The sequence below is a fragment of the Duganella kummerowiae genome, assembly GCF_053572355.1.
Map to the genome: position 1 here is coordinate 113,175 of NZ_JBKFEH010000011.1, position 111,745 is coordinate 224,919.

109 protein-coding genes and 1 tRNA gene (2 of these 110 only partly in view) are annotated in these 111,745 nt (G+C 66.7%); 66 read left to right on the forward strand and 44 right to left on the reverse strand.

Features of this window, described 5'->3' with window-relative positions; all coding sequences use genetic code 11:
• The 5 genes in view from ACLB1G_RS16525 to ACLB1G_RS16545 are tightly spaced (at most 32 nt apart) and all read right to left on the reverse strand, a layout consistent with a single transcriptional unit that may run on beyond the window.
• Positions 1–49: the 5' portion of a hypothetical protein gene (locus tag ACLB1G_RS16525; RefSeq protein WP_491628325.1), read on the reverse strand. Its footprint begins 803 nt before the window's first position; 49 of the gene's 852 nt are visible here — the first part of the coding sequence; the start codon lies at positions 47–49; its stop codon lies beyond the left edge, outside the window.
• A 32-nt stretch (positions 50–81) separates the two neighbouring features.
• Positions 82–834: an energy transducer TonB gene (locus ACLB1G_RS16530; protein WP_491628326.1), complete on the reverse strand. Its 753-nt coding sequence runs from the start codon at positions 832–834 to the stop codon at positions 82–84.
• Entirely contained in the window at positions 834–2,003 is a 1,170-nt protein-coding gene (locus ACLB1G_RS16535) for a vWA domain-containing protein (protein ID WP_491628327.1), read from the reverse strand. Before ACLB1G_RS16535 ends, ACLB1G_RS16530 begins: the two co-directional genes overlap by 1 nt.
• Before the next feature lie 3 nt (positions 2,004–2,006).
• Complete coding sequence (locus ACLB1G_RS16540) at positions 2,007–2,609, reverse strand: GNAT family N-acetyltransferase (protein ID WP_491628328.1); 603 nt, start codon at positions 2,607–2,609, stop codon at positions 2,007–2,009.
• A 1-nt stretch (position 2,610) separates the two neighbouring features.
• The gene (locus ACLB1G_RS16545; RefSeq protein WP_491628329.1) at positions 2,611–3,465 is read right to left on the reverse strand and encodes an AAA family ATPase; all 855 of its coding nucleotides are present in this window, start codon (positions 3,463–3,465) and stop codon (positions 2,611–2,613) included.
• 187 nt (positions 3,466–3,652) lie between these two features.
• On the opposite strand from ACLB1G_RS16545, the gene ACLB1G_RS16550 reads away from it, so the two are divergent.
• Positions 3,653–4,003 (forward strand): c-type cytochrome, encoded by a 351-nt coding sequence (locus ACLB1G_RS16550; RefSeq protein ID WP_491628330.1) that lies wholly within the window; start codon positions 3,653–3,655, stop codon positions 4,001–4,003.
• 11 nt (positions 4,004–4,014) lie between these two features.
• Entirely contained in the window at positions 4,015–4,356 is a 342-nt protein-coding gene (locus ACLB1G_RS16555; RefSeq protein WP_491628331.1) for a c-type cytochrome, read from the forward strand.
• Position 4,357: 1 nt separating this feature from the next.
• Here ACLB1G_RS16555 and ACLB1G_RS16560 read toward each other — a convergent pair whose 3' ends face one another.
• Positions 4,358–4,786, reverse strand: a complete 429-nt coding sequence (locus tag ACLB1G_RS16560; RefSeq protein ID WP_491628332.1) for a DUF1841 family protein — start codon at positions 4,784–4,786, stop codon at positions 4,358–4,360.
• Between the two features lie 204 nt (positions 4,787–4,990).
• On the opposite strand from ACLB1G_RS16560, the gene ACLB1G_RS16565 reads away from it, so the two are divergent.
• Entirely contained in the window at positions 4,991–5,581 is a 591-nt protein-coding gene (locus tag ACLB1G_RS16565) for a hypothetical protein (protein WP_491628333.1), read from the forward strand.
• 33 nt (positions 5,582–5,614) lie between these two features.
• Here ACLB1G_RS16565 and ACLB1G_RS16570 read toward each other — a convergent pair whose 3' ends face one another.
• Positions 5,615–6,244, reverse strand: a complete 630-nt coding sequence (locus ACLB1G_RS16570; RefSeq protein ID WP_491628334.1) for an RNA pyrophosphohydrolase — start codon at positions 6,242–6,244, stop codon at positions 5,615–5,617.
• Between the two features lie 204 nt (positions 6,245–6,448).
• On the opposite strand from ACLB1G_RS16570, the gene ACLB1G_RS16575 reads away from it, so the two are divergent.
• Both ACLB1G_RS16575 and ACLB1G_RS16580 read left to right on the forward strand, forming a co-directional pair.
• The gene (locus ACLB1G_RS16575; RefSeq protein ID WP_491628335.1) at positions 6,449–8,185 is read left to right on the forward strand and encodes a proline--tRNA ligase; all 1,737 of its coding nucleotides are present in this window, start codon (positions 6,449–6,451) and stop codon (positions 8,183–8,185) included.
• A 1-nt stretch (position 8,186) separates the two neighbouring features.
• Positions 8,187–8,783 carry a lytic transglycosylase domain-containing protein gene (locus ACLB1G_RS16580; protein WP_491628336.1) on the forward strand — a complete coding sequence of 199 codons (597 nt, stop codon included), beginning with the start codon at positions 8,187–8,189 and terminating at the stop codon, positions 8,781–8,783.
• Between the two features lie 70 nt (positions 8,784–8,853).
• Here ACLB1G_RS16580 and ACLB1G_RS16585 read toward each other — a convergent pair whose 3' ends face one another.
• A complete protein-coding gene (locus ACLB1G_RS16585) occupies positions 8,854–9,240 on the reverse strand; it encodes an SWIB/MDM2 domain-containing protein (RefSeq protein ID WP_491628337.1) in 387 nt (128 codons plus the stop codon).
• A gap of 180 nt (positions 9,241–9,420) precedes the next feature.
• Complete coding sequence (gene ffh, locus ACLB1G_RS16590) at positions 9,421–10,788, reverse strand: signal recognition particle protein (RefSeq protein WP_491628338.1); 1,368 nt, start codon at positions 10,786–10,788, stop codon at positions 9,421–9,423.
• Positions 10,789–11,049: 261 nt separating this feature from the next.
• Here ffh and ACLB1G_RS16595 point away from each other — a divergent pair, with 261 nt between their 5' ends.
• The 10 genes from ACLB1G_RS16595 to ACLB1G_RS16640 all read left to right on the forward strand — a co-directional run bounded on the left by ACLB1G_RS16595 (position 11,050) and on the right by ACLB1G_RS16640 (position 22,977).
• Entirely contained in the window at positions 11,050–12,033 is a 984-nt protein-coding gene (locus tag ACLB1G_RS16595) for an ABC transporter substrate-binding protein (protein WP_491628339.1), read from the forward strand.
• A 13-nt stretch (positions 12,034–12,046) separates the two neighbouring features.
• Positions 12,047–12,868, forward strand: a complete 822-nt coding sequence (locus ACLB1G_RS16600; protein WP_491628340.1) for an ABC transporter permease — start codon at positions 12,047–12,049, stop codon at positions 12,866–12,868.
• Between the two features lies 1 nt (position 12,869).
• Entirely contained in the window at positions 12,870–13,667 is a 798-nt protein-coding gene (locus ACLB1G_RS16605; RefSeq protein WP_491628341.1) for an ABC transporter ATP-binding protein, read from the forward strand.
• Positions 13,668–13,713: 46 nt separating this feature from the next.
• A complete protein-coding gene (locus tag ACLB1G_RS16610) occupies positions 13,714–14,517 on the forward strand; it encodes a cytochrome C assembly family protein (RefSeq protein ID WP_491628342.1) in 804 nt (267 codons plus the stop codon).
• Positions 14,514–14,804 (forward strand): PP0621 family protein, encoded by a 291-nt coding sequence (locus ACLB1G_RS16615; protein WP_491628343.1) that lies wholly within the window; start codon positions 14,514–14,516, stop codon positions 14,802–14,804. The genes ACLB1G_RS16610 and ACLB1G_RS16615 overlap by 4 nt, the downstream gene beginning before the upstream one ends.
• Positions 14,805–16,475, forward strand: a complete 1,671-nt coding sequence (locus tag ACLB1G_RS16620) for a two-component system sensor histidine kinase NtrB (RefSeq protein WP_491628344.1) — start codon at positions 14,805–14,807, stop codon at positions 16,473–16,475. It begins immediately after the preceding gene.
• A 16-nt stretch (positions 16,476–16,491) separates the two neighbouring features.
• The gene (locus ACLB1G_RS16625) at positions 16,492–17,982 is read left to right on the forward strand and encodes a sigma-54-dependent transcriptional regulator (RefSeq protein WP_491628345.1); all 1,491 of its coding nucleotides are present in this window, start codon (positions 16,492–16,494) and stop codon (positions 17,980–17,982) included.
• The gene (gene ampD / locus ACLB1G_RS16630; protein ID WP_491628346.1) at positions 17,979–18,590 is read left to right on the forward strand and encodes a 1,6-anhydro-N-acetylmuramyl-L-alanine amidase AmpD; all 612 of its coding nucleotides are present in this window, start codon (positions 17,979–17,981) and stop codon (positions 18,588–18,590) included. The genes ACLB1G_RS16625 and ampD overlap by 4 nt, the downstream gene beginning before the upstream one ends.
• Positions 18,591–18,869: 279 nt before the next feature.
• Positions 18,870–21,800: a ribonucleoside-diphosphate reductase subunit alpha gene (locus ACLB1G_RS16635; RefSeq protein WP_491628347.1), complete on the forward strand. Its 2,931-nt coding sequence runs from the start codon at positions 18,870–18,872 to the stop codon at positions 21,798–21,800.
• A 64-nt stretch (positions 21,801–21,864) separates the two neighbouring features.
• A complete protein-coding gene (locus tag ACLB1G_RS16640) occupies positions 21,865–22,977 on the forward strand; it encodes a ribonucleotide-diphosphate reductase subunit beta (RefSeq protein ID WP_491628348.1) in 1,113 nt (370 codons plus the stop codon).
• Between the two features lie 25 nt (positions 22,978–23,002).
• Here the strand turns inward: ACLB1G_RS16640 and ACLB1G_RS16645 are convergent, their stop codons facing one another.
• Positions 23,003–23,194, reverse strand: coding sequence for an oxidoreductase-like domain-containing protein (locus ACLB1G_RS16645; protein WP_491628349.1), 192 nt, complete (start codon positions 23,192–23,194; stop codon positions 23,003–23,005).
• Positions 23,195–23,341: 147 nt separating this feature from the next.
• Here ACLB1G_RS16645 and ACLB1G_RS16650 point away from each other — a divergent pair, with 147 nt between their 5' ends.
• The 6 genes from ACLB1G_RS16650 (at position 23,342) to ACLB1G_RS16675 (ending at position 31,548) form a co-directional block, all read left to right on the forward strand.
• Positions 23,342–23,587 (forward strand): hypothetical protein, encoded by a 246-nt coding sequence (locus ACLB1G_RS16650; protein ID WP_491628350.1) that lies wholly within the window; start codon positions 23,342–23,344, stop codon positions 23,585–23,587.
• A gap of 119 nt (positions 23,588–23,706) precedes the next feature.
• Positions 23,707–24,009 carry a PIN domain-containing protein gene (locus ACLB1G_RS16655; protein WP_491628351.1) on the forward strand — a complete coding sequence of 101 codons (303 nt, stop codon included), beginning with the start codon at positions 23,707–23,709 and terminating at the stop codon, positions 24,007–24,009.
• 97 nt (positions 24,010–24,106) lie between these two features.
• On the forward strand, positions 24,107–24,757 hold the full coding sequence (locus tag ACLB1G_RS16660) for a hypothetical protein (RefSeq protein ID WP_491628352.1): 651 nt from the start codon (positions 24,107–24,109) through the stop codon (positions 24,755–24,757).
• Positions 24,758–24,891: 134 nt separating this feature from the next.
• Positions 24,892–28,767 carry a PAS domain S-box protein gene (locus tag ACLB1G_RS16665; protein ID WP_491628353.1) on the forward strand — a complete coding sequence of 1,292 codons (3,876 nt, stop codon included), beginning with the start codon at positions 24,892–24,894 and terminating at the stop codon, positions 28,765–28,767.
• 924 nt (positions 28,768–29,691) lie between these two features.
• Complete coding sequence (locus tag ACLB1G_RS16670) at positions 29,692–30,939, forward strand: transcriptional regulator (protein ID WP_491628354.1); 1,248 nt, start codon at positions 29,692–29,694, stop codon at positions 30,937–30,939.
• Between the two features lie 93 nt (positions 30,940–31,032).
• Entirely contained in the window at positions 31,033–31,548 is a 516-nt protein-coding gene (locus ACLB1G_RS16675) for a YggT family protein (RefSeq protein ID WP_491628562.1), read from the forward strand.
• A 59-nt stretch (positions 31,549–31,607) separates the two neighbouring features.
• Here the strand turns inward: ACLB1G_RS16675 and ACLB1G_RS16680 are convergent, their stop codons facing one another.
• From ACLB1G_RS16680 to ACLB1G_RS16715, 8 genes are all read right to left on the reverse strand, one after another.
• Entirely contained in the window at positions 31,608–32,546 is a 939-nt protein-coding gene (locus tag ACLB1G_RS16680) for a carbohydrate kinase family protein (protein ID WP_491628355.1), read from the reverse strand.
• Between the two features lie 9 nt (positions 32,547–32,555).
• A complete protein-coding gene (locus ACLB1G_RS16685) occupies positions 32,556–34,238 on the reverse strand; it encodes a DUF3426 domain-containing protein (RefSeq protein WP_491628356.1) in 1,683 nt (560 codons plus the stop codon).
• Positions 34,239–34,246: 8 nt separating this feature from the next.
• A complete protein-coding gene (gene prmA / locus ACLB1G_RS16690) occupies positions 34,247–35,188 on the reverse strand; it encodes a 50S ribosomal protein L11 methyltransferase (RefSeq protein ID WP_491628357.1) in 942 nt (313 codons plus the stop codon).
• A gap of 3 nt (positions 35,189–35,191) precedes the next feature.
• On the reverse strand, positions 35,192–36,580 hold the full coding sequence (gene accC, locus ACLB1G_RS16695; RefSeq protein ID WP_491628358.1) for an acetyl-CoA carboxylase biotin carboxylase subunit: 1,389 nt from the start codon (positions 36,578–36,580) through the stop codon (positions 35,192–35,194).
• A gap of 105 nt (positions 36,581–36,685) precedes the next feature.
• Positions 36,686–37,159, reverse strand: coding sequence for an acetyl-CoA carboxylase biotin carboxyl carrier protein (gene accB / locus ACLB1G_RS16700; protein ID WP_491628359.1), 474 nt, complete (start codon positions 37,157–37,159; stop codon positions 36,686–36,688).
• 82 nt (positions 37,160–37,241) lie between these two features.
• Complete coding sequence (gene aroQ / locus ACLB1G_RS16705; protein ID WP_491628360.1) at positions 37,242–37,679, reverse strand: type II 3-dehydroquinate dehydratase; 438 nt, start codon at positions 37,677–37,679, stop codon at positions 37,242–37,244.
• A gap of 86 nt (positions 37,680–37,765) precedes the next feature.
• Positions 37,766–38,314 carry a TlpA family protein disulfide reductase gene (locus ACLB1G_RS16710; protein WP_491628361.1) on the reverse strand — a complete coding sequence of 183 codons (549 nt, stop codon included), beginning with the start codon at positions 38,312–38,314 and terminating at the stop codon, positions 37,766–37,768.
• On the reverse strand, positions 38,307–38,936 hold the full coding sequence (locus ACLB1G_RS16715; protein ID WP_491628362.1) for a hypothetical protein: 630 nt from the start codon (positions 38,934–38,936) through the stop codon (positions 38,307–38,309). The genes ACLB1G_RS16710 and ACLB1G_RS16715 overlap by 8 nt, the downstream gene beginning before the upstream one ends.
• A 95-nt stretch (positions 38,937–39,031) precedes the next feature.
• Here ACLB1G_RS16715 and mpl point away from each other — a divergent pair, with 95 nt between their 5' ends.
• The 10 genes from mpl (at position 39,032) to ACLB1G_RS16765 (ending at position 50,551) form a co-directional block, all read left to right on the forward strand.
• Positions 39,032–40,399 carry a UDP-N-acetylmuramate:L-alanyl-gamma-D-glutamyl-meso-diaminopimelate ligase gene (mpl, locus tag ACLB1G_RS16720; protein ID WP_491628363.1) on the forward strand — a complete coding sequence of 456 codons (1,368 nt, stop codon included), beginning with the start codon at positions 39,032–39,034 and terminating at the stop codon, positions 40,397–40,399.
• Positions 40,396–40,974 carry a YqiA/YcfP family alpha/beta fold hydrolase gene (locus ACLB1G_RS16725; protein ID WP_491628364.1) on the forward strand — a complete coding sequence of 193 codons (579 nt, stop codon included), beginning with the start codon at positions 40,396–40,398 and terminating at the stop codon, positions 40,972–40,974. Before mpl ends, ACLB1G_RS16725 begins: the two co-directional genes overlap by 4 nt.
• The gene (locus ACLB1G_RS16730; RefSeq protein ID WP_491628365.1) at positions 40,971–41,597 is read left to right on the forward strand and encodes a chorismate--pyruvate lyase family protein; all 627 of its coding nucleotides are present in this window, start codon (positions 40,971–40,973) and stop codon (positions 41,595–41,597) included. The genes ACLB1G_RS16725 and ACLB1G_RS16730 overlap by 4 nt, the downstream gene beginning before the upstream one ends.
• 2 nt (positions 41,598–41,599) lie before the next feature.
• Positions 41,600–43,666, forward strand: coding sequence for a ribonuclease catalytic domain-containing protein (locus ACLB1G_RS16735; protein ID WP_491628366.1), 2,067 nt, complete (start codon positions 41,600–41,602; stop codon positions 43,664–43,666).
• 66 nt (positions 43,667–43,732) lie between these two features.
• Positions 43,733–44,617: a TonB C-terminal domain-containing protein gene (locus tag ACLB1G_RS16740; protein ID WP_491628367.1), complete on the forward strand. Its 885-nt coding sequence runs from the start codon at positions 43,733–43,735 to the stop codon at positions 44,615–44,617.
• Positions 44,614–45,435, forward strand: coding sequence for a shikimate dehydrogenase (gene aroE, locus ACLB1G_RS16745; RefSeq protein WP_491628368.1), 822 nt, complete (start codon positions 44,614–44,616; stop codon positions 45,433–45,435). The genes ACLB1G_RS16740 and aroE overlap by 4 nt, the downstream gene beginning before the upstream one ends.
• Positions 45,432–46,148, forward strand: coding sequence for a monofunctional biosynthetic peptidoglycan transglycosylase (mtgA, locus tag ACLB1G_RS16750; protein ID WP_491628369.1), 717 nt, complete (start codon positions 45,432–45,434; stop codon positions 46,146–46,148). The genes aroE and mtgA overlap by 4 nt, the downstream gene beginning before the upstream one ends.
• A gap of 226 nt (positions 46,149–46,374) precedes the next feature.
• Positions 46,375–47,343 (forward strand): magnesium/cobalt transporter CorA, encoded by a 969-nt coding sequence (gene corA / locus ACLB1G_RS16755; protein ID WP_491628370.1) that lies wholly within the window; start codon positions 46,375–46,377, stop codon positions 47,341–47,343.
• A gap of 155 nt (positions 47,344–47,498) precedes the next feature.
• A complete protein-coding gene (locus ACLB1G_RS16760; RefSeq protein WP_491628371.1) occupies positions 47,499–49,229 on the forward strand; it encodes an ABC transporter permease in 1,731 nt (576 codons plus the stop codon).
• Positions 49,230–49,240: 11 nt separating this feature from the next.
• Positions 49,241–50,551 (forward strand): ABC transporter ATP-binding protein, encoded by a 1,311-nt coding sequence (locus ACLB1G_RS16765; protein ID WP_491628372.1) that lies wholly within the window; start codon positions 49,241–49,243, stop codon positions 50,549–50,551.
• 2 nt (positions 50,552–50,553) lie between these two features.
• On the opposite strand, the gene hemL is transcribed toward ACLB1G_RS16765, so the two are convergent.
• Together hemL and thiD are read right to left on the reverse strand one after the other, a co-directional pair.
• Positions 50,554–51,840, reverse strand: a complete 1,287-nt coding sequence (gene hemL, locus ACLB1G_RS16770) for a glutamate-1-semialdehyde 2,1-aminomutase (protein WP_491628373.1) — start codon at positions 51,838–51,840, stop codon at positions 50,554–50,556.
• A gap of 26 nt (positions 51,841–51,866) precedes the next feature.
• Complete coding sequence (gene thiD, locus ACLB1G_RS16775) at positions 51,867–52,712, reverse strand: bifunctional hydroxymethylpyrimidine kinase/phosphomethylpyrimidine kinase (RefSeq protein ID WP_491628374.1); 846 nt, start codon at positions 52,710–52,712, stop codon at positions 51,867–51,869.
• 95 nt (positions 52,713–52,807) lie between these two features.
• Here thiD and ACLB1G_RS16780 point away from each other — a divergent pair, with 95 nt between their 5' ends.
• From ACLB1G_RS16780 to ACLB1G_RS16805, 6 genes are all read left to right on the forward strand, one after another.
• Positions 52,808–52,960 (forward strand): rubredoxin, encoded by a 153-nt coding sequence (locus tag ACLB1G_RS16780; RefSeq protein WP_491628563.1) that lies wholly within the window; start codon positions 52,808–52,810, stop codon positions 52,958–52,960.
• 90 nt (positions 52,961–53,050) lie between these two features.
• Positions 53,051–53,449 carry a response regulator transcription factor gene (locus ACLB1G_RS16785; protein WP_491628375.1) on the forward strand — a complete coding sequence of 133 codons (399 nt, stop codon included), beginning with the start codon at positions 53,051–53,053 and terminating at the stop codon, positions 53,447–53,449.
• Between the two features lie 19 nt (positions 53,450–53,468).
• Positions 53,469–53,834, forward strand: coding sequence for a response regulator (locus ACLB1G_RS16790; RefSeq protein ID WP_491628376.1), 366 nt, complete (start codon positions 53,469–53,471; stop codon positions 53,832–53,834).
• Positions 53,834–54,361: a chemotaxis protein CheW gene (locus ACLB1G_RS16795; protein ID WP_491628377.1), complete on the forward strand. Its 528-nt coding sequence runs from the start codon at positions 53,834–53,836 to the stop codon at positions 54,359–54,361. Before ACLB1G_RS16790 ends, ACLB1G_RS16795 begins: the two co-directional genes overlap by 1 nt.
• An 11-nt stretch (positions 54,362–54,372) precedes the next feature.
• Positions 54,373–56,682, forward strand: coding sequence for a methyl-accepting chemotaxis protein (locus tag ACLB1G_RS16800; RefSeq protein WP_491628378.1), 2,310 nt, complete (start codon positions 54,373–54,375; stop codon positions 56,680–56,682).
• 15 nt (positions 56,683–56,697) lie between these two features.
• Positions 56,698–62,625 carry an Hpt domain-containing protein gene (locus ACLB1G_RS16805; RefSeq protein ID WP_491628379.1) on the forward strand — a complete coding sequence of 1,976 codons (5,928 nt, stop codon included), beginning with the start codon at positions 56,698–56,700 and terminating at the stop codon, positions 62,623–62,625.
• Here the strand turns inward: ACLB1G_RS16805 and ACLB1G_RS16810 are convergent.
• Positions 62,606–64,063 (reverse strand): cryptochrome/photolyase family protein, encoded by a 1,458-nt coding sequence (locus ACLB1G_RS16810; RefSeq protein ID WP_491628380.1) that lies wholly within the window; start codon positions 64,061–64,063, stop codon positions 62,606–62,608. The two genes, ACLB1G_RS16805 and ACLB1G_RS16810, sit on opposite strands and share 20 nt — an antisense overlap.
• A 196-nt stretch (positions 64,064–64,259) precedes the next feature.
• On the opposite strand from ACLB1G_RS16810, the gene ACLB1G_RS16815 reads away from it, so the two are divergent.
• The 6 genes from ACLB1G_RS16815 (at position 64,260) to ACLB1G_RS16840 (ending at position 68,905) form a co-directional block, all read left to right on the forward strand.
• Positions 64,260–64,913 carry a YqgE/AlgH family protein gene (locus ACLB1G_RS16815; RefSeq protein ID WP_491628381.1) on the forward strand — a complete coding sequence of 218 codons (654 nt, stop codon included), beginning with the start codon at positions 64,260–64,262 and terminating at the stop codon, positions 64,911–64,913.
• A 90-nt stretch (positions 64,914–65,003) separates the two neighbouring features.
• Positions 65,004–65,333 (forward strand): Holliday junction resolvase RuvX, encoded by a 330-nt coding sequence (ruvX, locus tag ACLB1G_RS16820; RefSeq protein WP_491628564.1) that lies wholly within the window; start codon positions 65,004–65,006, stop codon positions 65,331–65,333.
• A 6-nt stretch (positions 65,334–65,339) separates the two neighbouring features.
• On the forward strand, positions 65,340–65,852 hold the full coding sequence (gene pyrR, locus ACLB1G_RS16825) for a bifunctional pyr operon transcriptional regulator/uracil phosphoribosyltransferase PyrR (RefSeq protein WP_491628382.1): 513 nt from the start codon (positions 65,340–65,342) through the stop codon (positions 65,850–65,852).
• A 16-nt stretch (positions 65,853–65,868) separates the two neighbouring features.
• Positions 65,869–66,834, forward strand: a complete 966-nt coding sequence (locus tag ACLB1G_RS16830; RefSeq protein WP_491628383.1) for an aspartate carbamoyltransferase catalytic subunit — start codon at positions 65,869–65,871, stop codon at positions 66,832–66,834.
• 29 nt (positions 66,835–66,863) lie between these two features.
• Positions 66,864–68,162 (forward strand): dihydroorotase, encoded by a 1,299-nt coding sequence (locus ACLB1G_RS16835; RefSeq protein WP_491628384.1) that lies wholly within the window; start codon positions 66,864–66,866, stop codon positions 68,160–68,162.
• A complete protein-coding gene (locus tag ACLB1G_RS16840) occupies positions 68,159–68,905 on the forward strand; it encodes a lysophospholipid acyltransferase family protein (protein ID WP_491628385.1) in 747 nt (248 codons plus the stop codon). Before ACLB1G_RS16835 ends, ACLB1G_RS16840 begins: the two co-directional genes overlap by 4 nt.
• 25 nt (positions 68,906–68,930) lie before the next feature.
• On the opposite strand, the gene ACLB1G_RS16845 is transcribed toward ACLB1G_RS16840, so the two are convergent.
• On the reverse strand, positions 68,931–69,797 hold the full coding sequence (locus tag ACLB1G_RS16845) for a symmetrical bis(5'-nucleosyl)-tetraphosphatase (RefSeq protein ID WP_491628386.1): 867 nt from the start codon (positions 69,795–69,797) through the stop codon (positions 68,931–68,933).
• A 140-nt stretch (positions 69,798–69,937) separates the two neighbouring features.
• Between ACLB1G_RS16845 and rfbB the strand changes: the two genes are divergently transcribed.
• The 10 genes from rfbB to ACLB1G_RS16895 all read left to right on the forward strand — a co-directional run bounded on the left by rfbB (position 69,938) and on the right by ACLB1G_RS16895 (position 79,581).
• Positions 69,938–71,008, forward strand: coding sequence for a dTDP-glucose 4,6-dehydratase (gene rfbB / locus ACLB1G_RS16850; RefSeq protein ID WP_491628387.1), 1,071 nt, complete (start codon positions 69,938–69,940; stop codon positions 71,006–71,008).
• Positions 71,005–71,907, forward strand: a complete 903-nt coding sequence (gene rfbA / locus ACLB1G_RS16855; RefSeq protein ID WP_491628388.1) for a glucose-1-phosphate thymidylyltransferase RfbA — start codon at positions 71,005–71,007, stop codon at positions 71,905–71,907. Before rfbB ends, rfbA begins: the two co-directional genes overlap by 4 nt.
• Complete coding sequence (gene rfbC / locus ACLB1G_RS16860) at positions 71,904–72,452, forward strand: dTDP-4-dehydrorhamnose 3,5-epimerase (protein ID WP_491628389.1); 549 nt, start codon at positions 71,904–71,906, stop codon at positions 72,450–72,452. Before rfbA ends, rfbC begins: the two co-directional genes overlap by 4 nt.
• On the forward strand, positions 72,449–73,306 hold the full coding sequence (rfbD, locus tag ACLB1G_RS16865) for a dTDP-4-dehydrorhamnose reductase (RefSeq protein WP_491628390.1): 858 nt from the start codon (positions 72,449–72,451) through the stop codon (positions 73,304–73,306). Before rfbC ends, rfbD begins: the two co-directional genes overlap by 4 nt.
• A 201-nt stretch (positions 73,307–73,507) precedes the next feature.
• Entirely contained in the window at positions 73,508–74,602 is a 1,095-nt protein-coding gene (locus ACLB1G_RS16870) for an MraY family glycosyltransferase (protein WP_491628391.1), read from the forward strand.
• Positions 74,603–74,664: 62 nt separating this feature from the next.
• Positions 74,665–74,976 carry an H-NS histone family protein gene (locus tag ACLB1G_RS16875; protein WP_491628392.1) on the forward strand — a complete coding sequence of 104 codons (312 nt, stop codon included), beginning with the start codon at positions 74,665–74,667 and terminating at the stop codon, positions 74,974–74,976.
• Positions 74,977–75,132: 156 nt separating this feature from the next.
• Positions 75,133–76,515 (forward strand): phosphomannomutase/phosphoglucomutase, encoded by a 1,383-nt coding sequence (locus ACLB1G_RS16880; protein WP_491628393.1) that lies wholly within the window; start codon positions 75,133–75,135, stop codon positions 76,513–76,515.
• Between the two features lie 4 nt (positions 76,516–76,519).
• Complete coding sequence (waaC, locus tag ACLB1G_RS16885; protein ID WP_491628394.1) at positions 76,520–77,539, forward strand: lipopolysaccharide heptosyltransferase I; 1,020 nt, start codon at positions 76,520–76,522, stop codon at positions 77,537–77,539.
• A gap of 1 nt (position 77,540) precedes the next feature.
• Positions 77,541–78,824 carry a lipid IV(A) 3-deoxy-D-manno-octulosonic acid transferase gene (gene waaA, locus ACLB1G_RS16890; RefSeq protein WP_491628395.1) on the forward strand — a complete coding sequence of 428 codons (1,284 nt, stop codon included), beginning with the start codon at positions 77,541–77,543 and terminating at the stop codon, positions 78,822–78,824.
• A 436-nt stretch (positions 78,825–79,260) separates the two neighbouring features.
• A complete protein-coding gene (locus ACLB1G_RS16895) occupies positions 79,261–79,581 on the forward strand; it encodes a transcriptional regulator (RefSeq protein ID WP_491628396.1) in 321 nt (106 codons plus the stop codon).
• On the opposite strand, the gene ACLB1G_RS16900 is transcribed toward ACLB1G_RS16895, so the two are convergent.
• The gene (locus ACLB1G_RS16900; RefSeq protein ID WP_491628397.1) at positions 79,559–80,464 is read right to left on the reverse strand and encodes a LysR family transcriptional regulator; all 906 of its coding nucleotides are present in this window, start codon (positions 80,462–80,464) and stop codon (positions 79,559–79,561) included. The genes ACLB1G_RS16895 and ACLB1G_RS16900 overlap by 23 nt on opposite strands.
• A gap of 100 nt (positions 80,465–80,564) precedes the next feature.
• Between ACLB1G_RS16900 and ACLB1G_RS16905 the strand changes: the two genes are divergently transcribed.
• Positions 80,565–81,416 (forward strand): aldo/keto reductase family oxidoreductase, encoded by an 852-nt coding sequence (locus tag ACLB1G_RS16905; RefSeq protein WP_491628398.1) that lies wholly within the window; start codon positions 80,565–80,567, stop codon positions 81,414–81,416.
• Here the strand turns inward: ACLB1G_RS16905 and ACLB1G_RS16910 are convergent, their stop codons facing one another.
• The 9 genes from ACLB1G_RS16910 to ACLB1G_RS16950 all read right to left on the reverse strand — a co-directional run bounded on the left by ACLB1G_RS16910 (position 81,417) and on the right by ACLB1G_RS16950 (position 90,916).
• The gene (locus ACLB1G_RS16910) at positions 81,417–82,466 is read right to left on the reverse strand and encodes a M48 family metallopeptidase (protein ID WP_491628399.1); all 1,050 of its coding nucleotides are present in this window, start codon (positions 82,464–82,466) and stop codon (positions 81,417–81,419) included.
• Positions 82,412–83,104 carry a lysophospholipid acyltransferase family protein gene (locus ACLB1G_RS16915; protein ID WP_491628565.1) on the reverse strand — a complete coding sequence of 231 codons (693 nt, stop codon included), beginning with the start codon at positions 83,102–83,104 and terminating at the stop codon, positions 82,412–82,414. Before ACLB1G_RS16915 ends, ACLB1G_RS16910 begins: the two co-directional genes overlap by 55 nt.
• Positions 83,105–83,174: 70 nt before the next feature.
• The gene (gene gmhB / locus ACLB1G_RS16920) at positions 83,175–83,741 is read right to left on the reverse strand and encodes a D-glycero-beta-D-manno-heptose 1,7-bisphosphate 7-phosphatase (protein WP_491628566.1); all 567 of its coding nucleotides are present in this window, start codon (positions 83,739–83,741) and stop codon (positions 83,175–83,177) included.
• Positions 83,742–83,757: 16 nt separating this feature from the next.
• Positions 83,758–85,866 (reverse strand): glycine--tRNA ligase subunit beta, encoded by a 2,109-nt coding sequence (gene glyS / locus ACLB1G_RS16925; RefSeq protein WP_491628400.1) that lies wholly within the window; start codon positions 85,864–85,866, stop codon positions 83,758–83,760.
• A gap of 16 nt (positions 85,867–85,882) precedes the next feature.
• Entirely contained in the window at positions 85,883–86,782 is a 900-nt protein-coding gene (gene glyQ / locus ACLB1G_RS16930; RefSeq protein WP_491628401.1) for a glycine--tRNA ligase subunit alpha, read from the reverse strand.
• 92 nt (positions 86,783–86,874) lie between these two features.
• On the reverse strand, positions 86,875–88,440 hold the full coding sequence (lnt, locus tag ACLB1G_RS16935; protein ID WP_491628402.1) for an apolipoprotein N-acyltransferase: 1,566 nt from the start codon (positions 88,438–88,440) through the stop codon (positions 86,875–86,877).
• Position 88,441: 1 nt separating this feature from the next.
• The gene (locus tag ACLB1G_RS16940; RefSeq protein WP_491628403.1) at positions 88,442–89,326 is read right to left on the reverse strand and encodes a CorC family transporter; all 885 of its coding nucleotides are present in this window, start codon (positions 89,324–89,326) and stop codon (positions 88,442–88,444) included.
• Between the two features lie 80 nt (positions 89,327–89,406).
• On the reverse strand, positions 89,407–89,871 hold the full coding sequence (gene ybeY, locus ACLB1G_RS16945; RefSeq protein WP_491628404.1) for an rRNA maturation RNase YbeY: 465 nt from the start codon (positions 89,869–89,871) through the stop codon (positions 89,407–89,409).
• A complete protein-coding gene (locus tag ACLB1G_RS16950; protein ID WP_491628405.1) occupies positions 89,855–90,916 on the reverse strand; it encodes a PhoH family protein in 1,062 nt (353 codons plus the stop codon). Before ACLB1G_RS16950 ends, ybeY begins: the two co-directional genes overlap by 17 nt.
• A 387-nt stretch (positions 90,917–91,303) precedes the next feature.
• On the opposite strand from ACLB1G_RS16950, the gene ACLB1G_RS16955 reads away from it, so the two are divergent.
• Positions 91,304–91,660 (forward strand): hypothetical protein, encoded by a 357-nt coding sequence (locus ACLB1G_RS16955; protein WP_491628406.1) that lies wholly within the window; start codon positions 91,304–91,306, stop codon positions 91,658–91,660.
• A gap of 85 nt (positions 91,661–91,745) precedes the next feature.
• Here the strand turns inward: ACLB1G_RS16955 and ACLB1G_RS16960 are convergent, their stop codons facing one another.
• Complete coding sequence (locus ACLB1G_RS16960; RefSeq protein ID WP_491628407.1) at positions 91,746–92,609, reverse strand: HDOD domain-containing protein; 864 nt, start codon at positions 92,607–92,609, stop codon at positions 91,746–91,748.
• Positions 92,606–92,950: a hypothetical protein gene (locus tag ACLB1G_RS16965; RefSeq protein ID WP_491628408.1), complete on the reverse strand. Its 345-nt coding sequence runs from the start codon at positions 92,948–92,950 to the stop codon at positions 92,606–92,608. Before ACLB1G_RS16965 ends, ACLB1G_RS16960 begins: the two co-directional genes overlap by 4 nt.
• A 149-nt stretch (positions 92,951–93,099) precedes the next feature.
• Here ACLB1G_RS16965 and ACLB1G_RS16970 point away from each other — a divergent pair, with 149 nt between their 5' ends.
• Positions 93,100–94,683 (forward strand): sensor histidine kinase, encoded by a 1,584-nt coding sequence (locus ACLB1G_RS16970; protein ID WP_491628409.1) that lies wholly within the window; start codon positions 93,100–93,102, stop codon positions 94,681–94,683.
• 76 nt (positions 94,684–94,759) lie between these two features.
• On the opposite strand, the gene ACLB1G_RS16975 is transcribed toward ACLB1G_RS16970, so the two are convergent.
• Positions 94,760–95,155 (reverse strand): PEP-CTERM sorting domain-containing protein, encoded by a 396-nt coding sequence (locus ACLB1G_RS16975; protein WP_491628410.1) that lies wholly within the window; start codon positions 95,153–95,155, stop codon positions 94,760–94,762.
• Positions 95,156–95,411: 256 nt separating this feature from the next.
• Between ACLB1G_RS16975 and ACLB1G_RS16980 the strand changes: the two genes are divergently transcribed.
• The 6 genes from ACLB1G_RS16980 (at position 95,412) to ACLB1G_RS17005 (ending at position 100,739) form a co-directional block, all read left to right on the forward strand.
• On the forward strand, positions 95,412–96,248 hold the full coding sequence (locus ACLB1G_RS16980) for a ChaN family lipoprotein (RefSeq protein WP_491628411.1): 837 nt from the start codon (positions 95,412–95,414) through the stop codon (positions 96,246–96,248).
• 24 nt (positions 96,249–96,272) lie between these two features.
• Entirely contained in the window at positions 96,273–96,590 is a 318-nt protein-coding gene (locus tag ACLB1G_RS16985; protein ID WP_491628412.1) for a thioredoxin family protein, read from the forward strand.
• Between the two features lie 90 nt (positions 96,591–96,680).
• Positions 96,681–97,979, forward strand: a complete 1,299-nt coding sequence (locus ACLB1G_RS16990; RefSeq protein ID WP_491628413.1) for an MFS transporter — start codon at positions 96,681–96,683, stop codon at positions 97,977–97,979.
• Positions 97,980–98,163: 184 nt separating this feature from the next.
• A complete protein-coding gene (locus ACLB1G_RS16995; RefSeq protein WP_491628414.1) occupies positions 98,164–99,558 on the forward strand; it encodes an MFS transporter in 1,395 nt (464 codons plus the stop codon).
• Positions 99,558–99,683, forward strand: coding sequence for a hypothetical protein (locus ACLB1G_RS17000; protein ID WP_491628415.1), 126 nt, complete (start codon positions 99,558–99,560; stop codon positions 99,681–99,683). Before ACLB1G_RS16995 ends, ACLB1G_RS17000 begins: the two co-directional genes overlap by 1 nt.
• Before the next feature lie 63 nt (positions 99,684–99,746).
• Positions 99,747–100,739: a LacI family DNA-binding transcriptional regulator gene (locus tag ACLB1G_RS17005; RefSeq protein WP_491628416.1), complete on the forward strand. Its 993-nt coding sequence runs from the start codon at positions 99,747–99,749 to the stop codon at positions 100,737–100,739.
• Positions 100,740–100,799: 60 nt separating this feature from the next.
• On the opposite strand, the gene ACLB1G_RS17010 is transcribed toward ACLB1G_RS17005, so the two are convergent.
• The 5 genes from ACLB1G_RS17010 to ACLB1G_RS17030 are packed head-to-tail and all read right to left on the reverse strand — an operon-like array spanning position 100,800 to position 105,309.
• The gene (locus ACLB1G_RS17010; protein ID WP_491628417.1) at positions 100,800–101,711 is read right to left on the reverse strand and encodes a dihydrodipicolinate synthase family protein; all 912 of its coding nucleotides are present in this window, start codon (positions 101,709–101,711) and stop codon (positions 100,800–100,802) included.
• Between the two features lie 23 nt (positions 101,712–101,734).
• The gene (locus ACLB1G_RS17015) at positions 101,735–102,994 is read right to left on the reverse strand and encodes an FAD-dependent oxidoreductase (protein ID WP_491628418.1); all 1,260 of its coding nucleotides are present in this window, start codon (positions 102,992–102,994) and stop codon (positions 101,735–101,737) included.
• Positions 102,991–103,248, reverse strand: a complete 258-nt coding sequence (locus ACLB1G_RS17020) for a (2Fe-2S)-binding protein (protein ID WP_491628419.1) — start codon at positions 103,246–103,248, stop codon at positions 102,991–102,993. The genes ACLB1G_RS17015 and ACLB1G_RS17020 overlap by 4 nt, the downstream gene beginning before the upstream one ends.
• A complete protein-coding gene (locus ACLB1G_RS17025; protein WP_491628420.1) occupies positions 103,241–104,380 on the reverse strand; it encodes an NAD(P)/FAD-dependent oxidoreductase in 1,140 nt (379 codons plus the stop codon). The genes ACLB1G_RS17020 and ACLB1G_RS17025 overlap by 8 nt, the downstream gene beginning before the upstream one ends.
• The gene (locus ACLB1G_RS17030) at positions 104,377–105,309 is read right to left on the reverse strand and encodes a 4-hydroxyproline epimerase (RefSeq protein WP_491628421.1); all 933 of its coding nucleotides are present in this window, start codon (positions 105,307–105,309) and stop codon (positions 104,377–104,379) included. The genes ACLB1G_RS17025 and ACLB1G_RS17030 overlap by 4 nt, the downstream gene beginning before the upstream one ends.
• Before the next feature lie 125 nt (positions 105,310–105,434).
• Here ACLB1G_RS17030 and ACLB1G_RS17035 point away from each other — a divergent pair, with 125 nt between their 5' ends.
• Both ACLB1G_RS17035 and ACLB1G_RS17040 read left to right on the forward strand, forming a co-directional pair.
• Complete coding sequence (locus ACLB1G_RS17035; protein ID WP_491628422.1) at positions 105,435–106,244, forward strand: AraC family transcriptional regulator; 810 nt, start codon at positions 105,435–105,437, stop codon at positions 106,242–106,244.
• A gap of 70 nt (positions 106,245–106,314) precedes the next feature.
• Positions 106,315–106,503 (forward strand): DUF3606 domain-containing protein, encoded by a 189-nt coding sequence (locus ACLB1G_RS17040; RefSeq protein WP_491628423.1) that lies wholly within the window; start codon positions 106,315–106,317, stop codon positions 106,501–106,503.
• Positions 106,504–106,560: 57 nt separating this feature from the next.
• Here ACLB1G_RS17040 and ACLB1G_RS17045 read toward each other — a convergent pair.
• The 4 genes from ACLB1G_RS17045 to ACLB1G_RS17060 all read right to left on the reverse strand — a co-directional run bounded on the left by ACLB1G_RS17045 (position 106,561) and on the right by ACLB1G_RS17060 (position 110,596).
• Positions 106,561–106,637: transfer RNA gene (locus ACLB1G_RS17045), tRNA-Met, on the reverse strand.
• Between the two features lie 61 nt (positions 106,638–106,698).
• Positions 106,699–107,679 (reverse strand): tRNA (adenosine(37)-N6)-dimethylallyltransferase MiaA, encoded by a 981-nt coding sequence (gene miaA, locus ACLB1G_RS17050; protein WP_491628424.1) that lies wholly within the window; start codon positions 107,677–107,679, stop codon positions 106,699–106,701.
• A gap of 5 nt (positions 107,680–107,684) precedes the next feature.
• Entirely contained in the window at positions 107,685–109,646 is a 1,962-nt protein-coding gene (gene mutL, locus ACLB1G_RS17055) for a DNA mismatch repair endonuclease MutL (protein WP_491628425.1), read from the reverse strand.
• 38 nt (positions 109,647–109,684) lie between these two features.
• Positions 109,685–110,596 carry a peptidylprolyl isomerase gene (locus tag ACLB1G_RS17060; protein WP_491628426.1) on the reverse strand — a complete coding sequence of 304 codons (912 nt, stop codon included), beginning with the start codon at positions 110,594–110,596 and terminating at the stop codon, positions 109,685–109,687.
• Between the two features lie 131 nt (positions 110,597–110,727).
• Between ACLB1G_RS17060 and ACLB1G_RS17065 the strand changes: the two genes are divergently transcribed.
• Positions 110,728–111,372, forward strand: a complete 645-nt coding sequence (locus tag ACLB1G_RS17065; RefSeq protein ID WP_491628427.1) for a VTT domain-containing protein — start codon at positions 110,728–110,730, stop codon at positions 111,370–111,372.
• Positions 111,373–111,498: 126 nt separating this feature from the next.
• On the forward strand, positions 111,499–111,745 hold the beginning of the coding sequence (locus tag ACLB1G_RS17070; protein WP_491628428.1) for a carbonic anhydrase. The gene runs 866 nt beyond the window's last position; only the first 247 of its 1,113 coding nucleotides appear in the window; its start codon is at positions 111,499–111,501; the stop codon falls past the right edge of the window.

The window sequence follows — 111,745 nt, forward strand, 5'->3', positions numbered from 1 at the left end:
CCGCCGAGCCGGCGCACAGCATGCAAAACAAGGACAGGATGAGGCGCATGCGCTTCCTTTCTGGATGGGGGTGTGGCTATTCTATCGTGGCGCCGCGGCTGGCTTGAGCAAGAGGCGGCCGTACAGGGTGTCGGTGGGTTCGCCAGGCGTACCGGGGGCGATGGCGTAGCGGCAGGACTTGAGGTGGTCGGCCGCCTGGTCCAGCAGCGCTTGCGGCTGGCCGCCGGCTTCCACCACTACCCGGGCGGCCTTGCCGTCGGCGCCTATCAGCATGCGCACCAGGATGCCGTCCGCGCCCGGCGTGCTGTCCAGGTTGCGGAAGCCGGCGAAGATGGGCGAGGGCCGGCAGCTGCCTTCCACCAGCAGCGGATGGGCGGCCGGCGGGCCGCTGAACTTCCACGCGTACTGGATGCCGTAGCGCTTGCCGCGCACCTCGCGCCCCAGCCCCGGCTGGAAGGCGCATCCCGACAGGCTGCGGATGGCGGCGTGGTCCAGCATGTTCCAGCCGCTGCGCCGGACGATCTCGGGGCGCCGCACGGCGCCGTCCTGGCCGATCTCGAAGCTGAGGGCGGTGACGCCCTCGATCTCGTAGCGGCGCGCCTCGGGCGGCCATTGCGGCTGGGCGCAGCTGGTGGGGCTGGCCAGCAGCCGGGCGGGGAAGCGCTCCACCTGGCGCCCGGCCTGATCGCGTTCGCCGGCTGCGGTTTCGGCGGCCTGCGCCCAGGAGAGGGCCGCCCAGGAAAGGGCCGCCCAGGAAAGGGCCGCCCAGGAAAGGGCCGCCCAGGAAAGGGCGGCGGCGCGCAGTAGCGCCGCCATCGGGTGTCTGGTAAACATTACTTGGACAAGGTGCGGGTGGCCCGTTCCAGGCCGGCGATGGTGAGCGGGTACATGCGGTTGTTCATCAGCTGGCGGATGATGGCGATCGATTGCCGGTACTGCCACATGCCCTCCGGCTCCGGATTGAGCCAGACGAAATGCGGGAAGGCCGCCGTGAAGCGCGCCAGCCATTCGGCGCCGGCTTCCTCGTTGTTGTATTCCACCGAACCGCCCCGGTTCATGATCTCGTAGGGACTCATGGTGGCGTCGCCGACGAAAATCAGCTTGGTGTCGGCCGGGTACTTGCGCAGGATGTCCCAGGTGGCAAAGCGCTCCGCATGGCGGCGCCGGTTGTTCTTCCACAGGTATTCGTACACGCAGTTGTGGAAGTAGAAGAACTCCATGTTCTTGAACTCCGTGCGCGAGGCCGCGAACAATTCCTCGGTGCGCTCGATATGGTCGTCCATGGAGCCGCCCACGTCGAACAGCATCAGCACCTTGACCTTGTTACGGCGCTCCGGCTGCATCTTCAGGTCCAGGTAGCCGGCGTTGCTGGCGGTGGCGCGGATGGTGTCGTCCAGCGCCAGTTCCTCGTCGGCGCCCTCGCGCGCGAACTTGCGCAGGCGCCGCAGCGCCACCTTGATGTTGCGCGTGCCCAGTTCGCGTTCGCTGTCGTAATCCTTGTAGCTGCGCGCTTCCCACACCTTGACGGCAGTGCGGTTGCCGCCCTTGCCGCCTATGCGTATGCCCTCGGGATTGGTGCCGCCGTGGCCGAAGGGCGAGGTGCCGCCCGTGCCTATCCACTTGCTGCCGCCTTCGTGGCGCTCCTTCTGCTCCTTCAGCAGTTCCTTCAAACGGTCCATCAGCCGGTCGTAGCCGAATTTTTCCAGCTGGGCGATCTGCTCCGGCGTCAGCTCGCGCTTCATGCGCTGCACCAGCCAGTCCAGCGGGATGGCGCTGTCGTTCTCGAAGGCGGCTGCGATGCCCTTGAAGTACTGCCCGAAGGCGCGGTCGAACTTGTCGAAATGGGCCTCGTCCTTCACCAGGGTCAGGCGCGCCAGGTAGTAGAAGTCGTCCAGCGAGGTATCGATGACCTGCTTCTGCATGGCTTCCAGCAGGGTCAGGAATTCCTTGATGGAGACCGGGATTTTGGCGTCCTTCAGGGTGAAGAAGAAATCGATCAGCATGAATCAGCCCGTGCCATGCCGCTGCAAGCGGTATTCCAGCTGCGCCTTCACCTCCGGCCACTCGCCGCGCGTGATGCTGTACATGACGGTGTCGCGCACGGTGCCGTCGCGCCGCAGGGCGTGGTGGCGCAGCACGCCATCCTTTTTGGCGCCCAGGCGTTCGATGGCCTGCTGCGAAGCGTAGTTGAAGTTATCGGTGCGCAAACCCACCACGGCGCAGCCCAGGTGCTCGAAGGCGTGCGCCAGCAGCAGCAGCTTGCAGCTGGTGTTGACGTGGCTGCGCTGGTAGCGTTTGGCGTACCAGGTATAGCCGATTTCGACCCGCGCCAGGGCCGGCACGATGTCGTGGTAGCTGGTGGTGCCGATCACCGTGCCCATGGCCGCATCCAGCACGGCAAAGGCGAAGCGCCCGGGGCGCATCTCGATGGCGGTGGCGATATAGGCTTCCACGTCATGCGGTTCCGGCACCGAGGTCACGCGCAGCTTCCATAGCTGGCCATCCTCGGCGGCGGCGCGCAGGCCGGCGGCGTGGGCCATGGACAGGGGTTCCAGGCGCACGCCATTCAGTTCCATGGGAACGGGGGAAAAGGTGATCAGTGCACTCATATCAGCGGTTGGTCCTCGACATATATACCAGGCGTTCAAACAAGTGGATATCCTGCTCGTTCTTGAGCAGGGCGCCGTGCAGCGGCGGCACCACGGCCTTGGCGTCCTGGCTGCGCAGGGCCTCGGCCGGGATGTCCTCGGCCATCAAGAGCTTGAGCCAGTCCAGGAATTCCGAGGTGGATGGCTTTTTCTTCAGGCCGGGGACGTCGCGCACCTCGTAGAAGGTCTGCAGCGCCTGGGCCAGCAGCTCTTTCTTCAGGTGCGGGTAATGGACCTGGACGATCTGCTCCATGGTGTCGCGGTCCGGGAACTTAATATAGTGGAAGAAGCAGCGCCGCAGGAAGGCGTCCGGCAGCTCCTTCTCGTTGTTGGAGGTGATGATGACCAGCGGGCGGTGCACGGCGCGCACCATCTCGCGCGTCTCGTACACGTAGAATTCCATGCGGTCCAGTTCGCGCAGCAGGTCGTTGGGGAATTCGATGTCGGCCTTGTCGATCTCGTCGATCAGCAGCACCACCGGCGCTGGCGCCGTGAAGGCTTGCCACAGCACGCCCTTGACGATGTAGTTGTTGATGTCGCGCACCCGCTCGTCGCCCAGCTGCGAGTCGCGCAGGCGCGACACCGCATCGTACTCGTACAAGCCCTGCTGCGCCTTGGTGGTCGATTTGATATGCCATTGCAGCAGCGGCATGCCCAGCGCGGCGGCCACTTCCTCGGCCAGCATGGTCTTGCCCGTGCCCGGTTCGCCCTTGATCAGCAGCGGACGCTGCAGGGTCAGGGCCGCGTTCACGGCCAGTTTCAGATCGTTGGTGGCGACATAGTTGTCGGAACCCTGGAAGCGTTGGTGTGCCTGCATAGGTGACTGTCTTTCAGCGGATGGTGTGAATTCGGATGGCGCCAGTATATACCGTTGTTGATGTGTACTATTGGCAAGCCTCCGTGTGGACTATGCAAAGAAAACTGGGTTAGAATCAAATGCTAATAATGCAAATTCACAAATTGCATAACTGGTATTCCGATCCACAATGATTACCTAGCCCACCATGAAAAAAATCTTTGCACTACTCGTGCTGGCTGGTGCCGCGTACGGCGCGGCGGCAGCGGATATCGTTGGAAACGCCAAGGCAGCTCCCGCAAAAGTGGAAATGTGTATCGGATGCCATGGCATCCCCGGCTACAAGGCCACATTCCCCGAAGTCTACCAAGTCCCCATGATAGGCGGGCAGTCCGCCAAGTACATCGAGAACGCCCTCAAGGCCTACCAGAAAGGGGAGCGCAAGCATCCCTCCATGAAGGGCATCGCCAGCAGCCTGTCGGACCAGGATATCGCCGACATCGCCGCCTACTATGCGCAGCAGAACGGTGCGCAGCAAACCGCCAGCACCGCGAAATGAGGACCCGCCCCATGAAACGACTGATGACCGTACTGATCTGCACGCTGGTGTCGGCCTCGGCCCTGGCGGCCGGCAATGTGGAAAAGGGCAAGGCGCTGACCGAGAAATACGCCTGCTTCTCCTGCCACGGCAAGGATTTCAACACCCCCATCGACCCCAGCTATCCCAAGCTGGCCGGCCAGCACCGCGACTACCTGGAGCATGCGCTGACCGCCTACAAGCGCGGCGACGCGCCCAACGGCCGCAGCAACGCCATCATGACGGGCCAGGTCAAGCCGCTCAGCAACCAGGACATCAAGGACCTGGCGGCATATTTGCACAGCCTGCCCGGCACATTGGCGTCGCACCGCTAAGTTATTTCAGCAGCCGCCGCACCTTCTCCAGGTAGACATTGCCATCGGGCGGCACGCCGTTGCGTGCCGCTTCCCACAGCATCTCCCCCAGGCACTCGATGATCTGGTGCTGGGCTTCGTGCGCCGAATCCAGGCGCAGGGTCAACTCGGTGGCGGCGGCGCGGATGCCGGCCGGCTTGTCCACCGAGATCTGCTCGTCGATGGCCACGTGCATGGACAGGTGCAGGAAGGGATTGGCCTGGCCATTGTCTACCGAATAATCGCGCTGCAGGGCCGATTCGACATCGCTGAACACCTCGTCGTATTCCGGATGCTGGCGTATCCAGTCGCCCGCCATGGCTTCCATGGGGGTCAGGATTTCGTTGGCGTTCAGCTTGCGGTAGGTCTCGCAATAGAAGCGGCGTACCTCGTCTTGGGTGGGATTGAACATGGCGATGGCTGGTAGGGAAACTGGGCCGCCATTGTACCCCCGCCGCCGCGCGGGCGTGCGCCGTGCCTGTCCTGGCGCGCCCCTGGGGAGTGCCTGCTATTTCGGCTGCTATTCCTGTCTAAAACGATCGCTGGTCGAACTATTTTGCGGCTCGCCCGTCCAATAGAAAAAAACCGGACAGAATAGACACGTTTAGGAGGCCAAATGAGTAGCTTCTCCGCAGGGGACCGGGAGTTGGTCCCGCCCGCATCCCTGGAGCAATTGCTGGCTTACCTGCACCGTAGCCGCAGCAAGCTATCGCCCCAGGAGGCCATCGCCCGCGCCCTGGCGGACTGGATCGCCAGCCAGCAGCGCGCCGATACGCCCTTGCTGGGCTACCAATGGAAATCGCTGTTCCTGCCGGAGGGCACGCACTTGCGCATGCGGCGCGGCGAACAGTCGCATTTCGCTCAAGTGCAGGGCGGCCGGCTCATGTTCAATGGCCGCGCCGTGTCGCCCAGCCAGATGGCGCTCGCCATTGCCGGGGAGGGTCGCAACGCCTGGCGCGACCTGTGGGTACGATTTCCGGGAGAGCGGCAGTGGCAGCTGGCCGACCGCCTGCGGCGTGAACTGGCCGCTAGGCCGGCCGCTCCGCCGTCGCCCATGGAAGCCATGCAGGTTGCCGCCCACAGCATGAGCGAAGCTTTGCGCAGCGCCCTGGTGCTGGTCAATCACGCCAGCCTCAGCGCGCAGAACCAGGTCGAACGCCGCCTGCCCAGGCATCGCCGCAGTGGCGATATCCTGTCTGATGACTGAGGGCAAGCGCGGCAGGGATTGCCGCGCAGCGTCTTACTTGCTGGCTTCCTTGCCCACCGAAGGCGGCACGATCAGCTTGGGCGTGTCGCCGCTGCACACCGAGCCGGGCGGTTCCGGCACCGGGCGCGGCGGGTGCTGCTGGCGCAAATAGCGCGAGTTGCGGTGGTGATGGCCGTTGTTGCCATGCGCCGGCCACGTCAGGAAGCGCGACAATTCCTGCAGCGCGCGCTGGTACACCTCGCGCTTGAACTCGATCACCACGTCCAGCGGCACCCAATACTCGTGCCAGCGCCAGGCGTCGAACTCGGGATGGTCGGTCAGGCGCAGGTTCACCTCGTTGTCGCGGGCGCACATGCGCAGCAGGAACCAAATCTGCTTCTGGCCACGGTAATGGCCCCGGATCTCGCGCTTGATGAAGTGGTCCGGCACTTCATAGCGCAGCCAGTCGCGGGTGCGGCCGACGATCTTGACGTGTTCCTGGCGTAAACCTATTTCTTCTTCCAGCTCCCGATACATCGCCTGTTCCGGCGTCTCACCATATTTGATGCCGCCCTGCGGAAATTGCCATGAGTGCTCGCGCACCCGCTTGCCCCACCACACCTCATTATGGGCGTTGAGCAGGATGATGCCGACGTTGGGGCGGAACCCTTCACGATCGAGCATAGTGCACCTCAAACTTTCTGCTTGGCCTGGCGTCCTCTTATCTTTTTGCTCATGAAACCGCCCAGCGGCCCTGGCTCCGGGGTACGGAAGCCGCCGCAGGGCTGTCAATTGTATGCATTTGTACAAAGTATGGACGCATGGGACCAGCTAATCCTTTAAAATTAGGTCGATTATAACTCTCTCTTTTTAAAAAGAATTCATCGTATGCGCGCCACCCGATTTTTTATTTCAACGCTCAAGGAAGCGCCCTCCGACGCAGAGATCGTCAGCCATCAACTGATGATGCGTGCCGGCATGATCAAGCGCCTCGGTTCTGGCATCTACACCTATATGCCCATGGGCTTGCGCATCATCCGCAAGGTGGAAAACATCGTGCGCGAAGAGATGAACCGTTCCGGCGCCATCGAGCTGCTGATGCCGCTGGTACAGCCGGCCGAGCTGTGGCAGGAAACCGGCCGCTGGGACAAGATGGGGCCGGAACTGATGCGCGTCAAGGATCGCCACGGCCGCGACTTCGCCATCCAGCCCACCTCCGAGGAAGTGATCACCGACGTGGTGCGTTCGGAAATCAAATCCTACCGCCAGCTGCCGTTGAATTTTTACCACATCCAGACCAAGTTCCGCGACGAGCGCCGTCCCCGCTTCGGCCTGATGCGCGGCCGCGAGTTCACCATGAAGGATGCCTATTCCTTCGACCGCGACCTGGCCGGCATGCAGCAGTCCTACCAGGTCATGTATGACGCCTATGTGCGCATCTTCAACCGCTTCGGCCTGAAGTTCCGCGCCGTGGCGGCCGACAACGGCGCCATCGGCGGCACCGGCTCGCACGAATTCCACGTGATCGCCTCCACCGGCGAGGACGCCCTGGTGTACTGCCCGACCTCGGACTACGCCGCCAACATGGAAGCGGCCGAAGCGCTGCCGGCCAATGCCACCCGCCCGGCGCCCGCCGCCGAGCTGGTCAAGGCCGCCACCCCCAACGCCACCAAGTGCGAGCAAGTGGCCGGGCTGCTGGGCATCCCGCTGTCCTCCACCGTCAAGACCATCGCCCTGACGGTCGATACGGAAACGGACGGCAAGCAGAGCAAGCAATACTTCATGCTGCTGCTGCGCGGCGACCACGAGCTCAACGAAGTCAAGGTCGGCAAGGTGCCGGGCCTGGCCCAGCACCGCTTCTCGACCGAAGCCGAGATCCTGGAAGTGTACGGCACCGTGCCCGGCTACCTGGGGCCGATAGCCACCAAGGCTCCGGTCACCGTGGTGGCCGACCGCACGGTCGCCAACATGGCCGACTTCTGCTGCGGCGCCAACGACGCCGGCTACCACTACACGGGCGCCAACTGGGGCCGCGACATGGCCGAACCGGCCCTGGTGCTGGACCTGCGCAACGTGGTCGAAGGCGACGCCTCGCCGGACGGCAAGGGCGTGCTGGCCATCGAGCGCGGCATCGAAGTGGGTCACGTGTTCCAGCTGGGCACCGCCTACTCGCAAGCCATGGACGCCACCTTCCTGGATGAGAACGGCAAGCCGGCGCCATTGCAGATGGGGTGCTACGGCATCGGCGTGACCCGCATCCTGGGCGCCGCCATCGAGCAGAACTTCGACGACAAGGGCATCGTCTGGCCGGCCGCGCTGGCCCCGTTCGAACTGGTGCTGTGCCCCATGGGCATGGACCGCAGCGAGGCCGTCAAGGAAGCCACCGAGCAGCTGTACGCGCAAGCGCTGGCGGCCGGCATCGACGTCATCGTCGACGACCGTGGCCTGCGTCCGGGCCAGATGTTCGCCGACTGGGAACTGATCGGCGTGCCGCACCGCGTGGTGATCGGCGACCGCGGCCTGAAGGAAGGCAAGCTCGAATACCAGGGCCGCCGCGACGCCGAGGCCACCGTGGTTCCTGCCGGCGACATCCTCAGCTTCGTCAAAGGCAAGCTGGCGCAATAAGATGGGCGGGCGCGGCAGATGGGGCTGGGGTGCGGTGGCCTTGACGGCCGCCCTGTGCGCCCAGGCCGGCAACCAGAAGGAAGAGGCGCTGGCCGATTCGGTGCGCCTGGCCCTGGCCAACGCCATCCACGACAGCGCCCCGCCGGTGCCCCGCTTCCGCAGCGACGCGGAGCGCCAGCGCTACCAGGACTGGCTGGCCCGCATGTCGGCCAGGCTGCAGCGCAAGCTGCCGGACGACCAGGTGCGCAACGAATTCCTGGCAACGGCCTGGTACGAGGCGCGCCGCGCCGGGCTCGATCCTGGCCTGGTGCTGGGGTTGATCCAGGTCGAATCGGCCTACCGCAAATACGCCGTGTCCATGGTGGGCGCGCGCGGCTACATGCAGGTGATGCCGTTCTGGACCAATGTCATCGGCGACCGCAACCGCAGCGCCCTGTTCAACATGCAGACCAATCTGCGCTACGGCTGCGCCATCCTGCGCATGTACATCGACATGGAAGGCGGCAACCTCTACCTCGCCCTGGGCCGCTACAACGGCAGCCGTGGCAAGCCCGAATACCCCAACGCCGTGCTGGCGGCCTGGAACAACTGGAAATAAGCCGGGCATAAAAAATGCCCCGGAAGTCTTCAACCCCGGGGCACTTTTGCGCGGCACGCAGCCGCTGCGCTTATTTCAGATGGTCGGAAATGAGCTTGGTCATTTCGAACATGGAAACCTGGGCCTTGCCACCGAACACAGCTTTCAGCTTGTCGTCGGCGTTGATGTTGCGGCGGTTGGCCGCATCCTGCAAATCGTGCTTCTTGATGTAATCCCACACTTTCTTGGTCACTTCGGTGCGCGGCAGCGGGGCGGCGCCGACCACGGCGGCCAGTGCGGCCGAGGGCGTCAATTCCTTCATGAAGGCGGCGTTGGGCTTGCGCGCGGCCGGTGCTTTTTTCTCTGCTGCTGGCTTGGCTGCAGCAGCTTTGGCGGGTGCTGCTTTTTTCGCGGGCGCCGGCTTGGCGGCCTCGGCCTTCTTAGCGGGTGCTGCTGGGGTTTTTTTGGCTGTTGCCATATTCGAGCCTCCTTAACGAACACATGGAAAATTGCGCAATAGATCGCACCGGCTAATATTGGTGGGGAATCAAGCCGTATGCAAGTGTTTTTCGCGTTTTTTCCCGGAAACACCACGTAAATTCATGCCATCGTGCGGCCCCGCACATCCCGCTCTGCCTTTGGCAGGGAAAACCCTGCTTCAGCGCAGGCCCGGCATCATGCCCTTCATGGCGCGCATCATCTTCATCATGCCGCCGCCGGACAGCTTCTTCATCATGGTCTGCATCTGCTCGAACTGGTTCAGCATGCGGTTCACTTCCTGCACCTGGACCCCGGCGCCGGCCGCGATGCGGCGCTTGCGGGTGGCCTTGATCAGCTCCGGCTTGGCCCGTTCCTGCGGCGTCATGGAATCGATGATGCCGACCATGCGCCGCACCTGCTTGTCGGCCTGGTCCATGTTGGCGTTGCCGGCCGCCTGCTGGAACTGGGCCGGCAGCTTGTCGACCAGGCTGGCCATGCCGCCCATGTTCTTCATCTGGCCCAGCTGGGCCTTGAAGTCGTTCAGGTCGAACTTGCCGCCGGTCTTCATCTTGCTGGCCAGCTCGGCCGCTGCCTTGGCGTCCACGCCCTTGCGCGCTTCCTCCACCAGGGCCAGGATGTCGCCCATGCCCAGCACCCGGTTGGCCATGCGGGCCGGATCGAAGGCTTCCAGGCCGTCCAGCTTCTCGGATACGCCGGCGAACTTGATCGGCTTGCCGGTCACATGGCGCACCGACAGCGCGGCGCCGCCGCGCGAATCGCCGTCCAGCTTGGTCAGCACGATGCCGGTCAGCGGCAGCGCATCGTTGAAGGCCTTGGCCGTGTTGATGGCGTCCTGGCCCAGCATGGCGTCCACCACGAACAGGGTCTCGATGGGCTTGACGGCGCCGTGCACGGCGGCGATCTCGCGCATCATGTCCTCGTCGATGCCGAGGCGGCCGGCGGTGTCGATGATCAGCACGTCGTGGTAATGCTTCTTGGCCCAGTCCAGCGCGGCCAGCGCGATATCGACCGGCTTGTCCTGCGCGGTGGACGGGAAGAAGTCGGCCCCGACCTGCTTGGTGACCGATTGCAGCTGGGCGATCGCAGCCGGACGGTAGACGTCGGCCGACACCGTCAGCACCTTCTTCTTCTTTTCTTCCTTCAGGTATTTGGCCAGTTTGCCGACCGTGGTGGTTTTACCCACACCCTGCAAGCCGGCCATCAGGATGATGGCGGGCGGCTGCTGTGCAAAGCTGAGCTGGGTGGCTTCGGGGCCGAGGTCGGCGCCCATCAGGGCGGCCAGCTCGCGCTGCACCACGCCCACCAGGGCCTGGCCCGGCGACAGCGAGGAAATCACTTCCTCGCCCAGGGCCTTTTCCTTGACCTTGGCAATGAATTCGCGCACCGCCGGCAGGGCCACGTCGGCCTCCAGCAGCGCCATGCGCACTTCGCGCAGCATCTCGGCGGTGTTGGCTTCGGTCAAGCGCGCCTCGCCGCGCATGGTTTTGACGACCTTGGCAAGCCGTTGGGTAAGATTGTCTAGCATGATGGATTCTGTAGGAGTGATGCCGGCCCGGCCGGACTATGGCCGCCATTCTACCGCATCGCGCGCGGCAGGCGGACGGGCCACCGCCACAGGCAATGGCAGCCTGCGCGGCGCGTCCCGCAGGCCATGGAGTTGTTGTACAACAATATCAGGCCGCACGCACGGCACTAAAATTCTGTTTTCCCGCGTCAAGGTCTTGGTACTATCTGCACATAAAATCGGTACAACTATTCCATCAGTAGCACAACCGGGAGAATGTGGATGACAAAGAATCGCAATGGCAAGCTGGCCGCCCTGGCCGCCGCCGTGATGGTGCTGGCCACCGGCGCGGCCCAGGCCCAGGACGTGGTCCGGCTGGGCAACCTCAAATTCGCCCACTACGGCGCCGTCTCTTATATAAAAGAGATCGCCCCCAAGTGCGGTATCAAGGTCGAGGAGCATGTGTTTGCCAAGGGGCTGGACGTGATGCAGGCCATCATCGCCGGCGAGCTCGATGTCGGCGCCACCGCTTCCGAGGCCGCCATTTCCGGCCGCGCCGGCGGCGCGCCCATCTACGTGGTGGCCGGCTTCGCCAAGGGCGGCGCCCGCCTGGTGGGCCGCAGCGACCTCAAACTGAAATCGGTCAAGGACCTCAAGGGCAAGAAGGTGGGCGTCACGCGCGGCGGCATCCAGGAAGTGCTGCTGCTGGCCGAACTGCAGCGCAACGGCATGACCGGCTCCGACCAGCCGGGCAAGGATGTGCAGCTGGTGTTCCTGCCCTACGCCGACCTCAACCAGGCCCTGCTCGGCAAGAACATCGACGCCATGATGCAGTCCGAGCCGCAATCCTCGCAAGCCATCAACAAGGGCTTTGGCGAGGAAATCATCAAGCCCTACGACACCCCCATCGGCGAACCCATACGCACCATGGTCATGACCGAGAAGTTCTACAAGGAGCGCCGCCCGGTGGCCGAGAAATTCATGCGCTGCTTCGTCGAATCCACCAGGACCTTCATCGACAACAAGGCCGTGGCCGAGAAATACGTGCGCGAGGTGGTGTTCAAGGGCCAGATCAGCAAGGACGATTTCGATGACGCCATCGGCAATTCGCCATATTCCTACGACATCACGCCCGAGCACATCCAGACCACCACCGACGTCATGTTCAAGACCGGCGTGGGCCGCATGAGCAAGCCGCCGGCGGCCAGGGAGTGGGTCAAGACCGACCTGCTGGAGGCAGCCAAGAAAAGCCTGAACGTCAAATAGGGGAGGAGGGCGCATGGCGGCATGGAAATGGCGGGAAGCGGGCGTGGGATTGATCGTGCCCGTGATCGTGGTGGCGGCCTGGCAGGCGGTGGCCGCCCTGGGCTGGGTCAATCCGCAGGTGCTGCCCTCGCCACTGGCGGTGGTGGAAAAGTGGATCGCCTACCTGCTGCCGCTGCAGCCCTATGATCCCGCCGCCGGCAGCTGGCTGCGCTGGGCCGTCTCTGGCGAGTTGATCACGGACGCCATCGGCAGCTTGTACCGGGTGCTGGTGGGCTTTGTCATCGGCGCCGGCCTGGCCCTGCCCATCGGCTTGGCCATGGGCGCCTCGGCCCGCGTGTACGCCTGGCTCAATCCGCTGATGCAGTTGCTGCGGCCGATACCGCCAATTGCCTACATCCCCTTGTCCATCCTGTGGTTCGGCCTGGGCAATCCGCCCGCCATCTTCCTGATCGCCCTGGGCGCCTTCTTCCCGGTGCTGATGAACACCATAGCCGGGGTGCGCCAGGTGGACGGCATCTACCTGCGCGCGGCCCGCAACCTGGGCGCCTCCGGGACCACCTTGTTCCTGCGCGTGATACTGCCGGCCGCCGTGCCTTATATATTGTCGGGGGTGCGCATCGGCATAGGCACGGCCTTCATTGTCGTCATCGTGTCCGAGATGATTGCCGTGAACAACGGCCTGGGCTTCCGCATCCTGGAGGCGCGCGAATACTTCTGGTCCGACAAGATTATTGCCGGCATGATCAGCATCGGCCTGATCGGCCTGGCCATCGACGTCGGCATGAATAAATTGAACAACCACCTGCTGCGCTGGCACCGCGGCCTGGAGAATTGAGATGGCCGAACCGCATATCGCCGTCGCCGGCGTCAGCAAGGTGTTCCAGGGCGCCGGGCGCGAAGTGGTGGCGCTCAAGGACATCGACCTGGAGATCCCGCGCGGCCAGTTCACTTGTTTGCTGGGCCCCTCGGGCTGCGGCAAGTCCACCCTGCTCAACGCCGTGGCCGGCTTCGCCCCGCCGTCGTCCGGCCTCATCACGGCCGACGGCCGGCCCGTCACCGGCCCCGGTCCCGAGCGCGGCATGGTGTTCCAGGAATACGCACTGTTCCCCTGGATGACGGTGGCCGAAAACATCGCTTTCGGCCTGCAGATCAAGGGCCAGCCCAAGGCGCAAATCAGCGCCACGGTGGACCGGCTGCTGGCCATGCTGTCGCTGGGCGACTTCCGCAAGCGCTATCCCAAGGACTTGTCGGGCGGCATGCGCCAGCGCGTCGCCATCGCCCGCGTGCTGGCCCTCGATTCGCCCATCATGCTGATGGATGAACCATTTGGCGCCCTGGACGCGCTGACCCGCCGCAACCTGCAGGACGAGCTGCTGCGCATCTGGTCCGAGCTGAAAAAGACCATTTTGTTCGTCACCCACAGCATAGAGGAAGCCATTTACCTGGCCGACCGCATCATCGTCATGACCTACCGCCCCGGCACCATCAAGCGCGACCTGCTGGTGGATCTGCCGCGCCTGCGCGATCCGGCCGCGCCCGAGTTCAACGCCCTCAAGCGCGAACTGGGCCAGCTGGTGATGGAGGAGCAGCAGCGCCATCACAGCGACGAGCTGCGCATGGCGGCCGTGGATTGAGAAGCATTCGCGGCGGCTTGCGCGGATGGTGTAAACTGCCTGTCTTATGCAGACTTCCCTCTTATTCCTGGCCGTCGGACTGTACCTGGTGTGCGCCGTGCTGCCATCGCGCCGCGGCACCCTGATTTCGCTCACCACCGGCGCGGCCTGGCTGCTGCACGGCGTGGCCCTGTGGTCCGAGGTGTTGCACCCGGACGCCCTGCGTCTCGGCTTTGCCGCCATGCTGTCCTCGGCCCTGTGGGTCTCGGTCGGCGCCTACTGGGTCGAGAACCGCAACTTCGGCCTGGACGGCCTGCGCCGCATGGTCATGCCCAGCGCCGCCGTGGCGGCCGCCCTGCAGGCCAGCTTCCCCGGCAACATCATCGCCCTGAACGGCAAGTCGCCCCTGTTCGGCTGGCACATCGCCATCGCCACCCTGGCCTATAGCACCCTCACCATTGCCGCCTTCCACGCCGTGCTGATGGCGCTGCAGGAATCGCGCTTGCACACGCGCGGCGAGCGGCGCAGCTTCCTGTCCGGCGCCCTGGACCAGCTGCCGGCCCTGCTGACCATGGAGAAGCTGCTGTTCCGCATGATAGGCTTCGGCTTCGCACTGCTGACCCTGACCGTATTGTCAGGCATCGTGTTTTCGGAACAGCTGTTCGGCATCGCCCTGCGCTGGGATCACAAGTCCGTGTTCACCCTGCTGTCCTGGGTGTTGTTCGCGGCCTTGCTGGCCGGCCGGCGCTTTCGTGGCTGGCGCGGCAAGACCGCGCTCAGCTTCACGCTGGCCGGCTTTGCGACCTTGCTGCTGGCCTATGTCGGCAGCCGTTTTGTGTTTGAAGTGGTGTTACATCGGGGAGTGGCATGAGCCGTATCTTGGTCTGGCTGGCGCTGGTGGCGCTGGTGGTTTTCGCAATCCGCAGCAAGCTGCGCGGCCTGCAGCAGCGCGGCGAGCAAATGCGCCGCGAGCAGCAGGGCGGCGCCGGCGGCGCTGCCGCCGCCGAGCCGCTGCGGCAGGCGCGCCAGCGCGACCTGGCCAACACCGAGACCATGCTGTGCTGCGCCCATTGCGGCGTGTATTACCCGGCTTCGGAAAACGTACCGGCTGCCGGGCGCGATTACTGCAGCCCGGCCCACGCCCAGCTGGCCGGATAGATGTACCCGCGCCTGCCTGCGCTGTCGGCCCAGGCGCGCGCAACCCTCTGGCGCTCGCTGCACACCCTGAACGCCACCCGGGTGGTGATCGCCCTGGTATTGCTGGGCTACCTGAGCGCCGGCAGCCACGGCCCGCGCGCCGCCGGCGACCCGCTCTACCTGCAGGTGTGCGCCCTGTACCTGGCGCTGGCCATCGTCTTCGTGCTGATGGCCGTGTACCGGCGGCGCCATTTCCTGGCCCAGCTGATGGCGCAGATCGGCTGCGACCTGGCCATCATCTCGCTGCTCTACCTGGCTGGCGGCGGCATGCGCAGCGGCCTGGCCATCCTCTACCTGTTCCCGCTGGCCGGCATGGCCATCCTGGCGCCGCTGCTGCTGGCGCTGTTCTGCGCCGCCCTGGTCGCCCTGTTCATCCTGGCCGAGGGCACCTACCAATTCTTCATGCTGGACAGCCAGCCGGCCATGCTGCAGTCCGGCCTGTTCGGCGCCGCTTTCTTTGCCGCCGTGCTGGTGGTCAACCGCATGGCGGCCCGCCTGCTGCGCCAGGAAGAACTGGCCCACCGGCGCGACCTGGAAATCCATGTGCAGCAGGCCGTCAACCGGCTGGTGATGGCCAACGTCGGCGATGGCGTGCTGGTGCTGGACGAGGACGGCCGGGTCCGCGACGGCAATCCGGCCGCCCGCCAGATGCTGGGCCTGAGCGGTCCCGAGCTGCGCTTCCTCCTGTCGGCGCACGCGGCCCTGGCGCCGCTGGCCCAGGCCTATGCGGACTGGCGCGCCGACCCGGCCCGCGCCACCGCCTTCGTCACCATCAAGCCACCGGCCGGTGGGGCGCCGCGCCAGGCGGCCCATCTCACGCTCAGTTTCGCGGCGGTCGACACCGGCGGCGAGGCCGGTCGCAACGTGATCTTCCTGCGCGACGTGACCGCCATCGAACTCCAGGCGCAGCAGCTCAAGCTGGCCTCCATGGGACGGCTCACGGCCAGCATTGCCCACGAAGTGCGCAATCCGCTGTCGGCCATCGCCCACGCCACCGCGCTGTTGGAGGAAGACCTGGACAGTCCGGTGCAGCGCCGCCTGCTGAACATCGTGGGCGACAATGTCAGCCGCGTGGACCGCATGGTGGAGGACATCCTGCGCCTGTCGCGCAAGGCCCGCACCGAGCACCAGCCGCTCGCGCCGCACGCCTTCCTGGCCGAGCTGAAGGCCGAATTCGACGGCGCCCACAAGCTCGATCCCGCCATCGTCCACATCACGGCGCCGCCCGGGGCCACGGTGCGCTTCGATCCGCTGCACCTGCGCGAGGTGGTGCTCAACCTGCTCAACAACGCGCTGCGCTACGCCAGCGGCCAGCCGGCCTCGATCCGCCTGCACCTGCTGGACGGTCATGGCGGCCGCATGGAGCTGCACGTGCAGGACGACGGCCCCGGCATCCCGCCCGAGGTGCGCGCCCATTTGTTCGAACCCTTCCACACCACCTCCAGCAAGGGCACCGGCCTGGGGCTGTATCTGGCGCGCGAACTGTGTTTGAATAACGATGCCACGCTGGACTATGAATACCGCTACGGCGCCGTCGGCCCCCTACCGGGACAGGCCGCGCCCGCGCCCGCATCCAGTGGCCGCTTCGTGATCACTTTCGCCCATCCGCTGGCCTGGCCGCCGGAACGCTGACAGAAAGGGCCGCCACATGACCGCTCGCAGCATTCCCCGCATCCTCGTGGTCGATGACGAAGCCGACCTGCGCGAACTGCTGGAAATCACCCTGCTGAAAATGGGCCTGGAGGTGGACAGCGCGGCCACCCTGGCCGAGGCGCGCGTCTGGCTGGGGCGCACGGCCGCCGCCCGCAGCGAGTACGCCCTGGTGCTGACCGACATGCGCCTGCCCGACGGCCTGGGACTGGAACTGGTGCGCGAGGTGGCGGCGGCCCACAGTAACACGCCGGTGGCGGTGGTCACCGCCTTTGGCAGCACTGACAACGCCGTGGTGGCGCTCAAGGCCGGCGCCTTCGACTATCTTACCAAGCCGGTGGCGCTGGACCAGCTGCGCATCATGGTGCAGTCGGCGCTGCGGCTGAACGGCCGGGCCGCCGCGCCCGACGAGGCCGCCGCACCGCAGTCCAGCCGCCTCAAGGGCGGGTCGGCCGTGATCCAGGCGCTGCGCGCCCAGATCGCGCGGCTGGCGCGCTCCATGGCGCCCATCGCCATCCATGGCGAATCGGGCAGCGGCAAGGAACTGGCGGCGCGCGAGATCCACGCCCAGAGCGCGCGCGCCGGCAAGCCCTTCATCGCCGTCAACTGCGGCGCCATCCCGGAAGCACTGATGGAGGCCGAATTCTTCGGCTACCGCAAGGGCGCGTTTACCGGCGCGGCCGAGGAGCGCGACGGCTTTTTCCAGGCCGCCAACGGCGGCACCCTGTTGCTGGACGAGGTGGCCGACCTGCCGCTGGCCATGCAGGTCAAGCTGCTGCGCGCCATCCAGGAGCGGCGCGTGCGCAAGCTGGGCGCCACCGCCGAGGAAGCGGTCGACGTGCGCCTCATCAGCGCCACCCACAAGGACCTGGCGCGCTGCGTGGAGCAGGGCAGCTTCCGCCAGGACCTGTACTACCGCCTGAACGTGATCGAGTTGCGGCTGCCGCCGCTGCGCGAGCGGCTGGACGACCTGGAAGCGCTGACCGATGCCATCCTGGCGCGCCTGGGTACCGTCGGACAGCGGGTGGTGCTGGGACCGGGCGTGCTGGAGGCGCTGCGCGGCCATACCTTCCCCGGCAATGTGCGCGAGCTGGAAAACATCCTCGAGCGCGCCCTGGCCTTCGCCGACGATGGCGTGATCGAGGTCGGCGGCCTGGCGCTCAAGGGCGCGCGCCTGGTGCAGGCGGCGCCCGCGTTGCCGCCGCCGCAGCCAGCCGCCCATGGCGCCGTAGGCGCCGCAGGCGACGGTTCGGCGGCCGCCGGAGCGCCGGCCGCCGGACCGCCGGCCGGCGGTCCCGCTCCGGCGCTGCTCGAAGGCCTGCCCTGCAGCCTGCCCGAGTACCTGGTCCGGATCGAGCGCGACCTGATCCTGCGCGCCCTGGCCCGGACCCGGTACAACCGCACCCAGGCCGCCCAGCTGCTGGGCATCAGTTTCCGCCAGCTGCGCTACCAGATGCACAAGCTCAACATCCAGGAGCCGGACGCATGAACCATTACGAGATCGGCGCCGACGGCTGGTGCCTCCAGGCGCGCCGCTACGACAGCCCTTATTTCGATGCCCGCCCTGACCCGGCCGACATCAGCCTGCTGGTGGTGCATAACATCAGCCTGCCGGGAGGGCAGTGGGGCGGTCCGCATGTGTCTGACTTGTTCACCGGCCGCATCGACTATAATGCTCACCCCTCGTTTGCCGACCTGCGCGGGCTGAAGGTGAGCAGCCACTTCTTCATCCGCCGCGACGGCCGCGTGATCCAGTATGTTTCTGCTAACGACAGGGCCTGGCACGCGGGTCGCTCGGTATTCAGGGGACGGGAGAAATGTAATGATTTTTCCGTTGGAATCGAGCTGGAAGGCAGCGACGATACGCCGTTCGAGCCGGCTCAGTACCACGCCCTGGCCGGGCTGACGCTGGCCCTGCAGCGGCGCTATCCCTTGACGGATGTGCAAGGACACGAGCACATCGCGCCGGGCCGCAAGACCGATCCGGGGCCGTGTTTCGACTGGGTATGGTATCAACGACAATGGAGGGAAAGCGCCCGGTTAGTGGGCGCTACGGCTGAACTTGGCTTCCCTACAGGCATCCTGGAAAGTCAATAGAAAAAATTGCCGAAAACGTCAAAATTACCCTTGCACGGCCAAATCGTGCCTACTACAATCAGTGCATCAAATATGTTCTCGTACTAGATATAGTGGTTCTCATGACACCGGATCCTCAACTTCCAGCACCAGCCGGATAGCCCCGCAGGGTCCGGAAATCCCAGTTTTGCTGTGTTTTTGACCAGCCAGGTAGGCAGTGGCTGACGCTATATTTTTGTCTTTTTTTGTATCAACACACGCCGCGCAGCCATGACTGCACGCTGTTATCGGGGAGCTTAAATGCAATCTACTCAAGACATGACCATCAATCCAGCGCTGGTACCAGCAGCGACTGCGAGCACCGCCAGCAGCCCCGCCGTGGCCGCCAGCGCGCTCGGTGACTACCGCATCATCCGCCGTAACGGCGCGGTCGTCGCGTTTGAGCCGTCGAAAATCGCGGTCGCCATGACCAAGGCCTTCCTGGCCGTGAACGGCGGCCAGGGCGCGGCCTCGGCCCGCGTGCGCGAACTGGTAGAGCAACTGACCAACAGCGTGGTGTCCGCGCTGGTGCGCCGCCAGCCGTCCGGCGGCACCTTCCATATCGAAGACGTGCAGGACCAGGTCGAACTGGCCCTGATGCGCTCGGGCGAACACGACGTCGCGCGCGCCTACGTGCTGTATCGCGCCAAGCACATGGAAGAGCGCCGCCTGAAGAAGGAAGCGGCCGGCGCCTCCGCCATCGCCGAACCCCAGCTGCATGTGACCGAGGGCGGCGTGCGCCGTCCGCTGGTGATGCAGGAAGTGCGCGACCTGATCGGCGCCGCCTGCTCCGGCCTGGAAAAACACGTGGACGCCGACGCCATCCTGGCCGAAACCGTCAAGAACCTGTACGACGGCGTGCCGGTCGAGGAGCTGCACAAGTCGGCCATCCTGGCCGCCCGCGCCCTGATGGAAAAAGACCCGGCCTACTCGCAAGTGACGGCCCGCATCCTGCTGCACACCATCCGCAAGGAAGTGTTCGGCAAGGAGACCCCGCAAGCCCAGGCCGCCGCCGAATACCTCACCTACTTCCCGGCCTACGTCGCCAAGGGCATAGAAGCCGAGCTGCTGGACCCGAAACTGGCCGAGTTCGACCTGGCCAAGCTGGCCAAGGCCCTGGTGGCCGACCGCGACCTGCAATTCGGCTACATCGGCCTGCAAACCCTGTACGACCGCTACTTCCTGCACGTGCGCGATGTGCGCATCGAGATGCCGCAGGCCTTCTACATGCGCGTCGCCATGGGCCTGGCCCTGAACGAGAGCAACCGCGAAGCGCGCGCCATCGAGTTCTACAACCTGCTGTCGACCTTCGACTTCATGTCGTCCACCCCGACCCTGTTCAACTCGGGCACCCTGCGTTCGCAGCTGTCGTCCTGCTACCTGACCACCGTCTCGGACGACCTGGAAGGCATTTACGACGCCATCAAGGAAAACGCCCTGCTGGCCAAATTCGCCGGCGGCCTGGGCAACGACTGGACCCCGGTGCGCGCCCTGGGCGCCCACATCAAGGGCACCAATGGCAAATCGCAGGGCGTGGTGCCGTTCCTGAAAGTGGTCAACGATACCGCCGTGGCGGTCAACCAGGGCGGCAAGCGCAAGGGCGCGGTGTGCGCCTACCTGGAAACCTGGCACATGGACATCGAGGAATTCCTCGACCTGCGCAAGAACACCGGCGACGACCGCCGCCGCACCCACGACATGAACACGGCCAACTGGATCCCCGACCTGTTCATGAAGCGCGTGATGGAAAAGGGCGAATGGACCCTGTTCTCGCCGTCCGACTGCCCGGACCTGCACGACAAGGTCGGCAAGGCCTTTGAACAAGCCTACCTGGGCTACGAAGCCAAGGCCGCCGCTGGCGAAATCCGCGTGTTCAAGAAGATCGCGGCCCTGGACCTGTGGCGCAAGATGCTGTCCATGCTGTTTGAAACCGGCCACCCCTGGATCACCTTCAAGGACCCGTGCAACATCCGTTCGCCGCAGTCGCACGTGGGCATGGTGCACTCGTCCAACCTGTGCACCGAGATCACCCTGAACACCGGTCCGGACGAAATCGCCGTCTGCAACCTGGGTTCGGTGAACCTGCCGGCCCACATGAAAGAGGGCAAGCTGGACCACGTCAAGCTGCAGAAGACCATCCGCACCGCCATGCGCATGCTGGACAACGTGATCGACATCAACTACTACGCGGTCGAGAAAGCCCGCAACGCCAACATGCGCCACCGTCCGGTCGGCCTGGGCGTGATGGGCTTCCAGGACTGCCTGCACATGATGCGCGTGCCGTTCGCCTCGAATGAATCGGTGAAATTCGCCGACACCTCGATGGAAGCGGTGTGCTACTACGCCTATCTGGCCTCGACCGAACTGGCCGAGGAACGCGGCCACTACGCTTCCTATAAAGGTTCGCTGTGGGACCGCGGCATCCTGCCGCAGGACTCGATCGCCCTGCTGGCGGCCGAGCGCGGCGGCTACCTGGAGCAGGACACCTCGTCCTCCATGGACTGGACCCCGGTGCGCGAGCGCATCGCCAAATTCGGCATGCGCAACTCGAACTGCGTGGCGATTGCTCCGACCGCCACCATTTCCAACATCATTGGCGTGTCGGCCTGCATCGAGCCGACCTTCCAGAACCTGTACGTGAAGTCCAACCTGTCGGGCGAGTTCACCGAGATCAACGCCTACCTGGTGCGCGACCTGAAGGCGCGCGACCTGTGGGACGAGGTCATGATCGCCGACCTGAAGTACTTCGACGGCTCGCTGGCCAAGATCGACCGCATCCCGCAAGACCTGCGCGACATCTACGCCACCGCCTTCGAAGTGCCGCCGAGCTGGCTGGTGGAAGCCGCCTCGCGCCGCCAGAAGTGGATAGACCAGGCCCAGTCGCTGAACATCTACATGGCTGGCGCCTCCGGCAAGAAGCTGGACGAAACCTACAAGCTGGCCTGGCTGCGCGGCCTGAAGACCACCTACTACCTGCGCACCATCGCCGCCACCCACATGGAGAAATCCACCACCAAGACTGGCGCCCTGAACGCCGTGGCGGTGGACGGCGGGCTCTCGGCCAGCGCCCAGGCCGCCGCCCCGGCCCCGGCGCCGGTTGCCGCCGCCCCGGCCCAGCCGGAAGCGGAAGGCGCCGCCTGCTACCTGCGTCCGGGCGACGACGGTTTCGAGGAATGCGAAGCCTGCCAATAAGCTGATGTAAGCGCCCCGGACCGCGGTCCGGGGCTATACTGTATAGATAGAAGAGGAAACCGATATGTCGCTGTCCTGGGACGAAGACACCCCCGCCACCCCCGCCGCCGTCAATCAGGCGGCCCTGGCCTCGGGCGAAGCCAACGCCGAGCAGATCGCTCAGCGCGTGAACGCCGACGACAAACGCATCATCAACGGTAAGACCGACGTCAACCAGCTGGTCCCGTTCAAGTACAAATGGGCCTGGGACAAATACCTGGCCGGCTGCGCCAACCACTGGATGCCGCAGGAAGTGAACATGCAGCGCGACATCGAGCTGTGGAAGAACCCCAACGGCCTGACCGAGGACGAGCGCCGCATCGTCAAGCGCAACCTGGGCTTTTTCGTGACGGCCGACTCGCTGGCCGCCAACAACATCGTGCTGGGCACCTACCGCCACATCACGGCGCCCGAGTGCCGCCAATACCTGCTGCGCCAGGCCTTCGAGGAAGCCATCCACACCCACGCCTACCAGTACATCGTCGAATCGCTGGGCCTGGATGAGCAGGAAATCTTCAACGCCTACAACGAGATCAAGTCCATCCGCGACAAGGACCAGTTCCTGATCCCCTTCATCGACACCCTGACCGACCCGTCCTTCACCACCGGCACGGTGGAGCAGGACCAGAAGCTGCTCAAGTCGCTGATCGTGTTTGCCTGTCTGATGGAAGGCCTGTTCTTCTACGTGGGCTTCACCCAGATCCTGGCGCTGGGCCGCCAGAACAAGATGATGGGCGCGGCCGAGCAATACCAGTACATCCTGCGCGACGAGTCCATGCATTGCAACTTCGGCATCGACCTGATCAACACCATCAAGATGGAAAACCCGCTGCTGTGGACTCCGGCCTTCAAGGAAGAGATCAAGCAGCTGTTCCTGAAAGCGGTGGACCTGGAATACGCCTACGCCGAGGACACCATGCCGCGCGGCGTGCTGGGCCTGAACGCCCCCATGTTCAAGGGCTATCTGCGCTTCATCGCCAACCGCCGCGCCACCCAGATCGGCCTGGAGCAGCTGTTCGACCAGGAAGAAAACCCGTTCCCGTGGATGAGCGAGATGATAGACCTCAAGAAAGAACGCAACTTCTTCGAGACCCGCGTGATCGAATACCAGACCGGCGGCGCGCTGAGCTGGGATTAAGCTGGACTAGACCCGAAGCCCACCGTCAAACGGTGGGCTTTTTTGTTTCTGGAGGCGGCGCCTGGCGCAGCTCCCAGGCCGCCAGCGCCACGCGGTAGCGGTCCAGTTCCTCCTGGTACAGATCCTCCACGCAATAAGTACAGCCGCTCTGGCAGCAATCGCCCGGCGCGGGCGGCGTGGGTGCTTCTGGTTTCGAATCATCCATCATCAGCATCATCAGTGTCAGGTCGGGCAATGTGACAGGATTTTACCTGTGCAACGATGTAAGGGTGAATTTCGATGGTTTGTTGGCGGTCAATACGGGCATACATAAAGTGCGCTAGACTGGCCGGTAGTTTGCTCAAGTTCTTATGCGGAGGTCGATATGCGCAAGCTCGTGTTGGAAATACCGCATGGCGAACCGGCCAATTCCGAATCCATCACTCCGGTCGAAGCCAAAGTCCCCTTCGTCGCGCAGCGTGAGCCGGACGAGGCGTCCGAATCAACCTTACCCAAGTTATCCAGGGAGCAGCGAAGAGCAGCCCTGATGAAAGCGTTCGGCATCTTGAAAGGTTTACCGGACGCCCCTCAGGACGGACTGGCCTTTCAACTGGAAATGCGAGCCGAATGACTGCGGCCTTGTTCGATACGAACATCATCATCGACTACCTTGATGGCCGTGATGAGGCTTTGAATGAGCTTGGTCACTATGAAGACCCAGCAATCAGCCTGGTGACCTAGATCGAGGTCATGGCGGGCATTCCTCCACGCTTGCGCCCGCAGATTGAAGCCGTGATACGCGATGCCGGTATCTTCGTTTTACCTGTCTCGGATGCCGTCGCTATTGAGACAGCCGCGATCCGCTTCGATGCGCTGCATGAGCATCCCAAGCGCAGGCTGAAGCTGCCTGACGCCATCATTCAGGCAACTGCCAACCTCAGCGGACGCCTTCTTATCACGCGTAACATCGGTGACTTTGTAGGTGCCGCTGTAAGAGTACCTTATGAGGTCGGCGCTGACGGCAGCGTGAGCAAGGTACGGCCTCTGCCGTAGCTCAGCCGCTGGTCGTCCACCAGCCATAAAAAACGCGACAAAAACCGCGCTCTGGCACAATAAACGCGACATTCCGCCACCGCCATCCGCGCCATCCATGAAAAAGACGACAAGCGACGATGACTTGATCGTGTACGCCGAGCTCAGCGATGCTGGCAAGCGCGCCGTCCAGTGCCGCTTGCAGGACGGTTCCCTGGCCCGCATCGTCACCGGCCTGGCCTCGGCCCTGCCGCCGTCCGAATGGCCGGCCCAGGTCGCCCGCCACCGCCTGCAGGTGTGCGCCGGACTGTTCCCCAACGCCGTGATCGGCTTCCGCTCCGCCTTCGACGGCGGCCAGCCGGCGCTCGGCACCTTCTTCCTTACCTATAGTTATGACCGCAAGGTGCAGCTGCCCGGCATGGAAGTGGTGCTGGTGAAGGGGCCGCCGCACGGCGAACTGGACCAGCCCATCGCCGGCCTGCCGCTGTATTTCCCGTCCCAGCCCCGGCTGCTGCTGGAAAACCTCACCATCAGCCGCGGCAGCGTGCCCAAGGCGGCCGGCCGCGCCGCCGTTGAACAGCGCCTGGCCGGCATCGCCGCCGCTCGTGGCGAGGATGAACTGAACCGCATCCGCGACCAGGCGCGCGGGCTCAGCTACGAGCTCGATTATCGCCGCGAATTCTTCATCCTGGACGCGATCATAAGCGGCCTGCTCACCAGTCACGCCGGCATGGCGACACCGCAGGACCAGGCGCGCGCCGCCTGCTGACATCGCTGCACCCGAACCCGGCGAAATGACTGCGCGGTAACGTTGCGCACCTGCAACGAGATGTAAGCGGCAGACTATGCGGACGCGGCTTGCGCGTAAGATGAAACTTTCTTGCCTTTCAATTCCCCTCGTCCATGAAATTCTGGTCCCGTCCCAAGAAGATCGGCTCCCTGTTCGCCTTCCTCTTGTCGGGCGCCTCGCTGCTGCTGACCTTCATGCTGGTGCTGCTGATCGGTGTGGTGGCCACGGACGAACTCAAGAAAAGCATAGGCGAGGGCTTGGCCGAGCGCGCCACCCACGCCACCTCGCTGCTGGACACCATGATGTACGAGCGCTACCGCGAAGTGCAGAACCTGGCCCAGCGCCCCGAACTCGGCTCACCCACGTTGCCGGCGGCCGGCAAGCGCGCGCTGCTGGAGCAGCTGCAGCGCAGCTACCCGCTGTACTCCTGGATGGGCATCACCGACACCGACGGCCTGGTGCTGGCCGCCACCGGCGGCATGCTGGAAGGCGTCAACGTCAAGCAGCGCAACTGGTTCGTGGACGCCACCAACAAGGTTTACGTGCACGACGTGCACGACGCCAAGCTGCTGGCCAGGCTGCTGCCGCTGGACGAGGGCAATCCGCAGCGCTTCGTCGACGTCGCCTTTCCCTATTTTCATCCGGACGGCAGCCTGGCCGGTGTGCTCGGCACCCACCTGAGCTGGCGCTGGTCGCGCCAGGTGCAGGACCTGTTCAACAGCCGCGCCGACCGCGGCGTGCAAACCTTCATCCTCAGCCGCGACGGTGTGGTGCTGTCCGGCCCCAGGGACTGGGTCGGCAAACCGCTGCGCTCGCAGGGCGTGGCGCCGGTCGGCAGCCGCCAGGCCGGCTACCTGGAGGAGAACTGGCCCGACGGCCGCCGCTACATCGTCGGCTACTCGCGCACGCGCGGCTATGCCGAATACCCGGGCCTGGACTGGACCATCCTGATACGCCAGGAAACCGCCATCGCCTATGAGTCGGTGAGCACCCTGCAGAGCCGGGTACTGGCGGTCGGCCTGCTGGTGGCGCTGGGCTTCTCGCTGCTGGGCATCTACCTGGCGCGGCGCCTGACCAATGCGCTGCAGCGCATCGTCGAACGCGCCAGCGCCGAGGACGAGCAGGGCGGCGCCCGCCGACCCGACCCCACCGGCTATGTCGAGCTGGACGGCGTCAGCGGCGCCCTGTACGCCTTGCTGGACCAGGCGCGCCAGAAGCGCGAGCTCTTGACCGGCACCAATGCCGAACTGGAACGCCGGGTCTCGCAGCGCACCGCCGAACTGGAGCAATCGCTGCAGACCGTGCGCGCCAGCGAGGAACGCATCCGCAACATCCTGGAGACGGCCCAGGACGCCTTCGTCGGCATGGACCACCACGGCAATGTGATCGACTGGAATCCGCAGGCCGAAGCCATGTTCGGCTGGTCGCGCGAGGAAGTGCTGGGCCGGCCGCTGCGCGACGTCATCATCCCGCCCGCCATGCGCCGTGCCCATGACGAGGGCATGCGCCGCTTTCAGCGCACCGGCGAAAACCATGTGCTGGGCCGCCGCCTGCAGCTGAGCGCCCTGCGCCGCAGCGGCGAGGAATTCCCCATCGAACTCACCATCGGCCTGGTGCGCACTGGCCAGCATCCCAGCTATGGCGCTTTTATCAACGATATCTCGCAGCGCGTGCGCATCGAGCAGGAGCTGGAGGCCGAGCGCGTGCTGCTGCGCGCCGTGCTGGAAAGCATAGACATCGGTGTGATCGCCTGCGACCAGGAAGGCGTGCTCAGCCTGTTCAACCGCGCCAGCCGCGAACTGCACGGCATCAGCCAGAGCGACCTGCCGCAGGAGCAATGGGCGCGCCACTACTCGCTGTACGAAGCCGATGAACGCACCCCGCTGCCGCGCAACCGTATCCCGCTGGTACGCGCCTTCCAGGGCGAGGAGGTGCGCGACGCCGAGATCGTGGTGGCGGCGGCCAACCGGCGGCCGCGCCACCTGCTGGTGTCCGGCCGCCGCCTGTGGCGCGACGATGGCAGCAGCCTGGGCGCCGTGGTCATGATGGCCGACGTCACCGAGCGCCAGGAAGCCCAGCGCAAGCTGGCCGACAGCGAGCGCTTCCTGCGCGCCATCACCGACAACAGCCCGGCCCTGATCGGCTACGTGGACAGCGCTGGCGTTTACCGCTTCGCCAACAAAGCCTATGAAACCATGCTGGGGCTATCGCCGCAAGCTATCATCGGCCGCCATATCAGCGCCGTGATGGGGGCGGACACCTATGCCGACATCGCGCCGCACGTGGACGCCGCCCTGGCCGGCGAGCGCCAGCACTTCGAGCTCACGCTGCGCCATCCGGGCTGGCCGCGCTATGTGATGGTGTCCTACATCCCGGAACTGGACGGCGCAGGCGCGGTCACCGGTTTCCACCTCCTGATCACCGACATCAGCTCGCGCAAGGAAGCCGAGCTGGCCCAGGCCAGCAGCGAGCGCGCCGCCTCGGCCGCCAACCGCGCCAAGAGCGCCTTCCTGGCCAACATGAGCCACGAGATCCGCACTCCCATGAACGCCGTGCTTGGCCTGACCCACCTGCTGGCGCGCACCGGGCTGTCGCGCGAGCAGGCCGACTTCGTGGAGAAGATACGCGCCTGCGGCCAGTCGCTGCTGCACATCATCAACGATATCCTCGATTCCTCCAAGATCGAAGCGGGCAAGATAGCCATGGCCCAGCTGCCCTTTACCGTGGCCGAGGTGGCGGGCGTGGTCGCCACCGCCATGCAGGCCTATCCCGAACAGCGCGACGTTGACTACATCCTGGACGTGGCGCCGGACATTCCGCCCCTCTGCGGCGATCCGATGCGCCTGCAGCAGGTGCTGCTCAACCTGGTCAGCAACGCCATCAAGTTCACCGAGCATGGCGAGATCGTGGTGGCGGCGCGCGCCACTCCCCTCGACGATGCGCGCGTGCTGCTGGAGATCAGCGTCAGCGACACCGGCATCGGCATGAGCGCCGAGCAGCTGGAACGCATCTTCGCGCCTTTCGAACAGGCCGACGGGTCGACCTCGCGCCGCTTCGGCGGCACCGGCCTGGGGCTGTCCATCGTGCGCCAGCTGGTCGAACTGATGCAGGGCTGCGTGACGGTGGACAGCGTGCAGGGGCGGGGCAGCTGTTTCCATCTGGCGATTCCATTTCCGCTGGACGGCGCCGCCCAGCCGGCCGCTCTGCCCGAACCGCTGTCCATCCTGCTGGTCGATGCGGGCGCCGCCAGCGCGCAGGCGGTGCGCCAAGCCGCCGCCGCGCTGGGCTGGCAGTGCGCCAGCGCCGCCAGTGCGCAGCAGGCGCTGGCGCTGGACGGCGAGTGGCAGGCGGTGGTGGTCGATGGCGCCACCTGGCTGGCGGCCGGCGAGGACACCCTGCGCGAGCTGGGGCGTGGTGGCGCCTTGCCGCTAATCCCCATGCTGAACGCGGCCCAGCATGCGCTGTCTTCGTCCACCCGCCATGCAGCCGCCGTGCTGGCGCGTCCAGTGCTGGCTTCGGTCCTGGCCGAGACGGTGCGCGGCACCCTGGCCGAGCTGCGCGGAACAGGCGCCGAGGCGCCAGCCGCGCCGCCGGCGGTACGCCTGCGCGGCGTGCGCATCCTGCTGGCCGAGGACAACGCGCTGAACCAGCTGATCGCGCGCGGCATGCTGGAGCCGCTGGGGGCGGAACTGACCGTCGCCAATAATGGCCAGGAGGCGGTCGACCTGCTGCACGCCGATCCAAAGCGCGCCGACGTGGTGCTGATGGATGTGCAAATGCCGGTCATGGATGGCTACGAGGCGACACGCCGCATCCGCGCCATGGGACTGCCGCTGCCGGTGCTGGCCATGAGCGCCGGCGTGATGGAAAGCGAGCGCGCCGAGTGCGAAGCGGCCGGCATGAATGGCTTCATCGCCAAGCCGGTCGAGTATGAGCAGATGCTCGAAGCCATCATCCGCAGCATCGATCCGGCGCGCCGTCCGTCCTGACCGATTCCCGTTTCCTCCTTTAGCTACAGGCGTTATGCGTTGCGGCGCGGTGCGCATGGCGCGCTCGCGTGCGCCGTACAGGCGCGCGCTGCAGTAATCTCCTTGCCATTCGCTGCACTGTGTCTCATAATCGCGACGAATTTGGAATCAGTGAGCAGCAGCGATGCGCACCACGCGATGCAGCGCTCACCATCATCGAAGACCACCGCGCGCAAGCGCGGAACGGGCGCGGCGAAATCGCAGAGACCCAGGCGGCACAAGGGCCGCTTTCAAATGCGATGAAGCATATGCGGTACGCGTCTGTGGACCTGGATGAGTTGGTGATGCGCGCGGCGGAGGATGCGCAGCAGCGGCGGCACTGGTGATGCGGCGTGTGTAATGTGAGTTGGCGAGCGTAAGCTCAAAAAAAGCCGGCGAATCTTTATCGTGCTGGTTGCGCGTCGACAAGGTTTTCGTGTACTTTACGAGATTGAAAATGCGTGTTAGTGCATGGAGCTTTCGGGAGCCCGCGCTGATGCGACAGGAACGTAAAACGGGATAAAGATTCGCGCACCGGATATGCACAACACCTCATCGTTTTGGCTCGACCGTCTCGCCTGATTGGCTTCAGGCTGGGCGGTTTTTTGTTTGAGTTGGAAAGCGATGTGGTGACGACGTGAGTCGACAGCGGCTGAGTATACGCCCGACCGGCCACGCAGCGCCGTACCAAGATTTGTATTTTGACGCCGCCTGTAGCAGGGTGTCGTCGAGGATGGCTGAAGTGCTGCAATCGTGAGGAGCTGCAGCAGTTCAGCCGGAGCCGAATTCATTAGCGCAAACGGAGCGTTTGCGCCGATGAATAATTCGCCCGGTCCTGCGCAGGACCGGACGGGTTTTCAATCTTGTGCGTGAATTTTTCCCATCCCAGATGAAGGAGAACTAATAATGGCTACCGCCGCTAAGAAACCGACTGAAGCAAAGAAACCAGCAGCCGCCAAGGCCGCTCCCGCCGCTAAGAAAACCGCTGCCGCCAAGCCTGCAGCGAAAGCCGCCGCCAAACCGGCTGCCAAAGCCGCCGCCAAACCGGCCGCCACCAAGGCCGCCGCCAAACCGGCAGCAGCGAAGAAAACCGCCGCCGCCAAACCTGCCGCAAAACCTGCCGCAAAAGCCACCACCAAAGCCGCAGCCGCCAAACCGGTAGCGAAGAAAGCCGCCGCCGCCAAACCGGCAGCCAAGACCGCCACCGCCAAGAAGGCAGCCGCTCCCAAGGCAGCAGCCAAGCCGGCAGCAAAAACCACCGCCAAGGCAGCCGCCAAACCGGTAGCGAAAAAAGCCGCAGCCGCCAAACCGGCAGCCAAGGCCGCCACCACCAAGAAGGCAGCTGCTCCCAAGGCCGCCGCCAAGCCGGCAGCCAAGACCACTGCAAAAGCCGCCGCCAAACCGGTAGCCAAGAAAGCAGCCGCCGCCAAACCGGTTGCCAAGAAAGCCGCCGCCAAACCGGCTGCCAAGACCACCGCCAAGGCTGCCGCTAAACCGGCCGCCAAAGCCGCCGCCAAACCGGCTGCGAAGAAAGCAACCGCCACCAAAGCCGCCGCCAAGCCGGCCGCCAAGAAAGCCGCTGCCAAGCCCGCTGCCAAAGCTGCCGCCAAGCCTGCTGCCAAAGCCGCCGCCAAGCCTGCCGCCAAAAAAGCCGCTGCCGACAAACCCGCTGCCAAGGCAGCAAAAACGGCAGCCAAACCGGCTGCAAAGGCCGCGGCTAAGCCAGCAGCAAAAAAGTCGGTAGCTAAGCCGGCTGCCGCCAAGGCCGAAGCCAAACCTGCAGCCGCCAAACCGGCCGCCAAGGCAGAAGCAAAGCCGGCAGCCGCCAAGAAACCGGCCACCAAAAAAGCCGCCGCCAAGGCGGGAGCCAAGCCTGCCGCTGAAGCAGCTGCCGCCGCTCCGGTAGCAGCGCCTGCCGCCGCATCGGCTGCTGCTGCCGCCCCCGCTGCAGCAGCTCCGGCTCCGGCCAAGAAGCCCGCAGCCAAGAAGGCCGCCGCACCGAAGAAGGAAGCTGCCGCCAAACCGGCCGCCGCTCCCGCCGCTGCTGCTCCCGCCGCTGCTGCTCCTGCCGCCGCTGCTCCGGCTCCGGCCGCCAAGACCGTCCTGGCTCCGCAAGCCGCCTGGCCGTTCCCGACCAGCAGCCGCCCCTCCTGAGCTTGAATAGCCGGAGTGCCCGAGCAAACAGCCGCTGTGTGAGACAATCACACAGCGGTTTTTTTTTGGAGAGGACACGTGCTTAGTATCGTTATGTTGATCGTCGACGCCATCGCGACCCTGCTTGGCGGCGCCCTGCTGTTGCGCTTCTGGATGCAGGCCATCCGCGTGCGTCCTCCGTCGTCGGTGGCGCAGTTCACCTTTCAGCTGTCGGACTGGCTGGTGCGCCCGTTGCGGCGTATCGTACCCGGTGTGGGAGGCTATGACTGGGCCAGCCTGATAGGCGCCTTCCTGATCGTCCTGCTGGCCACTTCGGTGTTGCTGCTGGCCGGCTGGGCGCCGCAGGCGGTGCTGCTGATGGCGCTGCAGCGTTTCCTGCAGTGGATACTGTATGGCTTCATGGTGCTGCTGGTGCTGGAGGCGGTATTCAGCTGGATCAACCCGCATGCGCCGCTGGCGCCGTTCGTGCGCGCGCTCAATGAGCCGCTGCTGCGTCCCATCCGCAAGGTGGTGCCGCTGGTAGGCAACCTGGATTTGTCGCTGCTGGTGGCGCTGGTGCTGCTGCAGATCGCCCAACTGCTGCTGGGCATGCTGTTCAGCGGACGCTGAACGACAAAAAAGGCAGACCGCGGTCTGCCTTTTTTCATGGCGGCTGCTGCGGCTGCAATTTAATAGCGGTAGCCGAATTCCTGTTCGAAGCGGTCGGCGATCTGCTGCGCCGTCAGCTTGTGGTTCTGGCCGCCCTTGCTGGCGATCTTGATGGCGCCCAGCAGGCTGGCCAGGCGGCCCGTGGTTTCCCATTTCCAGTCGTTGGTGATACCGAACAGCAGGCCGGCGCGGTAGGCGTCGCCGCAGCCGGTCGGATCCAGCACCGCTTCCGCCTTCACGGCCGGGATCAGGATGCGCTGGCCGCCGGTGTAGATCTCCGAACCCTGTTCGCCGCGGGTGACGATCAGCGCTTCCAGGCGGCTGGCGATGTCCGGCAGCGTCAGGCCGGTACGGTCCATCAGCAGCTCGATCTCGTAGTCGTTGGCGGTCACGTAGGTGGCCTGGTTGATGAAGTCTATCAGTTCCTGGCCGTTGAACATGGGCAGCTGCTGGCCCGGATCGAAGATGAAGGGGATGCCCAGTTCGACCAGGTCGGCGGCATGCTTCTTCATGCCCAGGTGGCCGTCCGGAGAAATGATGGCGACCCGCGCCGGACCTGCCTTGGCCACCGGGTTTTCGTGCGCGAACGACATGGCGCCCGGGTGGAAGGCGTTGATCTGGTTGTTGTCGATGTCGGCGGTGACGAAGCACTGGGCGTTGTAGGCATCCTGCTTGATCAGGATGTTTTCGGTCGACAGGCCGAGCTGCTTGAAGCGTGCGAAGTAGGCGCCGTGGTCCTGGCCCATCACGCCCACGATGCGCGGATCGCCGCCCAGCATCTTGAGGTTGTAGGCGATGTTGCCGGCGCAGCCGCCGTATTCGGTGCGCATGGTCGGCGCCAGGAAGGACACGTTCACCTTGTGCAGCTGGTCGGCCAGCAGGATGCTGTCGAAGCGGCCCGGGAATTGCAGGATGATGTCCATGGCGAGCGAGCCGCAGATCAAAGAAGTCTGGTTCATGATAGTGGTTTAAGGGTAGAAGACGGCAATGTGATAGCCGGAAGCCTTGAGCTGGGCCAGTTCAAAGTACAGTTTGACAGATTGTTCGCTGTGCGGTGCGAATCCTTGTTCCGGTGTGGTATTCGGAGGCAGGTAGTCGCGCGGTGCAAACACGCGGCGCAGGATGGTCTTGTCGCTGGCGTCGTCGAGTTTGAGCTCGATGTGCGGCCAGGCCTGCGCCGTGCCGCTCTGGTTGCGCAGCAGGGTGGTAAAGGAAAAGGTGGTCTCGCTCAGGGTCTGCAGCTCGCCCTGTTCGATGCTCACTTCGTCGATCTGGGTCGGCAGTTCGATCTTGCAGCCCAGTGCCGCGCAGGCCGAGGCCAGGGCAGGTTTCAGCTGCGGCCTGCTGGCCGCCAGCGGGTTGCGGAAGGTTGCTATCACCTGGCCGCCCAGGGCGGCCAGCAGCAGCACCGAGCCGGCGCCCATGGCGATGGCGGTGGCCTTGCCATAGCGCTGGCGGCGCCGCGCGCGCGTGACGAAGCCGGGTTCGTCGCCGGGGGCTGCCTCTGCGGCTGCCGCTGGCGCAGACGATGCCGCGCGCGAGGCGCCGCCAGGCGCCGGGGCAGCGTCATCCCCGGCAGGGGCGCTGCGGCTGAGCGGCAGCGCGGCGGCATTGGTGGCGGCGACATCGGGGTCGGCTGCGCTGGCAGCACCCGCCTCGGCTGGGGCGCCGTCACCGGCGCCAGCGCCTGAATCGCCGGACCCGGCGGAGTGGGTGGACGCTGCGGGGCCCGCGGAACCTGCGGCACCGTCTGGGCCGGCGCCCGCTGCGGCGCGCATGGCGGCATCCTGGCCGGCGCCGGACAGCTGCACCAGGGCGGCCAGGTCGGCGTCGTCGTCATCATCCGTGGCGGGGGTGTCGCGGGCCTGATCCGGGTGCGGGCCGAAGGTCGGTTCGCGGCGGCCGCCGTCGTCGGATGGGAAACCATCGGGCAGCGGCTCCAGCGTGTGGCCCACCGTTTCGCTGAGCGTGGCCAGTTCGGTTTCCAGCGTGTCGGCCAGTTCGGTGTCCGACGGCGGCGCGGCTTCCATGGCCAGCTCCTGCTCCAGCAGCGTGGCGGAGGCGGGCGGCAGCGCGGGCGGGGTGTCTTCCTCGATCTGCAGGGCTGGGCCGTGGTCCGGCGCGGCGTCCACATCCAGGTCCAGCTCCAGCGGCCATTCAGGGGCGGGCGGCGGCGCGGGCGTGGCCTCCGCCACCGCTTGCGGTTCGGGCGCCCGTTCGGACCCGGGGGCCGGGTAAGGCCAGCTGGAAGGCGCCTGTTCGGGCTTGGTCTCCGGGCCGTATTCCGGCTCGGATTCCGGCTCGGGTTTCGGCTCAGGCGGCGCCTCGAACGCAGCCAAAGATTCCGGCGCCGGCAGCGCTTCGATGTCCTCGGGAGCTTGCTCGCCCAGTTCCAGCGCGAGCGGCGCTTCTTCCTGCGGCTGCAGGGCCTGGGCAGCGCGCGTGTCGAGCGCCGCCATGCGGGCGTCGAATGGCGGAACCGTGCTGGGGAGGGGAGGGGAGACGGGCGGCGGCGGCTCGACCAGCGCCGCATTGCCGTCAAAGACTTCGTCGCAGGCGCCGCAGCGCACTATGCCCCCACGTAATTTCAACTGGTCGTGGGCGACCCGAAATACCGTGTTGCAGTGGGGGCATTTGGTGGCGAGCGCCATCGCAGCCGTTACGCGCCTTCGCGGGCCGGCGGCGTGCTGTCGCTGCCCAGGGTGCCGTGCAGGGCAACCCAGCCATCCTGCTCGGCCCACACGCCCAACTTGATGAAGGGCGCATAGGCGGCCGCCACTTCCTCGGCCTGGCGCGCCAGCACGCCGGACAGGATCAGCGAGCCGCCGTCGGCCACGCGGCCGGACAGCATGGGCGCCATCAGCTTGAGCGGGCTGGACAGGATGTTGGCCACCACGATGTCGAACTTCTGCGCGGCGTAGGCCGATGCGGCGAAGCTGTCCGGCAGGAAGTAGGCTATCTCGCAGTGGTTGCGCTGGGCATTGTCGGCCGCCGACTCGATGGCTTGCGGGTCGATGTCCACGCCGGCCACGGCGCCGGCGCCCAGTTTCCTGGCCACCATGGCCAGGATGCCGGAACCGCAGCCGTAGTCCAGCACGGTCTTGCCGGGCGCCGGATGGGCTTCCAGCCACTCCATGCACAGCCGGGTGGTGGGATGGCTGCCGGTGCCGAAGGCCAGGCCGGGGTCCAGCTCCAGGATCAGGGCGTCCGGATCGGGCGCCTCGTGCCAGCTCGGCACCACCCAGATGTTCTTGCCGATGTGGATGGGGGCGAACTGCGATTGCGTCAGGCGCACCCAGTCCTGCTCTTCCACCTTGCGCAGCGTGAAGCGCGGCAGGGTGGCCAGGCCGATCTGGCCGGCGGCGGCCGCCACGATGACGGCCTGGTCGGTCTCGTCATCGGTGAGGGCCACCACGCGGCTGTGGTCCCACGCGGCTTCCTTGGGTTCCATGCCCGGTTCGCCGAACAGCGGCTTTTCCGCGTCCGTGCCTTCGTCGGCGTCTTCCACCGAGACCGACAGGGCGCCCACGTCCATCAGGGCGTCCGACAGGGCCTCGGCGTGTTCGCGCGCGACTTCGATGACGATTTCAGTCCAGCTCATGACTTATGCCTTGTCCGTTTTGTTACCCAGGCTCAGCTTGTGCAGCTCAGGCATGGCGGCCAGCTTCTGCTCCAGGTAGTGAATATTGGTGCCGCCTTCGATGAAGCGGGCGTCCACCATCAGCTCGCGGTGCAGCGGGATGTTGGTCTGTATGCCCTCGACCACCATTTCCGACAGCGCGATCTGCATGCGGCGGATGGCCTGCTCGCGGGTGGCGCCGTAGGCGATCAGCTTGCCGATCATGGAATCATAGTGCGGTGGCACATAATACCCCGCGTAGGAATGGGAATCCACCCGCACGCCGGGGCCGCCCGGGGTGTGCCAGGCCGTGATGCGGCCGGGCGAGGGGGTGAACTTGAACGGGTCCTCGGCGTTGATGCGGCACTCGATGGCGTGGCCGGCCAGCATCACGTCGCGCTGGCGGAAGCGCAGCTTCTCGCCGCAGGCGATGCGTATCTGTTCCTGCACGATGTCGATGCCGGTGATCATTTCGGTGACCGGGTGTTCCACCTGCACGCGGGTGTTCATTTCAATGAAATAGAACTCGCCGTTTTCGTACAGGAACTCAAAGGTGCCGGCGCCACGGTAGCCGATCTTGCGGCAGGCTTCGGCGCAGCGGTCGCCGATGCGCTCGATCAGCTTGCGCGGGATGCCCGGCGCCGGCGCTTCCTCGATGACTTTCTGGTGGCGGCGCTGCATGGAGCAGTCGCGCTCGCCCAGCCAGACCGCGTTCTTGTGCTCGTCGGCCAGGATCTGGATTTCCACGTGGCGCGGATTCTCCAGGTACTTCTCCATATAGACTTCGGGATTGCCGAAGGCCGTGCCGGCTTCGGCCTTGGTCATGGCCACGGCGTTGATCAGGGCCGCCTCGGTGTGCACCACGCGCATGCCGCGTCCGCCGCCGCCGCCGGCCGCCTTGATGATGACCGGATAGCCGATCTTGCGGGCGATTTGCACGATGGCTTTGGGATCGTCCGGCAGCGCGCCTTCCGAGCCGGGCACGCAGGGCACGCCGGCCTTGATCATGGCCTGCTTGGCCGAGACCTTGTCGCCCATCAGGCGGATCGAATCGGAACGGGGGCCGATGAACACGAAGCCGGATTTTTCCACCCGTTCGGCGAAGTCGGCGTTTTCCGACAGGAAGCCATAGCCGGGGTGGATCGCTTCGGCGTCCGTCACTTCGGCCGCGCTGATGATGGCCGGCATGTTCAGGTAGCTCAGCGAAGACGCGGCCGGGCCGATGCAGACCGATTCGTCGGCCAGCTTGACGTACTTGGCGTCCTTGTCCGCTTCCGAGTGGACCACCACGGTCCGGATGCCCATTTCGCGGCAGGCGCGCTGGATGCGGAGGGCGATTTCACCGCGGTTGGCAATGAGGATTTTTTCAAACATGATAGGTTCGCGTAGTTCTGTGATCGCCGGCGCGCCGGCAGGCCATGGAGAGGAGGGGATGGGGACTAGCCGGGAGCGCCCCGAGGACCGGGGCGCGGTGCGGACTTAGCCTATCACAAACAACGGTTGGCCGAATTCGACCGGCTGGCCGTTCTCGACCAGGATCTGGGTGATGGTGCCGGACTTGTCGGCGTCGATTTCGTTCAGCAGCTTCATGGCTTCGATGATGCACAGGGTGTCGCCTTCCTTGACGCTCTGGCCGACTTCGACGAAGGCGGCGGCGCCCGGCGCCGAGGAGCGGTAGAAGGTGCCCACCATGGGCGACTTGACCACATGGCCGGTGGGTTCGGCGGCGGCCACCGGGGAGGGGGCCCCCGGGGCGGCCACGGGAGCGGCGGCCGGAGCGGCCGGGGCCACGTATTGCGGCACACCCTGCGAGGGCAGCATCATGACTTGGTTTTGCGGCAGCGCGGAGGATTTGACGATGCGAACCTTGCTTTCGCCCTCGGTCACTTCCAGTTCGGCGATGTCGGATTCAGCGACCAAGTCGATCAAGGTCTTCAGCTTGCGTAGATCCATGTAACCCCCAGGAGTATCTTGTTGTCGGTTGCGGTGCCGCCCTAGGGCGCAGCCGCGCTAAAATGCGCGCAGATCGCGTAGATTATCGCTTTTTAATAACAAAGTCGATGGCAAAGCGATATCCGTCCACGCCCAGCCCGCAGATCGTGCCGAGCGCGATAGCGCTCAGGAACGAGTGGTGGCGGAAGTCTTCGCGCTTGTAAATATTCGAAATATGCACTTCCACGAAGGGGATGGCGACACCGGCCAGGGCGTCGCGCAAGGCGACGCTGGTGTGGGTGAGGCCGCCAGGATTGATGACGATCGCGTCCACACCCTCGGTGCGGGCGGCATGGATGCGGTCGATCAGCGCACCTTCATGGTTGCTCTGAAAGCAAGACAAAGTCGCACCGGCCGCCTGCGCTTGCGCCAGCGCGGCCTGTTCGACGTCGGCCAAGGTCGTGGCGCCGTACACCTCGGGCTCCCGGGTTCCCAGCAAATTCAGGTTGGGACCGTTGAGCAGCAGGATGTGTGTTGCCATGTTTTTTTAGACCTTTTCCTCGAAAGTTCCGCATTTTGCCGCCAACTGGCCTGCATTGGCAAGTGAAATAAAACTTAACGGGAGGACTACAGAGTTGCCAGGTCAGCCTTCAATTCATCGAATTTCAGGCGGCCCAGGTAAGTCTTCTTGACCTGGCCATCGGCGCCGATCAGCACCGTGTACGGCAGACCGCCGGCCGCGTTGCCGAACTGGCGCGACAGGTCGGTGCCGCTCATGCCGGCCACGAAGACCGGGTAGCTGATCTTGTATTTGTCGTTAAATTCCGCGATATTCGAAGGGCTGTCGATGCCGATACCGATAACTTGCAGCTTCTTGCCTGCTTCTCCGGAGGCCAGGGCGGACAGCTCCGGCATCTCCTGCACGCAGGGACCGCACCACGGCGCCCAGAAATTGACCAGCATGGCCTTGCCCTTGTACTGGGCCAGGGCCTGGGTGGCGCCCTTGGCGTCGGGCAGCGACAATTTATATAGTTCGGATACGGGACCGGTGATACCGGGAGGGACCGTATTGGTGATGGGCGGGGCGGGGTAGTCCTGTTTCAGGCCGACATAGGCGCCGGCAGCGGCAAACAGCGCGGCAAACACGCCGTACACCGCCAGATGCTTTTTATTCATGGTGGGGTTCGTGGGTAGTGCTGATTAATAGGGCGCGCACGCCGGCCAGGTCGGCGCGCACGGTCTTGCCGTCGCGGGCCTTGAGGGCGCCGCGCAGATCGTCTTTCTCATAGATGGCCGCGTGCACGCCTTCCTTGTGCCACAGGAAGCTGACCGTCTCGACCGGATCGTAGCGCGGCCCCTTGAAGTGCGGGCTTTCCGAGATTTCCAGCTGCACGTTGCGGTTCAGCAGGAAGATTTCGACTTCCTTGGCCGAATCGGCAAACAGCTGCAGGTGGATGTCGTCATGCGGACCGGCGGTGCCGTTCAGCACGGCGCCGGTCAGGAAGGGGTGGAACTCGGCCAGGCCTTCCATCACGTCCAGCGCCAGGGTGCGCAGGCGGAACAAGCGGGCCGGCTGGGTATCGGCGTGGAACAGCGACTGGTACAGGCGCAGTTCGGCCTCGATCTGTGCGTTGTCCGGCAACAGGTTGATGTGGCTGTTGCCGTCGCCCAGGATCTGGCGTGCCGCCTTGCGCTTGGCAGTGTTGTAGTCGGCGCCATCCTGGGCGATCAGGCGCGCGGCGGCCGCGGCGATCTCGGCGCGCAGCAGGCTGGCATCATCGTTTGGGGGAGGCGTCATGAGCAGGATGATACTCCAACAGCGTCCGACCCTCCGGCGTCGGGTAAAATCCTGTGTTTCGGGCCCGGCGCGGCCTTGTTATCACCACGAACGATATGCACATTCATATATTAGGTATCTGCGGCACTTTCATGGGCGGCCTGGCCGTGCTGGCCAAGGAAGCGGGGCACCGGGTCACCGGCTGCGACGCCAATGTCTACCCGCCCATGAGCACCCAGCTGCAGGCCCAGGGCATCGATCTGATCCAGGGCTACGGCCCCGAGCAGATAGCACTGCAGCCCGACCTGTATGTGATCGGCAATGTGGTCAAGCGCGGCAATGCGCTGATGGAGGAAATCCTCAACCGCGGCCTGCCCTATGTGTCCGGCCCGCAGTGGATGGGCGAGCACATCCTGCGCGACAAGTGGGTGCTGGCCGTGGCCGGCACGCACGGCAAGACCACCACCTCGTCCATGCTGGCCTGGATACTGGAAGACGCCGGCTACGCGCCCGGTTTCCTGATCGGCGGCGTGCCGCTCAACTTCGGCGTCTCGGCGCGCCTGCGCGGCGACCGGGACTCCATCTTCTTCGTGGTCGAGGCCGACGAGTACGACACCGCTTTCTTCGACAAGCGCAGCAAGTTCGTGCACTACCATGCCAAGACCGCCGTGCTGAACAACCTGGAATACGATCACGCCGACATCTTCCCCGATCTGGGCGCCATCGAAACCCAATTCCACCACCTGGTGCGCACCGTCCCCGGCATAGGACGCATCATCCACAATGCCGACGAGCCTGCGCTGGAGCGCGTGCTGCAGCGCGGCTGCTGGAGCGAGCAGGAAGGCTTCGGCCGCAAGCCGGGCGCCGATTGGGGCTTGATCGAGCACGATGGCGGCAGCTTCGACGTGCTGTTCAAAGGTGAAGCCGTGGGCACGGTGCGCTGGGAACTGAGCGGCGCCCACAACCGAGCCAATGCCCTGGCCGCCATTGCCGCCGCCCGCCACGTCGGCGTGCCGCCGGCCCAGGCGGCCGCAGCGCTGGCCGGGTTCCAGAACGTCAAGCGCCGCATGGAAGTGCGCGGCGTGGTCAACAATATTACGGTGTACGACGATTTCGCCCACCACCCCACCGCGATTGCCACCACCGTGGGCGGCCTGCGCCAGAAGCAGGGCGCAAGCGCCCGCATCCTGGCCGTGCTGGAGCCGCGCTCCAATACCATGAAGCTGGGCGCCATGAAGGATGCTCTGCCGGGCAGCCTCAAGGATGCCGACCTGGTGTTCGGCTACGGCAGCGAACAGGCCCTGGGCTGGAGCCTGGGCCAGGCGCTGGCGCCGCTGGGCGAGCGCGCCGCCGCCTTCGACGACCTCGATGCGCTGGTGCGCGCCGTGGCCGGGGCCGCCAAGCCGGGCGACCACATCATCGTGATGAGCAACGGCGGCTTCGGCGGCGTCCACCAGAAATTGCTGGAAGCGCTGGCCCCATGATCCTCTATCTGCACGGCTTCCGGTCCTCGCCCGCGTCCATGAAGTCGCGCCTGATGGTGGCGCGCATGGCCGAGCTTGGGCTGGCGGACCGGATCCTCAGCCCGCAGCTGCCGGCCTCGCCCAAGGAAGCAATCGCATTGTGCCTGTCGCTGGTGGACGGCATTCCGGCCGATGAGCTGAGCGTGGTCGGTTCCTCGCTGGGCGGCTTTTACGCCACCTGGCTGGCCGAGCGGCTGGGCTGCCGCGCCGTGCTGGTCAATCCGGCCGTGGTGCCGAACCTGGATCTCGGCAAATACGTGGGCGTGAGCACCCAGTTTCATTCCGATGAGCCGTTCGAATTCAAGCAGGAGTACCTGGATGAGCTGCGTGCACTGGAAGTGCCGGAGATCACTCGTCCGGAACGCTATTTCCTGATTGCCGCCACCGGCGACGAAGTGCTGGACTACCGCGACATGGTGGCCCATTACCAGGGCGCGCGCCAGCACATCATCGAGGGCAGCGACCATGCGGTATCGGAATTCGCTCAATACGTGGACACGGTGCTGGCATTCTGCGGCATCGGGACCGGCCGATGATGGGCGGCTCCCGGCCGGCCTCCCTGCGGCGGGCGCTGTGGCAGGCCCACCTGAATCCGGCCAGCGTGGCGCCGGAGTGGCGCGCCTGGCTGCAAAGCGGCGGCTCGCTGACCGCGCGGCTCAAGGCGCACAGCACGCAATTCCGCGTGCAGCGGCTGTACCAGCGTGTCGCCCTCAGCCTGCCGGATGAGAGCGCGGCCATCGGGCTGGGGCGGCCGGGCCGGGTGTGGGAGAGGGAAGTGCTGCTGAGATGTGATAATACGCCCGTGGTGTACGCCCACACGGTGGTGCCGATGGCGGCCACGGCGTCCGACTGGCCGCTATTCAGCACCCTGGGCGAGCGCTCGCTGGGCAGCACCCTGTTTGGCGATCCGCTGGTGCGGCGGGCGGAACTGGAATACGCCGTATTGCGGCCCGGCCATCCGCTGGCGCAGCGGGCCCGGGCTGCGCTGGACCTGGCAGCGGGGATGGCGGCGCCTGACCGACTATTATATGCGCGGCGCTGCCTGTACCGGCGCCGGCGCGGCAGCCTGCTGGTGACCGAGGTATTCCTGCCCGGCGTGCTGGCGCTGCGACCGACGAGTACGAACACAATAACGAACACAATAACCAAGCTAAGCTAGCAATGAATCTATTTTTTGAAGAATCCGGCGATTTCAAGGTCGGCACCGTCCTGTCCCAGGCCGGCGAGGCGTATCAGGTGGAAATGGCGAGCGGCAAGCGCACCAAGGTGAAAGCCAAGGACGTGCTGCTGCAGTTCGAGAAGCCCGCCCCGGCCGTGCTGATGGACGAGGCCAAGGCGGTCTCGGCCGATATCGACCTGGACTTCCTGTGGGAAGTGGCTGGCGAGGAGGAGTTTGGTTTTGCCGAGCTGGGCGCGGAATACTTCGGCCACGCGCCGCTGCCGTCGGAAGCGGCCGGCCTGATACTGAGCCTGCATTCGGCGCCCATCTATTTCTACAAGAAGGGCCGTGGCCGCTACAAAGCCGCGCCCGAGCAATCGCTGCGCGCGGCCCAGGCCGGCATTGAAAAGAAAATGCAGCAAGCCATCATCCAGGCCCAGTACGTCGAGGAACTCAAGGCCGGCCGCCTGCCGGAGGCGATGCAGCCCATCGTGCAGCAGCTGCTGTTCAAGCCGGACAAGAATTCCATCGAATACAAGGCGCTGGAAGCGGCCTGCGACGAGCTGCACACCACCGCACCGCGCCTGATGCTGGCCACCGGCGGCCTGGCCTCGCCTTACCAGCTGCACATGAGCCGCTTCCTGTTCGAGCAATTCCCGCGTGGCGCCGGTTTCCCGGACGTGGCTGTACCGCAGCCGCCGGCCGGCCTGCCGACCGCCGATGTGGCCGCCTTCTCCATCGACGACGTCACCACCACCGAGATCGACGACGCCTTCTCCATCACCCCCCTGGACGGCGGCAAGGTCAGGATAGGCATCCACATCGCCGCTCCCGGACTGGGCATCAAGCCGGACGACGCCGTGGACAAGATCGCGCGCGCCCGCATGTCCACCGTCTACATGCCGGGCGACAAAATCACCATGCTGCCGGACGCCATCGTGGAAGCCTACACCCTGGCCGAGGACAAGACCTGCCCGGCGCTGTCGCTGTACGCCACCCTGGACACGGCCGACTGGAGCGTGCTCTCCACCGAAACCCGCGCCGAGCTGGTGCCCATCGCCAGCAACCTGCGCCATAACGACCTGGACGAGCTGGTCAACGAGGACACCCTGGCTAGCGGCGCGGGCGAGTATGCCCACAAGGAAGACCTGCGCCTGCTGTGGCAATGGGCCCAGGTGCTGGAGCAGGGCCGCATGGTCAAGCGCGAAGCCTTCGGCCTCAAGCCGGAGCAGAACAACCGTGTGGACTTCAACTTCTACGTCGAGAATGGCGTGGTCACCATCAGCCGCCGCAAGCGCGGCGCGCCGCTGGACAAGATCGTGGCCGAACTGATGATCTTTGCCAACAGCACCTGGGGCAAGCTGATGCACGACCACGGCGTGCCCGGCATATACCGCAGCCAGGGCCAGGGCGTGGGCGGCTGGGCCGCCAAGATGCAGGTGCGCATGCTGACCCACGCGGCGCCGCACCAGGGCCTGGGCGTGGACCAGTACGCCTGGAGCACCTCGCCGCTGCGCCGCTATACCGACCTGGTCAACCAGTGGCAAATCCTGGCCTGCGCCGCCAACGGCGTCACGGCCCCGCTGGTGGCGCCGTTCAAGCACAAGGACGCCAACCTGTTCGCCATCGTGTCGCAGTTCGACGCCGCCTACGGCGCCTACGCCGACTTCCAGTCCAACATGGAACGCTACTGGTGCCTGCGCTGGCTGGGCCAGGAAAGCGCGCGCCAGGTGGACGCCGTGGTGCTCAAGGACGAGGTGCTGCGCCTGGCCGACATTCCCCTCATCATCCGCCTGCCGGGCATGCCCCAGGTGGCGCGCGGCGCCCAGGTCAGGCTGGACGTGCTGCGCTGGGATGAGGTCGACCTCAGCATCGAGACCCGCCTGCTGGAGATACCGGCCGCCGGCGCTCCCGCCGAAGATGTGGACCTGGACTACGAGGACGAGGAGGGTGACCCGGCCGCTGCCGAGGAAGCCGGCGCGGAAGCGGCGGCCGAAGCTGGCGATGCCGCGGCAGCGGACACCGCGGCCGACGCGCCGGACACCGGAGCACAGCCCTCGGCGGAGTAAAAAACCGGGGCAGTGTGCTTGCTTTGACGTAAAATCGGCCACTGTCCGACGTAACCCTGCTCACGCGTGAAGTCACTCCAACAACACAGCCTGCTGGTGCTGGCCACCGGCATTTCCCTGCTGGCGCACGGCGTCCTGCTGGCGCTGCACTTCGTGGCGCCGGTGCCGGCGCCGGTGCAGCCCACCGATCCCGGGCTGGAAGTGATACTGGTGAACGCCAAGCACCAGCGCGCCCCGCTCAAGGCCGAGGCCCTGGCCCAGGCCAACCTGGATGGCGGCGGCCACGCCGACCAGGGCCGCGCCAAATCGCCGCTGCCCGACCTGCGCAGGATGGAGACCGGCGACAGCGTCAAGGCCGCGCGGCGCCGCATCGCCGAGCTGGAGGAGCGTCAGAAGAATCTGCTGACCCAGGCCACCCAGTCGCCGTTCGCGGCGCCGCCGGTCACCGAGCAGAACAAGCCCGATCCGCTGGCGCGCGGCGCCGACTTGCTGGAAACCAGCAAGGCCATTGCCCGCATGACGGCCGAGATCAGCGAGACCATCGAAGACCAGAACAAGCGTCCCAAAAAGACCTACATCACGCCCAGCACGCGCGAAGTCGGCTATGCCGACTATTACAAGACCATGCAGAAGCGCATCGAGGATATCGGCACCCTCAACTTCCCTCAGGTGAACGGGCGCAAGCTGTACGGCGAGCTGGTGGTCTACATCCCGGTGTTCCAGGACGGCACCATCTACATGAAGGATGGCGGCCCGCGCGTGGAGCGCAGCTCCGGCAACCCGACCCTGGACGCCAAGGCGCTGGACATCGTGCGGCGTGCGGCACCGTTCGGGCGTTTCCCGCCCAAGATGCTGTCCAATGACAAGGATGACCTGTGGGTGATTATCACCCGTTTCAAATTCACCCGTGACGACAAGATGGAAGCCAACCTGAGTGGCGGAGCACCATGACCGACCGATACTGCGTCTTCGGCAATCCGATTGCCCACAGCAAATCCCCCGACATCCACGCGGCCTACGCGGCCCAGACCGGCCACGACCTGGCCTATGAAAAACGGCTGGCGCCGCTGGACGGCTTTGCCGCCGCCGTGCAGGCCTTCATTGCCGAGGGCGGCAAGGGCGCCAACGTCACCGTGCCCTTCAAGCTGGAGGCGGTCAAGCTGGCCCAGGCCCTGACCATACGGGCCCGCGCCGCCGGCGCCGTCAACACCCTGGTGTTCAGCGAGGAAGGCATCATAGGCGACAACACGGACGGCGCCGGGCTGGTGGCCGACATCGTCAACAATGCCGGCGTGCCCATCACGGGACGCCGGGTGCTGCTGCTGGGCGCGGGCGGCGCGGCGCGCGGCGTGGTGCTGCCGATACTGGAACACCGTCCGGCCCAGCTGGTGATCGCCAACCGCACCGTGGCCACGGCGCTGGCGCTGGCCGAACAATTCGCGGCCCTGGGCGGGGCCGGCGTGGTGTCCGGCTGCGGCTATGCGGACATCGAGGGCGCGTACGACATCGTCATCAACGCCACCTCGGCCAGCCTGGCGGCCGACCTGCCGCCGGTGGCGCCGTCCGTGTTCGCCCCGGGTGCGCTGGCGCTGGACATGATGTATGGCAAAGAGCCCACCGTCTTCATGCGCTTTGCCGCCGGCCACGGCGCCCTGGTGCGCGATGGCCTGGGCATGCTGGTCGAGCAGGCGGCCGAGGCCTACGCCGTGTGGCGCGGCGTGCATCCGGCCACGGCCGAGGTGCTGCAGCGGCTGCGGGCCGCGCTATGAAAGCGGCGGCGCGCAAGGGGGGAGGGCGCTGGCGCTGGCTCAAGTGGGTGATAGGCCTGCCGCTGCTGCTGGTGCTGGCCGTGCAGCTGTATTTCCTGCTGCAGATATGGTGGTGGGTGGACCATAACCCATCCATGACCAGCTTCATGCGCGAGCAGCAAGCCGCCCTGCGCGAGAAAAATCCCAACGCCAACATCCAGCAGCAATGGGTGCCGTACAACCGGATTTCCAACAACCTCAAGCGCGCCATCATCGCTTCCGAGGATGCCAACTTCTCCGAGCACGAGGGGGTGGACTGGGAAGCCATGCAAAAGGCCTACGAAAAGAACGCCAAGAAGCACAAGGTGGTGTCAGGCGGCTCCACCATCACGCAGCAGCTGGCCAAGAATTTGTTCCTGTCCGGCCAGCGCAGCTATGTGCGCAAGGGCCAGGAACTGGTCATTACCTATATGCTGGAAGCGCTGATGGACAAGGAGCGCATCTTCGAGATCTACCTCAACGTAGTGGAGTTCGGCACCGGCATCTTTGGCGCCGAGGCCGCCGCGCGCCATTATTACGGGGTCAGCGCGGCCAACCTGGGTGCGGCGCAGGCGGCCAGGCTGGCCGTGATGCTGCCCAATCCGCGCTTCTTCGACAAGCACCGCGACTCCAACTACCTGGCGCGCCGCACCGCCGTGATCCTGCGCCGCATGAACGCCGCCGAGCTGCCCTGAGAGGACGTTTAAGTTGACCATGGCGTCGTTGCCGCTCCTCGCCGTGCAGGCAAAACTGTCACTGGTGTAAAAAAGCTTGCCACAGGGGTGGCTTGCGGCCGGGCTTTGCGGGTACACTTGCGCTGTTTTCGTGCAGCGCACCGTTACCGGGCCGCGGCTGGCACGACACGCTCCGCAGCGCAGTGCCACCCACGCGTCCCATCACCTTTGCCGGCTGAGAGTGCCTATGATCAATGTTTTCGTTCTACAAAATGGCCGGCTCAACCAGGTGCCCATCGATAGCCGCGAGGACCTGGAACAGGCCGCCCCGGTCTGGGTTGATCTGACCGATCCGAACGAAGACGAACGGGCCTGGGTCAAGGCCATCTACGGCGTGATCCTGCCGGGCGAGGATGAAGTCAAGGATATCGAAGCCTCGGCCCGTTACTACGAGGCGGAAAACGGCGACCTGCACCTGCGCACCGATTTCCTGCTGGAGGAAGACGACGGCCCCTCGCGCATCGTCACCGTGGCCTTCATTTTGGCCCGCAAGATGCTGTTCTCGGTGCACACCGACGACCTGCCCGTGTTCCGCCTGGTGCGCATGCGGGCCCGCTCGCGGCCCGGCTCGATTGCCGACTACATGGATGTGCTGCTGGACCTGTACGCCACCGACGCCGAGTATTCGGCCGATGCGCTGGAAGGCATCTACCAGTCGCTGGAGGAAGTGAGCGAGCGCGTGCTGCAGAAGGAGTTCACCGACCAGGACGCCGCCGCCGCCCTGAACGCCATCGCCCACGAGGAAGACTTGAACGGCCGCATACGCCGCAACATGATGGACACCCGGCGCGCGGTCAGCTTCTTGATGCGCGGACGGCTGCTGAACAATGAACAGTTCGAGGAAGCGCGCCAGATCCTGCGCGACATCGAATCGCTGGACGGCCACACCTCCTTCCTGTTCGACAAGATCAACTTCCTGATGGACGCCACGGTCGGCTTCATCAACATCAACCAGAACAAGATCATCAAGATCTTCTCGGTGGCCAGCGTGGCCTTCCTGCCGCCCACCCTGATCGCCTCCATCTACGGCATGAACTTCCGCGGCTGGTTCCCCGAGCTGGACTGGGCCCTGGGCTACCCCTTCGCCCTGGGCCTGATGGTCACCAGCGCGATCGCCCCGTTCTGGTACTTCCGCCGGCGCGGCTGGCTGAAGTAACATTGGCGGTTCGGCAAGCATGCCGGGCCTACCTATCCATTTGGTAATCCGCCCGGGCAGCCTGCTCCGGTAGAATGACGCGCTGCGTCACTTTCTGGTCACCAACATCGCGTACACTGGCCGGATCTTTTTCCCTGCATTTCCCCTGGTGTGACATGACCAAGAAACGACAATTTTTCCCGCGCCAGGTGGTGGAAGCGGGGGGTAACCGTTGGGACTGGGCCTTGCTGCCCATCGTCCTGGCCATCTTCGTGCTGATGGCCTACGGCAGCCAGCAGATGGCGCGTCCCTATGAGCTGGGCCAGCCGCTGCCGCTGTCGCTGGACCCCGGCTACCTGCCGTACTACCTGCTGCGCACCACCCTGCGCATGTTCATCGCCCTGGGCGCCTCCATGGTGTTCAGCTGTGTGTTCGCGGCCCTGACCACCAAGTACCGCATTGCCGAAAAAGTGCTGGTGCCGCTGCTGGACATCCTGCAGTCGATTCCCATCCTGGGCTTCTTGTCGATCACGGTGACGGCCTTCATCGCCCTGTTTCCCGGCAACCTCCTGGGAGTGGAGTGCGCCGCCATCTTCGCCATCTTCACGTCCCAGGCCTGGAACATGGCGTTTTCCGCCTACCAGGGCTTTCGCACCGTGCCGTCCGAATTGTCCGAGGCGGCGCGGGTGTTCCAGCTGTCCGGCTGGCAGCGCTTCTGGCGCCTGGAGCTGCCGTTCGCCATGCCCGGCCTGCTGTGGAACATGATGATGTCCATGTCCGGCGGCTGGTTCTTCGTGGTGGCCTCGGAAGCGATCTCGGTCTCGAACCAGAACATCAAGCTGCCCGGCATCGGTTCCTACATCGCCCTGGCCATCGAGCAAAGCAACCTGGCCGCCATCGGCTGGGCCATTGCCGCCATGCTGGTGGCGGTGCTGATGTACGACCAGCTGTTCTTCCGCCCGCTGCTGGCCTGGGCCGACAAGTTCCGCTTCGAGGAAACCGGCAGCGACACGGCTCAGCAATCCTGGCTGCTGACCTGGCTGCGCCGCACCGAGCGCACCCAGCAGATCGTCGCATGGTTCGGCTACCAGCTGTCGCGCTCCATTGCCGTGTTCCGCCTGGGCCACGACGGCACCTCGCCGCGCGCGCGCCGCGACCAGCCGTCGCTGCTGCCGCAGCGCGTATGGGACGCGGTGATCGCGGCCGTGGTGTTCTACGCCCTGTGGAGTTTGGGACACTTCATCCTCAACGAAGTCGGCCTGGCTGAAGTGGGCCACGTGCTGGTGCTGGGCGTGTACACCATGATACGGGTGGTGCTGCTGCTGGCGCTGGCCTCCCTGGTGTGGGTGCCGGTCGGGGTCTGGATAGGCATGAACCCGCGCTGGGCTTCGCGCACCCAGGCCGTGGCCCAGTTCCTGGCCGCCTTCCCGGCTAACCTGGTGTTCCCGGTGGCGGTGCTGCTGATACTGCGCTACCACCTCAATCCGGACATCTGGCTGTCGCCGCTGATGATACTGGGCACCCAGTGGTATTTGCTATTCAACGTGATCGCGGGCGCCTCCACCATCCCGACCGAATTGCGCCACGCGGCCAAGAACTTCGGCCTGACCGGCTGGCTTAAATGGCGCCGCTACCTGCTGCCGGCCATCTTCCCCAGCTTCGTCACCGGCGCCATCACGGCCAGCGGCGGTTCCTGGAACGCCGCCATCGTGTCCGAATTCGTCAGCTGGGGGCCGACCACGCTCAAGGCGCACGGTATCGGCAGCTACATCCAGGAGATGACGGTGGCCGGCGACTTCCCCCGCATCGCATTGGGCATAGGCGTGATGTGCATCTTCGTGATGGGCTTCAACCACTTCGTCTGGCGCCGTTTGTACATCATGGCCGAAAGCCGGCTGCATTTTTAGGATAAGCAATCATGAGCACTCCCATCGTCGAACTGAAAGGCGTCGGCAAGCACTTCCGAGCCGCCGACGGCTCCAAGCGCTCCGTGCTGGAAGGCGTGGACTTCACCCTGCACGAGGGCGAGATCGTGGCCTTGCTGGGCCAGTCCGGCTCCGGCAAGTCGACCATGCTGCGCATCATGGCCGGCCTGATCCCGGCCGACAGCGGCCAGGTGCTGTACCGGGGCATGCCGCTGTACGGCACGGCGCGCGGCATCCGCATGGTGTTCCAGTCCTTCGCCCTGTTCCCCTGGCTGACGGTGCAGAAGAATGTCGAGCTGGGGCTGGAGGCGCAGGGCATGGGCGCCGAGGAAAGGGCGCGGCGGGCCGAGAAGGTGATCGAGCTGATCGGCCTGTCCGGCTTCGAGGGCGCGCTGCCGCGCGAGCTGTCGGGCGGCATGCGCCAGCGGGTCGGCATCGCCCGCGCCCTGGTGATGGAGCCGGAAGTGCTGCTGATGGACGAAGCCTTCTCGGCGCTGGACGTGCTGACCGGCGAACGCCTGCGCGAGGAAATCCTGGAGCTGTGGCAGTCGGGCCGCATCCCGACCAAGGCTATCCTGGTGGTCTCGCACAATATCGAGGAAGCGGTGATGATGGCCGACCGCGTGCTGGTGTTTGCCAGCGATCCGGGCCGGGTTCGGGCCGAGCTGCCGATCTCGCTGCCGCAGCCGCGCAAGGCGGCCGGCGCCGAGGTGCGCCAGCTGATCGACCAGGTGTACGAGATGATGACGGCGGGCGCGGCGCGGCGCGGCCTGATCAGCGAAAAGGAAGTCAAGCTGCAGCTGGGCGACCGCTTGCCGCAGGCCGGCATCGCCCACATGGAAGCGATACTGGAACTGCTGGCCGAGGAGCCATACTCCGGCCGCGCCGACCTGCCGCAGCTGGCCGAGGAAACGGAACTGACCGACGCCGAGCTGCTGGAAGTGCTGAACGCCCTGATCCTGCTGGGCTTTGCCTACCTGACCAAGGGCGACGTGCTGCTGACCGACCTGGGCGCGCGCTACGTCGCCGCCAATAACACCGGGCGCCAGGAAATGTTCGGCAAGCAGCTGCTGGAGCATGTGCCGCTGATTGCCTACATCTGCCACGGGCTGGAGCAGGACAAGTCTGGCGATTTGCCGGAAGACCTGTTCCTGCGCCTGCTGCGCTTCACCCTGAGCGAAGAGGAAGCCGAGCGCGCGCTGCGGGTGGCGATCGAATGGGGGCGCTACGGCGACCTGTTCGAATACAACTTCAACACCGGCGTGATCCAGAGCCCCGAGGAGGACCAGCCGGCGCTGGATTGAACTTAGAGTGTGGCGAACACGCGGCCGGCGGCGGCGATGGTCTCGTCGATCACGGCGTCGCTGTGCTGGGCCGACACGAAGCCGGCTTCGAAGGCGGCCGGGGCGAAGTACACGCCTTCGTCCAGCATGCCGTGGAAGAAGCGGTTGAAGCGCTCGCGGTCGCCCGCCATCATCTCGGCATAGTTGTTGGGCGGGGTGGCGCTGAAGTACAGGCCGAACATGCCGCCCACGGCGTCGGCGCAGAATGCCACGCCGGCCTCGCGCGCGGCCGCCGTCAATCCCACAGCCAGGCGCTGCGCGCTGGCGCTCAGTTGCTCATAGAAGCCGGGCTGCTGGATCAGCTTCAGGGTGGTCATGCCGGCCGCCACCGCCACCGGATTGCCGGACAGGGTGCCGGCCTGGTACACGGCGCCCAGCGGCGCCATCCTGGCCATCAGGTCCGCGCGGCCGCCGAAGGCCGCCACCGGCATGCCGCCGCCTATCACCTTGCCCAGCGCGGTCAGGTCCGGCTTGATGCCGTACAGTTCCTGCGCCCCGCCCAGGGCGACCCGGAAGCCGCACATCACTTCGTCGAAGATCAGCAGCGCGCCATGCTCGGTGCACAGTTCGCGCAGCGCCTGCAGGAAGGCCGGCGCGGCCTTGATCAGGTTCATGTTGCCGGCCACGGGCTCCACGATCACGCAGGCGATCTCGGCGCCGTAGCTGGCAAAGGCGTCGCGCACCTGTTCCACGTTGTTATAGTCCAGCACCAGGGTGTGCTTGACGAAGTCTTCCGGCACGCCGGCCGAGGTCGGATTGCCGAAGGTGAGCAGGCCGCTGCCGGCCTTCACCAGCAGGGAATCGGCGTGGCCGTGGTAGCAGCCCTCGAACTTGACGATCTTGTCGCGTCCGGTGGCGCCGCGCGCCAGGCGCAGTGCGCTCATGGTGGCCTCGGTGCCGGACGACACCAGCCGCACCTGCTCGATGGACGGCACCAGGCGGCAGATTTCCTCCGCCATCTCGATCTCGCCCTCGGTCGGGGCGCCGAACGACAGGCCGCGCGCGGCCGCTTCCTGCACCGCCGCCACCACCGCCGGATGCGAGTGGCCGACAATGGCCGGGCCCCAGGAACCGATGTAGTCGATATAGCGCTTGCCGTCGGCGTCCCAGAAATAGGGGCCGTCGGCGCGCGTGATGAAGCGTGGCGTGCCGCCCACCGAGCGGAACGCGCGCACCGGCGAGTTGACGCCGCCGGGCGTGGTTTTCTGGGCGCGGGCAAACAGTATGTCGTTGTTCGAAGTCGTGGTCATGGCTGCGTGTTCTAGTCAGGTTGGGGCTACTGCGCGGCGCCGGCCGGCAGCAGCTGGAAAAAGCGGTTGGGCACCAGCTTGCCCATGCCGTAGCGCTGGGCGTGGGCCAGCGCGCCGATAGTGTACTCCTGGGCCGAGCGTACCGCCGCCTCCACCTCCGCGCCGCGGGCCATGAGCGCGGCGATGGCGGCCGACAGGGTGCCGCCGGCGCCGATGTAGGAGCCCGGCAGGTGCTGCCAGCTGTCCTGCGCCACCAGGCCGTCCGGCCCGAACAGGGTGTTGGCGCGGCGCTGGCCGTTGGCGCCGGAGACCGCCGCAGTGCCGGTCACCAGCACGTATTCGCAGCCCAGCGACAGCAGGTGGGCGACGTCGGTCTCCCAGCCATCCTCCGGCTCCCCGGCCTCGCGCCAGGTTTCGGCCAGCCGGCCCAGCTCCACCTGCGACAACATCAGCAGCGTGGCCTGCGGCACCAGCAGCTGGACCAGGGCGCTGCGCATTTCCTCGGCCTCGTCCTCGTCTTCGCTGTCGGGCAGGCGCGAGCTGAAGGGATCGAGCACCAGCGGCGCGTCCGGATAGTCGGACAGCACCTCGGCCACCGCCGCCGCCTGCTCGGCGCTGGACAGGGCCCCGACCTTGAAGGCAGCCACGGTGGCGTCCTCCAGCAGCACGCGGGCCTGGTCCGAGACCCAGTCCGCATCGACGGCCTGCACGTCTTCGATGCTGCTGGTGTCGCTGATCAGCAACGCGGTGGTGACGGTGAGGCCGGCGCCGCCCAGGGCTGCAATAGTGGCCAGGTCGGCCTGGATGCCGGTGGCGCCGAGCGGATCGGCCGCCCCGAAGCTCAGGATGAGGGGAGAAGTTTGGTTTTGCACGGCGGGTGGATTAAGATACCTGATTCAGCATTTTACTTGATTGAAGGGTGGCGTACGTGAGTAGCAACGAAACAACGACGGAGTTCAAGACCTGGATGTGCCTGATCTGCGGCTGGATCTACGACGAGGCCGAGGGCCTGCCGGACGAAGGCATCGCACCCGGCACCCGCTGGGACGACGTGCCGATGAACTGGACCTGTCCGGAATGCGGCGCCCGCAAGGAGGATTTCGAGATGGTGGCGATCTAGCTGCCTGCCGCTGTCCATGGCGCGCCGGGGCCGCGCGCCCCGCAGGGCCATCCTATGCTATCGTGTGGCTACCAGCCCAGCAAACGTATTATGACGATATCGCCCGCCCTGACCATCATGGTGATCGACGACAGCAGCACCATACGCCGTGCCGCCGAGATATTCCTGAGCCAGGCCGGCTACCAGGTGCTGCTGGCTGGCGACGGTTTCGAGGCCCTGGCCCAGATCAGCGACCACCGGCCCGACCTGGTGCTGTGCGACATCCTCATGCCGCGCCTGGACGGCTACCAGACCTGCGCCCTGATCAAGCACAGCGCGCGCTTCCACGCCACCCCGGTGCTGATGCTGTCGGCCAGGGAGGGGCTGGTCGACCGCGTACGCGGCGCCATGGTGGGCGCGGCGGCCTATCTGACCAAACCTTTTACCAGGGACAGCCTGCTGGCGGCCGTGCGCATGCACGCCGGCGGCGCCGTCCCGCACCAACCGTGAGCTCGCCGCAGGGGGGAATATGGCCATACAACGCATACTGATCGTGGATGACTCGCCGACCGAGCGCTACTACCTGACCGACATCCTGGCGCGCGCCGGCTACACCGTCAGCACCGCCGAAAGCGGTGAGCAAGCCCTGGCCAGCATACGCGCCGAAAAGCCGCACCTGATCCTGATGGACGTGGTGATGCCGGGTGCGAACGGCTTCCAGGTCACCCGCTCCATCGCCCGCGACCCGGAACTGCAGGACGTGCCCATCATCATCTGCTCCAGCAAGAGCCAGGAGACCGACCGCATCTGGGGCCTGCGCCAGGGCGCGCGCGACTACCTGGTCAAGCCGGTGCAGGCTGCCGACCTGCTGTCCAAGATCGCGGCGCTGGGCTGATGGACGGCGCGCCGGAGCGCCGCAGCCGCCTGCGCCAGTACCAGGTGCAGCTGCTGGAGCGCATGCAGGCCGCGCGCGGCGCCGACGGCGGACGCGAACTGGGCGTGCTGCTGGGTACCCGGCGCTGCCTGCTGGACCTGACCCAGCTGGGCGAGATCGCGCCGCCGCAGACGCCGCTGCCCGTGCCCTACACCTGCGACTGGTACCTGGGCCTGGTCAACATCCGCGGCGTGCTGACCGGGGTGGTGGACCTGGAGCGCTACCTGGGCGGCGCCGCACAGTCCGGCGCGGGCCGGCTGGTGACCCTGGCCCCGCGCTTGGGCTACAACTGCGCGCTGCTGGCCGCCCGCGTGCTGGGCCTGCGCCGCCTGGACCAGCTGCGCCCGGCCCCGGCACGCGACGGCGACCCGGCCTGGCTGGCTGGCCACTACACGGATGCCGAGCAGCAGTCCTGGATGCGCATCGACCTGGCGCGGCTGGTGGCCGAACCCCGCTTCGCGCAGGCCGGCCTGGCGCCGGCGGCGTGAGGGGAGCGGGCATGGGTTTCCTCAAGCGTGCGCAGCGCAGCCTGGGACGCCGGGAGCAGGAAGCTCCCCGGCCGCCCATGACCTTGCCTCCCTTGTCTCCCTCTGCTCCCGCCTTCCAGCCCGGCGATGCGGACGGCAACGACGAGCCGCTGCGCCTGCGCCACGCCTTGGGCCGGCGCGCGCGGCCGGCGCCGCCCGACGCCGCCGCCCACGCCGCCCACTTCAAGCTGCCCCTGATCGGCCACCTGCCGGCCCAGCGCCAGCTCAGCATCCTGTCCACCGCACTGGCCCTGAGCCTGGCCTGGAGCGCGGCCTTCGTCACCCTCAACACCATCCACAACGCCAACCGCTCGACCCAGACCCAGATTGCCAGCGACGCTCTGATGCACTCACAGCGCATCGGCAAGGCGGCCCCCAACGCCCTGCAGGGCAGCGACGAGGGTTTCCGCCAGCTGGAGGACAGCCGCACCGAGCTGACCCGGGCCTTCGTGCTGCTGGCGCGCGGCGGCGTCTACCAGGGCCACGAGACCGGCGCCCCCAACACGGGGCTGGCGCCACTGCTGGCGGCCGCGCGTAAGCAGTGGAACAGTTCCGAAATGGCGGCCGGCACCATCCTGCTGCTCAAGTCCGACCTGAGCGGCATCGACAAGACCCTGCTGCAGATCGCCGCCCTGTCGCCCGACCTGCTGGCGCGCGCCGAGGAGATCGCCGCCCTGCGCCTGCAGCGCGGCGCCGGTGCGCGCGAGATGGCGGCCTGGGGCCGGCTGGCCATGCTGACCCAGCGCATGAAGGGCAACGCCAGCGAATTCCTCACCGCCGGCAGCATCAGTACCGAGACCGCCTTCCAGCTGGGGCGCGACAGCACCGTGTTCCGCAGCACGGTGGACGGCCTGCTGAACGGCAGCGCCGCGCTGCAGCTGGCGCCGCTGCGCGACCCCGATGTGCGCGGCCGCCTGGAGCAGCTCAAGGCGGAGTTCGAGCAGTACCAGCGGCTGGTGGCCGTGATCCTCGACAAACTGGACAAGTTCGTCGCAGCGCGCAACGCCGAGCAGCTGATCTTCGGCGAGAACGAAGCCCTGCGCCAGAAGCTGTCGGCCCTGCAGCAGGCCTACCGCGACGCCCAGGAGGGCCTGGACCCGGCCTTCTGGCTGATGGTGGGCGGCGGCCTGCTGGCGCTGGCCTCGGCCGCCGCCATCGGCCGCGTGCTGCTGCAGGATTCGCACAGCCGCGCGCGCGGGGCCGAGCTGCGCCGGCGCCAGGCCGAGGAGCTGCGCCAGCAGTCCGAGCGCATGGAGGCCGAGGCCAAGGCCACCAACGAGAGGAACCAGGCCGCCATCCTGCGCCTGATGAACGAGCTGCAGGAGGTGGCGGACGGCGACCTGACGGTGCAGGCCACGGTTTCCGAAGACATCACCGGCGCCATCGCCGACTCGGTCAACTACACGGTGGAGGAGCTGCGCGGCCTGGTGGGCCGGGTCACCGCCACCGCCGAGCAGGTGATCCAGGCTTCGGCCCGCGCCAACAGCATTTCCAGCGGATTGCTGCAGGCCTCGCAGCAGCAGTCGCGCGAGATCCAGCAGGCCAGCGCCACCGTGGTACGCATGGCGGGCGAGATCACCGACGTGTCGCGCTCGGCCAGCGAGTCGGCCGACGTGGCGCGCCAGTCGGTGGCGGCGGCCCTGCAGGGCTCGACGGCGGTGCACAACGCCATCCAGGGCATGCACGAGATCCGCGACCAGATCCAGGACACCTCCAAGCGCATCAAGCGCCTGGGTGAATCCTCGCAGGAGATAGGCGAAATCACCGAGCTGATTTCCGACATCACCGAGCAGACCAATGTGCTGGCGCTGAACGCCGCCATACAGGCCGCCTCCGCCGGCGAGGCCGGGCGCGGCTTCTCGGTGGTGGCGGAGGAAGTGCAGCGCCTGGCCGAGCGCTCGGCCGAGGCGGCCAAGCAGATCGGCGCCCTGGTGCGCGCCATCCAGACCGATACCCACGACGCGGTGGCGGCCATGGAAAAATCCACCCGCGGCGTGGTCGAGGGCACGCGACTGTCCGATGCGGCCGGCGCGGCGCTGGCCGACATCATCCAGGTGTCCAACCGCCTGGCCGAGCTCATTTCCGGCATCGCCAGCACCACCGGGCAGCAGGCCGGATCGGCCGGCTGCGTGGCGCACAACATCCAGCACATCCTGGCCGTGACCGAGCAGACCCAGGCCGGCACCCAGCAGACCGCGCACTCCATCGAGCAGCTGGCGCTGCTGGCGCAGGAGCTGAAAAATTCGGTGGCGCGTTTCCGCATCGCGTCCCCATCCCATTGAGAGGCTGATCCCGGCATGAGCAGAACCGACCTTCCGACCCCCGCCGCCACGGCATTCGATACCGGCCCCCTGTCCTGGGTGATGGGGGAGATCCGCGAGGCGCTGGCGCGCTCGCGCACCGCCCTGTTCGAAGCCGGCGGACGCGATCCGGAGGACCAGGCCACCCAGCTGCAGCTGGCCCGCTCGCACCTGCACCAGGCGCACGGCGCGCTGCAAATGGTGGACGTGGAGGGCGTGGGCCTGTTGACCGCCAGCGCCGAGGCGGTGCTGGACCGCTTCAAGGATGGCAGCCTGAAATGCAGCGCCGACCATGTGCGGCTGGTGGCGCAGCTGTACCAGGCCCTGGCCGAGTACCTGGAGCAGCTGCTGGAAGGCGAACCGCAGCAGCCGGCCCGCTTGTTCCCGTACTACCGCGCCGTGCGCGAGCTGCTGGGCGTGGAGCGCATCCACCCGGCCGACCTGTTCTTCCCCGACCTGGAGCGCGCCACCGCGCTGGCCGGCCTGGTGGCCGAGGTGGCCGAGGCCCCCGACCTGGCGGCGCTGCGCCAGCGCTTCGAGCGCGCCCTGCTGCCGTATCTGAAAAGCGCCGAGCCGCAGGCCCGGCGCGAACATGCGGCCGCCCTGCGCGACGCCGTGGCGGCGCTGGCCGCTTCGCGCACCGACGGCCGCCAGCGCGTATTCTGGGAGGCCATGCAGGCGTTTGCCGAACTGGTGGCCGAGGACAGGGTAGCGGACGGCCTGTACGCCAAGCAGCTGTTCGGCCAGATCAACCTGCAGCTGCGCCGCCTGGCGCAGGGCGCGGCGGAAACCCCGGACGCCATGCTGCGCGACGCCCTGTTCTTCATCGCGGCGGCCGGCGCCGATGGCGGCGAGCTGCCGGCAACGGCGCGCCAGCTGTACCAGGAATGGGGCCTGCAGGGCCTGGCGCCGGCCGACTACGAAGCGCACCGCTACGGCCAGGTCGACGCCGAGGCCCTGGCCAGGGCGCGCGAGGAAGTGGCCCAGGCCAAGGCGGTGTGGGAGCGCCAGGCCGGCGGCGACAGCGGCGCGCCGCTCGATCCGGCCTTTGGCGCCGCCGTGCGCGGCGCGGCGGCGGCCACCGACAAGCTGGGCCTGCCGGCCCTGGGCGCTCTGCTGCGCCAGGTCGACGGTGTGGCGCGCACGGCCGGCCGCAGTGAGGAACTGGCACTGGAGATGTCCACTGCGCTGCTGTTCGCGGAGCACGGCCTGGCGCGGCTGCGCCTGCTGCCGGACGATTTCGCTGCCCATGCCGACACCATAGGCGCGCGCCTGCAGGCGCTGGAGTCCGGCGCCACCCCGCCGGAACCGGCGCGCTGGCAAAGCAGCCTGGCCTACCAGATGCGCCAGGACGACACCGTGGTGACCCTGGCGGCGGAACTCAAGACCGGCCTGCGCCACGTCGAGAAAGTGCTGGACGAATTCCACGCCGACCCTGCGCTGTGGCCGGTGCTGACCGGCCTCGATCCGGTGCTGCACCAGCTGCAGGGCGCGCTGGCCATCCTCGAGCAGGACGCCGCCATGCGCGCCGTCCAGCATGTCAAGGCGGCGGTGCGCGAGCTGGCCCAGGGCAAGGCCGAGCCTGGGCAGAAGGCCCGGGCGCTGGAAGCCATCGCCCAGAACGTGGGGGCGCTGGGCTTCTTTGTCGACATGCTGGGCCAGAACGCGGACGGCGCGCGCGCCCGCTTCGCCTTCGACGCCGCGCAGGGCACGTTCCGCTCGGTGCCGTTCCGCAAAATGGCCGAGGCGGGCGGCATCCCGGTGCTGAACCAGCAGGTGCCGCCGCCGCTGCCGCTGTCGCTGCCGCAGCAGGCGCCTGCGCCCGCTCCCAGTGACGCCGCCATCGAGCCGGAGCTGCTGGAGGTGTTCATCGACGAGGCGCGCGAGGTGTTTGCCTTGCTCGATTCCACCCTGCCTGGCGCCGGGGACCAGGCCGGCGCCCAGGAATGGCAGGCCACCCTGCGGCGCTCCTTCCATACGCTCAAGGGCAGCGGCCGCATGGTGGGCCTGAACCAGTTCGCCGACGCGGCCGGCGCGGTGGAGCGGGTCATGAACGTATGGCTGGCGGAATCGCGTCCCATGACGCCGCCCCTGCGCGCGCTGCTGGACCATGCGGCGCGCGAGCTGCGGGACTGGGTCGACGAGCTGTCGCAGGCCGGGGTCTCGCCGCGCAACGCGGAAGGCCTCCAGGCCGCCGCCGCGCGCGTGGAGCAGGGCGGCGAGTTCGCTCCGCCGCCGGCGCCGCTGGCGCTGGACGGCATCGAACCGCTGCTGCCCGCGCAGCAAATCGGCGTGCTGCCCTTGCCGGACGATGCGCCGGCGCCCCGGCTGGCCGGGGAAATCCAGGCGCTGGCGCCTGCGGAGGACGTGCCGCCGTTTGCGCAGCTGCCGCTGGGGGTGCCGCCATGGCCGGATCTTGACGCCGGTGAGGCGCCAGTGGCCACTCAACCGGAACTGGCCCAGGCCGTGCCTACTGCGCCACCGGCCGGGGAGGAGCCCTGGGATGCGCAATCGGCGCCTCTGCTGACACCGGCCGATCTGCCCCCGGCCGGTCCCGAAGCCGGCCTGCCGCCGGGCGGCAATGTGATTGAATTCCCCACCGTGAGCGCGCCGCAGGTGCAGCGCGAGGACGACCGCAAGCGCATCGGCGAACTCGATATTCCGCTGGCGCTGTACAACATCTACCTGCACGAATGCGACGAGCTGGTGCGGCTGCTGTCGCGCGATTTCAGCGAGTGGCGCCACGAACCGCGCCGGCCGGTGTCGGCTGCGGCGCAGCAGGCCGTCCACACCCTGGTGGGCAGCTCCGCCACGGTCGGCTTCCAGCGCATGCGCGAGCTGGCCTTCGCGCTGGAAGGGGCGCTGCAGAAGCTGGAGCCGCCCGCCCCCCAGCTGGACCAGGCCCAGCACGACCTGCTGGACTTCGCCGTCGAGCGCATACGCCAGATGCTGCAGGGCTACTCCCAGGGCGACATGCCGGCGGCCCAGCCGGAACTGATCGCCGCGCTGGACAGCCTGCGCGAGCAGCTGGGCAGCGCGCCGCCGGCCGCCAGCCCGGACATCGAGGCTCGCCTGGACCGCCTGTTTGCGGACACCCTGGACAGCATCATGAACACGCGCCCGGGCGCGCCGCAGGAAGCGCCGGAAGAAGGAGCGGCGCCTGCCGATGAGGTGGCCGCCGCCGCGCCGCTGCCCGGCGAGAGCCCGCTGGACCAGCTGTTCCGCCTGGCCTACCACAGCCTGAGCGGCAGCGTTCCTGAACCGGCGCCGCGTCCGGTCGCGGCGCCCAAGAAAGCGCCAGCCCAGGATAGCAGCGATATCGACGACCTGTTCAACTCCGCTTTCGACGACGCCTACGCCGAGCCGCCCCTGACCCAGATCGCCGCCCCGCCGGCGCCGGCCGCCGACAGCGCCGGCGACCTGTTCGAAGCCGCCCTGGCGGCAGCGATGGAGCCAGCGCCGGAGCCCGAGACCGAGACCGAGACCGAGACCGAGACCGAGCATGTACCCGAGGCGAACGCAGAGGCGGAACCCGAACTGGAACCCGCGCCAGCGCACGAACCCGGGGCGGAGCCCGAGCAAGCATCCGGACCGGGGCAGGAGCCGCCCGCTGCGCCCGGCGCCATCCCCGAACTGGACACCAGCGCCGAGGTGATCGCGCTGGACCCGGCCGAGCCGCTGGCCACCTCACCTGCGAGCTACCAGGATGAGCTCGACCCCGAGCTGCTGCCGGTGTTCCTGGAGGAGGGCGCCGACCTGCTGCCCCAGGTCGGCCAGGCCCTGCGCGCCTGGCAGCACGAGCCGGGCGACAGCGGCCACCCGCAAACCCTGCGCCGCATCCTGCACACCGTGAAAGGCAGCGCGCGCATGGCTGGCGCCATGCGCCTGGGCCAGCACGCCCATGACATCGAAACCCACATCGAAACCATGGTGCGCTCGGACAGCGCCACGCCGCAGGCCTTCGATGAACTGCTGGCCCATTACGACCACGCCATGCTGCTGTTCGAACAGCTGCAGCAGCCCGATGCGCCGCTGGCCCCGGCGCCGGCCGGCACGGAGGGCGCAGCGGCGGCCGAGGCGGCCACCGAGGCTGAGGAAGAACCCGGCGCCCGCTCGCCGCTGGTGCGGGTGCGCGCCGACCTGCTGGACCGCCTGGTCAACCAGGCTGGCGAGGTGTCGATCTCGCGCTCGCGCCTGGAAAACGAAGTCGGCGCCTTGCGCGGTGCGCTGGCCGAATTCTCCGACAACCTGGCCCGCTTGCAGCGCCAGCTGCGCGAAGTGGAAATGCAGGCCGAATCGCAGATTGCCTCGCGCATGGCGGTCAGCAGCGAACGCGAATTCGACCCGCTCGAGTTCGACCGCTTCACCCGCCTGCAGGAACTGACACGCATGATGGCCGAAAGCGTCAACGACGTGGCCAGCTTCCACGAGGGGCTGGCGCGCGGTGTCGAGACGGCCACCGAGGACCTGGCCCTGCAGGCCCGCCTGACCCGTGAACTGCAGCGCGACCTGATGCGGGTGCGCATGGTGCCTTTTGGCGCCATCTCGGAACGCCTGTTCCGGGTGGCGCGCCAGAGCGCCAAGGAAGTCGACAAGCGCGTCAACCTCGATATCCGGGGCAGCGCGGTGGAAATCGACCGCGGCGTGCTGGAACGCATGGCCGCGCCCTTCGAGCACCTGCTGCGCAACGCCATCGCGCACGGCATCGAAAGCCGCGCCGCGCGCGCCGCCGCCGGCAAGAGCGAAACCGGCGAACTGCTGGTGGAAGTGGCGCAGGAAGGCAATGAAGTGGTGATCGCCTTTTCCGACGATGGCGCCGGCCTGGACCTGGAACGCATCCGCGCCAAGGCGCGCGCCACCGGCCTGCTGGCCGAAGGCCAGGAAATCAGCGACGTGCAGGCCGCCGACCTGATCTTCCAGCCCGGCTTTTCCACCGCCGACACCCTGACCGAGCTGTCCGGACGCGGCGTGGGCATGGATGTGGTGCAGTCCGAGGCCCAGGCCCTGGGCGGCCGGGTCGACCTGCGCTCCGACAGCGGCAAGGGGACGTGCTTCACCATCCGGTTGCCGCTGACCCTGGCCGTGTCCCAGGTGGTGCTGGTGACGGCCGGCGGCAAGACCCACGCCGTGCCCACCATGCAGGTGGAGCAGGTGCTGCAAGCCAGGCAGGAGGTGCTGGACGAGGCCCGCCGCGCCGGCCAGCTGCAGCTGCACGGCCAGCACGCCGCGCTGCACTACCTGCCGCAGCTGCTGGGCGACGCCGGGGCGCCGCCGCAGCGGCGCTCGGCTCCGGTGCTGGTGCTCAAGAACGGCAACGAACGCCTGGCGCTGCAAGTGGACGAGGTGATCGGCAACCGCGAGGTGGTGATCAAGAACGTGGGCCCGCAGCTGTCGCGCCTGGTGGGCATCGCCGGCGCCACCGTGCTCGGTTCGGGCGACATCGTGCTGATACTCAATCCTGTGGCCCTGGCCCAGCACCTGGTCCAGCATCCCGAATTGCGCGGCCAGTACGCCCAGGCCGCCGGCGACTGCGCCCAGGCCCTGCCGCGCGGCCGCACCGTGATGGTAGTGGACGATTCGCTGACGGTGCGCCGCGTCACCCAGCGCCTGCTGGAGCGCGAGGGCTTCCACGTGCTGCTGGCCAAGGATGGGGTGGACGCCCTGGAGCAGCTGCAGGCCGTCAGGCCGGAGCTGATGCTGGTCGACATAGAGATGCCGCGCATGGACGGTTTCGACCTGGTCCGCAACGTGCGCGCCGATCAGCGCACCCAGGACATCCCGGTCATCATGATCACCTCGCGCAGCGCCGACAAGCACCGCAACTACGCCCTGCAGCTGGGCGTGAACGCCTATTTCGGCAAGCCCTACCAGGAGGATGAGCTGTTGGCCGCCATCGACGGCATGCTCAAGCCGCAGGCTTCTTGACCACGGTCTTGACCACGGTTTTGACCACCTCATAGCGCGCCAGCGTGCGCTGGCGCGCCTCGTCGTGCATCACCAGCGGGGCCGGGTAGTCGCCCTTGATCAGCATGCGCGGCGCCAGCCACGGCGCGTGGATTTCCTTGTTCGACAGCTGCGCCAGCTGCGGCAGGTAGCGGCGGATGAACTTGCCCTCGGCGTCGAACTTTTCCGACTGCGTGACCGGGTTGAAGATGCGGAAATAGGGCTGGGCGTCGCAGCCGGACGAGGACGCCCATTGCCAGCCGCCATTGTTGGAGGCCAGGTCGAAATCGTTCAGGTGCAGGGCGAAATAAGCTTCGCCGCGGCGCCAGTCTATGCCTAGGTCCTTGATCAGGAAGCAGGCCGCGACCATGCGCAGGCGGTTGTGCATGTAGCCGGTCTGGTTCAGCTGCAGCATGGCGGCGTCCACCAGCGGGTAGCCGGTGCGGCCCTGGCACCAGGCTTCGAACAAGGCGTCGGCCTCGGGACCGGTCTCCCATTCGATGGCGTCGTAGGCCGGCTTGAAGGCGCTGTGCGCCACGTGAGGGTGGTGGTACAGGATCATGGCGTAGAACTCGCGCCAGATCAGCTCCGACAGCCACACGGCCGCACCTTGGCCGCCGTTGCCGCGCGCCATCAGGTCCAGCACGGTGCGCACCAGGTGGCGCACCGACAGGGTGCCGAAGCGGAAATGCAGCGACAGGTAAGATGGGCCTTTGACGGCCGGATAGTCGCGCGCCACGTCGTAGCCGGCGATGCGCTTCTCGAAATCCTCGAACAGGGCGGCGGCGCCCGACATGCCTGTCGGAATCTTCAGCTCGGCCAGGTTGCTGGGTTCGAAGCCTATCTCCGCAAGGCTGGGCAGGCTTGAGCGTCCCGGCGCCAGGCTGGCCGCATGCGGCGCGATGTTGTAGGGCGTGAGCACGGAACGGTCCGCGTCCAGCTTCTTGAGCCAGGCGTTCTTGTAGGGCGTGAACACGGAAAACACGCCGCCGCTTTGCGACAGCACTTCGCTTTTCTCGAAGATGACCTGGTCCTTGTAGCTGTGGAAGGGCGCCTTGAGCTCACCCAGCGCCTTGGCCACCGCCGCGTCGCGCGCAATGGCTAGCGGTTCGTAGTCATGATTGCAATACACGGCATCCACGCCCAGCTCGGCGGCCAGGGCCGGGATCAGCTGCAGCGGATCGCCGTGGCGCACGATCAGGTGTCCGCCCAGCTGTTCCAGTTCCTGCGCCAGTTCGGCCACGCTGGCGTGGATGAAATCGACCCGGCGGTCGCGTTTCGGCAACGGCTCCAGGATGGTGCTGTCATAGATAAAAACACAATAAACGGCGCCGCCGGCCTGCAGGGCGTGATAGAGGGCCGCGTGATCAAAGGCGCGCAGGTCGCGCCGGAACCATACCAGGGAGCTATTTTTTTTCATGTTGTAAGTATGCTGTGCTCGTGTGGGAACGCAAGACGCGGACCGGTTTTCGGCCCTACCATGGGGCATGGCGGCGGGCCGTTTGCGGTCCGGCAGTCCAATTCAGTGTAAACTGTCGCCTGAACAGAGTGGCAAACCGCGCGCATGGTACCGCAGTTTGCCGGCAATACCGATCCCAGCAGAGAGAGCAATGCGTATGAAAAAAAGCAAAATCGGCAAGACTCTGCCCGCTCCCGGCCTCCTGGCCGACCCCGGCGCCGCGCCGGACACCGTGGGCGCCAGCCCGGCCCTGAACCTGGCGAACCATTTCCTTATTGCAATGCCATCCATGCAGGATCCCGTGTTCGGCGGCACCGTGGTGTATGTGTGCGAACACAACGACAACGGCGTGCTGGGCGTGGTCATCAACAAGCCCACCGACATGACCATGCGGGTGTTGTTCGAGCGCATCGACCTGGAACCGGGCGACAACCTCGACCACCGCATCGAGAGCGAGCCGGTGATGTTCGGCGGCCCGGTGCAGGACGACCGCGGCTTCGTGCTGCACACGCCGGGCGCGCGCTACTCCTCCTCGCTGACGGTGACCGGCGACGTGGCCTTCACCACCTCCATCGACGTGCTGGAGGCGGTGGCCTCGGGCGACGGTCCGCCGCGCATGCTGGTGTCGATAGGCTATGCCGGCTGGAGCCCGGGCCAGCTGGAGGACGAGATCAGCCGCAACGGCTGGCTGACCGTGGGCGCCGATCCGCGCATCATCTTCGACCTGCCCATCGAGCAGCGCTACGTGGCCGCCATGAAGCTGCTGGGCATCGATCCGCTGATGCTCACCTCCGAGGCCGGCCATGCATAAGCCCAGGCATCTGCACCAGGCGGGGCCGGCGCGGTGAACGCAGACACCATCTTCGCTTTCGATTTCGGCATCAAACGTATCGGCGTGGCCATGGGCAATACCCTGCTGCGCCAGGCCCAGCCCGTGCAGGTGATCAGCGCGGTGGACAACGCTACCCGCTTCGCCGCCATCGCCGCCTTGCTCGACGAATGGAAACCGGCGCGCCTGGTGGTGGGCCTGCCGCTGCATCCGGACGGGGCCGAACACGAGATGACGGCGCGCTGCCGCCGCTTCGCCAACCAGCTGCATGGCCGCTTCGGCCTGCCGGTGGAGCTGGTCGACGAGCGCTATTCCTCGGCCGTGATAGACGCCCGGCGCGGGCAGCGCATCGACGACCAGGCCGCCGCCATCATCCTGCAACAATATTTCGACGCAACCTAGACCATCATGTCCAACCTCAGTAATCCCCATGAGCTCGACGCCGAGGCGCTGTACGCGGCCCTGGTCGAACAGCTGCGCGCCGGCCTGGCCGGCGTGGCCGACGCCGCCATCGTCGGCATCCATTCCGGCGGCGCCTGGATCGCCGAACGCCTGGCCCGCGACCTCGGCCTGACGGCCCGCTTCGGCGTGCTCGATGTTTCCTTCTACCGCGACGACTATGCCAAGAAGGGCTTGCCGGCCGAGGTCAAGCCGACCCATATCGGCTTCGACGTCAGCGGCGCCACCATCGTGCTGGTGGACGACGTGCTGTACACGGGCCGCACCACGCGCGCGGCCATCAACGAATTGTTCGACTACGGCCGCCCGGCGCGCATCCTGCTGGCGGCCCTGGTCGACCGCGGCGAGCGCCAGCTGCCGGTGGCGGCCGATTTCGTGGCCGCCAGCACGCGCGTGCCGGCCGGCCAGGCCCTGCGCCTGCAGCAGGACGGCGCCGGCCTGTTCAAACTGACCATCGAATAATCATCATCAAAACGCCATGCTCAATCCGCAACTGAACAAACACGGCGAGCTGCAGCACTTGCTTACCACCGAGGGACTGCCCAAGGCCATCGTCAACCAGATCCTGGACACCGCCTCGTCCTTCGTCAGCGTGTCCGACCGCGAGGTCAAGAAGGTGCCGCTGATGCGCGGCAAGAGCGTGTTCAACCTGTTCTTCGAGAACTCGACCCGCACCCGCACCACCTTCGAGATCGCCTCCAAGCGCCTGTCGGCCGACGTGATCAACCTGAACATCTCGGCCTCCTCGGCCAGCAAGGGCGAGTCGCTGCTGGACACCATCGACAATCTCTCGGCCATGCACGCCGACATGTTCGTGGTGCGCCACTCGCAGTCGGGCGCGCCCTACCTGATCGCCAAGCACCTGCAGGATACCAGGCAAAACCATGTCCACGTGGTCAACGCCGGCGATGGCCGCCACGCCCACCCGACCCAGGGCCTGCTGGACATGTACACCATCCGCCACTACAAGAAGGACTTCACCAACCTGACGGTGGCCATCGTGGGCGACATCCTGCACAGCCGGGTGGCGCGTTCCGACATCCACGCCCTGTCCACCCTGGGCGTGCCGGAGATCCGCGCCATCGGCCCGCACACCCTGCTGCCGGGCGGCCTGGAACAGCTGGGCGTGCGCACCTACACCAACATGGATGAAGGCTTGAAGGGCGTGGACGTGATCATCATGCTGCGCCTGCAGAACGAGCGCATGAGCGGCGCCCTGCTGCCGTCGGCGCAGGAATACTTCAAGAGCTACGGCCTGACCCCGGAGCGCCTGGCGCTGGCCAAACCGGACGCCATCGTCATGCACCCCGGTCCCATGAACCGGGGCGTGGAAATCGACTCGGCCGTGGCCGACGGACCACAGGCCGTGATCCTGCCGCAGGTGACCTTCGGGATCGCGGTGCGCATGGCGGTGATGAGCATCTTGGCAGGCAATCAAGGTTAATGGGCAAATACAGCAGGGATGAAGCAGGGATGAAACTCCACATCAAGAACGGCCGGTTGATCGACCCGGCCAACCACGTCGACGCACAGCAGGACCTGTACATCATCGACGGCAAGGTGGCCGCCGTCGGCGCCGCGCCGGCCGGCTTCGAGGCCGATACCACCCTCGACGCCAGCGGCCTGGTGGTGGCGCCCGGCCTGGTCGACCTGTCGGCCCGGTTGCGCGAGCCGGGCTACGAGCACAAGGCCACGCTGGAAACGGAAATGCAGGCGGCGGTGCAGGGCGGCGTGACCAGCCTGGTATGCCCGCCCGACACCGATCCGGTGCTGGACGAACCGGGCCTGGTGGAAATGCTCAAGCACCGCGCGCGCGGCCTGAACCAGGCCCACGTGCACCCGCTGGGCGCCCTCACCATGGGCCTGAAAGGCCAGTCGCTGACCGAGATGGCCGAGCTGACCGAGGCCGGCTGCATCGGCTTCACCCAGGCCGAGGAAGCCATCACCGACACCACCGTGCTGCTGCGCGCCCTGCAGTACGCCAGGACCTTCGGCTACACGGTCTGGCTGCGCCCGCAGGACGCCTACATCGGCCGCGGCGGCATTGCCCACAGCGGTCCGCTGGCCTCGCGCCTGGGCTTGTCCGGGGTGCCGGTGATGGCCGAGACCATCGCCCTGCACACCATCTTCGAGCTGGTGCGCGCCACCGGCGCCCGCGTGCACCTGTGCCGCATCTCGTCGGCCGCCGGCCTGGAGCTGGTGCGCGCCGCCAAGGCCGAGGGCCTGCCCGTCACCTGCGACGTGGGCGCCCACCACGTGCACCTGACCGACGCCGACATCAATTTCTTCGACTCCAACGCGCGCGTGACGCCGCCGTTCCGCAGCCAGCGCGACCGCGAGGCCATCCGCGCCGGCCTGCTGGACGGCACCGTGGACGCCCTGTGCTCGGACCATACCCCGGTCGACGACGACGAAAAGCTGCTGCCCTTCGGCGAAGCTTCGCCCGGCGCCACCGGCCTGGAACTGCTGCTGTCGCTGGCCCTGAAGTGGGCCGAGGACTATGCCCCCGTGGCGCAGGCCGGCGGCGCCTCGGCGCTGTCGCGCGCCCTGGCCCGCGTCACCTCGGAAGCGGCCCGCGTGGCCGGCCTGGATGCCGGCACCCTGGGTGTCGGCAAGGTGGCGGACGTGGTGCTGTTCGACCCCGCCGCGCGCTGGGAAGTCAAGGCCGCCGCCCTGGCCAGCCAGGGCAAGCACACGCCCTTCCTGGGCTACGAACTGGGCGGCCAGGTACGGGCCACCATCGTGGCCGGCCGCATCGCCTTCCAGCGTTGAAGCCGCGCACCTTGCTGCGCGGTGTGCGCGTCATTGTCCACATGCTGTGGGGGATGGCGATCTGCGCCACCGTGTTCCCCTGGATCGGGCCGGAGGGCCGCAACGGCCATATCCGGCGCTGGTCGCGCCGTTTGCTGCGCATGTGTAATGTGACGGTGGAGCTCAATCCCGCCTCGGCGCCGCTGCTGGAGCACGCCGCCGTGGTGGCCAACCACATCTCGTGGCTGGACATCTTCGTGATCCATGCGCTGCACCCCTGCCATTTCGTGGCCAAGGCCGAGATCCGTTCCTGGCCGCTGGCCGGCTGGCTGGCCGAGAAGGCCGGCACCGTGTTCATCGCGCGCGGCAACCGGCGCGACCTGCGTCACATCTTCAAGGGCCTGGTGCATACCCTGGAGGCGGGCGAGCGGGTGGCGTTCTTCCCGGAGGGGACCACGGCGGCCCAGGGCCAGCTGCTGCCCTTCCACGCCAACCTGTTCGAGGCCGCTGTCGATGCCAAAGTGCCGGTGCAGCCGCTGGCGCTGAGCTACCGCGACGCGTCCGGCGCGCCGCATCCGGCCGTCGATTTCATCGGCGAGACCACTTTTGCCGCCAGCCTGCTGGCCATCCTGGAGGGGCCGCCGGTGAAGGCGCGCCTGCATTGCCTGGCGCCGCTGCAGGGCGCCGGCGCGCACCGGCGCGAGCTGGCCGAGGCCAGCCACGCGGCCATCGCGGCCGCGCTGGGGATCGCGCCGGCGGCTTAGTCAGCGCCGCTCCAAGCCGCCGACTTCAAGCTGCCTGGGCGCCGCCGTGCTGCCGGAAGGCGGGGCAGGGCACTTGCAGCAGCTGGCGGTCGTCCAGGCAGACAGCGCTCAGCTGCCCGCCCCACACGCAGCCGCTGTCCAGGCAGATCACGTCCTCGCGCACCATCAGGCCCAGGGCCGACCAGTGGCCGAACACCACCTGGTCGGCGGCGCTGGCTCGGCCCGGCACGTCGAACCACGGCATCAGGCCGGTGGCAGGGTCCACCGTGCCGCTTTCCTTCATCGTGAAGTCCATTACGCCATCGGCGTCGCAGAAGCGCAGCCGGGTCATGGCGTTGATGATGCAGCGCAGCCGCTCGGCGCCCTGCAGGCTGTCATCCCAGCGGGCCGGCTCGTTGCCGTACATCTGGCGCAGGAAGGCTTCCACATCGGGGCCGCGCAGCATGGCTTCCACCTCGCCGGCCAGTTCCAGCGCGCGCGCCGCGCTCCATTGCGGCAGCAGGCCGGCGTGCACGACCAGGTGGCCGCGCGCCATCAGCGCCAGCGGGCGCCGGCGCAGCCAGTCCAGCAACTCGCCGCGGTCGGGCGCGTCCAGGATCTCCTTCAAGGTGTCGGACTTGTGCTCTGGACGAATGCCGTACGCTACCGCCAGCAGGTGCAGGTCGTGGTTGCCCAGCACGCTGTCGATGCGGCAGCCGCTGGAAAGGTTGAGCTCGCGCACGCGGCGCAGCGCGCCTAGCGAATCGGGGCCGCGATTGATCAGGTCGCCGGCGAACAGGATGGCGGGGAGCGGATGGCCGCCCTCGGCCTCGCGTGCTTCCACACGCTCCAGCAGCGCCAGGGTCTGGGCATGGCAGCCCTGTAAATCGCCAATTACATAGGTTTTCGTCATGGTGCTCAGGGGTTCGTTGTAGGCCGGATGGAAATATGCTGAAAAGATTAGCCGCACAGCAATTTTTACCCGGCACACGGGCAGTTTCACATAAAATCGTACCTACCACTAATTTTTTGACTCACCGCGCGGGATACTAAATGATATTTGTAACAGGCGGAGCCGGGTTCATCGGTTCGAATTTCGTGCTGGACTGGCTGGCCCAATCCGACGAGCCGGTGCTGAACTACGATAAGCTGACCTATGCCGGAAATTTGAACAACCTGGCATCGCTGAAGAACGATAGCCGCCATGTCTTCGTGCGGGGCGATATTTGCGACCAGGCTCATGTGCTGGCCCTGTTGCAGCAATACCAGCCGCGCGCCATCGTGCACTTCGCGGCGGAAAGCCATGTGGACCGCTCCATCCTCGGGCCGGGCGAGTTCATCCAGACCAATATCAACGGCACCTTCAGCCTGCTGGAAGCGGCGCGCGCCTACTGGAACGGCTTGCCGGAAGACCAGAAGGCCGCTTTCCGCTTCCTGCACGTGTCCACCGATGAAGTGTACGGCACCCTGGGCCCGCAAGATCCACCCTTCAGCGAGACCACGCCGTATGCGCCCAACAGCCCGTACTCGGCTTCCAAGGCGGCCTCCGACCACCTGGTGCGCTCCTACCACCACACCTACGGCTTCCCCACGCTGACCACCAACTGCTCCAACAACTACGGCCCCTATCACTTCCCTGAAAAGCTGATCCCGCTGGTCATCGCCAACGCCCAGGCCGGCAAGCCGCTGCCCATCTACGGCGACGGCCAGCAAATCCGCGACTGGCTCTATGTCAGCGACCATTGCGCCGCCATCCGCCGCGTGCTGGAAGCGGGCTTGCCGGGCGAGACCTACAACGTGGGCGGGTGGAACGAGATGGCCAACCTGGACGTCGTGCACGCCCTGTGCGACATGCTGGACCAGCTCAAGCCGCGCGCCGACGGCGCCAGCTACCGCACCCAGGTCACCTATGTGAAAGACCGTCCCGGCCACGACCGCCGCTACGCCATCGACGCCCGCAAGCTGGAGCGTGAACTGGGCTGGAAACCGGCCGAGACCTTCCAGACCGGCATCGCCAAGACCGTGCAATGGTACCTGGACCACCAGGAATGGGTGGCCGACGTACAGTCCGGCGGCTATGCCAAGTGGGTGGAAACCAATTACTTCAACCGGGAGCAGCCATGAGCGACAGCGCCAAGGTCCGCAAGGGCATCATCCTGGCCGGCGGTTCCGGCACCCGGCTGTATCCGGTCACCATGAGCGTGTCCAAACAGTTGCTGCCGATTTACGACAAACCCATGATCTATCATCCGCTGACCACGCTGATGCTGGCTGGCATGCGCGACATCCTGATCATCTCCACCCCGCAGGACACGCCGCGCTTCCAGGACTTGCTGGGCGACGGCAGCCAGTGGGGGCTGAACCTGCAGTACGCGGTGCAGCCGTCGCCGGACGGCTTGGCGCAAGCCTTTATCATCGGCCGCGAGTTCGTCGGCGACCATCCCTCGGCCCTGATCCTGGGCGATAACATCTATTACGGCAACGACCTGGACGCCCTGCTCAACAGCGCTGCGCGCCAGCCGTCCGGCGCCACCGTGTTTGCCTACCACGTGCAGGATCCTGAGCGCTACGGCGTGGTCGAGTTCGATGCCGGCCGGCGCGCCGTCAGTATCGAGGAAAAGCCGCTGCAGCCCAAGTCCAACTACGCCGTCACCGGCCTGTATTTCTACGACGAGCAGGTGTGCGATATCGCGGCACGCATCCAGCCCTCGGCGCGCGGCGAGCTGGAGATTACCGACGTCAACCGCGCCTACCTGGAAGCCAACACCCTGAACGTGGAGGTGATGGGGCGCGGCATGGCCTGGCTGGATACCGGCACCCACGAGTCCCTGCTGGAAGCCGGACAGTTCATCGCCACCATCGAGAAGCGCCAGGGCCTGAAAGTGGCCTGCCCGGAAGAGATCGCCTACCGCAAGGGCTATATCGACGCCGCCCAGGTGCGCAAGCTGGCCGAACCCCTGAAGAAAAACAACTACGGCCAGTATCTGCTGCAGATTTTGGAAGACAAGGTGGTACAGCGATGAACGTGATCAAGACTCCCCTGGCAGGCCTGCTGGTGCTGGAGCCGCGCGTGTTCGGGGATGAGCGCGGCTTCTTCTTCGAAAGCTTCAACGGGCGCAAGTTCGCCGAGCTGACCGGCGTCACCCTGGACTTTGTGCAGGACAATCACTCGCGCTCGGCCAAGGGCGTGCTGCGCGGCCTGCATTACCAGATCCAGCAAGCCCAGGGCAAGCTGGTGCGCGTGGTGGCCGGCGCCGTGTTCGACGTGGCTGTGGATCTGCGCAAGAGCTCGCCAACCTTCGGCCAGTGGTACGGACTGGAGCTGTCGGCCGAAAACAAGCGCCAGCTGTGGATACCGCCAGGCTTCGGCCATGGCTTCGTCACCACCAGCGACAGCGCCGAATTCCTCTACAAGACTACCGACTACTGGGCGCCCGAGTTCGAGCGCTCCATCCTGTGGAACGATCCCGCCATCGGCATCCAGTGGCCTGCCGGGCTGGGCACGCCGCAGTTGTCCGGCAAGGACGCGGCCGCCTCGCTGCTGGCCGATGCCGAGGTCTTCGCATGAAGATACTGCTCACTGGAAGCACCGGCCAGGTCGGCTACGAGCTGGAACGCAGCCTGCAGGGCCTGGGCGAAGTGGTGGCGCTGGACCGCGCCCGCCTGGATTTGTCCAACCTGGACCAGGTGCGCGGCGTGATCCGCGAAGTGCGGCCCCAATTGATCGTCAATCCGGGCGCCTACACGGCGGTGGACAAGGCCGAAAGCGAACCTGAACTGGCCTACCGCGTCAACGCCGAGGCCCCGGGGGTGATGGCGGAGGAAGCCAAGGCCTTGGGCGCGGCCCTGGTGCATTACTCGACCGACTATGTGTTCGACGGCAGCCAGCCGGCGGCGCGGGTCGAGACCGACGCCACCGGCCCGCTGAACGTCTACGGCGCCAGCAAGCTGGCCGGCGAGCAGGCCATTGCCGCCAGCGGCGTGCCGCACCTGATTTTCCGCACCAGCTGGGTGTACGGCATGCGCGGCAAGAATTTCCTGCTCACGATGCTACGCCTGGGCAAGGAACGCGACGAACTGCGCGTGGTGGCCGACCAGCATGGCGCTCCGACCTGGAGCCGCACCATAGCCGATACCACGGCGCTGATACTGGCCCAGGCCCGCGCCGGCGGGGAGGGCTGGTGGAGCGCCAACAGCGGCATCTACAACCTGAGCAGCCAGGGCCAGACCACCTGGTTCGAGTTCACCCAGGCCATCATGGCCGAGGCCGGCATCGAATGCAAGGTGCTGCCCATTGCCAGCGCCGAATACCCCACCCCGGCCCGCCGTCCGCAATATTCCGTGCTATCGTCCGAGCGCCTGATCGCGCGTTTCGGCCACCTGCCGCACTGGAAGGACGCGCTGCGCCTCTGCATGCGCTGAGTCCGTACTGGTCCGTCTTGCCCGATGCGATTTGTATCGATTGGTAAGGGCGGACCCCTCTCCTTACTCCGCTTGTTACAATCGCCGCGCCCTTTACCGGGGCCAGGGCGCCGCAATCCGTTACAATCGGGTATGGACGGGCCGACAACCGCATGCTGGTATCGGGTAGCGCTCCCGATATTTTTGTATAGATAAAAATAAATGTTTTCTTTCCTACTGAGCTTCATCGCTTCCGCGCTGCTGACCCTGCTGGTCATCAAGGAGGCAAAGCTGCATGGCCCTGCCCTGGACAGCAATTTCCACGGCGTGCAGAAAAACCACTCGCACACGGTGGCCCGCATCGGCGGGCTGTCGATCTTCCTGGCGGTGGCGCTTAGTGCCTGTGTCTCGATCTGGCGGGTGCCGGCCATGAGCAGCTGGCTGATGTCGCTGATCGCCTGCTCGGCGGTGGCCTTTGTCGGCGGCATCATGGAGGATTACACCGGCAAGGTCAGCCCGGCGCGCCGGCTGCTGCTGACCATGGCGGCGGCCGGCATGGGCTACTTCCTGCTGGACGCCCGCATAGACCGCCTGGATTGGGCCTTTTCCGCCTGGCCGCTGCAAACCGTCTGGCTGACCTTTCCACTGACGGTGCTGGCGGTGGCCGGCATCGCCAACGCCGTCAACATCATCGACGGCTTCAACGGCCTGGCCAGCGTGGTCACCATCTGCATGCTGCTGTCACTGGGCTATGTGGCGCTGCAGGTGAGCGATATGTTCGTGCTGGTGGCGGCCCTGATGGTGGCCGGCGCCACGGCCGGCTTCCTGATCTGGAATTATCCGGTCGGCCTGATTTTCCTGGGCGACGGCGGCGCTTATTTCATCGGTTTCATGCTCGGCGAACTGGCGCTGCTGCTGGTGATGCGCAATCCCCAGGTCTCGACCTGGTATGCGGCCCTGTTATTAATCTATCCCACCTTTGAAACCCTGTTTTCCGTCTATCGCCGCATGTTTGTGCGCGGTAAATCGCCGGCCATGCCGGATGGCATACATTTGCACAGCCTGATATTCCGCCGCGTGGCCCAATGGGCCGTGGGCCGCAAGGAGGCGCGCGCGCTGATGCGGCGCAATTCGCTGACCTCGCCTTATCTTTGGCTGTTTTCCCTGATGGCCGTGGTTCCGGCCACGGTATTGTGGCGCCATACCTGGGCATTAATGGTATTTTGCCTGCTGTTTATACTCAGCTATGTCTGGCTATATGTGCGCATCGTCCGTTTCAAGGCGCCGCGCTGGATGATACGGCACAAGAAGCATTAGGCCATGCCAGCCTTGGGTGGTTTGGTGTATATTCCGTTTTTTTAGTCAGGAGGTAGAGCAGGATGGATCTGTCCAGTTTGTCCACGCAGGAATTGCGTGATCTGCAGGTGAAAATCGACCGCGAAATCGAACAGCGCAAGTCGCGCGAATTGCAGGAGGCGCGCGAGCAAATCCACGCCATTGCCCGCAGCGTCGGCCTGCCGCTGGAAGAGCTGGTGGTTCCTACCCGCAACATCCGCGCCGGCACCACCGTGGCCCCGCGCTACCGCAATCCGGCCGACGCCAGCCAGCTGTGGACCGGCCGTGGCCGCCAGCCGAAATGGGTCAAGGACTGGGTGGACGCCGGCAACTCCCTGGACGGACTCAAGTTCTAAGCCCCGCTGCGCCAGGCTGATGGTATGGAACCGGGAGCGGGACTTGCTTGATGCTTGGGCAACATCTACTATGTGCCTGGCAGCTATCCGGACCTGGTCCGGAAGCCCGGTTTTCCATTCCCACCTGCGGCGCCGCCGCATACACTATCGCTCACTATGGTCACTCTGTCTAAATCCATCTTCAAAGCCTACGACATTCGCGGCATCATCGATAAAACACTCGATGCCGGCGTGGCGCACCAGATCGGCGCCGCCTTCGGCCGCGCCGCCCTGGCCAAGGGCGAACGCAGCGTGGTGATAGGCCGCGATGGCCGCCTGTCCGGCCCGGCACTGGCCGCAGCCCTGGCGCTAGGCCTGCAATCGGCCGGCGTGGACGTGATCGACCTGGGCGTGGTGGCCACCCCCATGGTGTACTTCGGCACCAATGTGCTGGACGCCAGGTCCGGCATCATGGTCACCGGCAGCCACAATCCGCCCGACTACAACGGCTTCAAGATGGTGCTGGCGGGCGAAGCCATCTACGGCGACGCCATTACCGGCCTGTACGACAGCATCCTGGCGCATGACGGTTCCGCTGCCGCCACCCCGGGCGCCTACCGCACCCACGATATCCGCGCCGCCTACCTGGAGCGCATCATCTCGGACGTGAAGATCGCCCGTCCCATCAAGATCGCCGTCGATTGCGGCAACGGCGTGGCCGGCGCCTTCGCGGGCGACCTGTACCGTGGCATGGGCTGCGAAGTGATCGAGCTGTTCTGCGAAGTGGATGGCAACTTCCCCAACCATCACCCGGACCCGGCCCACCCGGAAAACCTGCAGGACCTGATCCGCTGCCTGCAGGAGACCGACGCCGAGATCGGCCTGGCCTTCGATGGCGACGGCGACCGCCTGGGCCTGGTGACCAAGGATGGCCAGATCATCTACCCGGACCGCCAGATGATGCTGTTTGCCGAAGACGTGCTGAGCCGCAATGCCGGCGCCCAGATCCTGTATGACGTCAAGTGCACCCGCCACCTGGCGCCCTACATCGAAAAATCGGGCGGCGTGCCGCTGATGTACAAGACCGGCCACTCGCTGGTCAAGGCCAAGCTGAAGGAAACCGGCGCCCCGCTGGGTGGCGAGATGAGCGGCCACATCTTCTTCAAGGACCGCTGGTACGGCTTCGACGACGGCCTGTACGCCGGCGCCCGCATGCTGGAAATCCTGACCAGACAGGCCGATCCCTCGGCCTTGCTGAACGCCCTGCCGCAGTCGGACAGCACGCCCGAGCTGCACCTGCACCTGAAGGAAGGCGAGAACTTCAGCCTGATGGACCAGCTGCGCAGCGACGCCGAATTCCCCGGCAACGAGCGCATCATCGATATCGACGGCCTGCGTGTGGAGTACGCGGACGGCTTCGGCCTGGCCCGCTCCTCCAACACCACCCCGGTGATCGTGATGCGCTTCGAAGCCGAGACCCCGGCCGCGCTGGCGCGCATCCAGGGCCAGTTCCGCGACGTGATCCTGGCCGCCAAGCCGGACGCCGAACTGCCGTTCTGATTCCATGGCATCCCCGGCGGGCGCCGCGCGGCCCTTGAACATTTTGCTGGTGCGCGTGTCCTCGCTGGGCGATGTGCTGCACAACCTGCCCATCGTGGCCGACATCGCCCGCCACTACCCGGACGCCAACATCGACTGGGTGGTGGAGGAGGGCTTCGTCAGCCTGGTGCGGCTCAACACCCGGGTGCGCACCATCATCCCGTTCGCGCTGCGGCGCTGGCGCAAGAGCCTGGGCAAGGCTGAAACGCGCGCCGAGATCAGGCAATTCTTCCGCACCCTGCGCAGCCAGCAGTACGATTATGTGTTCGACACCCAGGGCCTGCTCAAGACCGGCGTCATCATGGGCGCCGCGCGGGTGATCAAGGGCGGGCGCAAGGTCGGCCTGGCCAATGGCAGCGAGGGTTCCGGCTACGAGGGCATTTCGCGCATCTTCCACACCGACAGCATCCCGCTCGACCCGCGTACCCATGCGGTGGCGCGCGGCCGCCTGGTGGTGGGCGCGGCGCTGGGCTACGATGCGGCCGCGACGCCGGCCGATTTCGGCCTGCCGGCCATATCCACCGCTTCCGCCTACGAGGTGCGGCCGGAGTGGATGCCGGCCGACCCCTATGTCGCGTATTTCCATGGCACGGCGCGCGACGCCAAGAAATGGGCGCCGGCCAACTGGGTGGAACTGGGCCGCGCGCTGGCGCCGCTGCAAATCGTGCTGCCCTGGGGCTCGGCCAAGGAAAAGGCCGAGGCCGAGGCGCTGGCGGCCCAGTTGCCCAACGCCCGCGTGCTGCCCAGGCTGTCCATGGCCGAGGCCACGCTGCTGGCGCGCCACGCCGCGCTGGCGGTGGGCGTGGACACCGGCCTGACCCACATCGCGGCGGCCTTCGATGTGCCCACGGTGGAAATCTACGTCGATTCGCCGCGCTGGAAGACCGAGGGCAACTGGTCGCCGCGCATCATCAACCTGGGCGACCAGGGCAATCCGCCCTCCGTGGCCGAGGTCCTGGACGCGGCGCGCACGCTGCTGGCCTGAGATGCGCGCCTTCTACACCCTGATGTGGCGCCTGGCGCTGCCGCTGGTGCTGCTGCGCCTGTGGCTGCGCGGACGCAAGGAGCCGGGCTACCGCCAGCACTGGGGCGAACGCCTGGGCTGGTACCGCGATGCCGCGCCGGCCGGCGGCATGGTGCTGTGGGTGCACGCCGTGTCGGTGGGCGAGACGCGCGCCGCCGAGCCGCTGATCGACGCCCTGCTTGCCCACTATCCCGGCAGCCGCATCATCCTGACCCACATGACGCCGACCGGGCGCGCCACCGGCAAGGCCCTGTACGCCAAGCATGGCGCGCGCCTGTCGCAAGCCTATCTACCGTACGACATCCCCGGCATGCTGCGCCGCTTCATCCGCCGCCACCAGCCGCGCGTGTGCATCCTGATGGAGACCGAGGTCTGGCCCAACCTGATCGCCGTCAGCCGCGAGCAGGGCGTGCCGGTCATGCTGGCCAACGCCCGCCTGTCCGAGCGCTCGCTGCGCAAGGCGGGACGCTTTGGCGGCCTGCTGCCGGACGCCGCGCGCGCCATTACCCTGGTGGCGGCCCAGACCGGGGCCGACGCCGAACGTATCCGCTCCCTGGGCGCGCCCCGGGTCGAGGTCACCGGCAGCATCAAGTTCGACGTGGTGGTGCCGCAAGCCGCGCTGGACACCGGCGCCGCCCTGCGCGCCGCCATCGGTCCGCGTCCGGTGCTGCTGTGCGCCAGCACTCGCGAGGGCGAGGAGGAGCTGATCCTGGACGCCTGGCTGGCGGCGCGCGCCGCGCTGCCGGACGGCGCGCTGCTGATGCTGGTGCCGCGCCATCCGCAGCGTTTCGGCGAGGTGGAAAAAATGATCGGCGCCCGCAGCCTGGCGCAGGTCCGCCGCAGCGCGCTGGCGCTGGACGGCAGCCCGCTGGCGGCCGGGGTGCAGGTACTGCTGGGCGACTCCATGGGCGAGATGTTCGCCTATTATGCGGCCTGCGATGTAGCCTTCGTGGGCGGGAGTTTGCCGCCGCTGGGTGCGCACAGCCCGATCGAACCGGCGGCCCTGGGCAAGCCGATACTGATCGGCCCCCATACCTTCAATTTCGCGGTGGCGATCGAAGACGCCCTGGCTGCCGGCGGCGCCATCCAGGTGCAGGACGCCGCCGGCCTGATGGCGCAAGCCACGCGCCTGCTGCGCGATGGCCAGGAACGCGCCGCCATGGGCCAGCGCGCGCTGGCCTTCGCCGCCCAACACCGTGGCGCCACCGCCCGCACGCTGGCATTGCTGCCGTCGCTGATCAGGTAATAAAGCCGCCGCATTGATCCACGGCAGATTCCGCAACGCCCAGTCCGGACATACTGAACTTCCACCTCTGCAGAGCTTTCAGAGCGCTCAGGCTCCTACTAAGCTGGGAGTTCGATATGTATCGGCTGATACGCTACGTCCGCAGCAACGGACGTATTCCATTTGACGAGTGGTTTGCCAGTCTACGTGACGCGGTATTGCAAGATTTGGTCAGGGCCAGGCTTGGACAGCTGCGGCTTGGCTTGGTCGGAGATATGCGTTCTGTCGGGCAGGGGGTGATGGAGCTACGCATACACAGTGGAGCGGGCTACCGGATTTATGTTGGCCGCGCCGGTTATGCCACTATTTTATAGTTGTGCGGAGGAGATAAAAGTTCCCAGGCCACCGATATTAAATTGGCCAAGACCTACTTTACTGACTGGAAAAGGAGACAGCCATGACGTCATACCCGCCGGACATTTCCGATCATGAGCGCGAAGTTGCCGAATATAAGGCAAGCCGCGAACTTGCGATAGTTGGCCTGAGGCGTAGTATGGCGGGACTTTCGCGGCGCGAGGACCGTGCTGTAGGTCTGCTCACGCTTGCCACTCTCAAGAAGGCTTACGGCGACATCGGAGAGCTCGCCAGCGATGCGGGTGTCCACGGCGATGCCTTGTTCCAGATCATTCGGGAAATCGACATACCGGAGCTGGACACCGAACCGGACTACGAGCGCTGGTTCCAGGCCAACTGCGTCAAGACTGAACGGGTGGCTTGATAAAGTCGACAAAGGCGCGCAGCGGGGCGGGCAGGTGGCGGCGGCCGGAGTAGTAGAGGAAGGGACCGGAGAATCCTGCCCACCAGTCTTGCAGCACCGGCTGCAGCGCGCCGCTGTCGAGCGCAGGCCGCAGCCATTCTTCGAACAGGTAGACCACGCCCAGTCCCGCCCGCGCCGCGCTGATGGCGGTATCGGCCGAGGTGGAGCTGACCACCAGTTGCGCCGCCGGGTCCACCACCACTTGCTCCCCGCGCCGCTCGAAAGCCCAGGGCGCCAGCGCGCCGCTGGCGAAGCGCACCCGGATGCAGCCATGCTCCAGCAACTCGCGCGGATGGGAGGGGCGGCCGCGGCGCCGCAGGTAATCCGGTGACGCGGCCGCCGCCATGCGCTGGCGGCGCGGGCCGATGGGAATCGCAATCATATCCTGCTCCAGCTTTTCCTCGTAGCGTATGCCGGCGTCGCAGCCGGCCGCCAGCACGTCGACGAAGCTGTCCTGTTCGGTCAGCTCCAGCCGGATGTCGGGATAGGCGAGCAGGAAGGGCTCGATGATGGGCGGCAGCACGGTGCGGGTCACGGCCGACGGCGCGTTCAGGCGCAACGTGCCCTGCGGGCGGCCGCGATAGTCGTTGACCACGTCCAGCGCGCAAGCCACCTCGCCCAGGGCCGGTTCCAGCCGCTGCAGCAGGCGGGCGCCGGCCTCGGTGGGCGTCACGCTGCGGGTACTGCGTTCCAGCAGGCGCACGCCCATCTGCGCCTCCAGCCGCCGCACCGCCTCGCTCAGGGCGGACGCCGACATGCCGCTGGCGCGCGCCGCCTCGCGAAAGCCGCGCTGCCGCGCCACCGCCACGAAGGCCGATAGATTGCCCAGGTCGATCTCGTTCATTGTGCGCTTTTTCGTACAGGCTGTTTGGATTCGATGGGATTATCGTACACCATCGCAGGCGCTACAGTGTTCATTACACCAACCGCTGAAAGGAAACGCCATGAACACCCACTACACCCTGGCCGCCGGCGGCCCCACCCTGAACCGCATGGGCTACGGCGCCATGCAGCTGGCCGGTCCCCACGTTTGGGGCCCGCCGGCGGATGTGGACGGCGCCATCGCCGTGCTGCGCGAGGCGCTGGCGCTGGGCGTCAACCATATCGACACCTCGGACTTCTACGGTCCGCACGTCACCAACCAGATCATCCGCCAGGCCCTGCATCCCTACCGGAGCGATCTCACCATCGTCACCAAGGTGGGCTTCCGGCGCGGCGCCGATGCTTCCTGGCTGCCGGCCCTGTCGCGCGAGGAGTTGCGGGCGGCGGTGCACGACAACCTGCGCAACCTGGGGCTGGACGTGCTGGACGTGGTCAACCTGCGCCTGGGCGAAGCCGCCCGGCCGGACGATGCGCCGCTGTCGGAACCGCTGTCCGTGCTGGTGGACCTGAAGCGCGAGGGGCTGATACGCCACATAGGCCTCAGCAACGTGACGGATGGCCAGGTGCGCGAGGCGCAGGCGTTGACGGAGATAGTCTGCGTGCAGAACCATTACAACCTGGCGCACCGCGCCGACGATGCACTGATCGATGCCCTGGCGGCCCAGGGCATCGCCTACACGCCATTCTTCCCGCTGGGCGGCTTCTCGCCGCTGCAGTCGGACACGCTGGCGCAGGTGGCGGCGGAAGCGGGCGCCACTCCGCTGCAAACGGCGCTGGCCTGGCTGCTGCGCCGCTCGCCCAACATCCTGCTGATCCCGGGCACCTCCAAGGTGGCGCATTTGCGCCAGAACCTGGCGGCGGCGTCGCTGGAACTGCCGCCCGGGGCGCTGGCGCGGCTGGACGCCGTGGCCTGATCAGGCGAACAGCACCGGCAGCTCCTGGGCCCGGCGGCGCAGCAGATTCCTGGCTTCCTCGTATTCGGGATAGATGGTGCCCACCGTGTCCCAGAAGCGCTGGCTGTGGTTCATTTCCAGGATGTGGGCCAGCTCGTGGGCGATCACGTAGTCGATCAGCGGCAGCGAGAAGTGGATCAGCTTCCAGTTCAGGCGTATCTTGCGGTCGGCGGTGCAGGAGCCCCAGCGGGTGCCGGCCGAGGACAGGCCGAAGCTGCTGTAGCGCACTCCCAGCCGGCTTGCGTACAGGTCCAGGCGCTGCTCGAACAGGGCCTTGGCTTCCTGCTGATACCAGGATTTCACCCTTTCCTTGACCAGGGCCTGGGTGGCGCCCGGCACCAGCACCAGCGACAGCTCGCGCGTGGCCGGGTTGTAGCTGGCGCGGTTGCGCCCGCCCACCAGCAGGCGCAGCGTGATGTCCGTGCCCAGGTAGGGCAGCTGGGCGCCGTCCACCCATTCCACCGGGGGCTTCATCAGGCGGGCGGCGCGCCGTTCGCGCCGCTCCTGCAGCTTGCTCAGTATCCAGTGCTGCTTGGTGTGGATGGCGTTGTCGATTTCGGCAATGCTGACCCGCTTGGGCGCCGTCACGCGCAGGCCGTCATCGTCTATCATGAAGCCTATCGAACGCCGGGTCGAACGGCGCAGCGTGTATTCCAGCACGAAGCCGCCCACCAGCAGCTGGCGCTTGGGCGGCTGGTCGGACGGCGGCTGCGGCGGCAGGGCGCGCGGCTGCGGCGGCGCGGGTGTTGCTGGTGTTGCTGGTGTCGCGGGTGCAGTTGCGGCGGGCGTCACCGTGACCGGCGGCGTGGTTGGGAGGCTTGGCGTGCCAGGCGTGTTCGATGCGGGCGTAGCGGATGGCGTAGGGTAGGCCCACACCGGCGTGGTGTAGACCTGGCGCGGAGCGGCCGGCGGATTGCCCTCGGCCGGTTCCGGTCTGACCGTGGTGGCCAGTTCGTCTAGCCAGCGTTGTAGGCGTGGGGCGAAATGACGCGCATTTCTGATTCTATCCAATTTTCCACCTGTTGCATCATGCCGTCCGGCGTCTGACCTTCCGGCGAGATCGGCTTGCCGATCGAGACGGTGATCAAGCCGGGGCGCTTGATAAACGAGTTCTTGGGCCAGCATTCACCGGAGTTGTGGGCGATGGGCACCACCACGGCGCCGGTCTCGATGGCGAGGCGGGTGCCGCCGCTCTTGTACTTGCCGGCCTGGCCCACCGGTATCCTGGTCCCTTCCGGGAACATGATAATCCATTGTCCGTCCGCCAGGCGGCGTTTGCCTTGCGTGACCACATGCTTGAAGGCGTTCTTGCCCTGCTTGCGGTCGATGGGGATCATGCGCAGCAGCGCCATGCCCCAGCCGAAGAAGGGGATGTACAGGATCTCGCGCTTGAACACGAACACCAGCGGGCGCGGCATGTTAGGCAGCAGGAAAATGGTTTCCCATGCCGACTGGTGCTTGGACAGCAGGATGGCCTTGTCGTCCGGGAGGTTTTCCCGGCCGCGGATCTCGTAGCGTATGCCGCAGATCACGCGCGCGCACCACACCACGAACACATTCCAGCGCGAGGTGACGTAGAAGCGGCCGTTGTAGGGCAGCGGCGCGGCCAGCATGCAGACAAAGGACCAGATGACGGTGGCCACGGCCATGACGACCGTGAACAGCAGGGAACGCAGGAACAGAATGGGGTGTTGCAATGCAGGCTCCGGTGATTTCTTTTCAGTTTGCCAGGTGCGGCGCCGGCTGGGCGGTGGCTTTCAGGATATGGTCGACCGCGCCGGCCAGGTCGGGGAACACCATGGTCCCCGGCGGCAGGCCGCCGGTGGCCTGGGTCTTTTCGCCCTTGCCGGTCAGGACCAGGTAGGGCACGCAGCCGCTCACATAGCCGGCCTGCAGGTCGCGCAGCGAGTCGCCCACGGTGGGCACGCCCTTCAGGCTGACCTGGTAGCGCTGCGCGATCTCGGTGAACATGCCGGGCTTGGGCTTGCGGCAGTCGCAGGCGTCGGCCGCCGCGTGCGGGCAGAAGAACACGGCGTCTATGTCGGCGCCGGTCTGCTGCGCCAGGGTGTGCATCTTCTGGTGGATGGCGTTCAGGGTGGTCATGTCGAACAGTTCGCGCGCGATGCCGGACTGGTTGGAGGCGATCACCACCCGGTAGCCGGCCTGGTTCAGGCGCGCGATGGCTTCCAGCGAACCGGGCACCGGTATCCACTCGGCCGGCGACTTGATGAAGTCCGGCGAATCATGGTTGATCACGCCGTCGCGATCGAGAATGATCAGTTTGATGGCCGGATTTCCCATCTCAGGCCGCCAGCTTCGAAATGTCGGCCACGCGGTTCATCATGCCGTGCAGCTCGGACAGCAGGGCCAGGCGGTTGTTGCGCAGGGCGACGTCGTCGGCCATCACCATCACGTCGTTGAAGAAGGCGTCGACGTTGTCGCGCAGCTGGGCCAGGGTCTTCAGGGTGGCGGCGAAGTCGCCGCGGTTGAAGGCGGCGTCGATCTCGGGCAGCACGCGGATCACGGCGTCGTACAGGTGCTTCTCGGCGGCGTCCTGCAGCAGGGTGACGTTCACGCCATGGCCGCCGGCGGCCGCCAGCGCTTCCTCGTTCTTCTTCAGGATGTTGGTGATGCGCTTGTTGGCGGCGGCCAGCGAGGCGCTTTCCGGCAGGGCGGCAAAGGCTTGCACGGCTTCCAGGCGCTGCACGATGTCATCCAGGCGGTCCGGGTCCTGCGCCACCACGGCTTCGATCTCACTGGGCGAGAAGCCGCGCTCGCGCAGGATGCCGCGCAGGCGGTCCAGCATGAAGGCGCCCACCTCGGCCGACGGGTCCTTGAAGTTGGCCACGGCGCCGAATTGGGCGGCGGCGTCGGCCAGCAGGCCGGCGATGGACAGCGGCAGGCGCTTTTCGATCAGCATGCGCAGCACGCCCAGGGCGTGGCGGCGCAGCGCGAACGGGTCCTTGTCGCCGGTCGGCTGCAGGCCGATGGCCCAGATGCCGACCAGGGTTTCCAGCTTGTCGGCCAGGGCCACGGCGGTGCCGGTGACGGTGGAGGGCAGGGCGTCGCCGGCAAAGCGCGGCTGGTAGTGCTCGGAGGCGGCCAGCGCCACTTCCTCCGGCTCGCCGTCATGGCGGGCGTAATAGGTGCCCATGATGCCTTGCAGTTCGGGGAACTCGCCCACCATGTCGGTCAGCAGATCGGCCTTGGACAGGCGCGCGGCGCGCTGGACCAGGGGCACGTCTGCGCCGAGCTTGGCGGCGATGGCGCCGGCCAGCGCGGTGACGCGCTCGCTGCGCTCGGCCTGGGTGCCCAGCTTGTTGTGGTAGACCACGTTCTTGAGCAGCGGCAGGCGCGACTCCAGGGTCTTCTTCTTGTCCTGCTCGAAGAAGAACTTGGCGTCCGACAGGCGCGGGCGCACCACGCGCTCGTTGCCGCCGATGATGGCGGCCGGGGTGTCGGTGGCGATGTTGGAGACGATCAGGAAGCGCGAACGCAGCTTGCCGGCGGCGTCGGTCAGGGCGAAGTATTTCTGGTTGGTCTGCATGGTCAGGATCAGGCATTCCTGCGGCACGGCCAGGAAGGCTTCCTCGAAGTGGCATTCGTACACCACCGGCCATTCGACCAGCGAGGCCACTTCATCGAGCAGGGCTTCCGGCATCAGCACCTGGTCGGCGCCGGCCTTGTCCAGCAGGGCGGCGCGGATCTTTTCCTTGCGCGCCTCGAAGGCCGGCACCACCTTGCCGGCCGCTTCCAGGGTGGCGGCGTAGCTGTCGGCGTCGGCTATGGTCACGGCGCGCTGGCCGGGCGCGGTCAGGAAGCGGTGGCCCTCGGTCACGTTGGAGGCGGTCAGGCCCAGCAGCGACAGCGGCAGCACGCTGGAACCATGCAGGGCCACCAGCGCATGCGCCGGGCGCACGAACTGCACGGTGGCGCCGTCCGGACGCTGGTAGCTCATCACCTTGGGTATCGGCAGCTTGCCCACGCTGTCTTCCAGGGCGGCCTGCAGGCCGGCTTGCAGGGCGCTGCCGGCGGCGGTGTAGGTGTGGAAGAAGCTCTCGGCCTTGCCATCCTGGGCCCGTTCCAGCTGGTCCACGGTCAGGTCGGGGAAGCCCAGCGCGGCCAGTTTCTTGGCCAGCGGTGCGGTCGGGTTGCCGGCGGCGTCCAGCGCCACGCTCACGGGCAGCACTTTTTCGCGTATGGATTTGTCGGGCGAGGTGGCGCGCACCTGGGTAATGGACACGGCCAGGCGGCGCGGGGTGGCGTAGGCGGTGGCCACGCTGCCATCTTCCAGGAAGTCGCGCGATTTCAGGCCGTTGACGATGCCGGAGGCGAAAGCGGCGCCCAGCTTGGACAGGGCTTTCGGCGGCAGTTCTTCGGTCAGCAGTTCAATGAGGAGAGTCTGGGTCATGGTGATAGTTCGGTAATCAGGCGGCCGGCAGCATGGGGAAGCCCAGGCGTTCGCGCGAATCGTAATAGGCTTGCGCCACCAGGCGCGACAGGGCGCGCACGCGGCCGATATAGGCGGCGCGCTCGGTCACGGAAATGGCGCCGCGCGCATCCAGCAGGTTGAAGCTGTGCGAGGCCTTCATGATCTGCTCATAGGCGGGCAGGGTCAGCTGCGCTTCGATCAGGCGCTTGGCTTCCGATTCGTGGTTGTTGAACTGGGCGAACAGCAGCTCGGTGTTGGAGTGCTCGAAGTTGTAGGCCGACTGCTCCACCTCGTTCTGGTGGAACACGTCGCCATACTTCAGCACTTTCTTCTGCCCGTTCTCTTCCCACTCGGTCCACACCAGGTCGTACATGTTTTCCACGCCCTGCAGATACATGGCCAGGCGCTCGACGCCGTAGGTGATCTCGCCCAGCACCGGCTTGCAATCGAGGCCGCCGACCTGCTGGAAGTAGGTGAACTGGGTCACTTCCATGCCGTTCAGCCAGACTTCCCAGCCCAGGCCCCAGGCGCCCAGGGTCGGCGATTCCCAGTCATCCTCGACGAAGCGCACGTCGTTCTGCTTCAGGTCCAGGCCCAGCGCCTCCAGCGAACCGAGGTACAGGTCCAGGATGTTTTCCGGGGCCGGCTTCATCACCACCTGGTACTGGTAGTAGTGCTGGCCGCGGTTGGGGTTCTCGCCATAGCGGCCATCCTTGGGACGGCGCGAGGGCTGGACATAGGCGGCGCGCCAAGGCTCTGGGCCGATCGCGCGCAGGAAGGTGCCGGTGTGGAAGGTACCCGCGCCCACTTCCATGTCATAGGGCTGGAGCAGGGCGCAGCCTTGCTGGTCCCAGTAGGTTTGCAGGGTCAGGATGATTTGTTGAAATGTGAGCATCGTCTGTCGTCGGTGGCGCGCTGGGGGCGCTGCGGGTTGCATAGTCGCTAAAGCGGCTAATTTTAGCGGGTTTTACACGCTGTCTGTGGAGATTAAGGGGCCGATGGCCGGTTTTTTGCGCGGCCCGACCACCAGGCGCCGGCCAGCGCCAGCACGGACAAGGCCAGGAACATCAGGTTGCCCCACAGGATGTACGGGGTGGTCCCGGCCATGCCCTGCACCTGGGCGCTCAGCACGCCCCGGGTCCAGGGCGCCAGCTGCTGTTGGATGGCGCCGTGGGCGTCGATGACGGCGGTGGCGCCGGTGTTGGTGGCGCGCAGCATGGGGCGGCCCGTTTCCAGGGTGCGCATCTGCGAAATCTGCAAGTGCTGGGGGATGGCGATGGTGTCGCCGAACCAGGCCAGGTTGGACACGTTGAGCAGCACCGTGGCCGGCTGCTGGCCCCCGGACGGGTTGCGCAGCTGGGCCGCGATCTCCTCGCCAAACAAGTCCTCGTAGCAGATGTTGGGCAGCACGCGCTGGTCCTTCACGGACAGGGCCGGCTGCAGTGCGCGGCCGCTGGTCTGGTCGCCCAGCGGGATGGACATCAGGTTGACGAACCAGCGGAAGCCCAGCGGGATGAATTCGCCGAACGGCACCAGGTGGTGCTTGTCGTAGCGGTACCAGGCCACGCCGGATGGCGAGAGTCCCAGCACGCTGTTGAAATAGGCGGTCGGGCTGTCGGCCGTGGGGATGCCCAGGGCCAGGGTGCTGCCGCTGCGCTTGAGGAACTGGCTGATGCTGTCCAGGTACTCGGGCGCCAGGTTCTGCGGCAGTATCACCACCGCCGTCTCCGGGGTGGCGATCAGGTCCGCCGGCGCCGCCACGATGTCGCGCCGGTACTGCTCGACGGCCTCGCGCACGTGGGCTATATTGAATTTTTCGTCCTGCGGGATATTCCCCTGGATCAGGCGCACGGAGATCGCCTGGCCCTGGTCATGGGTCCAGCGCAGCTGGGCCAGGCCCAGGCCGGCCGCCATCACCGCCGCCACCAGGCCCACGGCGCGCCAGCGGGTGCGGTGGAACAGCAGCAGCAGGGCGCCGGCGCACACGGCCGCTATCCAGCCCAGGCCATACACGCCGACCAGCGGCGCATAGCCGGCCAGCGGGCCGTGGTTGTGGGCATAGCCGGCCGACAGCCAGGGGAAACCGGTGAACAGCCAGCCGCGCACCCATTCGAACAAGGCCCACAGGGCCGGCAGCAGCAGCAGATTGGCGGCCGGCAGCGGCAGCGCCCAGCGCTGGCGCAGCCAGGACGCCGCGCCCATGGCCAGCGCCACGTAGATGGCCATGGCGGCCGCCAGCAGCAGCACGGCGGCGGCGGCCAGCGGCGCGGCCATGCCGCCGTAGTTGTGCAGGGAGACGTACAGCCAGTGGGTGCCGGCCGCGGTCCAGCCGAATCCGAAGGCCCAGCCGATCAGCGCCGCCGCTTGCGGGCCGGCGCTGCGCAGCACCTGGTAGAACAGCACGGCCAGGGCCAGGATTTGCAGCGGCCACCAGCCGAACGGCGCGAAGGCGAACACGCAGCCGGCGCCGGCAAGGGCGGTGATGGCCATGCGGCCACGGGTGCTGCGCTGGGGACGGGGAGGCTGGTCGGGACGGGGACGCCGGAACCGCATGTCAGGCGTCGTCGTCGCCGGCGGCGGCTGGCGGCAGTTTTTCCACCAGCAGCATGTGGATCTGGCGCGCGTCGGCGCGCAGCACTTCGAAGCGCAAGCCTTCGTAGTCGAACTTGTCGCCCTTGTGCGGCATGCGCGCCAAATGCTTGGCCACCAGGCCGCCTATGGTGTCGGCGTCGTCGTCCGGCAGCGAGGTGTCGAGTTCCTCGTTGAACTGGTCGATCTCGGTCAGGGCCTTGACGCGCCAGCGCGGGCCGAACTGGCCTTCCTTCAGGGACAGGATATTGTCTTCTTCCTCGTCGAAATCGTATTCATCCTCGATGTCGCCGACGATTTGCTCCAGCACGTCCTCGATGGTGATCAGGCCGGCCACGCCGCTGTACTCATCGACCACGATGGCCATGTGGTTGTGGTTGGCGCGGAAGTCGCGCAGCAGCACGTTCAGGCGCTTGGACTCGGGAATGAACACGGCCGGGCGCAGCATGTCGCGCACGTCGAACGATTCTTCCGCGTAGTAGCGCAGCAAATCCTTGGCCAGCAGGATGCCGACCACCTTGTCGCGCTCGCCCTCGATGGCGGGGAAGCGCGAGTGCGCCGTTTCCAGCACCAGCGGCAGCCAGTCGGCAATGGGCTTGGTGATGTCGATCACGTCCATCTGCGAGCGCGGGATCATGATGTCGCGCGCCGACAGGTCGGACACCTGGAACACGCCTTCGATCATGGACAGGGCGTCGGCGTCGATCAGGTTGCGTTCGTGGGCGTCGTGCAGGACGTCGAGCAGTTCCGCGCGGTTCTCGGGCTCGGGGGAAATCAGGGCGGTGAGTCGCTCAAACAGCGACCGGTGGGGTTTGGCGTCAGTCTTGACGCCACTAGGGTGCTCTTGCATGGCAGGCGTGAGCCGTTGTTTCGAAGTGATATAGGATACACCAAATGGCGAGGGGAGGCCTTTTTTGTCAAAAAGACAGCTTAGTCCGCATACGGATCGGCGATGCCCAGCCCGGCCAGGATTTCCGTTTCCAGCCCTTCCATTTCCTCGGCTTCCTCGTCGTCCATGTGGTCGTAGCCCTGTGCGTGCAGCACCCCGTGCACGATCAGGTGGGCGGCGTGCTGCTCCACGGTCTTGTGTTGTTCGGCCGCCTCTTTTTCCAGCACGTCGGTGCACAGGATGATGTCGGCGCGGGTCGGCTCGTCGTCGGCCAGTTCCTCGCCCTCGTTGTAGGCAAAGGTCAGCACGTTGGTGGCGTAGTCCTTGCCGCGGAAATCGCGGTTCAGGGCCTGGCCTTCCTCGGCGTCGACCAGGCGGATGGCCAGTTCGGCCGGGGCGTACAGGGCGGCCTGCACCCAGCGCCGGATTTTGGCGCGGGTCAGCAGCTCTTTCAAACGGGGATCGGCGTACTGCACCGACAGGGTCAGCTTATTTTTTTCGGACATTTTTCAGGGCGGTGGCTTTCAGCAGGGGTGCGATCTCGGCTTCGTGGGCGTTGGCGGTTTCGTAGGCGTCGACGATGCGCGCCACCAGCGGATGGCGCACCACGTCCTCGCTGCCGAAGTGGCTGAAGGCCACGCCGCGCACATCCTTCAATACCTGGATGGCGTCCACCAGTCCGCTTTTCTGGCTCTTGTGCAGGTCGACCTGGGTCACGTCGCCGGTGACCACGGCCTTGCTGCCGAAGCCGATGCGGGTCAGGAACATCTTCATTTGCTCGACCGTCGTGTTCTGGGCCTCGTCCAGGATCACGAAGGCGTGGTTCAGGGTGCGGCCGCGCATGTAGGCCAGCGGGGCGATCTCGATCACCTGCTTTTCGAACATCTTCTGGGTGCGGTCAAAGCCCAGCAGGTCATACAGGGCGTCGTACAGTGGACGCAGGTAGGGATCGACCTTCTGGGTCAGGTCGCCCGGCAAAAAGCCCAGGCGTTCGCCAGCCTCTACCGCCGGGCGGCACAGGATGATGCGCTTGACGGCGTCGCGCTCCAGGGCGTCCACCGCGCAGGCCACGGCCAGGTAGGTCTTGCCGGTGCCGGCCGGGCCGACGCCGAAGCTGATGTCGTGCTCCAGCACATTGCGCAGGTAGCGTATCTGGTGCGGGGTGCGCCCGCGCAGGTCGCTGCGGCGGGTTTTCAGCACCGGGCTGTTGATCTCGGGTTCGACGAAGGGCGCGGCCGGGGCCGGCTGGTCGGCGCCGGGGGCCGCCGGCGCACTCAGGCCGGCGCGCTGCTCGACCAGGGCCAGCTGCACTTCCTCGATGGGGACCACCTTGTTGGCGATGGCGTAGAACTGTTCCAGGATCTGCACCGCGCGTTCGGCGTTGACCCCGCTGACGATGAATTTCTCGCCGCGGCGGAAAATGGTGACGTCCAGCGCGGCGGAAATCTGGCGCAGGTTCTCGTCCAGCGGGCCGCACAGGTGCGCCAGGCGCGTGTTATCCAGCGGCTCGGGAATGAAATAATGCGGCTGGACCGGGGTCTTGGTTTTCAATGGTGTGCTTTTCTCGGTGTGCTGTTACGGGGGCTGGTGCCTGTAGTTTACCGTAATTCGTCGGCCGGACGCCGCCTGTAAATCCATGTTCTGCTTTGTAACAATTTCCTACAGTTTCTTGCGTGCGCCACTTGCGGACGTCATATGTTGAAATGGCATTGTTGTTAAGGTTTCTCGCCACTGATTGATGTTTAACAATCTTCACTCTGGGGCCAGGGGCTGCAACCAGGCTTTTTGGGCATATCATTGCTTGAAAGGCAAGCATTAGAGAGGACGCCCGGAAGGCAGTTTTGCCGCCTGCCGCAATGAAACTTGATTGACGGGACTAAGTCTTCCTTAAGTTCGGCGCAGCACTATTTCATCACCAACACAGACGAGGAAAATATCATGGCACACCACGCTCTCGCTTCGCAAGAAAGCTACAATCCCAACCACCTGCTGGACATCCTGCTGGGCAAAATGCAGCTGAAAAATGATGCTGCGTTGTCGCGCCTGCTGGAGGTCGCCCCGCCGGTCATCAGCAAGATCCGCCACCACCGCCTGCCGGTCGGCGCCTCGCTGCTGATCCGCATGCACGAGGTGACCGGCATGAGCATCCGCGACCTGCGCGACCTGATGGGCGACCGTCGTACCAAGTACCGCCTGTCCGACGCCCAGGGCCGTCCCAAAGCGGAAGACCGCAGCGACAAGCCGGCCGCCGAGGCGCCCGCCGCAGCCAGCACGAGCAACTACGCCCGTCACTGATGCGCCAGCCTGTCCCGGGGCCATGCCGGGCCGGCCGGCGGGCCGGTGCGGCTCCCCGGGCAAGCAGCATTCGTGATCACGGCCGCTAGGCCAGCAGCACCATCGCAGTCTCCTCATACTGCAGCTCCGTCTCGCGGAACAGATGCAGGTACACTTCTTCATCCAGGCTGAGCGCCAGCCATGCCACGCTGGACACCGGCGGCACCAGGTCGTCCGTGACCCGCGCCAGGTCGAGCGCGTGCACAATGGCGTCGGCCACGTGGATGATGGCGGCCAGGAAGCCCGCGCCCGGCGCTTCCGGCTCGTGGTGTCCGGCGATCGCCAGCCGCATGGTATCGGAAAAATTCCAATGTTCGGCCAGGGCCACGCCGGCCTCCACATGGTCCACGCCCAGCACCTTGCGCTCGGCTTCCAGCAGGTAGCAATCGCGTTCGCTACGGTATGCCAGCACTGCCGCATACTGCTGCGGGAAGCAGGACACCAGCACCAGCCGGCCTATGTCGTGCAGCAACCCGGCCGTGAACGCGTAATCCTGGTTGAAGCGCAGCTGGCGCGCCAGCAGCCTGGCGCAGGCCGCGGTGGCGATCGAATGGCGCCAGAAGGCCTTGTGGTCGAAGCCGGGGCAGTGCCCTTCCGGGAAGCAGCCGGTGATGGCGGCCGCCGTGATGAGGTTGCGGGTGGTCTGGAAGCCCAGGTAGGTGATGGCTTGCTGGATGGTGGTCACCTTCACCTGCAGGCCGTACAGCGAGGAATTGGCCAGGCGCAGGGTCTTGGCGGTGAGGGCCTGGTCCTGCGACACCTTTTTTGCCAGTACGGCGATATCAAGGTCTTCCTGGTCTATGCTGTTGAGCAGCTCCATCACCACCGCCGGCAGCGAGGGCAGGTCGTCCAGGTTGCGCACCATGTCTTCATGGCTCAGCTGGCCGGGCTGGATGGCCTGGGGGCTCATGGCTGCGCTCCGGGCACGCGGCCGAGACGGTAGTCGGTGACGAAGCGGCGCAGGGTGGCGGTGGCCCAGTCGTCGCTGCTGTCCGGATCGTTCTTGCGGAATAGCTGGTTGAGACGCTCACCGTACTGCAGGGCCGCGGCCGCCAGCTGCTCCGGCGTGGCCGCCGCCAGCGCGATCGGCAGGGTGTGGATGCCGTGGCGCGGCATCAGCGCCAGCATGGGTTCGGTCAGCACCGTGCCTTGCGGCAGCAGCAGCTTGCCCTGCACGTCGAGTAATTCGTCGGACAAGACCATGCCGGGCTGGACCTGTTCGAGCGCGAGTTGCTGGTAACTGGCTGTCATGCGATCTCCTGGGGCTGCGTGGCGGCGTCGCCTCATCTTACCATGCAAGCGTGCAATGCCGGCCCGGCCGCCGCCTTGTCATTGGTCAAGTTCTTGCCAAGCAGCAGTGCATCCCGTACATTGGAACATCCTTACCGGCGGAGGGCTTGATGTTTGGGATACAAGGAAGGCTGACCCTGCTGTTCGTGGTCATCGTCACCGTGGTGCTGGCCATTTCCGGCACCTACGCCCAGTACAGCCTGGGCCACGAGCTGGAGGTGGCCAACCAGCGCCTGCGCCAGGGCGTGCTGACGCGCCTGCAGACCAGCCTGCCTTCGGCACTGTGGGACCTGGACAAGACCAAGGTCGACAACATCGTGGCGGCCGAGATGCTGCCGCCCGAGCTGGTGGCGATCCGCGTCTACGACACCTCGGTCGGCCTGTTCTCGGGCCGGCTGCGCAACGACAACGGCGCCGTGGTGGCGCTCGAGACCGACGCCGCCATCGGCGGCTCGGCGGTGGTGGCCGACCTGGCCTACCGCGATTCCGGCGCCGCCGGCGCGGCCTTGAAGCCGGTGACCGTGGGCCGGGTGGTGGTCAACTTCAGCCGGGCCCAGATCGAGGCCACCCTGGCTGCCGAGGTGCGGCGCAAGGTGATCGAGGTGCTGCTGCTGGACCTGATACTGGTGGCGGCCCTGGCCCTGTCGCTGCGCATCGTGTTCGATCCCCTGAAGCGGCTGCGCGACGGCCTGTTCGACTTGGCCACGCGCGGCAGCGATGAGGTGGAGGAATTGCCGGACCACCGCCACGACGAGCTGGGCGAGGTGATACGGGGCTTTAACGCCATCCAGCGCAAGGTGAAATCGAATATCCAGCGCATCCGCGAGGCCGAGGACGAGGCCCGCAAGGCGGCCCAGGAAACCGCCAGCGCCCTGGACGACCTGCGCCGCACCCAGGAATCGCTGCTGCAGGCCGAGCGCCTGGCCTCGCTGGGCAGCCTGGTGGCCGGGGTGGCGCACGAGATCAACACCCCGGTCGGCATTGCCCTGACCAGCGCCTCGGTGCTGATGGAGGCCACCGAGAAGGTGCAGCAGTCGGTGGAGGGCGGCAACATCAAGAAATCCGACATCACGCGCTACCTGGAGACGGCCGGGGAAAGCAGCCGCCTGATCATGAACAACGCCTACCGCGCCGCCCACCTGATCCACAGCTTCAAGCAGATCGCGGTGGACCAGGTCAGCGAGGCGCGGCGCCGCTTCGAGCTGTCCGACTACATCCACGAAGTGGTGTCCAGCCTGCAGCCCAAGCTAAAGAAGACCCATATCGAGGTGGTCATCAACTGCCCGCCCGACATCATGCTCGACAGCTATCCTGGCGCGCTGGCCCAGATCATCACCAACCTGACCCTCAACTGCGTCGAACACGCGTTCGAGCCGGACGCCAGCGGCCGCATCGCCATCAATGTGCGGCCCGAGGGCGATTGGGTGGAAATGCAGGTGGTGGACAATGGCAAGGGCATCCCGCCGGACATGCTGGACAAGGTGTTCGATCCCTTCGTCACCACCCGCCGGGGGCAGGGCGGCACCGGCCTGGGCCTGAACATCGTGTTCAACCTGATCGCCAAGCAGTTCGGCGGCAGCATCACCGTCAGCAGCACCCTGGGCCAGGGCGCCAGTTTCGTGCTGCGCATCCCGTGCGTCACGCCGGCGGAGGAAGGGGCGGCGCCGCATGCCGACGCCCGCCTGCACGCCTGAGCGGCGTCCGCCCCGCGCCCGGCGCAGGCAAAAAAAATCCCGCCGCAGGCGGGATCGGGCAGGCGCCGAGGATGGCTCAGCTGCTGAACTTTTCGGGGAGGTCGCGGCGTGCCGAGGCAAAGCCCAGCAGCACCAGTCCCAGCATCATCATGACGAATGTTTGCGGCTCGGGCACCGGAGCCGGGGCTTCCCGCTGGGCCTGGGCAGGCTTGGCGGGCGGGGCCAGCAGATCCTCGTCGCCCAGCGCAGTGAGCACGGGCGTGCGGCGGCCATAGGCCAGCTCCAGTTCCGCGGCGGCGATGCTGCAGGTGTAGGGCGAGACACCGGCCCGGCATTCCAGGTCGCTCAGTTCGAGCGCGGGCGGCGACAGCAGCGCTGAAACAGACATGGCGGAGCCGGGTGCGGCGGCTTGGGCGGTGCTGTGCAGGCCGGCTGCCAGCAATGCGAGCGTGACAACGGTGTGGACTTTCATGTTCGAACTCCTGCATGGGGAGGTGATTTTGGCATGAAACGTATTAAACCATAACGGATACCAAATTGGCATCGATATTTTTCTTAAGGAAATAAAATATTGCAATGCACTACCAAATTAAAGTGCTTACCCAGGGAGGGTGGGGAAGTTGTATAGGCAATTCGTTGCGTGCGCGCCACGGCGGATTTAAGCCGGGTCTAAAACCGCAGTGCATGAATTCGGTTACACTGAATGATTGCCCTTTTAGCATACGCCTATGAAGTTTTTTGCTCGTACAGTTGCGCTGGCTGCCCTGGCGGCTGCCCTGGCCGCCTGTGCCGGCGGCGGCCGGCTTGCCCCCACGGCCGCGCCGGTGCTGTCCGGCCATCCCCAGGTTTGGTTGCTGGGCGAGGTGCACGACAACGCCCAGGGCCACCGCAAGCGCTATGACATGCTCAAGCGCGAGGTGGAGGCGGGCTGGCGCCCGGTGATCGTGATGGAACAGTTCGACCGCGAAAACCAGGGTTTGCTGGACCAGGCCCGTGAAGGCTGCCTGGACGCCCAGTGCGTGATCAGCACCGTGGCCGGTCCGCGCTGGGACTGGCAGCTGTACTATCCGCTGCTGCAGCTGGCGCTGGACTACAAGCTGCCGCTGGTGGCGGGCAACCTGTCCCGCGCCGACGCCTCGCGCGTGGTGCGCGACGGCGTGGCGTCCGCCTTCGACCCCGCCAGCGTCAAGGCTTACGGCCTGGACCAGCCGCTGCCGGCCGACATCCGCGCCGTGCAGTTGCAGGAAATCGCGGCCGGCCACTGCGGCATGCCGCCCGATTTCATGCTGGCGGGCATGGTCGACGCCCAGGTGGCGCGCGACATCTGGATGGCCAAGCTGATCCGCGCCCAGCTGCCGCGCGACGTGGTGTTGATCGCCGGCAATGGCCACGTGCGCAAGGACGTGGGCGTGGCGCGCTGGCTGCAGGCCGTGCAGCCGGCCGTCACCGTGCGCAGCGAAGGTTTCGTCGAGGGCGGCGCCCAGGACCCGGCGCGCTACGACGTGACCCACACCCTGGCGCCGCAGACCCGTCCCGACCCCTGCGCCAAATTCAAGGCAAAATAGCCATTCCGTCTGAGGAGAGCCGCCATGGAACAGGTTTACCAGGAACAAGCACCGGGCCGGGCCGAGGTCGACGCCCTGGCCGGCCCCGTCCTGCTGGAATTCGGCGCCAACTGGTGCGGCTACTGCCGCGCCAGCCAGGCGCCGCTGGCGCAGGCTTATGCCGGGCACGAGCACGTGCGCCACATCAAGGTCGAGGATGGCCCCGGCCGCGCGCTGGGCCGCTCGTTCAAGGTCAAGCTGTGGCCCACCCTGGTGTTCCTGCGCGATGGCCAGGAAGTGGCGCGCCTGGTGCGGCCCACGGACGCGGACCAGATCGCGCGCGCATTTGCGCAAATCGCCTGAGCGCACGCCAGGACGGTTGAGCATGCTTGGCAGTGGGCAAGTGCCGTGTGTATGATGTGACGCACTTTCCACAGCCTGAGCATTCCTCCCATGAGCCAGCACCCCCACGGATCGTCCCCCGCCAATTCGCCGGCCACGGTGCTGTTTGCCAGCCTGATCGGCACCACCATCGAATTCTTCGATTTCTACATCTACGCCACCGCCGCCGTGCTGGTGTTTCCCAAGCTGTTCTTCCCGGCCAGCGACGCCGCCGCCGCCACCCTGCAATCACTGGCCACCTTCGCCATCGCCTTCTTCGCGCGCCCGGTTGGTTCGGCCGTGTTCGGCCACTTCGGCGACCGCATCGGCCGCAAGGCCACCCTGGTGGCGGCCCTGCTGACCATGGGCCTGTCGACTGTCCTGATCGGCCTGCTGCCGACCTACGCCAGCATCGGCACGCTGGCGCCGCTGCTGCTGGCGCTGTGCCGCTTCGGCCAGGGCCTGGGCCTGGGCGGGGAGTGGGGCGGGGCGGTGCTGCTGGCGACGGAAAACGCGCCGCCCGGCAAGCGCGCCTGGTATGGCATGTTTCCCCAGCTGGGTGCACCGATCGGCTTCATCCTGTCCGGCGGCAGCTTTTTGCTGCTGTCGCAATGGCTCAGCGACGCCGACTTCTTTGCCTATGGCTGGCGCATCCCCTTCCTGGCCAGCGCGCTGCTGGTCATCATCGGGCTGTACATCCGCCTGAAGATCCACGAGACCCCGGACTTCCAGAAAGTGCTGGACCGCAACGAACGGGTCAAGGTGCCGGTGCTGGCCGTGCTCACCGGCCACACCCGCGTGCTGGTGCTGGGCACCCTGATCGCCCTGGCCACCTTCGTGCTGTTCTACCTGATGACGGTGTTCGCGCTGAACTGGGGCACCACCGCGCTGAAATACCCGAGGCAGAGCTTCCTCAAGCTGCAGCTGTTCGCGGTGCTGTTCTTCGCCCTCACCATCCCGGTGGCCGCCGTGCTGGCCGACCGCCATGGCCGCCGCCCGACCCTGATCCTGGTGTCGGCCGCCATTGCCGTGTTCGGCCTGCTGATGCAGCCCATGTTCGGCTCCGGCGACACCATCATGGTGACCCTGTTCATGGCCCTGGGCCTGGCCCTGATGGGCATGACCTACGGCCCGCTGGGCACCATCCTGTCCGAACTGTTCCCGGCCGAGGTGCGTTATACGGGCGCCTCGCTGACCTTCAACCTGGCCGGCATCCTGGGCGCCTCGCTGGCGCCGCTGATCGCCACCGCCCTGGCGCGCGACTACGGCCTGCAGTACGTGGGCTACTACCTGTCCGGGGCCGCCCTGATCAGCCTGGTCGCGCTGGTGCTGACCGGTCCCACCCACGCCGAACGCAGCGGCCAGGCTTGATGCCCGGGCCTGTATGGTTCCGCTACCATGGCGCCGGCCTGCCGATCGGCGGCATGACTATCTGTTGCAAGCACATCTTTGTGCTTGCTTAACCATTTTTATAGTTGTACGATGACATACGACTGCATGATCTCGCCGGAGACACGAGAGAGATCATCACCATATTCCCATAACATGTGATGCCATGAACCTGAACGAGCCCGTCAACCAGCGCGCGCTGGGCCAAGCCGTCGGCAAATACCGCTGGACCATTTGCGGTCTGCTGTTTTTCGCCACCACCGTCAACTACCTGGACCGCCAGGTGCTCAGCCTGCTGGCGCCCATGCTGTCCAAGGAGTTCAACTGGAGTAACACGGACTATGCCAACATCACGGCCGCCTTCCAGTTCGTGTACGCGCTCAGCATGCTGTTCGCCGGCAGCTTCGTGGACAGGGTCGGCACCAAGAAAGCCTACGCCATCGCCATCGTCGTGTGGTCGCTGGGCGCGCTGATGCACGCCTTCTCGGTCCCCATGGGCGAGGGCGCCAGCCACCTGGTGAGCGCGCTGGGCGGGGCCGTGATACCGGCCTCCATCCTGGGCTTCATGCTGTCGCGCGCCGTGCTGGCGGTCGGCGAGGCCGGCAACTTCCCCACCGCCATCAAGGCCACGGCGGAATACTTCCCCAAGAAGGAGCGCTCGTTCGCCACCGGCATCTTCAACTCCGGCGCCAACGTGGGCGCCATCCTGGCCCCGATCACGGTGCCGCTGATCGCCGCCGCCTTCGGCTGGCAGGCCGCCTTTGTCGTCATCGGCGCCATCGGCTTCATCTGGCTGGCGTTCTGGATGGCCCTGTATGACAAGCCGGAACAGCAAAAGCGCCTGTCGGCCGCCGAACTGGCCTATATCCGCAGCGACCAGGCCCCGGCCCAGCCGGCCCCTGCCGCCGGCGGCAAGAAAGTCTCGTGGTTCAAGCTGCTGGGCTACCGCCAGACCTGGGCTTTTGCCTTCGGCAAGTTCATGACGGACGGCGTGTGGTGGTTCTTCCTGTTCTGGCTGCCGACCTATCTGTCGGCCCAGTACGGCATGAAGGGCGAGGCCATCGTGCTGCCGCTGGCGGTGCTGTACAGCATGACCATGGTGGGCTCCATTGGCGGCGGCTGGTTCCCGGCCTACTTCATGGCGCGCGGCTACGCTCCCTATGACGGCCGCATGCGCGCCATGCTGGTGATCGCCTTCTTCCCGCTGGTGGTGCTGCTGGCCCAGCCGCTGGGATCGATCAGCTACTGGGTGCCGGTGATACTGATCGGGATAGGCGCCTCGGCCCACCAGGCCTGGTCGGCCAACATCTTCACCACCGTGTCCGACATGTTCCCGCAAAAGTCGGTGGCCTCGGTGGTCGGCATCGGCGGCATGGCCGGCGGCATCGGCGGCGTGGCCCTGACCAAGCTGGGCGGCTGGGTGTTCGACTACTACAAGTCCGTCAACGATATCTACACCGGCTACATGATCATGTTTGCCATCTGCGCGCTGGCCTACCTGGCGGCCTGGATCGTGATGAAGGCCCTGGTGCCGCGCCACAAGGAAATCACCGACCTGTGATGCGCAGCGCCGCCGCCCCGCTGTGCTTGGCGCTGTCGCTGATGCTGGCGGCCGGCGCGGCAGGCGCCGGCGTCAGCGTCCAGCCCCGGGGCGTGGCGCCCGGCTACGACAAGCGCAGCCGCTGATTCTTGCCCCGCGCTGTAGACAGACTGTCAATCCGGGTGCGGGCGGCGTGATAAGATCGCGGCATGAAGAAATCCGTCCCCACCATACGCGACGTGGCCGCCGCCGCCGGCGTCTCGACCGCCACCGTGTCCAAGTTCATGAACGGCGCCCAGCGCTTCTCGCCGGCCGTGGAGGCCACCATCACGGCAGTGATCGCGGAGCTGGGCTACCGCTCCAATCCACTGGCGCAATCCATGATCACCGGGCGCACCCGCAGCATCGGCTTGTCGGTGCTGGACGTGACCAATCCCCACTTCACCAGCATCGTCAAGGGCGCCAGCCGGGTGGCGCTGGGCCAGAACTACACCCTGCTGCTGGTGGACACCGAGGAAAACCCCGAGCGTGAACGGCCGCTGCTGGAGGCGCTGAGCCGCCGGGTGGATGGCATGATCGTGTTTTCGCGCATGGCGGAGGCGGACATGGACTGGCTGCCGGCGCTGGGCAAGCCGGTGGTGTATTTCGGCCGGCCGGCCGAGCTGGAACTGCCGTGGGTGGCCAGCGACGACTACCGCGGCGGCTACATGCTGGGCCGCCACCTGGTCACCCTGGGCCACAAGCGCATCGGCTACCTGGGCTTTCCCCGTTCCCGGCGCGACCAGGAACGCAGCGGCGGCGTGCGGGCCTGCCTGGAAAGCCACGGCCTGGGACTGACCGTGTACAACGCCGACGCGCCCACCTCGCACGAGGGCGAGCGCATGTGCTCATCGATCCTGCTGGGCGGGGAGGCGCCGGACGCGCTGGTCTGCTACAACGACCTGATGGCGCTGGGTTTCATGAAGACGGCCGAGAGCCTGGGCTTCAAGGTGCCGCAGGACTTGTCGGTGGCCGGTTTCGACAATATCCTGTACGGCCACTACACGACCCCGGCGCTGACCTCGGTCGACCTGCAGAGCGAGCGCATGGGCGCGGCGGCCATGGAAAAGCTGATCGCCGCCATCGAGAACAAGCCGGTGCAGGCGCCCAGCATGATAGAGCCGCAGCTGATACTGCGCGACTCGACGGCGGCGCGGGCCTGAGCGGCGGCCCCGCCACGGCGTGGCGGGGGGGCCGGCTTGCAGGCTGCCAGGCTTACAAATTTACAAATAGGCGCTGACGTCGGGACGGCTGGCCAGGGCTTTCTGGACGATGGCGGTCACGCGCTCGCGCTCGGCGCCCTGCAGCGGCTGGCGCGGGCGGCGCACGTTTTCGTTGCCGACCCCGGCCAGCGCTTCCACCAGCTTGAGGTTCTGCACCAGCTTGTTCGATACGTCCAGGTGCAGCAGCGGCATGAACCAGCGGTACAGGGCCAGCGCCTCGTCATAGCGCTTGGCCTTCATCAGCTTGTAGAGGGCCACGGTCTCCCTGGGGAAGGCCACCACCAGGCCGGCCAGCAAGCCGTCGGCGCCGGCCGCCAGGCCTTCGAAGGACAGATCGTCCACGCCCATGAACAGCTGATAGCGCTCGCCCACGGCGTTGCGCAGGTCGGTGATGCGGCGCACGTTGTCGGTCGATTCCTTGATGGCGACGATCCACTCGCAGTCGGCCAGCTCGGCGAAGTTCTCTGGCGTCAGGTCGACCTTGTACGAGACCGGATTGTTGTACACCATGATGGGCAGCTGGGCCGCCTTGGCGATGGTGCGCAGGTTGTCCATGGCTTCGCGCGCGTCGGCCGCGTACAGCACCGACGGCATCACCATCAGGCCCTGCACGCCCAGTTCATGGGCCTGCTCCACGAAGCGGCAGGCAGTGGCGGTGCGGGTCTCGCTGACGTTGACCAGCACCGGCACCCGCCCGGCGGCCACGTTGAGCGCGGTCCGGGTCACTTCCAGCTTCTCGTCGAAGGACAGGGTGCTGGCCTCGCCCAGCGAGCCGCAGGTCAGCAGGGCGTGCACGCCGCTGTCGATCTGGAAGGCAAAGTGCTTTTCCATCTCGGCGTGGTCGAGGTCCTCGTTTTCCTTGAACTTGGTGGTAACGGCGGGGAATACGCCGGCCCATTTTGCTGCTGCCATGGTGATGCTCCTTGTAGATGCGGTTAGTCGTTGGTGTTGATCAGTGAATCGAGGCGGGCCGGCCAGAGCGGCAGGCGCACCGTCTCCGGCCGCCAGCCGTACAGCAGCTCGGTGGCGGCGCCGCAAACCCGTCCCTGGCACGGCCCCATGCCGCAGCGCGTGTGCAGCTTGGCGCTGCGCCAGCTGGCGTGCTGGCGCAGCTCGCCGTGGCGCACGTCTTCGCAGCGGCACACGATGGTGGCATCGTCGGCCAGTTGCGCCAGTTCGGGCCGCAGCGCGAAGCCGTGCGCCAGGCGCGCGGCAAAGCGCTGCCAGCGGGCGCGCTCGCCGAACAGCTGCCGCGCCGCGTCCTGTTGTCCGCTGGCGGCCAGGCCGGCGATGCGGCCCTCGGCCAGCGCCAGGTCGACGCCGCCCACGCCGGTGCCTTCGCCGGCGCAATAGATATTCGCCTGTGACGTCAGCTGCCACGGGTCGACCGTGACGGCGCCGCCGGTGGTGGCGCAGCCCAGCGCCTGCGCCAGTTCCACGTTGGGCAGCAGGCCGTAGCCGCAGGCTAGGTAGTCGCAGCCGATCTCGGTGGGACGGGCGCCGCCGCCACGCTGCACCAGTACCGATTCCAGCATCGCTGCGCCATGCGCGGCGCTGACATGGCTGCCGCGCCAGTAAGGCACGCCGCGCAGCAGGCCGCCCAGCTGCGCGGCCTGGACCAGCTTGGAAGGCGTCGCCAGCAGGCCGAGTGCAAAGCGCGCCAGCGCCGGCGTTTGCGCCTGTTCGACGATGGCGGCAACCTGCGCGCCTTTTTCCTTCAGGGTGGCTGCCACCGCCAGCAGCAGCGGGCCGCTGCCGGCCACCACGACGCGCTTGTTCTCCACCGGATAGCCGCCCTTGGCCAGCGCCTGCAGGCCGCCAGCGCCGGTCACCCCGGGCAGGGTCCAGCCGGGGAAGGGCAGCAGCCGTTCGCGCGCGCCGGTGGCCAGCACCATCCGGCCGTAGTGCAGCGTCTCGGAGGCATCCGGCGTCTGCACCTGCAGCTGCCCCGCTTGCGGCGCGTACAGCACCCGGTGGCGCAGCAGCACGGCCACGTTGGGCATGGCTTCCAGCGCGCGCCACAGCTGGCCCGCGCGCGGGTCCCGCTGGTGCGCCGCGCCGCCGCGCCAGACCTGGCCGCCGCTGGCCGGATTGTCGTCCACGATGGCGACCCGGCCGCCGTGGCTGGCCGCCGCGTGCGCCGCCGCCAGGCCGGCCGGACCGGCGCCCACCACCACGATATCGTGGCTGCTCATGGTGCGCCTCCACCGGTGCGCACGTCCATGCCGGGGCTGCACGGGGTCTGGCAGGACAGCTGGTGCGGGCGGCCGTCGATGGTGACCCTGCATTCCTGGCATACGCCCATGCCGCACAGGGGCGCGCGCGGCATGCCGCTGACCGAGCCGCGGGTGATGCCGCTGCCGGCCTTGGCGATGGCGGCCGCCACGCTGGTGCCGGCCGCCACGCATACGGTGCGGCCGTCCACGCTGAGGGTGAAGGCGCTAGCCATGGAAGCGCTCCGGCAGATAGGGGGCGGCGGGAATGGCGCACTCGCCGCCCACGACCTGCGCCGCCAGCAGCCGGGCCGTGGCCGGCGCGGTGGTGATGCCCAGGCCCTCGTGGCCGGTGGCCAGCCACAGTCCCCGGCGGGCCGGATGCGGGCCGATCAGGGGCAGGCCGTCCGGGGTGGCGGCGCGCAGGCCGGTCCAGCAGCGCAGCACGTTGAGCTGGGCCAGGGCCGGGGTGTACACGGCCGCATGGCGCAGCATGCGCGCCATCATGTGCGGATCGACTTCGGTGTCGGTGCTGCCGAACTGGCGCGAGGAACCGATCAGGACCTGGCCGGTCGGGCGGGGCTGCAGGTTGAATGCCACCGAATCGCCGCTGGCCGCGTGCGCGCTCTTGATGTAGCCCAGTTCCACCAGCTGATGGCGGATGAAGCCGGGATAGCGGTCGGTGATGGCGACATGGCCCTTCTTGGGCTGCAGCGGCAGTTCCGGCAGCAGGGCGCTGCTGCGGGTGCCGGCCGCCAGCACGATGTGCTGCGCCTGGTGGCGGCTGCCATCCTCGAGCAGCACGCCGTGGTCCTCGATGGCGGCCACGCGCCCGGCCTGCAGGCGGGCGCCCTGGCGCATGGCGCGTTCCAGCAGGATGCGCGCGCTCTTGGGCGGATACACCAGGCCGTCGCCGCCCACCAGCAGGCCGCCGGCCAGGCCGGGACGCAGCTGCGGCTCACGGGCGTACAGGCGGGCCGCCGTCAGCAGTTCGCAGTCCAGGCCGTGTGCCGCCAGCACTTCCGCCTTGGCGCGGGCGGCCGCCATTTCCTCCTCGTCGGCCGCGACCCAGATGGTGCCGCAGCGGCTGTATTCGTGGCTGGCCTCCTGGTCACGCACCAGTTCGTTCCACAGCGAGATGGAGTACGAGGACAGCGCCAGCTCGGCCGGGTTGTCGTCCATCACCACCAGGTGGCCCATGCCGGCGGCGGTGGCGCCGCCGCCGATGGCGTCCTGCTCCAGCACCGTCACGCGCAGGCCGTGCGCCGACAGGGCGTCGGCGCAGGCTGCGCCAATGATGCCGGCGCCGATCACGATGGCGTCGGCCCTGGGTGCCGTGTGTGCCGTGGCTGCCGCGGCAGTGTTCACCGTATGCCCCAGACGTAGGGATCGCTGGGGTCGAGTATCAGTTTGGCTTCGGCGTTGACCCAGGCCCGGCCGCGTATGCTGGGCACCAGAGCGCCGTCGCGGTAGCGGTAGGAGGCCTCGAACACGCTGCCGATCACGCTCTCCTGGCGCCACACCTGGCCCTCGGCCAGCTTGCCGTCGGCCGCCAGGCAGGCCAGCTTGGCGCTGGTGCCGGTGCCGCAGGGCGAACGGTCGTAGGCCTTGCCGGGACACAGCACGAAGCTCTGGCTGTCGGCCCCGCTGGCCGATGGCGAGAACAGTTCGATGTGGTCGATCAGGGCTCCGTCATCGCCGGTGACCCCGGCGCGCTGCAGGGCGCCGGCGATAGCCACGGTGTAGGCGGTCAGCGCCTCCACATTGTCGCGCGCGATGCGCTGGCCGTGTTCCGACACCAGGAAGAACCAGTTGCCGCCCCAGGCCACGTCGCCGGTCACCGCGCCGTAACCCTCCACCGGCACCGTGACCTGCGCCTGGCTGCGGTAGGACGGCACATTGTCCACCGTGACGCCGCCGTCCGCATGCAGTTCCGCTTCCACCACGCCCACCGGCGTGTCGATGCGGTGCCGTCCGGGCGCTATGCGACCCATGTGGGCCAGCGTCGCCACCAGGCCGATGGTGCCATGGCCGCACATGCCCAGGTAGCCGACGTTGTTGAAGAAGATCACGCCGGCCACGCACTCGGGCGCATGCGGTTCGCACAGCAGGGCGCCCACCAGCACGTCCGAGCCGCGCGGTTCGCACACCACGGCTGAGCGGAACGCGTCGTGCTGCCCGCGCAGCAGGCGCAGGCGCTCGTGCAGGGGGCCGCCGCCCAGTTCCGGGCCGCCCGCCACCACCAGGCGGGTGGGTTCGCCGCCGGTGTGGGAATCGATGATGGAGATGGTTTTCATGCCTCAAATGGTAGGCCCCCCGGGTCCCGCCTGTCTTGCACCGGGGCTGGTATGTTGATGACGAAATCTGCATAGTTGCAAAAAAGCCGCTGACCCGGCGCGGCGCTGCTGGCACAATGAAAGGCATGAAAATCACGATTGCACACGCGGCGGCCCGCAACGCCGCTTCCGGCGCCGATGCGCCCGGCGCCACGGCGCCGCGCGCAGCCCTGGCCGTCCGCCTGGCCGATCCCTTCTTCAGCGAGGCGCTGTTCGACGCGCTGCCGGACGTGGTGTTCTTCGTCAAGGACATCGAGGGCCGCTACGCCGTGGTCAACCAGACCCTGGCGCAGCGCTGTGGCCTCAAGCACAAATCCCTGCTGCTGGGGCGCACCGCCGCCGAAGTGTTCGCGGCGCCGTTCGGGCAAAGCTACCTGGCCCAGGACCTGGCGGTGCTGGCCGGGCAGGAGATCGAGGAGCAGCTGGAGTTGCACCTGTATCCGAACCGCGATCCCGGCTGGTGCCTGACCCGCAAGACCGCGCTGCGCGACCGCGAGGGCCGCATCGTCGGGCTGACCGGGGTGTCGCGCGATTTGGCCATGGCCGACCAGAAAAATCCGGCCTACCGCAAGGTGGCGGCGGCGGTGAAGGTGATACAGGAACAGTACGGAGAGCCGCTGCAGCTGCCGCAGCTGGCGCGCATGGCCAACATGTCGGTGGCGCAGATCGAGCGCTACTTCCTGCGCATCTTCCACCTGACGCCGCGCCAGATGATCATCAAGACCCGGCTGGACGCGGCGGCCCGCATGCTGGGCGGCGAGGCCAGCGTGGCCGAGATCGCGCAGGCCTGTGGCTATGGCGACCACTCGGCCTTCACGCGCCAGTTCAAGGCCACGGTGGGTGTCACCCCGCGCCAGTTCCGCCAGTTGCTGGGCAGCCAGGGTTCATCTAGGTGAGGCAGCGAACAAACTTTGTTTGGCGGGGGTGACAAAATGCCGGGACCGTAACAGCCACAGGATTAGCATCATGGAAATGTTGAAAGATGACCCCGCTTTGGCGGGCCAGTATGCCGGGCAGCCCGTGATCAATACCCGCGAGCGCGGTGCGCTCGATTACTGGGCTTCCGAGTTCGATGTGTCCGTCCACACGCTGATGGGCGTGATCCGCGAGGTCGGTCCGCTGGTCAAGGAAGTGCGGCGCTGCTTTTCGTTCTGACGACAAAAAAGCCCGCGTTCTCAGGGAGAAGGACGGGCTTTTTGTACTTCGAATTCTTGGTGGTGATAGCTGGACTTGAACCAGCGACCCTAGCATTATGAATGCTATGCTCTAACCAACTGAGCTATATCACCTGCAACGCCCAGCATTATCGGGGCTGGGACCGAGGCTGTCAAGGATGAACCCAAATCTTTTTCACGGCAAGCGTGCACGATTCAAATCCTGCAACGCCGCTTCGATGCGGGCCAGCATGGCCGCCGCCGGGTCCGCTGCCAGGCAGTCGAACACCTCGCGCTGCGGCATGGCGCGCAGCCAGGTCAGCTGGCGCTTGGCCAGCTGGCGCGTGGCGATGATGCCGGTCTCGCGCAGGGTGGCGTAGTCGATGGCCCCGTCCAGGTATTCCCAGGCCTGGCGGTAGCCCACGCAGCGCATGGACGGCAGGGCGGGGTGCAGGTCGCCACGCCGCCGCAGCGCCTCCACTTCCGTGATCAGGTTGCCCTCCGGGCTGTAGTCCAGCATCAGGTCGAAGCGGCGTGCGATGCGTTCATGCAGCACGGCGCGGTCGGACGGCTCCAGCGCGAAGTGCAGCAGGTCGAACGGCAGTTCGGCCTGTTCGCGCCGGGCCAGCAGCGCCGACATGGGCTGTGCGCTCAGGGTGCAGATTTCCAGCGCGCGCTGGATGCGCTGGGCGTCGTTGGGCGCCAGGCGCGCCGCCGTCACCGGGTCCAGCACGGCCAGGCGCGCATGCAGGGCCGGCCAGCCGTCGCGCGCCGCCTCGTCTTCCAGCGCGGCGCGCAGGGCCGGATCGGCGCCGGGCAGGTCGTCCAGTCCATCCTGCAGGCCCTTGAAGTACAGCATGGTGCCGCCCACCAGCAGCGGCAGCTTGCCGCGCGCGTGGATCTGGTCCACCAGGCGCAGGGTGGCGGCGCGGAACTGCGCCACCGAATAGGCATCGAGCGGATCGATGATGTCGATCAGGTGGTGCGGCACGGCCGCCAGTTCGGCGCGGGTGGGCTTGGCCGTGCCGATGTCCATCTGGCGGTACACCAGGGCCGAATCCACGGAGATGATTTCCGACGGGATGCGCGCGGCGATGTGCAGCGCGGCGGCGGTCTTGCCGGAGGCCGTGGGCCCCATGATGGCGACGGCCAGCGGCCGTGCTGCGGTGTGCTCCATGGCGCTTACTGCCCGCGCAGGAACAGCTTGTCCAGCGCGCTGATCTCGACCTGCACCCAGGTCGGGCGGCCGTGGTTGCACTGGTCGGCGCGTTCCGTGTTTTCCATCTGGCGCAGCAGGGCGTTCATCTCCTGCACCGACAGGATGCGGTTGGCGCGCACCGCGGTGTGGCAGGCCAGGGTGCCCAGCAGCTCGTTGCGGCGCTCGATCAGCACGCGCGAGCCGCCGTATTCGCGCACGTCGCGCAGCACGTCGCGCGCCAGGGTCTGGGCGTCGGCATTCTTCAGCAGCACCGGCACGGCGCGCACGGCCAGCGTGGTGGGCGACAATGCGGCAATGTCGAAGCCCAGCGATTTCAGGGTGTCCTGGTGTTCCTGGGCGGTGCCCACTTCCACCGCGTCGGCATAGAAGGTGACCGGGATCAGCAGCGGCTGTACCTGCATTTCCTGGCCGCCGGCCTGGCCGTCCAGGGCGTTCTTGAGCTGCTCGTACAGGATGCGCTCGTGCGCCGCGTGCATGTCCACCAGCACCAGGCCCTTGTTGTTCTGGGCCAGGATGTAGATGCCGTGCAGCTGGGCCAGCGCGAAGCCGAGCGGGAATTCTTCCTGCGCCATGGCGGCCGGCGAGGCGGTCCAGGGGCTGGCCTGGGGCAGGGCGTATTCCGCCTTGGCGCCGGCCTGCGTCCTGGCCTCGGCGCGGTAGGCGGCGCCGCCTTCGCTGGCGGCCGGCGCCGCTGCGTCGCTCTGGCCGCCGTCGCGGAACAGGGCGCCGTAGCGCTCCGTGCTTTGCGCCACGCCACCCGGGGGCGCGCCGCGCCCGAACGGCGAGGGCGAGAAGCTGGGCGTGTAATCCGGCTTGAGCAGCGATCCGAACGAGGTCTGCTCGCCGCGCCACACCGGCGTGGCATGCAGGGTATCGGCGGCCGGCAGCGGCGAGGGCGCGCTGCCGTGTGCGGTGGCCGAGGTCTGGGCCAGGGCGCGCTGCACCGCGTGGAACACGAACTGGTGCACGGCGCGGCTGTCGCGGAAGCGCACCTCGATCTTGGACGGGTGCACGTTGACGTCCACCAGCGCCGGGTCCAGGTCCAGCGCCAGCACATAGGATGGGAAGCGGTCGCCGTGCAGCACGTCGGCATAGGCTTGCTTGACGGCGTGCACCAGCAGCTTGTCGCGCACGAAGCGGCCGTTGACATAGAAGTACTGGCAGTCGGCGCGCGCCTTGGAGGCGGTCGGCAGGCCAACGTAGCCGTGCAGGCGCAGGGTGCCGGCGCTTTCATCAAGGTGCAGGCGCGCATCGGCGAAGCTGTCGCCCAGGATGTGGGCGCAGCGCTTGGCCATCTCGGCCACGTTCCAGTGTTCGATGGTGCGGCCGTTGTGGCTGAGCGAGAACGCCACGTCCGGCCGCGACAGCGCGATGCGCCGCACCACTTCCGCGCAGTGGCCGAATTCGGTCTGCTCGGACTTGAGGAACTTGCGCCGCGCCGGGGTATTGAAATACAGGTCCTGCACGTCCACCGTGGTGCCCTGCGCGCCGGACGAGGGCGACACCGTGCCGTTGTGCGAGCCGACCAGTTCCCACGCATGCGGCGCGTCGGCCGTGCGCGAGGTCAGGGTCAGGGCCGCCACCGAGGCGATCGAGGCCAGCGCCTCGCCGCGGAAGCCCAGGGTGCCGACGTTTTCCAGGTCGTGCAGGGAGGCGATCTTGGACGTCGCGTGGCGCGCCAGCGCCAGCGGCATCTGCTCGGGCGGGATGCCGCGCCCATTGTCGGTGATGGCGATGCGTTTCACGCCGCCTTCCTCCAGGCGCACCGTGATCTGGGTGGCGCCTGCGTCCAGCGCGTTTTCCAGCAGCTCCTTGACCACGGCCGACGGGCGTTCCACCACCTCGCCGGCGGCGATCTGGGAAATCAGCTGGTCAGGCAGGGCCTGGATGGGGCGGGGGCGGGCGGACAGGTCGGGCGCATTCATGCCGCAGATTATACCCGCCTGCGGCGCGCGCCACGCCGTCAGGGTTTGGGCTGCTCGCGCACCGGGATGGGCGCATTGCACAGGTCGACGTGGTTGACGGCGAACTTGTTCCAGGCCCCGCCCCGGTTGCGCTGGGCCTCGACCACGGCCTCGTAGGTCTTGCTCTCGGTACGCATGACTTCCAGCTTGCTGCGCTCGGCCTCGGGTACCTCGGAGGCCAGCCGCACCGACTTGATGGCCAGGCGCTGCTCGGGCTGCTCATAAAATCCCATGGCGCCGCCGCCGCGCGGCAGCGAGGACAGCAGCGGCATGCCCCACACCACGCGTCCGACCACGGTGATGTTGCGGTCCAGCTGGCGCGGCGCATTGCCGGTCACGGCATACAGCTCGGCGCCGTTGCCGCTGTCGCTGTCATTGTCGCGGCCCACGCCCACCATGGCGTAGCAGTGCGCCAGCCAGGTGGTGCCGGACTTGGGATCGCGCCCCACCGGGAAGCCGTTGGAATGGCCGATCTGCGGCGCATAGCCGTCCACGTCGCGCTGGCGCACGAAGTGCTTATCGTTGCTGATGGGGACGGTGAACTCGCCCGGCACCTTGGCCTTGGCCGAGCCCAGCGATTTGGGATTCTTTTCGTTGGGGTCGCCCCACTGGGCCACGAAATTGTCCTGCGAGCGCAGCACGGCCAGTCCGTCGTAGTAATGCTCGCGGGCCAGCAGCTTGATGTTGGCCACGTTTTGCGGGGCGAAGCTGGGCGCCAGCTCGATCACCACGCGGCCGGTGGGCAATTCCAGGTACAGGGTGTTGTCCGGATCCAGCGGCCGCCAGTCGGACGGCTTGGACGCCTTGATGACGTCGCTGACCGTGGGTTTGCTGGCCAGGTCGGCGGCATGGGCGGCGGCCAGGCCCAGGGCCAGGGCGGGAATGGCGCAAAGATGACGTGCGGGGTGCATCCGGATCTCCTGAAATTGATGCTTGCGCTTGCTGCGCAGGGCCGAGGAATTGTAAACTGCAAGATGGACAGCCAGGAAACTGCCCCCTGGCCGTAGTGTATGATTCCGGCGGCTACCTTTTTGGGAAAAATATGGATTTTATGCAATTCTTTGACATGATACTTCATGTCGATAAGACGCTGGAAATACTGATACAACAATACGGAACCCTGATTTACGCCGTCCTGTTTGCCATCATCTTCTGCGAAACGGGCCTGGTGGTGCTGTTTTTCTTCCCTGGCGACACCCTGCTGTTCATTGCCGGCGCCCTGTGCGCGGTGGGCGAGATGAACCTGGGCCTGCTGATCGTGCTGCTGGTCACGGCGGCCGTCACCGGCAACACGCTCAACTACTGGATAGGCGAGAAAATCGGCCAGCGCGTGTTTACCCACGACTACCGCTGGCTCAACAAGGACGCCCTGCGCCGCACCCACGAGTTCTTTGAGAAGCATGGCGGCAAGACCATCGTGCTGGCCCGCTTCGTGCCGGTGGTGCGCACCTTCGCACCCTTCGTGGCGGGCGTGTCCGACATGACCCATACCCGTTTCCAGCTGTACAACATCACCGGCGCCACGCTGTGGGTGGTGCTGCTGACGGTGGCCGGCTACTTCTTTGGCAACATGCCGGTGGTGCGCGACCACCTGACCGAGATCGTGCTGGTCGGCGTCGGCGTGGCCGTGGTGCCGATGGCGCTGGGCACGGCCTGGAAGTTGTCGCGCCGCGTGCTGGGCCGATAGTCAGCGTCCTGCCGGGCGATGCCCGGCAGGACGCCGTGGCGTGTCCGGCAGTTTTTCTTGCGCCACACTCAAGTTTTTCCTCAGTGCATCCGTAAACCAGTTGTAATCGCTTACTTCTGGACATACATGCGCACTCTGATCGCCATCATCGCTTGCAGTTTCGCCGCCGCGACGGCCAGTGCGAACGAGCCGCAACCCAAACCCGCCGCCGCGCCCGATTCGGCCCCCAGGAACGAGATTCCGCTGTCGCCCTCGGCCCGGAATCCCGGCGTGAAAGGCGTGCAGGCGATCCGCACGGCCGCCGCCGCGCAGGCCGCGCCCGCCGGTGCTTCCAGCTCCTCCTCTGCAGCGGCATCGGCGCCGGCGCGCAAGC

Coding starts and splice junctions, on each gene's coding strand:
- ACLB1G_RS16530 (WP_491628326.1), bottom strand. CDS start 834: ATGTTTACCAGACACCCGATGGCGGCGCTACTGCGCGCCGCCGCCCTT.
- ACLB1G_RS16535 (WP_491628327.1), bottom strand. CDS start 2,003: ATGCTGATCGATTTCTTCTTCACCCTGAAGGACGCCAAAATCCCGGTC.
- ACLB1G_RS16540 (WP_491628328.1), bottom strand. CDS start 2,609: ATGAGTGCACTGATCACCTTTTCCCCCGTTCCCATGGAACTGAATGGC.
- ACLB1G_RS16545 (WP_491628329.1), bottom strand. CDS start 3,465: ATGCAGGCACACCAACGCTTCCAGGGTTCCGACAACTATGTCGCCACC.
- ACLB1G_RS16550 (WP_491628330.1), top strand. CDS start 3,653: ATGAAAAAAATCTTTGCACTACTCGTGCTGGCTGGTGCCGCGTACGGC.
- ACLB1G_RS16555 (WP_491628331.1), top strand. CDS start 4,015: ATGAAACGACTGATGACCGTACTGATCTGCACGCTGGTGTCGGCCTCG.
- ACLB1G_RS16560 (WP_491628332.1), bottom strand. CDS start 4,786: ATGTTCAATCCCACCCAAGACGAGGTACGCCGCTTCTATTGCGAGACC.
- ACLB1G_RS16565 (WP_491628333.1), top strand. CDS start 4,991: ATGAGTAGCTTCTCCGCAGGGGACCGGGAGTTGGTCCCGCCCGCATCC.
- ACLB1G_RS16570 (WP_491628334.1), bottom strand. CDS start 6,244: ATGCTCGATCGTGAAGGGTTCCGCCCCAACGTCGGCATCATCCTGCTC.
- ACLB1G_RS16575 (WP_491628335.1), top strand. CDS start 6,449: ATGCGCGCCACCCGATTTTTTATTTCAACGCTCAAGGAAGCGCCCTCC.
- ACLB1G_RS16580 (WP_491628336.1), top strand. CDS start 8,187: ATGGGCGGGCGCGGCAGATGGGGCTGGGGTGCGGTGGCCTTGACGGCC.
- ACLB1G_RS16585 (WP_491628337.1), bottom strand. CDS start 9,240: ATGGCAACAGCCAAAAAAACCCCAGCAGCACCCGCTAAGAAGGCCGAG.
- ffh (WP_491628338.1), bottom strand. CDS start 10,788: ATGCTAGACAATCTTACCCAACGGCTTGCCAAGGTCGTCAAAACCATG.
- ACLB1G_RS16595 (WP_491628339.1), top strand. CDS start 11,050: ATGACAAAGAATCGCAATGGCAAGCTGGCCGCCCTGGCCGCCGCCGTG.
- ACLB1G_RS16600 (WP_491628340.1), top strand. CDS start 12,047: ATGGCGGCATGGAAATGGCGGGAAGCGGGCGTGGGATTGATCGTGCCC.
- ACLB1G_RS16605 (WP_491628341.1), top strand. CDS start 12,870: ATGGCCGAACCGCATATCGCCGTCGCCGGCGTCAGCAAGGTGTTCCAG.
- ACLB1G_RS16610 (WP_491628342.1), top strand. CDS start 13,714: ATGCAGACTTCCCTCTTATTCCTGGCCGTCGGACTGTACCTGGTGTGC.
- ACLB1G_RS16615 (WP_491628343.1), top strand. CDS start 14,514: ATGAGCCGTATCTTGGTCTGGCTGGCGCTGGTGGCGCTGGTGGTTTTC.
- ACLB1G_RS16620 (WP_491628344.1), top strand. CDS start 14,805: ATGTACCCGCGCCTGCCTGCGCTGTCGGCCCAGGCGCGCGCAACCCTC.
- ACLB1G_RS16625 (WP_491628345.1), top strand. CDS start 16,492: ATGACCGCTCGCAGCATTCCCCGCATCCTCGTGGTCGATGACGAAGCC.
- ampD (WP_491628346.1), top strand. CDS start 17,979: ATGAACCATTACGAGATCGGCGCCGACGGCTGGTGCCTCCAGGCGCGC.
- ACLB1G_RS16635 (WP_491628347.1), top strand. CDS start 18,870: ATGCAATCTACTCAAGACATGACCATCAATCCAGCGCTGGTACCAGCA.
- ACLB1G_RS16640 (WP_491628348.1), top strand. CDS start 21,865: ATGTCGCTGTCCTGGGACGAAGACACCCCCGCCACCCCCGCCGCCGTC.
- ACLB1G_RS16645 (WP_491628349.1), bottom strand. CDS start 23,194: ATGATGCTGATGATGGATGATTCGAAACCAGAAGCACCCACGCCGCCC.
- ACLB1G_RS16650 (WP_491628350.1), top strand. CDS start 23,342: ATGCGCAAGCTCGTGTTGGAAATACCGCATGGCGAACCGGCCAATTCC.
- ACLB1G_RS16655 (WP_491628351.1), top strand. CDS start 23,707: ATGGCGGGCATTCCTCCACGCTTGCGCCCGCAGATTGAAGCCGTGATA.
- ACLB1G_RS16660 (WP_491628352.1), top strand. CDS start 24,107: ATGAAAAAGACGACAAGCGACGATGACTTGATCGTGTACGCCGAGCTC.
- ACLB1G_RS16665 (WP_491628353.1), top strand. CDS start 24,892: ATGAAATTCTGGTCCCGTCCCAAGAAGATCGGCTCCCTGTTCGCCTTC.
- ACLB1G_RS16670 (WP_491628354.1), top strand. CDS start 29,692: ATGGCTACCGCCGCTAAGAAACCGACTGAAGCAAAGAAACCAGCAGCC.
- ACLB1G_RS16675 (WP_491628562.1), top strand. CDS start 31,033: ATGTTGATCGTCGACGCCATCGCGACCCTGCTTGGCGGCGCCCTGCTG.
- ACLB1G_RS16680 (WP_491628355.1), bottom strand. CDS start 32,546: ATGAACCAGACTTCTTTGATCTGCGGCTCGCTCGCCATGGACATCATC.
- ACLB1G_RS16685 (WP_491628356.1), bottom strand. CDS start 34,238: ATGGCGCTCGCCACCAAATGCCCCCACTGCAACACGGTATTTCGGGTC.
- prmA (WP_491628357.1), bottom strand. CDS start 35,188: ATGAGCTGGACTGAAATCGTCATCGAAGTCGCGCGCGAACACGCCGAG.
- accC (WP_491628358.1), bottom strand. CDS start 36,580: ATGTTTGAAAAAATCCTCATTGCCAACCGCGGTGAAATCGCCCTCCGC.
- accB (WP_491628359.1), bottom strand. CDS start 37,159: ATGGATCTACGCAAGCTGAAGACCTTGATCGACTTGGTCGCTGAATCC.
- aroQ (WP_491628360.1), bottom strand. CDS start 37,679: ATGGCAACACACATCCTGCTGCTCAACGGTCCCAACCTGAATTTGCTG.
- ACLB1G_RS16710 (WP_491628361.1), bottom strand. CDS start 38,314: ATGAATAAAAAGCATCTGGCGGTGTACGGCGTGTTTGCCGCGCTGTTT.
- ACLB1G_RS16715 (WP_491628362.1), bottom strand. CDS start 38,936: ATGACGCCTCCCCCAAACGATGATGCCAGCCTGCTGCGCGCCGAGATC.
- mpl (WP_491628363.1), top strand. CDS start 39,032: ATGCACATTCATATATTAGGTATCTGCGGCACTTTCATGGGCGGCCTG.
- ACLB1G_RS16725 (WP_491628364.1), top strand. CDS start 40,396: ATGATCCTCTATCTGCACGGCTTCCGGTCCTCGCCCGCGTCCATGAAG.
- ACLB1G_RS16730 (WP_491628365.1), top strand. CDS start 40,971: ATGATGGGCGGCTCCCGGCCGGCCTCCCTGCGGCGGGCGCTGTGGCAG.
- ACLB1G_RS16735 (WP_491628366.1), top strand. CDS start 41,600: ATGAATCTATTTTTTGAAGAATCCGGCGATTTCAAGGTCGGCACCGTC.
- aroE (WP_491628368.1), top strand. CDS start 44,614: ATGACCGACCGATACTGCGTCTTCGGCAATCCGATTGCCCACAGCAAA.
- mtgA (WP_491628369.1), top strand. CDS start 45,432: ATGAAAGCGGCGGCGCGCAAGGGGGGAGGGCGCTGGCGCTGGCTCAAG.
- corA (WP_491628370.1), top strand. CDS start 46,375: ATGATCAATGTTTTCGTTCTACAAAATGGCCGGCTCAACCAGGTGCCC.
- ACLB1G_RS16760 (WP_491628371.1), top strand. CDS start 47,499: ATGACCAAGAAACGACAATTTTTCCCGCGCCAGGTGGTGGAAGCGGGG.
- ACLB1G_RS16765 (WP_491628372.1), top strand. CDS start 49,241: ATGAGCACTCCCATCGTCGAACTGAAAGGCGTCGGCAAGCACTTCCGA.
- hemL (WP_491628373.1), bottom strand. CDS start 51,840: ATGACCACGACTTCGAACAACGACATACTGTTTGCCCGCGCCCAGAAA.
- ACLB1G_RS16780 (WP_491628563.1), top strand. CDS start 52,808: ATGTGCCTGATCTGCGGCTGGATCTACGACGAGGCCGAGGGCCTGCCG.
- ACLB1G_RS16785 (WP_491628375.1), top strand. CDS start 53,051: ATGACGATATCGCCCGCCCTGACCATCATGGTGATCGACGACAGCAGC.
- ACLB1G_RS16790 (WP_491628376.1), top strand. CDS start 53,469: ATGGCCATACAACGCATACTGATCGTGGATGACTCGCCGACCGAGCGC.
- ACLB1G_RS16795 (WP_491628377.1), top strand. CDS start 53,834: ATGGACGGCGCGCCGGAGCGCCGCAGCCGCCTGCGCCAGTACCAGGTG.
- ACLB1G_RS16800 (WP_491628378.1), top strand. CDS start 54,373: ATGGGTTTCCTCAAGCGTGCGCAGCGCAGCCTGGGACGCCGGGAGCAG.
- ACLB1G_RS16805 (WP_491628379.1), top strand. CDS start 56,698: ATGAGCAGAACCGACCTTCCGACCCCCGCCGCCACGGCATTCGATACC.
- ACLB1G_RS16810 (WP_491628380.1), bottom strand. CDS start 64,063: ATGAAAAAAAATAGCTCCCTGGTATGGTTCCGGCGCGACCTGCGCGCC.
- ACLB1G_RS16815 (WP_491628381.1), top strand. CDS start 64,260: ATGAAAAAAAGCAAAATCGGCAAGACTCTGCCCGCTCCCGGCCTCCTG.
- ruvX (WP_491628564.1), top strand. CDS start 65,004: ATGGGCAATACCCTGCTGCGCCAGGCCCAGCCCGTGCAGGTGATCAGC.
- pyrR (WP_491628382.1), top strand. CDS start 65,340: ATGTCCAACCTCAGTAATCCCCATGAGCTCGACGCCGAGGCGCTGTAC.
- ACLB1G_RS16830 (WP_491628383.1), top strand. CDS start 65,869: ATGCTCAATCCGCAACTGAACAAACACGGCGAGCTGCAGCACTTGCTT.
- ACLB1G_RS16835 (WP_491628384.1), top strand. CDS start 66,864: ATGAAACTCCACATCAAGAACGGCCGGTTGATCGACCCGGCCAACCAC.
- ACLB1G_RS16845 (WP_491628386.1), bottom strand. CDS start 69,797: ATGACGAAAACCTATGTAATTGGCGATTTACAGGGCTGCCATGCCCAG.
- rfbB (WP_491628387.1), top strand. CDS start 69,938: ATGATATTTGTAACAGGCGGAGCCGGGTTCATCGGTTCGAATTTCGTG.
- rfbA (WP_491628388.1), top strand. CDS start 71,005: ATGAGCGACAGCGCCAAGGTCCGCAAGGGCATCATCCTGGCCGGCGGT.
- rfbC (WP_491628389.1), top strand. CDS start 71,904: ATGAACGTGATCAAGACTCCCCTGGCAGGCCTGCTGGTGCTGGAGCCG.
- rfbD (WP_491628390.1), top strand. CDS start 72,449: ATGAAGATACTGCTCACTGGAAGCACCGGCCAGGTCGGCTACGAGCTG.
- ACLB1G_RS16870 (WP_491628391.1), top strand. CDS start 73,508: ATGTTTTCTTTCCTACTGAGCTTCATCGCTTCCGCGCTGCTGACCCTG.
- ACLB1G_RS16875 (WP_491628392.1), top strand. CDS start 74,665: ATGGATCTGTCCAGTTTGTCCACGCAGGAATTGCGTGATCTGCAGGTG.
- ACLB1G_RS16880 (WP_491628393.1), top strand. CDS start 75,133: ATGGTCACTCTGTCTAAATCCATCTTCAAAGCCTACGACATTCGCGGC.
- waaC (WP_491628394.1), top strand. CDS start 76,520: ATGGCATCCCCGGCGGGCGCCGCGCGGCCCTTGAACATTTTGCTGGTG.
- waaA (WP_491628395.1), top strand. CDS start 77,541: ATGCGCGCCTTCTACACCCTGATGTGGCGCCTGGCGCTGCCGCTGGTG.
- ACLB1G_RS16895 (WP_491628396.1), top strand. CDS start 79,261: ATGACGTCATACCCGCCGGACATTTCCGATCATGAGCGCGAAGTTGCC.
- ACLB1G_RS16900 (WP_491628397.1), bottom strand. CDS start 80,464: ATGAACGAGATCGACCTGGGCAATCTATCGGCCTTCGTGGCGGTGGCG.
- ACLB1G_RS16905 (WP_491628398.1), top strand. CDS start 80,565: ATGAACACCCACTACACCCTGGCCGCCGGCGGCCCCACCCTGAACCGC.
- ACLB1G_RS16915 (WP_491628565.1), bottom strand. CDS start 83,104: ATGGCCGTGGCCACCGTCATCTGGTCCTTTGTCTGCATGCTGGCCGCG.
- glyS (WP_491628400.1), bottom strand. CDS start 85,866: ATGACCCAGACTCTCCTCATTGAACTGCTGACCGAAGAACTGCCGCCG.
- glyQ (WP_491628401.1), bottom strand. CDS start 86,782: ATGCTCACATTTCAACAAATCATCCTGACCCTGCAAACCTACTGGGAC.
- lnt (WP_491628402.1), bottom strand. CDS start 88,440: ATGCGGTTCCGGCGTCCCCGTCCCGACCAGCCTCCCCGTCCCCAGCGC.
- ACLB1G_RS16940 (WP_491628403.1), bottom strand. CDS start 89,326: ATGCAAGAGCACCCTAGTGGCGTCAAGACTGACGCCAAACCCCACCGG.
- ybeY (WP_491628404.1), bottom strand. CDS start 89,871: ATGTCCGAAAAAAATAAGCTGACCCTGTCGGTGCAGTACGCCGATCCC.
- ACLB1G_RS16955 (WP_491628406.1), top strand. CDS start 91,304: ATGGCACACCACGCTCTCGCTTCGCAAGAAAGCTACAATCCCAACCAC.
- ACLB1G_RS16960 (WP_491628407.1), bottom strand. CDS start 92,609: ATGAGCCCCCAGGCCATCCAGCCCGGCCAGCTGAGCCATGAAGACATG.
- ACLB1G_RS16965 (WP_491628408.1), bottom strand. CDS start 92,950: ATGACAGCCAGTTACCAGCAACTCGCGCTCGAACAGGTCCAGCCCGGC.
- ACLB1G_RS16970 (WP_491628409.1), top strand. CDS start 93,100: ATGTTTGGGATACAAGGAAGGCTGACCCTGCTGTTCGTGGTCATCGTC.
- ACLB1G_RS16975 (WP_491628410.1), bottom strand. CDS start 95,155: ATGAAAGTCCACACCGTTGTCACGCTCGCATTGCTGGCAGCCGGCCTG.
- ACLB1G_RS16980 (WP_491628411.1), top strand. CDS start 95,412: ATGAAGTTTTTTGCTCGTACAGTTGCGCTGGCTGCCCTGGCGGCTGCC.
- ACLB1G_RS16985 (WP_491628412.1), top strand. CDS start 96,273: ATGGAACAGGTTTACCAGGAACAAGCACCGGGCCGGGCCGAGGTCGAC.
- ACLB1G_RS16990 (WP_491628413.1), top strand. CDS start 96,681: ATGAGCCAGCACCCCCACGGATCGTCCCCCGCCAATTCGCCGGCCACG.
- ACLB1G_RS16995 (WP_491628414.1), top strand. CDS start 98,164: ATGAACCTGAACGAGCCCGTCAACCAGCGCGCGCTGGGCCAAGCCGTC.
- ACLB1G_RS17000 (WP_491628415.1), top strand. CDS start 99,558: ATGCGCAGCGCCGCCGCCCCGCTGTGCTTGGCGCTGTCGCTGATGCTG.
- ACLB1G_RS17005 (WP_491628416.1), top strand. CDS start 99,747: ATGAAGAAATCCGTCCCCACCATACGCGACGTGGCCGCCGCCGCCGGC.
- ACLB1G_RS17010 (WP_491628417.1), bottom strand. CDS start 101,711: ATGGCAGCAGCAAAATGGGCCGGCGTATTCCCCGCCGTTACCACCAAG.
- ACLB1G_RS17015 (WP_491628418.1), bottom strand. CDS start 102,994: ATGAGCAGCCACGATATCGTGGTGGTGGGCGCCGGTCCGGCCGGCCTG.
- ACLB1G_RS17020 (WP_491628419.1), bottom strand. CDS start 103,248: ATGGCTAGCGCCTTCACCCTCAGCGTGGACGGCCGCACCGTATGCGTG.
- ACLB1G_RS17030 (WP_491628421.1), bottom strand. CDS start 105,309: ATGAAAACCATCTCCATCATCGATTCCCACACCGGCGGCGAACCCACC.
- ACLB1G_RS17035 (WP_491628422.1), top strand. CDS start 105,435: ATGAAAATCACGATTGCACACGCGGCGGCCCGCAACGCCGCTTCCGGC.
- ACLB1G_RS17040 (WP_491628423.1), top strand. CDS start 106,315: ATGGAAATGTTGAAAGATGACCCCGCTTTGGCGGGCCAGTATGCCGGG.
- miaA (WP_491628424.1), bottom strand. CDS start 107,679: ATGGAGCACACCGCAGCACGGCCGCTGGCCGTCGCCATCATGGGGCCC.
- mutL (WP_491628425.1), bottom strand. CDS start 109,646: ATGAATGCGCCCGACCTGTCCGCCCGCCCCCGCCCCATCCAGGCCCTG.
- ACLB1G_RS17060 (WP_491628426.1), bottom strand. CDS start 110,596: ATGCACCCCGCACGTCATCTTTGCGCCATTCCCGCCCTGGCCCTGGGC.
- ACLB1G_RS17065 (WP_491628427.1), top strand. CDS start 110,728: ATGGATTTTATGCAATTCTTTGACATGATACTTCATGTCGATAAGACG.